We start from the raw sequence: 115,343 nt of genomic DNA, 5'->3' as shown, positions 1-115,343 counted from the left end.
ATCGTATTTCTCGGGGCGGATCACCAATGCCGCGCTGCGCCTACGCCTGCCGCTATGGGGCTCAATTGGCGATGCAATCGGCCTTGCCCTGGTGCTGGCTGGCTCGCATCACGCTTTGCCCGGAAGCCTCGTTATTATCGGGTGGGCCATCGCGGGTATTGGATGCGGCTTCGCGTTCCCGGCGCTGAGCGTGCACGCGCTCGCCTGCACCTCCCAAGAGGGCCAGGGCCGCACTTCTTCGGCGCTCCAGGTGGCCGATTCCATGGGAACCTCGCTCGTTGCCGCAATTATTGGAATTATTTATTCGGTGCTCACCCCGCCGCAGGATATTGCGCTGATGGCCGGCATCGCGGTGTCCATTGCGCTGACCATTGCCGGCGCGGTGGTGGCCAGCCGTATTGTGCCACCGGCGGGTAGCGAGGCCGCGGAAAATCTTGCCGAATCGCAGCGCCTGAGCGGCGTGGGTCCGGGCGGGGAAAAGCTGAGCGGCTCGGATATGCTCAGCGAAGATTCCAGCGCCGCGTGAACAGAGGGCAAGCTCACCGCATATATCCAGCACCGGGCTTGCACCCCGGAGTAAACTGGTAGCGGCGCGTTTGCGCCCCCTGTGCCTATGTTAGGAATTCATGTCTGAACATCTCGGCGAAAATACGCCGTCTGATTCTTCCTCCACCGCCACCCCGGCGACTTTCGCTGACCTCGGTCTTTCCGAGGAAACGCTCACCGCTATTCATGCTCTCGGTTTTGAACACCCCTCCCCGATCCAGGAGCAGGCCATTCCGCTGCTGCTCAGCGGGCGGGATGTTATCGGCGTCGCCCAAACAGGAACGGGGAAAACTGCCGCTTTCGGTTTGCCGCTTCTGGAACAGGTGGATACTAGCAGCGCCGTCGTTCAAGCTCTGGTACTCGCACCCACCCGCGAACTCGCGCTCCAGGGCGCGGATGCCATTGAATCATTCGCGCGCGGCACAGATACCAACGTGCTGGCCGTGTACGGCGGTTCTCCCTATCCCCCGCAGCTGCGCGCCCTCGAAAACGGCGTGCATGTGGTGGTGGGCACGCCCGGGCGCATTATGGATCTCATTGATCGCGGCGCGCTCGTGCTCGATCACGTTTCTTACTTCGTTTTAGACGAAGCGGACGAAATGCTGCGCATGGGCTTCGCGGAGGACGTGGAAAAGATCGCCTCTGACCTGCCCGCCGAGCGCGTATCGGCGCTTTTCTCCGCCACCATGCCCCCGGCGATTCGCCGCGTGGCCGATTCTCACCTGAACGACCCGGAGGAAATTACCGTCACGCCGCCGGCCTCCACGGTTGCGAATATTACCCAGGAATTCGCGGTGGTTCCGGCCCGCCGCAAGGTGGGTGCCCTCGCCCGGGTGCTCGCGGTTTCTGAAGCCGACGCCGCCCTTGTATTCGTGCGCACGCGCGCCACCGCGGAGGACTTGGCGATTGAGCTGGGTACCCGCGGGGTGGCCACCGCGGCGCTTTCGGGCGACGTCGCCCAAAAGGATCGCGAACGCCTGGTCTCGCGCCTGCGCGACGGAACCCTGGATGTTCTGATTGCCACCGACGTGGCCGCGCGCGGCCTGGACGTGGAACGCATTGGGCTGGTCGTCAATTTTGATGTGCCGCGTGAAGCCGATACTTACGTGCACCGCATCGGCCGCACCGGCCGCGCCGGGCGCGAGGGCCGCTCGCTCACTTTCGTGACGCCGAAGGAACTGCCGCGCCTGCGCCGCATCGCGAAAACCACCAAATCGCAGATGGAAGAAATCGATCTTCCCACCCCGGCGGAAGTCTCGAAACTGCGTGCCGCCAAACTCATGGAGCAGGCCCGCACCCGTTTCGACGCCGGGCGCCTGGGCGTCTACCGCGAGGTCCTCGAGCAATTCCTGGCCGCCCAGCAGGAGGCGCAGCAGAATAAGAACGACGACGCCGCAGCCTCCCCCGCTACCCTCCCGCTTGACCAGGGCGTTGCTGAGGCAGCAAGCTCGGTTCCGGCTGACTCGGAAGGCGCCGTCGTTACCGATACTACGGAAGACTTCGAGAACGAAACCGGTACCGGAAACAGTACCGATGTTGAAACGGAAACCGGTGCAGAAAACGAGGCCGCGACCGAGGCTCCCGCACCGATGAGCCTCGAGGATATTATCGTGGCGCTGCTGGCCTTGGGCGTGCGCGATCCCGGGCCTTCCGCGGATGAAGAGGAAAGCTTTACCGGGGAGGACAGCCGCGATTCCTTCAAGAAGAAGCGCCGCGAGGCTCGCGAATTCAAGGGCGGGAAGCGCTACCGCATTGAGGTGGGGCACAAGGACCGGGTGCGTCCGGGCGCGATTGTTGGCGCGCTCACCCACGAAGGTGGGCTGCGCGGCTCGGACCTGGGCCATATCGATATTTACCCCACCTTCTCCCTGGTGGAAATTGGGGTGCCGCTTTCTCCGGAAGCCCGCCGGCGTATCTCCGAAGCGCAGGTTTCCGGGCGTGCCCTGCGGATTTCTGAAGACAGCGGCGCTCCCGCCGCCCGCCGCGGCGGCCACAGCCGTTCGGATCGCGCGGGGCGTTCGGATCGGGGCGCACGCGGAGACCGGCGCGGGCGCGGCCGCGGTTCTTTCAACCGTGGCGATGATGGCGATTACGGTTCGGATTACCGTTCTGAGCGCCGCTCGGATCGGCGCCATGACCGGCATGATCGCGGGGAGCGCCGCGGTGGGCGCGGGTGGCGGCGTTCATAGTTTGCGCTTCCCGGTGTTCACGCGCTGGTAACCATGTCCCGGTAGAGTGGCAATGGGTGGATAATCTTTCATCCATCGCCACGCTTCCGAGGAGAATTCCATGCGTAAACTTGTTGCCGGTCTTGCAGCTATCTGCACCGCATTCACTCTGACGGCCTGCTCGAACGGTTCCGGAAAGGATGCCGCCCCCTCGCGTGATGAGGTTGTGGCCGGACTTAACAAGGGATTCAATTCCGCTATTGAGGAGGCGGGTAACAAGCTCCCAGCCGGACTTCACGAATCCATTCTTACCGGCTTCGTCGAGTGTATGGCCGATGGTGCTATCGAACAAGGTGTCTCCGTGGAGGGCCTCAGGATTATTGCCAACGGTGACGTAAAGAAATTCGATGAAGTCTCTAAAGAAGACAACGATATCCTCCAAAAGGTAACGGAGAACTGCGCCACGAAGCTCGCCGGGCAGCCCCAGGGGTAATACTCATCGGGAAGAGCCACCGGGTCATCCCCTGCCCAACGGGGAGACGGCCCAGCTCGTAACGTATCTTCATGCAAGCATCCGCGAAGTTGCGCGACACTCGTGGGATTGCGCGACTCCCGCGGGGTTGCGCAACTCCCGGGGCTGAGCGAGGCGGTGGATTTCACGTGGGCGCCCCGCGGGCGAAAGCCGCGTAGCTGATAGTATCTACTTGTTTTATTCCGCATGGAAATGAGTGAAGATGCGTAAACTTTTTGGTGTAGCGGCTGTGGCCTGTCTCGCGGTGAACCTGGCTGCCTGCTCGGGTAATAGCACTAAGTCGGAATCGGCTTCGCCAGCTGCGGAAACGTCGGCGGCCGCCTCGGTGCCGGCAGTTCCTTCGGCAGCAGATGCGAGTCCCGCTCAGCCTTCCGCGCCGATCACCGATAAGGGTCCGGCAGCTATTGCAACGGACGGCCCGGCTCCTACCCGCGATGAGGTGAGCGCCGGCATGCTTGCCGCTACGTCCGAGCTGCTCAAGAACACGCAGGATATCCCGGAAGCTCAAAAGGCCATGCTCCCCAAGCTTGTGGAGTGCACGGTCGATGAGGGGCTTAGCCGTGGCCTATCTGAGCAGGGCCAGCGTAATATCGCCGCGCAGATCCTTTTGCTCTCGCAGGAAGACCAAGCGATTATGGGCGAAGCAGCCAAGGTCTGCGGCGAAAAGTTCGGGGCTAATACCCAGTAATCATTGGGCTGGCTGCCGGCACAGGATGCGAGTCTCGGCACATAATTAATTGCTGATCGTGTTCCTCGCGCGCACTTTGTGTGTCGCCAGTCTGTGCCGCAGATGAGTCGATGACGCGGGGTCGGTAGCAGATAAGTCTCTGCCGCAGATAAATAGCAGATGAGTAAGGGAGGGAGTCTCCATGCAGGAGGCTCCCTCCCTTAGTCCGCTGTGCTTATGCACGCCGCTTATGGGTGCTGATTATGCGCGCCCGGTTTTAGGCATCCCATCCGGTGAGCCGCAGGCGGCGCGCTCGCCCGGACACCCCGCGCGCGGAGAGTTCGCGGAGCTTCTCCAGGGAATCGGTCCCGGCCCGCACCTGGGTGCCCGAGAGCCCATCGAGCTCGCCGGCTGCGAAAGCCTGGGCAATAGCCACGGATTCGCCGAGCGGTACCCATTCGGTGCGGTCTCGATAACGTTTCATGGATGCCGTCATATCGGTTTTCACCGCGCCGGGATTGAGGGAAAGCACCCGCAAACCGCGCTGGTAACCGGCCAAATGCAAGGATGCGGCCAGCCGCAATAGCGCCGTTTTCGAGGTGTAATAGGAGACCGCGTCCGCAGAATCGTGGGATGCCGCGGTAGCGGATAGATCCAGGATTCTCCCGCCGCCACGCTCCAGCATAATAGGCACCAAAGTTTGGGCCAGCTGGAACGGGGCTTCCACGTTAATCGCGATGGTGCGCTGGAAATCCTCCAGGCTGGTATCCCAGGGAAGTTCTTCTTCCCCGTATACCCCGGCGGAATTGAGCACCATATCGGGGGCGCCTTCCTCGAGGAGGATACGCAACATCTCTCGGATCGAGGATTCTTTCGCCAGGTCACACCCGAGGGTAATAACCTGGGCACCCCGGATCTCGCATTCGGTGGCGGTACCATCCAAATTGGAGAGCTTGGTCGCCAGCAAAATGAGGGTACGTCCGGGCGCCGCTAAACCAATAGCGAGCTCCTTGCCCACGCCCCGGGAAGCCCCGGTAATGAGAATCCGGCGGGCCGGTGCGAGTCCTTCCGATTCCTGCTGCGCAGTTACTTGCGGTTCGGTAACCTGCTGCCCGGTCACCTGCTCGCCCGTATCCACGCGCTCCACCTCCTGCTGCGCCATTAGGCCCTCAGCTCCGCGCCGAAGTCCTTGCGCATCCGGCGTGCCACCCGGTGGCGTACCTGGGCAGTTTCTTCAGCGGTCAGGGTGTGATCGGTGCGGAAGCGCAGCGCGAATGCCAGCGACTTCTTCCCTTCTGGAACGGGATCACCCGTGAACACATCGAAAAGCTCGATGTCTTCGAGGGCCTCCCCCGCGGCGGCCACGATGGCGGCCCGCACATCACCGGCGATCACATCGGCATCAACAATAAAGGCAAGATCTTCCTTGGCGACCGGGCTGGTCCACACCGGCTTGACCGCGGCGGGTTCCACGTTTTCCGGAAGCGCGGCGTCGGTATTCACCTCGAAAGCGACCGAGCGCGCCGGAATATCCAAGGCCTTGCACACCGCCGGCGCGAGTTCCCCGGCGTAGCCAACAACGCGGTCTCCGGCCAGGATGGCCGCGCAGCGCCCCGGGTGCCAGGGTGCCTGGTTCGCGGCACGCACCGAAACCTCAGCGAGCATACCGGCAGCGCGCCGCCCGGCTTCTACCGCATCCCGCCAATCCCAGGTTTCTACCGGGTAACCGGCCCGAGCTGCGGTACGCGGCCCGCAGGCCACCCCGGCCACGTGATGGGGTTGGGCGGGGATAGCAGCGTGGAGGGCGGCAATCTCTTCCTCGGAAGGGCGCTGGCCCGCCACCGGAATCGGGGCCGGACTGATACCGGCCGGCCGGCTCACCGTGCCCATCTCAAAGACCGCCACCGCCGGATTACCGCGCTTGACATTGAGCGAGGCCACCGGAATGAGGGTATCGAGCAGGGAGGTGCGCAGCAGATTGGCCTCATCCTGCAGCGGATTGGCCAGCGCGATAGCGGTGCGCCGCTCATCATCAGCGGCGTAGCCGAGCTCATCGAAACGCGCGGCCGGAATAAAGGGATAGGTCAGCACCTGCACCCACCCGGTTTCCGCCAGGGTGCGCGCAATATCGCGGCGCTGGCGCTGCGCGGGGCTCAGCCCCCGCCCGGCCGGAGCTGTGGGAACCGCGGTGGGAATCGCATCATAGCCTTCCAGGCGCGCGATTTCCTCCACCAGGTGAGCCGAGCCCACCAAATCCGGACGCCAGGTGGGAGGTTGCACGCTCCACACCGCGCCGCCGCGTTCCACGGTGCAACCGATATCCGTGAGGATCTCCGCAATACGATCCTCGCTCAGCTGCAACGAGGTCAGGCGTTCCACATCCGCAACCGGGAAAGCGAGCGCGGGCAACTGGTGTACCTGCCCGTACACAAAGACCTCATCGGTTGCTTCTCCCCCGCCGTATTCCACCAAAAGGTCGACGACGCGCTGCGCGGCCACTGCCGCTACCGCGGGATCCACCCCGCGTTCGAAACGCTTGGAGGCTTCGGTGGGGAGCTTATGGCGCCGGGCGCTGCGCGCCACTGATACCGCATCGAAATGCGCTGCTTCCACCAGCACATTGCTGGTTTCCGCGGTGATCTCAGTATCGGCTCCGCCCATCACGCCGGCCAGGCCGAGCACGCGCTCTCCCCCATTATCGGTAATAAGAAGATCTTCCGGATCGAGGGTACGTTCCACATCATCAAGGGTGGTGAGTTTTTCGCCGGCCTTGGCCCGGCGCACCACCAGCCCACCGCCGCGGATCTTATTCAGATCGTAGGCGTGCAAGGGTTGGCCCAGGTCCAGCATCACGTAATTGGTGGCATCCACCGCCAGGGAGATGGACCGCTGGCCGGCTTGCTGGAGGCGGCGTGCCATCCAGGCCGGGGAGGGCGCCGCCGGATCTACCCCGCGCACCACCCGGGTGACAAACAGATCGCATCCGGGCTGGCCGTGAATCGGCGCGTTATCTTCCACCCGTACCGGGAACCCGGAGGAGGTGGCCTCCGGGAGCGGAGCGTCCGCCAGGCCCGGATCGGTGAAACGAGCCCCGGTGGAGTGGTGGTATTCGCGGGCTACCCCGCGCATGGAGAAGCAGTACCCACGATCCGGGGTCACGTTAATTTCCAGGGTTTCCCCGGGCAGGCCCAGGAATTGCCTGGCATCACTGCCGAGTTCCACACTGGCCGCGGCTGCGTCGTCGAGAACAATAATGCCCTCGCTTTCATCCGAGAGCCCGAGTTCGCGTTCCGAACACATCATGCCGTCGGAAATATGGCCGTAAGTTTTGCGGGCCGCGATCTCAAAACCGCCCGGCAGCACGGCGCCGGGGAGGGACACCACCACGGTATCGCCCTCCTCGAAATTATGGGCACCGCAAATAATGCCGCGCGAGGGCAGTTCGGAAGGCTCCCGCCCCGTTCCGGGTTCGTCGTTGTACTGACCTACGTCCACACGGCAGTAGTTAATGATCTTCCCGTTGCTTTGTTTCTTCGGTTCGCGGCTGAGCACCCGGCCGAAGACCAGCGGGCCGGTGACCGCGCCGGGGTGGATTGTTTCTTCTTCCAGGCCGACTTTTACCAGCGCGGCAGCCAGCTGCGCGGGGCTGAGATCCTCGGGCAGCTCCACGTGTGAGCCCAGCCATTCCTGCGGAATCAGTGGCATTAGTTTCCCCTCCCGGTGGTTCCGAATTGCATGGAGAAGCGCACATCGCCTTCCACCATGTCACGCATATCAGCGATGGAATTACGCAGCATTAGGGTGCGCTCCAGGCCCATTCCGAAGGCGAAGCCGGTATAAACATCCGGGTCAATGCCGTTATTGCGCAGCACTTCCGGATTGACCATGCCGCAACCGCCCCATTCGATCCAGCCCGGGCCGCCCTTCTTCTGCGGGAACCACAGGTCCATTTCCGCACTCGGTTCGGTGAAGGGGAAGAAGGAGGGCCGCAGCCGCGCCTTCGCTTCCGGCCCGAACATGTGGCGGGCGAAATGATCCAGGGTGCCCTTGAGATGGGCCATGGTCAGGCCCTTATCCACTGCCAAGCCTTCCACCTGATGGAATACCGGGGTGTGGGTGGCATCCAGCGCGTCGGTGCGGAATACCTTGCCCGGGCAGGCGATGTAGAGCGGGGCACCGCGGCGCAGCAGCGCGTGGGATTGCACGGGCGAAGTGTGGGTGCGCAGCACCAGGTTGCGTTCCTCGGTGACCGCACCATCAGGGCCGACGACGCCCGATACGTAGAAGGTATCTTGCATCTGGCGTGCCGGGTGGTCAGGCCCGAAATTCAGGGAGTCGAAGTTGAACCACTCGTGCTCCACTTCGGGGCCTTCGGCGATCTCCCAGCCCATGGCAATAAAGAAATCAGCAATGTCCTCACTGAGAACCGTGAGCGGGTGGCGTGCCCCGCGCGGAGAGCGGTTGGTCGGCACCGTGACATCCACCGTTTCGGTGGCCAGGGCCGCGGCCGCTTCCGCTTCCTCGATACGAGCGGTGGCGCTGGCGAGGGCCGCCTGGATTTCCTTGCGGGCCGCGCCCAGAAGTTTGCCGGCGATGGGCTTTTCTTCTTTGGCGAGGTTCCGGATCTGCATATTCGCGTGAGTGATCGGAGCGTTATCACCGCTGTGCGCCAACCGCGCGGCTTTCAACTCCTCGAGGGTGGTGGCCGCCGCAAAAGCGCTACATGCCTGCGCGACGGCCGCCTGCACTCCCGCTTCGTCCAGGGGACTGAGCTGTGAGGACATAGCTGCCTTTCTTGTAGTTAACCATGTCAATTCTAGTCAAACTCGCCGAAAGTGCGTAACAGCGGGGCCGAGATGGACTCGGCCCCGCTGTGAGGTTACTGGTAGCTCGCTTGCGCCGCGGTACGCGGCGCCGGCGTCGTTCCTAGAATTTAGCGCTGGCTGAGGGGAACCTCAGGCCAGAGCTCATCCCAGGAATGCCCGGTAAGGTCTTCGGCAACCTTGCGAGCTTCGGGAGTGGCATCTTCCTTCGCCCCGCCCGCTTCCAGGCGGTGAATCTCATCCATGAGGATGGCGTGGGTGTGCTTATCCAGCTTCACAAAGCGGGACACCAGCAGCGCCACCCCGATGAGGATCGCGGGAAGGATGACCGTCACGAAGGCGATCATATGGGAAGCACCGGCGGACTGAACCACCTGGCAGGAGCTTTCCAGCGCACCGGAGGCATCCACCTTGCAAGCACCTTCGTGCAGCGGGGTGTAGCCGGAGGCCGCGAGGTTCGTGCCCTTTTCCAGCGGATTGACGAAGCCGCCCAGGTCCATGAACCAGCCCACGAGGAAGGTTCCCAGCGCACCGGTGGACTTACGCCCGAAGGTCATGACGGCGGCGTAGATGCCGGCGCGATCTTCGCGGGTCATGATGTAATCAACGTCCGGGATGAAGGGGTACACATTCCACGGGGTGTATTCGAGCAGCGCACGCCCGCACTGGTAGATCACCGCGGTGGCCAGCAGGTAGATGAAGGCGTTGCTTTCCGGCCCGATGAGGTAGATCGCGCCCACACCCGCCAGCGAGGCGAGGATCAGGGTGAAGGAGAAGGCCCACAGGAAGCGCGGCCCGTGCGAGAGCATGAGGAACATGGCCCAAATCGTCATGGGGATACCCACGATGGACACGGCCTGCAGCCAGAAGCCCTGGGATTCGCTCATCCCCACCGCGTAGACCGCGAAGAAGGTCAGCGCCGAAGCGTAGACATCCTTCCCGGTGAAGGAGAAGAGGTAGACCGTCAGGTGCTTGTTGTACGAAGAGTTGCGGAATACCGAGGTGAATTCCACCGCGGTGTGCTTGAGCATCTGGAAACCGTTCATCTTCGGCATGGCATCGAGTTCGGCCACGAATTCCGGGGTGAGCGGGCGCTCCCAGGTGGTGGCGTAGGTGGTGAACACGCCGATAGCGAAGAGCACCGCGAAGGCACCGCCAATTCCGAGGTAGGCCCAGGGGTTGGAGACGTTGCCGCGCACCAGCGCCGGGATGAAGAACACCACGAAGGTGCCGGTGGCCGAGCAGAACATACGCATCGAGGAGAGCGTGGTGCGTTCCTCGTACTTGCGGGTCATTTCGGTAGGCAGGGTTTCCCACGGAATGAGGATGATCGCGATAATAACCTCGATCAGCAGGTAGATAACGAGGTAGTACCAGAATCCGCCGAAGGGAATCCACAGCAGCGGGAAGATGAGGAGCAGCAGAGGCGCGCCAATCATAAGGAAGAAGTGGCGCCGGCCGAAACGCCGCCCCAGCTTCGTGCGGTAGAAACCGTCCGTCAGCGGGCCGATAAACACCGAGATAACGGCGTCCACGATACGAGCCACACCGAGGATGAGGCCGCCCTGGGTAGCCGTCACCCCGCCGTAGTTCGTGAAGAAGTAGAGCAGCAGACCGGAGATGATGGTATTCCACCCACCACCCATGAGGTCCACCAGCCCGAAACAAATACCGCGACCAATGGTGATCGGCTTGGCGGTGTACACGCGCAGCTTGGAGAGTTTCTCCAGCTCGCCACGCTTATCGGCGTCGAGGGCGCCGCTATTGTGTGTTCCCATTTTCTTTTGTCTTTCTGTGAAAGGAGGAACGGTTGTGGTTCGCCATCGACTCTTACCGCGCTCACGCTCGGCTTCCGTGCCCGCGCGAGCTGTTACCGCGCTACACTGCCGCGAAGCTATCACTACCGCTCTTTCGCATCAAAAGCTTATAAGTTTCCGCGGCTTTCCAGCAGTTACCTAGCTCCCCCGTTCGTATCGTGGACGAGGAACGTGCCGCCGGGGAGATTCTCTGAAAACCGCGGATTCTCGCGGTTTTTAGCACGACGACGGCGCTGACGCGCACCCTTTCGCCACCACCATGACATTTTTCACATTTAGAAATTCCCGTTTCTAGCTCTCAAATACTCTCCCGAAAACCGCATGTTTTCGCGTAAAGTGAGAGAGCGGGCCGCGGCGTCGTCGCCGTTGGCTACGCACCCGGTCTCCGTGCCCGCGTGCCCCCGGGCGGGGTGGAGTACCTTAAAAGAAGCAAGCCGAGGCGAGGGAAAGCCCCGCGCCCGGCTCAAAAATAGGAGGATTCAATGTCGACGCCCCTCACTCTCAACCCGGACCGGCTTTTCCCGGCAGATCCGACGCAGCGGAAACTGGCGCGCGAAATTTTCGAGGTCACCAAGAAGCATCCCATTATTTCCCCGCACGGCCATGTTCCCCCCGAATGGCTCGCTCTCAATACTCCCTTCACCGATCCCACGAGCATGCTCCTCACCCCGGATCACTACACCAACCGCCTCCTGCACGCGGTGGGCCGGGTGGATCTGGCCGATCTGGGTGTGCCGGTAGGAAGCCCGCTCTCCCCCGAAAAGTCCCGCGCGGCCTGGCGCCTGTTCTGCAAGAACTGGTGGACTTTGCGCGGTACCGCGGTGCAGGGCTGGTTTGAATCCGAATTCGTGGACGTCTTCGATGTGCATGTGCGCCCCTCCGAAGAAACGGCCGATGAGATCTACGATCACATCAACGCCCTCCTCAAGACGGAAGAATTCCTCCCCCGCTCGCTGTACAAGCGTTTCAACCTGGCAATGATGGCCACCACCGATGATCCGGTTTCGGACCTGCGCTACCACAAGCAGCTCCTGGATGATCCCACTTGGGAAGGCTATATTCCGCCTACCTTCCGCCCCGATAAGTACCTCGAACCGGCCACCCCGGACTTCAAGGCCAATGTGGAGGCGCTCGGCCAGGCAGCCGATCAGGATGTGTCCACCTACGAAGGCTACGTGGAAGCCATGCGCAAGCGCCGCCTCTTCTTCAAGGAGATGGGCGCGGTATCCTCCGATCACTCGCATCGCGATCCGGGTACGGCACGCCTGCCCGAAGCGCGGGCGGCCGAACTCTACAAGCTGGCCCTGGCCGGCAAGATTTCGCCAGAAGATGGCGCAGCCCTGCGCCGGCATATGCTCAACGACCAGGCGCGCCTGGCCTGCGAGGACGGCCTGGTCATGACCTTCCACCCGGCCGTGTACCGCAACCATCACCAGGCGGCCTTCGAGCGCCTGGGTGCGGATGTCGGGGGCGATGTGCCCATGGCTGTGGAATTCACGAATAACGTGCAGCCCATGCTTTCCGAATACGGAGACAACCCGAACTTCCAGGTTGTTTTCTTCACCATCGATCAGGATGTCTACCAGCGCGAACTGGCCCCGCTGGCCGGATACTACCCGAGCGTGTACGTGGGCGCCCCGTGGTGGTTCATCGATGAGCCCGATGCAATCTTGCGCTACCGCGAACAGGTCACCCCTTACGGCACCTTCTACAAGACCTCCGGGATGATCGACGATACCCGCGCCTTCGCTTCCATTCCTGCACGGCACGACGTCGCCCGCCGGATGGACTCGGTTTACCTGGCACGGATGGTGGCCGAACATCGCCTGGAGCTTGATGAAGCCCTCGAGGTATCCGAAGCCCTCGTGACCACGATTCCGGCTCGGGCCTTCCGGGTGGATACCTCCAAGCTGAGCGGGACCACCGCGAAGTAAGGAAACACGCCCACGTAACGGGTACTCGTCGGTGACCGGAGTACCGCTCTGGAACTGGAGTGCGGCTCCGTAACGAACTACCCGGGACTGAGAATTTGGCCGTGCGCGATACGTTCGCGCACGGCCAAGTGTTTAACTACCTTAATGTGAAGTGACGGCCGCCACTTTGCTATGATCGACTTGTTTCATTAATCAATGGAAAGGAGTCGCCATGGCGAACGAATTTGTGGACAAGATTAAGGAAGGCGCAACCGAGGCTTTTGATCGGGCCAAGGAATTCGGCCAGAAGGCCGCCGATAAGGCGGGCCAGCTGGGCGATGCTGCGAAGGAAAAGTTCGAGGAAGTCAAGGACGAACTCACGGACAAGGACCACGGCGATAAGGCTGAGGAGAAGGCCTCCGATGCCGGTGACAAGGCAAAGGATGCTGGCGAAAAGGTCAAGGATGCCGCTTCCGATGCCGGTGATGCCGCTAAGGAAAAGTTCGAGGACGTCAAGGACAACCTCTCCGATAACAAGTAAATCCACCATTATCGGTACATCCACCCAGTACTGATATATCCACCTCAGTAGCGATGGGTTACCCGGCAGCGGGTGCCCCGCAGCGGGCGGCGAAGAAGATTCTTCGCCGCCCGCGTGGCTTACCCTGTGTATTTATTTAGGGGCGGTGCTGGATCATCGCCGTCGTACTGGAAAGGATCGCGGCGGCCATAGCAACATTGCAGGATTCGGCTTTCCCGTAGATAGGGATGGCGACGGTCGCATCCACATTGGCATCCACATCCGCGAAGCCGTGCGCTTCATTGCCCAGCAGCCAGCACACCGGCCGGGTGAGATCCGGGCCGAGGGGTGGTTGCCCGAGGTAGGCGGCGTCGTTCGCCGAGGCCACCAGGGTGGCCAAGTCCCACTCCCCCTCGCCGGTGGCCGCTAGGAAGCTGATGCCCGCGCGCTCAAGCACACCGTCGAGCTTGCTGACGTTAATGGAATCGAGAACCGGGAGGTGGAAAATGGAGCCGGCCGAGGAGCGAATAACTTTCGGGGACCACAGTTCCACGCTGCCGCGCCCGAGGAGCACCGCATCGCATCCGGCCACATCCGCGGCCCGAATAATGGCCCCCACATTACCGGGGTCTTGAATATTCGCGGTGGCCAGCACCAGCTTTGCTTCCTTGACCGTGGGGGTGAGCGCGGGAGTTTCCGGAATATCGATAACGGCCACAACGCCGCGCGCATCTTCGGAGAGGGCCTGTATCTCATCGGCGTTGAGCGGGTGGTGGTAGACGCCGGCATTTTTGATGAGGTCACCGAGCTCCGGGTTGGAAATGAGGCTCGCTTTCGTATAGTAAACGTCGCGAACCAGATTCGCGCGGTGCGCGAGGAGTTCTTGAACGGCCCCGGGACCTTCCACCAGGGTTTGCCGGAAACGTTCGCGCTGCTGGGGGCGGTGCAGGCGGGCGGCGCGGGTGAGTTGGGTATGCGATGCGGGTGTGCTTTTCACGGGTTGTTTCTTTTTCTGTAGGGGTAGGTGTAGGCGGCAAGTTGTAGGTTGTAGGTTGCAGGTTGTGGGTTGTCGGGAGCCGCTAGGGCCGCACGAAGCCGTCGGTAAAGATGCCGGCCACGCCCCAGCGTTCTAGTTGCCGGGCACGTTCGGGGTTGTTAACTGTGTAGACGTGCACGTCTCGGCCCGCCGCGCGGGCCTGCGCCACCACGGCCGCGGTCACGGCGTCGTCACTCACATGCAGGTAACGCGCATCGGTGAGGTCAAGGACGGTGCGCCAATCCGGCCCGAAGGTCGCGCGCTCGAATAGCGCTCCGCGTGGGATTTCCGGGGCGTGGCGCGCGAATTCGGCCAGTTGCAGGTGGGAGAAAGAGGAGACGAGCGCCCGCTCGGGGCCGAGCCGCCGGGCTTGTTGCGCCACCGCACGAACCAGGGCGCGAGCCTGCTCGCCGCCCTGCGCGCAGGGTTTCATTTCGATATTGATGCCCATCCCAGTCTCTAGGGCAAAATCGACGAGCTGCCCGAGGGTGGGGATTTTTTCTCCCGCGAAGCCGGGGCTGAACCAGGAGCCGGCGTCCAGCGTTTCCAGGTCCTGGGCGCGGAGTTCATCGACGCGCCCGTGGCCGGTGGTGGTGCGCTCCAGGGTGGCGTCGTGGCACAGCGGGAGGGTGCCATCCGCGGTGATATCCACATCCGTTTCGATCCAGGTGAATCCTGCCTGGTAGGCGGCCCGGAATGCAGCCATGGTGTTTTCGGGGGCGTCGGCGGACAGGCCGCGGTGGGCGAAAAGTTTCATGATTGTAGTCTAAACGCAGCGGCCCGAGTAACGAGGTATCGTCACTCGGGCCGCTGATGCATCACGCTTGAAAAAGCTTAGGCAACCTTGGGTGCGTTCACGTCTTCCGGAAGCGCAGCCTTGGCAGCATTGACCACCGCGGTGAAACCGGTGGGATCATTGACGGCCATTTCAGCGAGCTGACGGCGATCAACTTCAATTCCGGCCAGGCCCAGGCCCTGGATGAAGCGGTTGTAGGTCATGCCTTCGGCGCGCACGGCCGCGTTGATGCGGGTGATCCACAGCTTGCGGAAGTCGTTCTTCCGCTTTTTGCGGTCGCGGTAGTTGTAGACGAAGGAATGGGTGACCTGTTCCTTGGCCTTGCGGTAGAGGCGGGACCGCTGCCCGCGGTAGCCGGACGCCCGATCGAGGGTAGTGCGACGCTTCTTCTTGGCGTTAACGGAGCGCTTGACGCGTGCCATGTTTTTCTCCTTTTACAAAACTTTTCGTCGGACGAATCTAGCGGCCGAGCAGACGGTTAACTTCGCGAAGGTTGGACTTGTCCACAACCTGGTCGCGCGAGAGCCGACGCTTCCGGGTGGAGCTCTTGTGCTCCAGCAGGTGGCGCTTATTGCGCTGTTCGCGCATGAGCTTGCCGCTTCCCGTCACGCGGAAACGCTTCTTCGCACCGGAGTGCGTCTTCATCTTGGGCATTGTTCATCCTCACTCGTGCCCCGGGGGCACATTTGATCTACCAGATCTTTCGCGCCCGCGGGCGCGCTTTCACAAGGCAACTTATTCGGTTGCGGCTGCGTTGTTATCCGTTTCGGAGGTTTTTGCGTTGCGTTCGGCCGCGCGTTTGGCGGCTTTCGCGCGCCGGTTCTCGCGTTCAGCTTCACGACGACGCCGCTGATCGGACTTCGCTTCGGACTTCCGCCGCGTGGGCGCAAGAACCATGGACATATTGCGTCCGTCAGCGCGAGGTGCTGCTTCCACGGTGGAAATTTCCGCGAGTTCTTCAGCCAGGCCGGAGAGCAGGCGCACACCCATTTCCGGGCGGGATTGTTCACGGCCGCGGAAACGAAGATCGAATTTGACCTTATCCCCGGCGTTCAGGAAACGTTCCGCCTGCGACTTCTTGGTGTTGTAGTCATTACCGTCAATCTTCAGCCCAATCCGGATGGATTTGATCTGAGTATTGGCCTGGTTACGACGAGCTTCCCGAGCTTTCTGGGCGGATTCGTACTTGTATTTCCCGTAGTCCATGAGGCGCGCGACCGGCGGATTGGAATTCGGAGCAACTTCCACCAGGTCAAGGTTCGCCTCAACGGCCAGGCGGAGCGCATCTTCCGTGCGCACCACACCAACCTGTTCACCGCTGGGGCCAACAAGGCGCACCTTAGGGACGTGGATGCGATCATTTACACGCGGTTCGTTGTTAATTGCAGTTCCTCTGTTCCTCAACGTGGACAACGCACGGAGTACTCCCGAGGTGACACGGCACGCCAAACGGCCATGTTACGAACCCGCTACCCTTTGAATATGACCCGGTCCTTCCTTTTCCGAAAATTTCTTTTCGAAACAGCGGCCCGGGCGGGCGGCTAGGTGGGATTTCTCCACTTGCGTTCCGGCAGAATGCCGGATTGACCGTACTAGTTTAGCACATCGGCATGAGTTACGGATAACACCGCGGGTTATTCTCCCCACATGCAACGGCGCAGCCACGCCCCGCAGCCACGGAACTCACCGCTCAGGCAAGCTCCTCGAGGGCTTGGGCAACGGTGAAGTTGCCTTCGTAGAAGGCTTTGCCAATAATGACGGAGTCCACGCGGCCGAGCGAATGACCATCCGCGCTCGCATCGCGCTCGCTCAGCTCCCGAACGCCGCGCAGATCGGCAAGCGTCGCCATACCGCCCGAGGCGGTGATATGCGCTTGGCTCAGCTCCGCGACCCGCTGGAGTAACTCAAGATTAGCCCCGGCGAGGGCGCCATCTCGGGTTCGATCCGTGACGATATAGCGGCGCGCACCGGCGTCGTCGAGAAAATCTATAACCTCACGCAACTCCCCAACATCGGTACCGGCACCGCGCGCAACCACCCGGGCGCCGTCGACATCAAGACATACGGCAACCCGGTCCGCGTGCTGCGCCAGTACCCGCGCCACCCACGCGCGATCCCGCAGGGCGGTGGTCGCGAGGTTAATGCGTTCTGCGCGGGTAGCGAGGGCACGGTCGAGCACCTCCGGGGTGTCGATTCCCCCGGAAAGCTCCCAGCGCATCGGGCTGCTCTCCATGAGGCGCTCCAGCAGGGAGAAATTATCCCCGGTGCCGTATACAAGGTCGAGATCCACCAGGTGAATCCACTGCGCCCCGGCCGCCCGGAAATCCGCGATAGCCGCGGCCGGGTCACTCCACGCTTCCGGGCCGCTGCCCAGCCGCGCGGAACGCCCCGCCCGAATATCTACCGCAACGAGCAGCTCACAGCTCATCGCGATCCCCCGCGGAATCCTCATTACCATCTTCGCCCCGCGCTACTTTGCGCAGAATCTTCTCAATATCTGCCTGCGTGAGCTGCGCAGAATCCCAGGTCTCACAGTCGGTAATGGAGCGCTCCCCCAGCAGGAGCTCCTCCACGATGGGATCCAGGGAGTTGAGCAGCAAACCGGAAGCGATTTCCTCATCGGCCTTGCCAGCGAAGAAACGCCGCGCGCGCACCATCCCGGATACGCCCGGTTCAAAACCGGTAGATTCTTTATCCAGATTGACGTCAATAAGAATGGAACCGTAGGGGCTGAGACGGGAGAGCATTCCGGCCACCGCGGGCGCGTCGTCGGAAAGGGAGGCGGGTTCCTCATCGGGATCCGGGCCGGTGATATTGCGGATATCCCATTCATCGTAGACGGGCGTTTCCAGCTGGCGGTACACCAGCGCCCCGGAATCCGTGGCCACCACCTGCACGTCCAGGCCGTGCAGCGCGCAGAGCGCCGCGAGGGCATCCGCGCTATCAAAAGGTGTGAGTACCGCGTAGGTGCGCACGTCAGTCATCGAGTTATCCTCCCCTTGCGCTTCGTTATTAGTTATTTTCCCAGGTGCCGGTGAGCAGGCCGCGGCCGAGCACGTGTTCGCGCGCCAGGAAATACGCCACCGCGGGCCGGGTTTCTGCATCGATATCCAGTACGGTATCGAGGGCGAGCACCGCGAAAATATAGCGGTGCGGGCCGTGGCCGGCCGGCGGGGCGGCGCCCTGGAAGCTCGGGGTTCCGCCGTCGTTCTTCAAAGTGAGGGCGGGTGCCGGAAGGTCATCAGAGCGGCCGGCCGCAATTTCGGCGGTATCGGCGGGCAGATTCGCAACCGTCCAATGCCAGTAACCGGACGGGGTGGGAGCATCCGGGTCATAGCAGGAGACGAGCAAGCTCACCGTGCCCTCCGGCGGGATATCCCAGCCCAGTTGCGGATTGCGGTCCGCGCCGCCCGGGGTGGTGCCGGTGCCGGTTGCGCTTTCGGGCAGGGCTTCCCCGTTCGCGAAATCATCGGAGGTGAGGTGAAGATCAACGCTTCCGGCCGGCACTCCGGCGTAGGGATCGTGGGTGGTCATATCCGCTCCTTATGCGTGCTTGATGCGTGGCGCCGCGGCCGTGCGGCGGGCGCGCTTAGTCCAGTCTAGCGTGATGAGGCCGCGCCTTCCGGCGCAATTTTGTCGACGGCGCCGCCGAATCGCCTTTCGCGCTGCCCGTAGGCGGCGCAGGCTTCCCACAGGGCACGACGCTCGAATTCCGGCCAGGGCAGCGGGGAAAAATACAGTTCCGCGTAGGCGCTTTCCCACATGAGGAAATTGGAGGTGCGGTATTCCCCGCCGGTACGGATAAGGAGATCGACGTCGCGCATGCGGGGGGCGTAGAGCTGGGCGGTCAGAGTTGCTTCGCTAATGCGCTCGGCTTTGAGTTCCCCGCGGGCCACCCGCTCGGCCACCGCGCGCACCGCATCCACGATTTCCGCGCGCCCGCCGTAGTTAATGCACAGATTGAGGACCATCCGGGTATTTCCCGCGGTCAGTTCTTCCGCGGCGCGAATTTCACGCAGCACCGAGCGCCACAGCCGGCCCTCGCGGCCCACCCACTGAACTCGCACTCCCCATTCGTGGAGCTGGTCGCGGTTGGCGCGGATAATATCGCGGGAAAATCCCATGAGGAAACGCACCTCGGAAGGCGAACGCCGCCAGTTTTCGGTAGAAAAAGCGTAGACGGAGAGCTCTGCGATTCCCACTTCCAGGGCGCCGGCCACCACGTCCATGAGGGAACGCTCGCCGGCTTTATGGCCTTCGGTTCGCGCCAGCCCGCGGGCATTCGCCCAGCGCCCGTTGCCGTCCATCACGATGGCTACGTGCTCGGGCACCTGCCCCAGTGGCGGGGGCGTGATGCCGGGCCGGTGGGCCGGGGTGGGGCGCTCCAGGTGAGGGAGGTGGTCCAGCTGCGCTCGATTCGGGTGCTCGTCTGTCATGATGCCGACCTCACGATCTGCAAGGAACGTACCTTGCGTTCCAAATACCATTGCACATACGCGGAAATATATCCGTGTGCGGTTTCCCCGGCGCTGCCGGCCAGCGCGTCAATAACTTCCCAATCTCCGCGCGCCAGGGCCGCGAGGAGCCTGCGGGTATCTTCGCCCGGATAGGCGGCCCCGCGCGGGGCACAACGCCGGCACACCAGGCCGCCGGCTTGCACATGGAAGGCGGTGAGATCATCCCCGCTGCCGCAGAGCGCGCAGGAGGTCACCGCCAGGCCCCACCCGGATACCGCCATGGCGCGCAGCAGGTAGGAATCCATAATTGGATAGGGGGCGTGCTGGCGGGCAGCCAGGGAATTGAGGGCGCCCAGGAGAAGGCGGTAGTGGGTCCTATCCGGTTCGCCTTCCGCCCCGAGTTTTTCCGCGACTTCCACCATGGTGCTCGCGGCCGCGTAGGCTTCAAAATCGGGCGCGATAGCCCGCCCGAAAGGATTGAGGGTGGCCACTTCCGTGACAATATCGAGGCTGCGCCCCCGGTAGAGCTGCACATCCACGTAGGTGAACGGCTCCAGGCGCGCCCCGAATCGGGAGCGGGTGCGGCGCACCCCTTTGGCCACGCAGCGCACCAAACCGTGCGCGCGTGCCAGCAGGGTGACGATGCGGTCCGCTTCCCCCAGGTCCTGCGTGCGCAGGACTATTCCTTCATCCCGATAGAGTTTCACTGGCTCCCAGTTTAGCGGTGCGCGCGATTGACAGCCGAGATAATCGCCTTGAGGCCGGCGCGTGTCGTGGAGGTGTGAATACCGCAGCCCCACAGCACCTGGTCATCAATCTCGCATTCCACATAGGCGGCCGCCGAAGCATCCGTACCCTCGCTCAGGGTGTGTTCGGCATAGTCGAGCACGTGGATATGTTCGCCCAGCTGTTCCATGGCATTGACGAAAGCGTGGATAGGTCCGTTACCGCTGCCGTGCAGGCTGTGCTGCACGCCGTCCGCCTGGGTTTCTACGACGGCGCTAATATCGGTCACCCCGCCGCTGTTATTGGTGAATTCCAGGGCGCGCAAACGGTAGCGGCCCCACGGGGTGCTGGTCGTACCCGGCGCGCCAGGTGCGTTCTGCGAGGCCGCAGCGCCCGCCGCGCCGGCCGAACCCGCTGCGCTCGTTGCACCCGCCGGCTTCACCGCCGCAGCGCCCGCCGGCTCCTGCTCCCCGTATCCTTGCGAGAGCGGGAGGTATTCGTCCACGAAAATATCCCACAGGGTATCCGCGCTGACTTCTTCGCCGGTGCGCTCCGTCCAGGTTTGCACGATGCGGGAGAGTTCGATTTGCATGCGCCGGGGCAGGTCCAGGTTGCGGGTGGTTTGCATGAGGTAGGCAACCCCGCCTTTGCCGGACTGGGAATTAACCCGCACGATGGCATCGTAGGTACGCCCCACATCCTTGGGGTCAATGGGCAGATAGGGCAAGGCCCAGGGAACCTGCCGCTCGTCTCCCCCGGCTGCGGCCAGATCCGCGGCCCGGCGTTGCATCCCCTTCTTAATGGCGTCCTGATGGGAGCCGGAGAACGAGGTGTAGACAAGCGAACCGGCGTAGGGCACCCGCGGGCCCACCTCAATCCCGGTGCATTCTTCGCACACATCCACAATGGCATCAATATCGGAAAGATCCAGCTCCGGATCAATTCCCTGCGAATAAAGATTCATGGCCACCGTAATAAGGTCAACGTTTCCGGTGCGCTCCCCCTGCCCGAAGAGGCAGCCTTCCACCCGGTCAATACCGGCGAGCATCGCCAATTCGGTGGTGGCCACCCCGGTGCCGCGATCATTGTGGTTATGCGCGGAAAGCGCTACGTATTCGCGCTTGGGGATATGGCGGGAGAAGTATTCGATTTGATCGGCGTAGACGTTCGGGGTGGCGCGTTCCACCGTGGTGGGAAGATTAATAATAATTTCGCGCTCGGCATCCGGTTGCCACACATCCATGACCGATGAGCACACCTCAAGAGCGTAATCAATTTCAGTATCCACGAAGATTTCCGGGGAATATTCGAAGCCGAAAATAAGATCGTCCGGAAGTACCTTTTCGGCGTATGCCACGATTTCCCGGGTTCCGGCCATGGCCAGTTCGCGGATGGCTTCCTTGGAGGAGCCGAAAACCACATCGCGGAAAACCGGCGAGGTGGCGTTGTACAGGTGCACGGTGGCGCGCGGGAATCCGGCCAGCGCATCGATGGTGCGGTGAATAAGTTCGGGGCGCGACTGGGTGAGAACCGAGACGGTCACGTCGTCAGGCACCGCGCCGTCTTCCGCCAGGGAGCGCACAAAATCCCAATCGGTTTGGGAGGCCGCCGGGAAACCGATCTCAATTTCCTTCACGCCAATCTTGACGAGCAGATCAAAAATCCGCCGTTTGCGGATCATATCCATCGGTTCGATAAGGGCCTGGTTGCCGTCGCGCAGATCGGTGGAGAGCCAGCGCGGCGCCTTGGTAATACGATTATTGGGCCAGGTACGATCCGGCAGTGCAATCGGATTTGTATCCAGGAAGGGCCGATACTTGTAGAAGGGCATACCCGAGGGGCGCTGACGGTGCGTGTATCCGGAAGTTTTCATGGGGTGGTCACCTTTTATTTTTTGTGTGGCGGTCAATTTTAAGAACGACGGCGCAGCTTAACCCGCCGCGAGGAGCCGAATAAGCTCGCGGCGGCTCATAAGGAGAAGGCGAGAGGTACCCATAGGCATAACTCTAACCCCTCAGCTAGCTGAATATGCACAGATTTGTCCGCGATGTGAGACTTACAGGACCGCCGGGAAAGCATTCCAGTATCCCAAGCTCATGAGCAGCACCGCTTGGGCACACAAAGTGAGCAGCGTGGTAACCCGCGCGATACGCCCCATGCCGGGCCGGGCATTCCAGCTGCGGAACGCGGCCCGCACGTGCATCCACGCCGCACCTAGCGCCGCCAGGTGAACAAGGGCGAAACCGCCCTGCACGATCAGCAGATTATGGGAATAGGTGAGCGCGATATGGGCAACGGCCACCAAATACACAAGGAAGACCGCCCAGGCACCCACCACCGAGAGGGAAGCGAGATTGAGAGCTGCCCCCGATCCGGAGAAATTCGAGAGGCGATGCCCGCGCACCGGAATCCAACACACCGCCACCAGCACGATGCTCACCGCCAGGAGGGCCACGCCTCCTAGCGCAATATAGAGCGCTGTTTGGGCGGTGAACCACCCGCCGGCCGCGAGGGTGGGGGCCACGAAGGCCTGCCGTGGTTGGTCACCGGCCACCCGCAGTTGCGCCGTCGCCGTAAAGGGTAAACCATTGACCCAATCCGCAGTATCTTGCATGGCCGCGCGTGAAAGCTTGCTGCGGTTGATCTGGAGGCCGTGGTCGGCGTCCTTGTAATAGCGCACCGTGAGCGCGCTATTGCCGGCCTCTTCCAGGTAGCGGGCCATCATCTGCGGGCCCTGGATGGTCGGCATGGAATTATCGGCCGTGCCGTAGAGCATGAGGACCGGCATGGTCATCTGCTTCTCGTAGGGGGCCGCATCGAAATCGATATAGCGGAAGGTATCGGGGCCAAAATCCTGGCCGATGAGTTTCGGGATGGCGGCGCGCAGCCGGGCCGGGGCGTGAATTTCGCGCAGGTAGGCGTCCGCCGCGTAGGCCCCCTGCTGGCGGATCGGGAGCACCGGCGCGCTGATGAGGGCCACGTAATTGACCGCCTTCGCGCTGGTGGCCACAATCGGGGCCACGAAGCAGCCTTCGGATACGGCGTAGAGGCCCGAGTGGCGCGCATCAACATCCTCCCAGGAGAGCATCTCCCGGTACACATCCTCAAAATCCGCGGCGAGCTGGAGGTAATCGCGATGCGTCGTCGTATAGTTCGCCACCCGTTTTTCCGGAACCACCGTAATAATCCCGGTGGAGGCAATCGCTTCGGTTTCCCGCCCGAAATCGCGCGCGGAAGAGGTGCCGGTGCCGTGGATAAAAAGCATCCCGGGCACCACCGAAGCCGCGCCCACCGGGCGTTTGACGACGGCGGGAATCAGGGTGCCATCGCGCAAGGTGATCGTGACGGTGCTACTGGCCACCTGGTAGGTTCCCAGCCGCGCGGTGGGGACCCCGGTGGAAATGGTGGTATCCGGGGTTTGCGGGGCAATCGCCGCGGTCATGGGCTGCGGATTCCAGCCCGGGCCGAAGGCGCTCCCGATGAGCCCGGCGGCCAACACCACAATCAGCCAGGTGACGAAGCGTTTATGGGTGGGCAGCCAGCGCCGCCAGCCCCGGCGCGCGGTGCGTTCCGCGCTCTCCAGGTGGCTAGCCGGCACCAGGGTGCGCCCCGGCGGCGGATTATCGGTAGGCGGGGTGTAGGGAAGATCAGTCAGGCGCACGTATCAGAACCCGAGTCGATCCAGCATTTTCGGGTCGCGCTGCCAGTCTTTGGAGACCTTCACGTGCAAATCAAGGTAGACCGGCGTGCCCAGCAACGCCTTAATCGCTTTGCGGGCATCGCGCCCGATCTGGCGCAGGCGCGCTCCCCCGCGTCCAATAACAATCCCCTTCTGGGAATCGCGTTCCACGTGCAGCGAAGCATGGATGCGCACCAACGGGCCCCCGTTGGGTGCGGTGTCCTCAATAATGTCGTCGATGGTGACCGCGAGGGAATGCGGGAGTTCTTCGCGCATTTTTTCCAGGCCGGCTTCGCGGATCAGTTCCGCGATGAGGGTTTCTTCCGTTTCGTCGGTGATGGCATCCAGCGGATACAGCGGCGGGGAAACGGGCAGTTGCTTAATAATCTGCTCGGTGAGGAGTTCCACCTGGTCCATCGTGGCTGCGCTCACCGGCACGATCTCGACGAAATCGTGGAAAGCCGCCACGGCCACAGTTTTTTCCGCGAGGACTTCGCGGGTAACCAGATCAGTTTTGGTAATCGCGGCGATCATGGGAACTTTCGCGCGCACCGCAAGATCGAGGAGGTATTTATCACCCGGCCCGAGTTTTTCATTGGCGGGCAGGCACATAATGATGGTGTCCACATCGGCGATGGAATCGCGCACCATATCGCCCAGGCGTTCGCCCAGCAGGGTGCGCGGGCGGTGCATTCCCGGGGTATCCACAAGGATCACCTGGCCGGCATCCCGGGTCACAATGGCGCGGATAATACGCCGGGTGGTTTCCGGGCGGGCGCTGGTAATGGCGACCTTTTTCCCCACCATCGCATTGGTGAGGGTTGATTTCCCGGCGTTCGGGCGGCCCACCACCGAGGCGAACCCGGCCCGAAATTCTGTGTTCTCCACCGTCATTGTGTTCTAGTCCTCGCCCTCATCTTCGGTTTCTTCGCGCGCAACGATAATAGTCGATAACCGGCGCCGGCGCCCTTCGAAGGGGTCGGCCACCATGTGGATTCCGGCCACGGTTGTTTCGGCACCACGGATGGGGACCCGCCCGATGCTCTTGGCGAAGAGGCCGCCGGCGGTATCTACGTCGTCGTCCTCCAATTCGATTCCGAAGAGGTCACCCAGATCGTCAATGGGCATGCGCGCCGGGATTCGGAAGCTTCCCGCTTCGAGTTCTTCCACGGCCGGGAGGGCCCGGTCGTGCTCATCGGAAATTTCGCCCACGAGTTCTTCCACGAGGTCCTCGATGGTGACCAGGCCGGCAATTCCGCCGTATTCATCCACAACGAGGGCAATATGGACCTGGTCGGCCTGCATTTCCCGCATGAGGGTGTCAATAATCTTAGTTTCCGGAACGAAAACCGGTTCGCGTACCAGATCGGCTACCCGCAGGTCATCGTGCTGGTGGCGCCGGTGCACCCGCCGGATTACGTCTTTGAGGTAGAGCACGCCGATCACATCATCAATGGATTCCCGGTAGACCGGCACCCGCGAGAAACCGGAGCGGGTGAAGAGGGAAATGGCGCGGTCCAGGGTTTCATCCGCCTCCACCGCGATCATATCGGTACGCGGCACCATGACCTCACGCACCAGGGTATTACCCATATCGAAAAGCGATTGCAGAATATCGCGTTCGGCATCGTCCAGGGCTTCGGATTCCGCCACGCGTTCCACCATGACGGCGAGCTGGTCTTCTTGGCGCTGTTCGGCTTCCTCGGGTGAGAATTCGCGTTCCCGGATGAGCAGCGAGAGCAGCCAGGTGAGTGGGGAAAGCCACCAGGTGGCTTTGCGTAGCACCCGCTGGTGGCGTTCCACCCCGAAACTCAGGGGGTTGAAGAAGGCGAAAGCGAGGAGGGCCAGGACCGTCACGCCGAAGAAAATGGGGAAGATCTGCCACCAGGCCGCCACATCCGTGCCCAGGGCGAAAGTGAAGCAGATTCCGTAGCTGGCCATGAGGAGGGCACGCACCACGGCGATGCCCATGGAGGCGGCCGGGCGGCGGGCCATAATGGCCACCACGCGCGCCGAACCGCGTTCCTTATGTGCGTACATTTCCGCGGCTTCGGTGCGGGTCATGCGCCCGAGGGCCGCGCCCACTACCGTGCACCACAAGGAAAGCACGAGGCACAGTCCGGCGGCTATATAAAACGGGGCGGAGGGCAGCGTTCCCGCTGCCACGGGTAAGTGATCCATCCTTTCTTACACCTCCGTGGGGCGCGGATCGCCTCCCCCGCGTTCGGACAGGAACACGAGGAGGAGTTGGCGTTGCAGAGCGAACATGGTGTCTTTTTCTTCCGGGGTTGCGTGATCGTAGCCGAGCAGATGCAGAATCCCGTGGGTCACGAGGAGCAGAATTTCTTCCGCGGTGGAGTGCCCCATGGCGTGGGCTTGGCGGCTGGCAACCTGCGGGCATACCGCAATATCTCCGAGCATTCCCGGGCGCGGTTCTTCGCCGGGCGGGGCCGGGCGCACCTCATCCATGGGGAAGGACATCACGTCCGTGGGCCCTTCCAGATCCATCCACGTGACGTGGAGATCCGCCATGGCATCCTCATCGAGGAGCACGATGGACAGATCCGCCATAGAATGCACCCGCATCTTATCGAGGACGTAGGTGGCTAGCTCCGAGATCTCTTCCAGATCCGGAGCCGGACTAAAACTCGATTCGTCATTTACTTCTATCATGTGGTCTTTCCTGACAACCGTTCCCTAGCTTCTCCCGAAACTGCCCTACCGCAACGCACGCCGCAGCGTACGCCGCACTACGCGCCGCTACTCACGCCTATCGCCCCGAGCTAACGCTGCCGGGAATCCCAGCGGGCATAGGCATCAATAATTTCGGCAACTAAGCGGTGGCGCACCACGTCCGCCGAGCTGAGCTCCGAGAAATGAATCCCCGGAACATCGCGCAGAATCCGGCGCACCACCTGCAATCCGGACACTTTATTCGCCCCGAGATCAACCTGGGTGATATCGCCTGTCACCACCATTTTAGAGTTGAAGCCGAGCCGGGTGAGGAACATTTTCATTTGTTCGGGTGTGGTGTTCTGCGCCTCGTCCAAAATCACGAAGGCATCGTTGAGGGTGCGCCCGCGCATATAGGCCAGCGGCGCCACCTCAATGGTGCCGGCCGCCATGAGTTTCGGGATGGAATCCGCGTCGAGCATGTCATACATGGCGTCGTAAAGCGGGCGCAGGTACGGGTCGATTTTATCGGTGAGAGATCCGGGCAGGAAGCCGAGGGATTCTCCGGCTTCCACCGCCGGGCGCGTCAAAATAATACGTTTGACCTGCCCGTCATTGAGGGCCACCACCGCTTTGGCCATGGCCAAATAGGTTTTCCCGGTGCCGGCCGGGCCGATCCCGAAGGTAATATCGTGGGCGTCGATGGCGTCCACGTAGGCTTTTTGCCCCAGGCTTTTGGGCCGGATCGTTTTACCGCGGTTCGATAAAATATCGGTGTGCAGCAGCGTGGTGGGATGCGCCACGCCGGCGCGCGCAATATCAACGGCGCGGGCAACCGCGTCCCGGGTGAGGATTTCACCTTCGGCGACGACGTCGATTAATTCCCCGATGAGCGATTCGGCAAGATCGAGTTCCGCGGCCGGGCCCGTCAGAGTGATCCGGTGGCCGAGCACGTGAATGGTGGTGGGGGCCAGCCGTTCTTCCAGGGTTCGCAGCACGTCATCACGATGCCCGAGCAAATGAATCATGGAAACCCGGTCCGGCACCACAATGGTGCGCTGGCTGTTTTCTGTGTGCGTCATTACGTCCTATAGTAGCGTGCTCAGCGCGCGCACGGTGGCGATACTTGCCAAAGCGTAGGCCCCGGCGGAGGCGCTGCGCAGCACATGCGCTCCCAGCAGCACCGGGATGGCCCCCGCTGCCTGCAAGATCTCCATTTCTTCCGGTGCGATACCGCCTTCCGGGCCGATAATGACAGCCACGGGGCCGGCTATGTGCGCGGTACTCACTTTTCCGCGGGCCACCGCCTCGGCCAGGGTCAGTTCGGCTTCCTCGTGGCAGAGCAGCACGGTGCTCCCGGTGAGGGCCTGGGGTAGCTGCGCCGTCGTACTTAAGGAACGGATGCGCGGAATATAGCTGCGCCGCGATTGTTTCGCGGCGGCGCGTGCCGTTGCCTGCCAGCGGGCCCGGCCCTTCTCCTCTTTGTTTTTCCAGGAGGCGACGCAGCGGGCCGCTTCCCACGGGAGGATATCCCACACCCCGTATTCGGTGCAGGTTTCCACGGCCTGTTCGTCGCGGCCGCCTTTGGCGAGGGCCTGGACCAGGGTGATCGGCCCGGCCGGTTTCGGCTCCGCGCTCGCTTCCTCCACGCGGGCGCGCACCTCATTTTTAGCGACGGCGCTCACCGTGCAGCGGGCCCGCCGGCCCTCCCCATCGGAGATGAGGATCTCCTCCCCTACCCGGATACGCATGACGCCAGCGTGGCGGGCTTCGTCACCGCTGAGGCTCAGTTCCTGGCCCACGCTCAGGGCGACGCCGGCTCCGCCCCCGGGCCGGGTGGCGGGGAAGTCGGCGAAGAAAAGCGGGAGCGTCACAGCGAACTCAACCTTTCGCGCAATTTATCGAAGAACGATTTGCCCTGCTCAGCAAGCTGGGCGTCCTGCACGCTTTCCCCGCGTAAGTCGGCCAGTTCGCGCAGAAGTTCGCGTTGGCGTTCATCCAGGTCGGTGGGGGTTTTCACCGCGACGGTGATCCGCATATCCCCGCGGCCCTTGCCGCGCAGCCGCGCCACGCCCAGACCCTTGAGGGTGAGGACCACGCCGGAGGAGGTCCCGGCGGGAATCTCCAGCTCGCGGTCCCCATCCAGGGTGGGTATGGTGACGCTACCGCCCAGGGCCGCGAAGGTCATGGGTACCTGGACTTCGCCGAGGAGTTCATCGCCCACGCGCTGGAAAATGGGGTGTTCTTCCACCCGGATTTCCACGAAGATATCGCCGGCCGGGGCGCCGAAGGTTCCGGCATCGCCCTGGCCGCGCAGGCGGATGCGCATACCGTTCTCGATGCCGGCCGGGATCTCCACGGTGAGGGTTTTTTCTTGGCGGATGCGACCGGTGCCGTGGCAGGGGCGGCAGGGATCGGCGATAACGGTGCCGTGGCCTTCGCAGGTATGGCAGGGCACCTGGGTGACCATCTGGCCAAAGAGGGAATTCGTGACCTGCTGGACCATCCCCTGGCCCTGGCAGGCCCCGCAGGTGACCGGCTGGGATCCGGCCGCGCAGCCGCTGCCCGCGCAGGTGGGGCAGACGGTGAAGAAGGAGTCGCTCACCTGGCGCTGGGCTCCGAAGACCACATCGGACAGTTCGATGCTCAAACCGAGGAGGGCATCGCGCCCGCGTTCCCCGCGCGGGGCCGGGCCGCCGGCGCGCATTCCCCCACCCCCGAAGAAGGTGGAGAAAATATCGTTCATATCGAAACCGAAACCGGCCGCTCCGGCTCCCCCGCCGCGTCCGCCCAGGTCATATTGGCGGCGCGAATCCGGGTTGGAGAGCACCGTATACGCTTCGTTGACTTCCTTATAGCGTTCGGCGGCTTCCGGACCGGCGTGATCCGGGTGTAATTTGCGCGAGAGGCGCAGGTACGCTTTGCGGATTTCTTCTTGGCTCGCATCGCGTTCCACCCCGAGGGTTTCGTAAAAATCAGCCACATTTCTCCCGTCTTTGTTCTTTTCTGCGCCCTGCCCGCGCGCCGGCGTGCTTGACTCCGAGTGACCGCGCCCGGCGCCGCGCGCTACGCTGCGATAGTTCCGTTCCCTACCACTGCGATCATCACTACGCCTGCCACTACGACTGCCCGGACAGAATACCGGATAGATAGTGGGCAACGGCACGCACCGCCGCGATATTCCCGGGATAGTCCATTCGGGTAGGGCCGACGACGCCTACCCGGGCCACTTCATGCCCGGCTACTTCGTAACTTGAGGAGACCACCGAGGTCTCGCTCAGGTTTTCATGGTCATTTTCCACGCCGATGGATACCGCCACATCAGTTTCCATCGCGGCGAGGAGGCGCAGCAGCACCACCTGTTCCTCCAGGGCATCCAGCACCGGGGAAATCGAGTGGAGGAAATCTACCGAGTGGCGCGAGAGATTGGCGGTGCCGGCCATGGTGAGGCGGTCCTCCGCGCCGGTATGCACCGCGGTGGTGAGCGCTGCCGCAATATCGCGCAGGGCTGCGGCAGCTTCCGGTTCACTGCGCTCGGCAATCTCCGCGAGGACTGCCACCGCGGTGGTGAGCGGCTGGCCGTTGCAGCGGGTGGTGACTTCCCGGCTCACCGCGTCCACATCCAGGCCCTCCAGGTGCGGAGGCACCGCGATCACGCGCTGTTCTACCCGCCCCGCGCTGGTAATAACCACGAGGAGAATCCGGGTAGCGCCGAGCCAAATGAGTTCCAGGTGGCGCAGCACCGCTTTATCGAGGGCCGGGTATTGGATAACCGCGACCTGCTGGGTGAGATGGGAAAGCAGGCGGGCCGCGCGCTCCAGCACATCGTCCAGGTCCACCGCGGCATCCAAGATTTGGCTAATGGCGCGCCGTTCCGCCCGGGAGAGCGGTTTAACGGTGGTGAGGGAATCCACGAAAGCCCGGTAGCCGGCATCGGTGGGGATACGCCCGGCCGAAGTATGCGGGTGGGTGAGCAGCCCGGCTTCTTCCAGAACCGCCATATCATTGCGAACGGTGGCCGGGGAAACTCCCAGCGCGTAGCGTTCCACGAGGGCCTTGGATCCCACCGGTTCGCGGGTGGTGACGTAATCGCGCACAATCGCCTCAAGAACGCGCCCGCGCCGATCTTCTGCCGCCACCGGTATCCTTCCTCCCTGCGCCGTGGAACCACCGAGATGCTCTTGGTGTTACCTTGAGTTATCTTGAGCCCGCTCAGCACTCTACACCTTCGAGTGCTAATTCTACGCGGGGCGGACCCTGAGCGCATACCCTTAGAGCGTGATGTTCTCTGCTACCGGAATGCCTGATCGCTACGGCGACGACGTGCTCGCCCACGACCCGCACGACCACCGCCGCCCCTCCCGCCCCGTCCCGGCGGCACCCGGCCTCCTTATTGAAGACGTGGCTTCCGGCTTTGTGGGCGAAGTGCTCTCGGTGGGGAAAGTGGCCGGGCGCTGGCAGATGGAACTGGAGGGCCGCGGCGGGGTGCGCCGTTCCTTCCCGCTGGGCAAAGGCTATTGGATCGACGGCGAGCCGGTGGAGATCACCGCCCCACGCGTGGAGGCACCGCGCGGCCGGCTCCTCACCGCCTCCGGTTCTTTTCACGTGAAAGCACGGGCGCGCGTCGCACGTGCCTCGCGTATATGGGTGGAAGGTAAGCACGACGCCGAACTGGTAGCCAAGATCTGGGGTGAGGATCTGGCCCTCGAAGGTGTGGTGGTCGAGGAATTACTCGGGGTCGATAATTTGGAAGCGGTGGTGCGGGAAACTGCCCCCGATGATGAGCATCGCCTGGGCGCGCTGGTTGATCACCTGGTACCCGGCTCTAAAGAATCGCGGATCGCGGCGCGGGTGGCCGGCCCGGGCGTGCTGGTGCTCGGCCATCCCTATATTGATGTGTGGCAGGCCATTAAACCGGCTGTGATCGGCTTGCGGGCCTGGCCGGAGGTACCGCGCGGGGAAGATATTAAAGTGGGTACCCTGCGCCGGCTCGGCTGGCCGCACGAAACGGCCGAGGATATTGGCCGGGCCTGGGCCCACATCCTCTCCTGCGTGCACTCCTATAAAGATATTGAGCCCGCACTGCTGGGCCGCATGGAAGAACTCATCGATTTCGTCACCGCCGCCGGAACGCGGTAGTAGCCGTTATCTGAGCGCCATCACCGCAGCTCACGCGTCCGCCGGCTTCGCCACGCGAACCGAGCTACAATCCCGATGCCCTCAGGGTATATCCTTGCTGCGTGCGCTTATCCGGCCCCGGCCGGAGCCGCTGCCCTCGTTGTTTCGGTTCTTCTTCACCCCTATCAGGAGTTGTGATCACGTGGCCCTCCAGCGCCGCTCCCTCGTGGACAAAATCGCTGTTGCGTCCCCGCGCGGCACCCTCGCCGTCGCTTCAGTTCTCGTGGGACTTGTTTCTCCCTTCATCACGCTATCGGGAGAAAACGCCACCACGATTGTGTTCTTCCGCTTCGGCTTAGCTTTCCTTGCCCTGCTGCCCATGGTGGTTCACGAATGGCGCCAGTACGGGCCGATGCGGCGCGCTGATCTGCTACTCTACGCGGTGTGCGGGGTGTGCTTCGGGGTGGATATGGCCCTGTGGACGCCCTCCGTGCTACTGGCCGGCCCCTCGGTTTCCGCCGTGGTGGTCAATTACGTGCAGGCCCTCGCGGTACCTTTGGTCGCGTGGCTGTTCTTCCGCAACCGGGTGCCGTGGATGTTTTTCGTAGCCGCACCTTTTTCCCTCGGCGGGATTTTCTTGCTTTCCGGTATTCTCGACGGCGCAGGCGGATCTGACCTGGTACGTGGCATTATCCTCTCCGCGCTCGCGGGTCTGACCTACACCGTTTATGTAGTCCTCACGGGGCGCACCAATTCGCCGCATCACCAGGGCACCGCCATGGCGATTGTGTGCCTGGTTACCACGGTGGTGTCCACCCCGCTGCTCATTGCCACTCACGGGCCCCTCACCCTCGCGCTGTCGGCGAGTTCCTGGGGCTGGATGATTCTTATTGCGCTATCCAGCCAGGTGCTGGGGTGGTTGTTCTGCCAGGCGAGTATGCCGCTGGTCAATCCTTCTGTGGCCGCCACCCTTATTTTGATTCAGCCGCTGAGCGCCATTGTTTTTTCCGCGGTTCTTGTGGGTGAACGACTCTCCGCCCTGCAATGGCTAGGCGCGATTATTATGCTGCTCGGAATTTTCCTCATCGGGCGGGCCCCGAAGCGCCGCTACCGGCTCGGCATCAAGCGCCCCTCGCTGCGCATCCGGCGTAGGCCCGTAGCGTAAAACTTCCCCGACGAACGACCTTCGCGGCGCCCCTTCGATAGATTGCGACTATGGTCCCCTACCACGAAGGAGTAGCTATGCGGGGTAACAATGTCACCACTTTCCCGGTTCTTGCCGATAAGAGCGTTATTGTCACGGGCGGAGCCTCCGGACTCGGGCGCGAAGCATCGATTCTTTTTGCTGAAGCCGGCGCCAAGGTCATCGTCGCTGACTACAATCTGGAAGGCGCTGAAGAAACTGTCGCTACCATCAAGAAGGCCGGTGGCGAAGCTATTGCGGTGCGTACCGATGTTTCTGATTCCGAATCTGTCCAAAAGATGGTTGCTACCGCGGTAGAAACCTACGGGCGCTTGGATGGTGCTTTCAATAATGCCGCGGCGGCCCCCGATAATGCGCTCACCTCGGAATTCGATGAAGACTACTGGGATAAGCTCATGAAAGTCGATCTCAAGGGTGTGGCGCTGTGCATGAAGTACGAAATTAAGCAGTTCCTCGCGCAAGGCGATGGAGGTGCCATCGTCAATACCGCTTCGGTTTCCGGAATTCGGCCCCAACCCTTTAACCCCGCCTATGTTTCCGCCAAGCACGGAGTGATTGGCCTAACCAAGGTGGCAGCAGTGGAGAACGGGCCACATAATATCCGCGTCAATGCTATTGCCCCGGGCGCAATTGATACTCCCATGCTGCACGATGCACTCGAAGCCCTGGGTACGAGCGGCGAGGAATACGCACCCATGATTTCCTTGCTCAATCGTTTTGGTAGCCCGCGCGAAATCGCGCAACCGGCCCTGTGGTTGCTTTCCGATGCGGCTTCTTACGTGACGAGCACCGTGATCGCCGTGGATGCCGGTTACACCGGGCGTTAGCGCCCGGCACGTTCAGAAATAACCAGACCCCGCGCTACCAGAGCGCCCGGGTCACGGTATCAGCCAGGAGCCGTCCGCGCCGGGTCAGAACAAGACGCCCGGCGCGGGCGCTTTCTGCCTCAACTAAACCGTCCCGAACCAGGCCCTCCACTACCGCGGCATCCACGCCGGCGGGAATATCAATTCCGCGGCTCATCCGAATACCGAGCATGATTTTTTCTTCGCGTTGTTCGGCCGGGCTGAGAATTTCCCGCTCCAAGGCCGGCGAAACAATGGCCGGCCGGCTCGCGGCCGCCTCGCCCGGCGCGCGGAGCGCGGCGGCGCCGTCGTCGTTCCCTATTCCGCGCGCCCAGACTCGATCCGCATAAGCACGTGGGTGTTTGACGTTCCAGAACCGGACCCCGTTAATATGCGAGTGGGCACCGGGGCCGTACCCCCACCAATTCGCGTTCTCCCAGTAATAGCAATTGTGGCGGCATTCGTGGCCGGGGCGGGCCCAATTCGAAATCTCGTACCAGCGGTAGCCGGCCGCGGAGAGGATATCGTCGGCGACCTCGTATTTATCGGCGAGTTCGTCCGGATCGGGGAGGCTAATGAGGCCGCGGCGGGCCTGCATCCCCATTTTGGTGCCCGGTTCCACCATGAGCCCGTAGGCGCTGATATGCGCGGGTTCGAGGGCAAGGGCGGCCGCGAGCGAGGTGCGCCACTGCTCCATCGTTTCCCCGGGCGCCCCGTAAATAAGATCGAGGGAATACTCCAGGCCCAGTTCGCGGGCCCAGCCAGTCACGCGTTCGACCTGGCCAGGGCTGTGTTGGCGGTCAAGAGTGCGCAGCACCTCGGGCACGGCCGATTGCATCCCGAAGGAGATGCGGGTGAAACCGCCGGCCCGCAGGGTGGCGAGAGCCGCGCGGTCCACGGATTCCGGATTGCATTCCGTGGTGATTTCGGCGCCCTCGGCCAGGCCGAAAGCGCGCTCCAGCTCCGCGAGCACCGCGACGAGCTGCCCGGCGTCCAGCAGCGTGGGAGTACCGCCCCCGAAGAAAACCGTCCGCAGCGCGCCGCGGTTGGTGCCGGTATCGAGGACCTCGTGCGAGAGCACAATCTCCCGGGCGAGGGACGCCGGGAAATCATCGCGGCCCGCGCCCGGCCCGAAGCTCGGCTTGGTATAGGTGTTGAAATCGCAATAGCCGCAGCGCACTGTGCAAAAAGGAATATGAACGTAGGCGGAAAAACCGGCGCTCACATCCGGGTTCGGGAGCGCGCCGGAGGCCGGGGCCGGCTCGCCGTGCGGGAGGGACGCCATCGGAGCCTAGGCTCGCGCCGCGGTATCGGTATCCGCGGGTGCTGCGGTACCGGTATGCTCGGGCGCCGCGGGTTCCAGCGCGGTGCGCAGCGCGAGAATATCATGGATGGTGCGCCCGGCCGCGATGCCGCGTTCCTCGAAACGGGTGAGCACGCGTTCCTCCCAGCGCGGCGCGAAACCGCCGCGTTCCGGGGTGGGATCCGCGGGGTCCGGGCGTTCACCGGCGTGCGGATTCGTGAAATACGGGGATGATTCGACGACGTCGCGCATCTGCCACGCGTAATTATCCCAATCCGTGGCCAGCCGCCAGGCGCCCCCCTCCCGGAGCATTCCGGCCACCACCGTGGCAAAAGGCGCAGCAACCAGGCGGCGCTTATGGTGGCGGGCTTTACGCCAGGGATCGGGGAAGAAAGTCCACACCTGCTCGGCACGCGGATTCGCAGCATTCGGATGGGTGGCACTGCGCGCCGGCCCGCAAGCAGTCACGTCTTCCCCGCGCGCCAGGCCCGCGCATTCCAGCCCAAAGAGGACGGGGAGCGCTTGGGCGGCGTCGGCCTCCAGCACCCGCACATTCTCAATGCCCGCGCGCAGAATACTGGCGACGCAGCGCGCCGCGCCGGGAGCCCAGGCTTCCACGAGCAGCACATTATATTCGGGATGGCGCTGGGCGAATGAAACACCGTGCTCGCCCGAACCGGGGCCGATTTCCACGGCGAGCGGCGCCTCGCGGCCGAAAACTTCCCCGAGGTCACAACGCGAATCCAGGGCTACCGTGGTGGCCTGGGGGCCGGGTGCCAGCGGCACAAAAAGTTCGGGGTGGCGAGCCACCGTTTCTTCGTGGCGCGCACCCAGGCGCGAACCGCGCAAGGAGAAGGAGCGGATGCGCCATTGGGAGCGCTCGGGTGCGGAGGGCCCGGCTGCGCCGTCGTGCTGCTGCGGCGCGGCATCCGGGTGAGCCGCGCGTAAATCTTCGGGACGCTCGGACATATCTACTTCCCCGTGGGTGCTTCGGAGGTGAGAGCCGCCACGAAAGCTTCCTGGGGCACGTCCACGCGCCCGATGGATTTCATGCGCTTCTTACCTTCCTTCTGCTTCTCCAGCAGCTTGCGTTTACGCGAGACGTCGCCGCCGTAGCACTTGGAAAGCACGTCCTTACGCAGCGCCTTGATGGTTTCGCGGGCAATAATGCGCGAACCCACCGCGGCCTGCACCGGAATTTCGAATTGCTGGCGCGGGATGAGGGTCTTGAGTTTCTTCGTCATCTCATTGCCGTAAGAGTAGGCCTTGTCCTTGTGGACGATGGCGGAGAAAGCATCGACCTGTTCGTGATTGAGCAGCACATCCACCTTGACCAGATCGGAGGGCTGTTCACCGGCAATATCGTAATCGAGGGAAGCGTAGCCCTTCGTGCGCGATTTGAGCTGGTCAAAGAAATCGGTCACGATCTCCGCCAGCGGCAGCACGTAGTGAATCTCCACCCGTTCGGCGGTGAGGTAATCCATGCCCTGGAGCGCCCCGCGCCGTTCCTGGCACAGCTCCATAATGGAGCCCACGTAATCGGAAGGAGCCAGGATAGTGGCGCGCACGGTCGGCTCGTAAATCTCGCGAATTTTCCCTTCCGGGAATTCCGAAGGATTCGTAACCGTGAGTTCTTCACCGGCATCCGTGATGACCCGGTAGATCACCGAGGGCGCGGTGGCAATAATATCGAGGTCGAATTCCCGCTCGAGGCGTTCGCGAATAATCTCCAGGTGGAGCAGACCGAGGAAGCCACAGCGGAACCCGAAACCGAGGGCCACCGAGCTTTCCGGTTCGTAAACCAGCGAAGCATCATTGAGCTTGAGTTTTTCCAGGGCCTCGCGCAGGTTCGGGAAATCGGAGCCATCCATCGGGTAGATCCCGGAGTACACCATCGGTTTCGGATCGAGGTAGCCGGGCAGGGCTTCGGTGGCGCTTTCTCGAGCGCCGGTCACGGTATCCCCCACGCGGGTTTGGCGCACATCCTTCACGCCGGTGATGAGGTAGCCGACCTCCCCGGCGCCCAGCGCGGTAGTGGGCGTGGGTTCGGGGGAAATCACGCCCAGTTCCAGGAGTTCGTGTTCGGTGCGGGTGGCCATGGTGCGCACCTTCGAACGGGTGGTCAGCTCACCATCAACCACACGCACATAGGTGACGACCCCGCGATAAATATCGTAAACAGAATCGAAAATCATGGCGCGAGCCGGGCCGTCCGGGCGCCCCGACGGCGCGGGAACCTCCGCGACGATCCGGTCGAGCAGCTCGGGCACACCCTCCCCCGTTTTCCCGGAGACTGCCAGGCAGTCTTCCGGTTCCACACCCAGGAGCGAGGCCACTTCTTCGGCGATTTTTTCCGGTTGCGCGGAAGGCAAATCGATTTTATTAAGGACGGGAATAATCGTGAGATCGTTTTCCATGGCCATATACAAATTGGCCAGGGTTTGCGCTTCGATTCCCTGGGTGGCATCCACGAGCAGCACCGCACCTTCGCAGGCCGCCAGCGAACGATTGACCTCATAAGAAAAGTCCACGTGGCCCGGGGTGTCGATCATATTGAGAGCGTAGGCTTTCCCCTCCACCGACCACGGCAAACGCACGGCCTGCGATTTGATGGTGATGCCGCGCTCACGCTCAATATCCATCCGGTCCAGGTATTGATCACGCATTTCACGCTGCTCCACAATCCCGGTGAGCTGGAGCATCCGGTCAGCTAGCGTGGACTTTCCGTGATCAATATGCGCAATAATGCAAAAATTTCGGATACGCTCGGGCGCCGTCGCGCCCGGAATAATGGCGCGCGATTCCTCAGCGGAAGAAATAGGCACGTCTCTCCTTCACAATAAACTCTGCTCAAGTATAGTCCTTGGACCATAATGGATATGGATATATCGGTCACGGGAGTTTGCCATGAATGTTCCTTTGTCAGTGTTAGATTTCGCTACGCGGTACGACGGCGAAGCTCCGGCCGCGGCCCTGCATCGCTGCGTCGATCTTGCTAAGCGCGCCGAAGCCGCCGGCTACACCCGGGTGTGGTACACCGAGCATCACAATATGCCCACGGTGATCTCCTCCTCCCCCGCGATTATCATCGGCTACGTTGCCTCGCATACCTCCCAGATTCGGCTGGGCGCGGGCGGGGTGATGCTCCCCAACCATTCCCCGCTCGTCATTGCTGAACAATTCGGGGCGTTGGCGGACATGTATCCGGGGCGTATTGATTTAGGACTCGGGCGGGCCCCGGGCACCGATAGCCGTACCCTCTACGCGCTGCGCCGCGATGCCAGCGCCTATGAGAACTTCCCGCGTGATGTGGTGGAACTCCAGGGATTCCTCGGGGATACCTCCCGAGTGCCGGGGGTGGCGGCCTATCCGGGCCAGGGCACCCACGTGCCCCTCATTATTCTGGGTTCTTCGCTTTTCGGGGCGGATCTGGCCGCGCAGCTGGGCCTGCCCTATTCTTTCGCTTCCCATTTCGCTCCGCGCCTGCTCCACGAGGCAATTGCCCACTACCGGGAGAATTTCCAGCCCTCGGAAGAACTGGCCGAGCCCTATGTTATTGCGGCGGTGAATGTAACAGCGGCAGAAACTTCGGAGGCAGCCGCCCGCGAATTTGAGCGGGTCAAGCGGGCCCGGGTCCGGAATATGTTGCTGCGCGGGGCGCCGGGCCGCGATATCTCCGATGCGGATCTTGATGCGGTGATGGACAGCGCGCAGGCTCGCCAAATCCTCGATATGCTGCGCTACACCGCGGTGGGGAACGCGGCCGAGGTGGGTGAATATCTGCGAAAGTTCGCCAGCGATGCGCAGGCCGATGAGCTCATGATTTCAGTGCAGGCTACCTCGCATGACGAATCACTGGCGTGCTTGGAGCTGGCCGCGCGTGGCTACGGCTTGGATAACTGAGGAATGCGCAGCGCTGGCAGCTAGGCGCGGCGTCGTACCGTAACGCGTAGCTTCGCGTTTCTCTCCCCCACGCTATCGGCCGCCTCACACGCCCGCGTTTTCTTTGTGGCACGATGGTTAGTATGCCTCTGTCGCAAAAACTACTCGGAACCGGCGAAGAACTCCTTGTCCATATGCACCCCGATGCCCGGCATTTGCTGCCGCGGGCGCTCGGTGCCGCGGCGGTGGTGTTCCTGGCGGTGCTCGGGGTGGTAGCGCTGCCGGCTCGGTGGCAGCCGCTGGCCGGGTGTCTGGTGGTGGCGGTCGGGGCGGGCGCGCTTATTGCGATTGCCGGATGGCCGTGGCTGCAGTGGTATATGAGCACGGTGAGTATTACCAACCGCCGGATTATTACTCGGCGCGGGGTGTTCACGAAGCTCGGGCACGATCTTCCGCTCGCCGCGGTGGCACGGGTGGATGCGCAACCTTCAGGTACCGGCACCTCCGGTTCCCTTCTTGTGACGACGACGTCAGGTGCCACGGTCACCCTGCGCCGCATCGCGAATCTTCCGGCTGTCACCACGTTCCTGAATACGCTACTGGACAAGCGCGCGGGAGAGGGGATTCACACCGGGGCCTCGCGCGAAACCGCCTGATTCTGGTAGTGTTTGGAGATGGACTTTCACCGGTCGGGTGGCAAGTCCTTGTTCTTTCGTAACAACCACGGGTGCCCCACGCCCGCAGTCCTACGAGGAACGCTTCCCTCTCCGACCATATTCATCTATCGCCTAGCGATTGACCGAAAGAGATATTTCATTGGCTAATATCAAGCAGCAGAAGAAGCGCGTTCTGACGAACGAGAAGCGTCGCCTTCGCAACCAGGCCGTTAAGTCGGAACTGAAGACCTACATCCGTAAGACTCGCCTTGCCGTGGAAGCCGGCAATGCCGAAGAGGCGGAAACCCTCCTGGCCGCGGCCTCCCGCAAGCTGGACAAGGCTGTGTCCAAGGGTGTTATTCACCGCAACCAGGCAGCGAACCGCAAGTCGAAGCTTGCTAAGCGCGTGAACGCACTGGCTAAGTAGGCTGTGCTCCGGCCATGCAGGCCGGCCCCCGGCGCGGTTGTATCTGTTATCTCTACCGCGCTGATGCTTAGAGAAAAGCGGCTGGAACCTAGGCGTTCCAGCCGCTTTTCATATCCGTTCGCATCCGGCGCGAATTTTCTCATTCTTCTCCTTCGTGCTCGCCCTCGCGTTCCGCTTCCAAACCGCGGCGTTCCATTTCCAAACGGCGCAGCGTAGCGCGTACTTCGTTTTCACGGTGCCGCTGCCACAGCGCAAGGCCAAATAGCCCAAACGTAACAAGGCCGAGGATAAGAGCGGAATCGTGCCAGCGGTTATCTTTCACTAAACCCATTATCGCGACACCCAGCGTTGCGCCGAGCCACGAACTTGCCCATATGAAATATCTCTTCGAGCGCATACCTCCTCCTTAAATTTCATTGCACGGACGATTGATGTTTTCATAAAATACCTGGGTGGACACTCACCCAGCAACCCGAGCTCTCCGCACTCTTCTTCCTCGCGCGCGCGTTCCGCTTCCAAACGGCGCAGTGTAGCGCGTACTTCGTTTTCACGGTACCGATGCCACAGCGCAAGGCCGAGTAACGCAAGAGTGACAAGGGCGGGGATAAGAGTGAAATCGTACCAACGGTTATCTGTCAATATGTTCGCAATGCAGCCTCCCAAAGTAGCTCCGAATGCAAGTTGCGAGAAATAGAAATACCTTTTTGAACGCATATTTCTTCCTCCTTTCTTCTTCATTCCACGATAATTGACACCTTTATTATAACGTGATTCCCGTCTCATATGTGGAATTTTTGTTCATGTATTTCGGTATTTCCACGATATACACGTAGCGCAGGTGGCCGGAACACCTTTCAGGTTCCGGCCACCTGCGCTAGCTGAGGGATTCTCTAAGCGGTTATAGTTGTGCAGCACGCCCCGGCCGCGCCCGGGATTGGGCGCAGGAGCGGGCTACCTTAACCGGGGAAAGCCGCGTTGATGGCATCCACGGATGCCTTGGCATCGCCGAGCAGCATATCGGTATTCTCATTAAAGAACAGCGGGTTTTGCACTCCGGCATAGCCGGCATTGCCCATGGATCGCTTGAATACGATCACCTTCTTGGCATCCCACACATGCAGCACCGGCATACCCGCGATGGGCGAACCGGGCTCGGAAGCCGAAGGATTGACAGTATCATTCGCCCCGATAACCAGCACGACATCGGTATCAGCGAAGGAATCGTTAATATCGTCCATTTCCTCCACGATGTCATAGGGGACTTTCGCTTCGGCCAGCAGCACGTTCATATGCCCGGGCAGGCGCCCGGCCACCGGATGGATAGCGAAACGCACCTCGGTTCCGTTATCGCGCAGCTTCTTCGTCAGCTCCGCCACCGGATATTGGGCCTGGGCCACGGCCATACCGTAACCGGGGGCAATAATCACCGAGCTAGCGTCCGCGAGTTCTTGGGCCACCTCCGCCGCGGTGGTTTCCGTGTGGCTGCCATAGTCACGCGCCTCTCCGGTAACTGCGCCGTCGGACCCAAAACCGCCGAGGATCACGGAAATGAAGGAACGGTTCATGGCCTTGCACATGATGTAGGAGAGGTACGCGCCCGAGGACCCCACCAGCGCTCCGGTAATGATAAGGAGGTCATTGCCGAGGGTGAAGCCGGCCATCGCTGCCGCCCAACCCGAGTAGGAATTGAGCATAGATACGACGACGGGCATATCGCCACCGCCAATCGCGAGCACCATATGTGCCCCGAGCAGCAGCGCAATAATCGTGATGAGGATGAGGGGAATGAGGCCGGCCCCCACCCCGCGGGTCCAGGCGAACCAAATAATAAGCCCCAGGCACGCCAGGATCGCGAGCAGATTGAGAAGATTACGGGCCGGAAGCACCAGCGGCTTGCCGGGGATCTTCCCCGCGAGTTTCAGGTAGGCGCATACCGAGCCGGTGAAGGTGATCGCACCGATGAACACCGCCAAGCCCACTTCGCCCATATGGAAGGCGTTTGTGGGGGAGAAATCTTCCCCGGGTTGCTGGAGGAAGGAGTTGTAGCCCACCAGCACCGCTGCTGCGCCCACGAAGGAATGCAGCAGGGCGATGAGTTCGGGCATGCCCGTCATTTCTACGGTGCGGGCCCGCCAGATCCCAATGCCGCCGCCCACCACGAGAGCAATCACGAGCACCAGCACAATAACAACGGAAGAAGATTCCGTGGGGTAAGCGAGGACCGCGATAATCGTGGCAACAAGGGCCAGCAGCATTCCGATGGCGCCCAGAATATTGCCTTTCGCCGCAGTTTCCTGTTTGGAAAGCCCGGCTAGGGCGAGGATGAAGAGCAGGGCCGCCACCAGGTAGGCGACGGTTTGCACGCTAGCAGCGACCTTGAGACCGCCCAGGCTCGGGGCGGCGAGGGTTACGACGTCGTTAATAGTGGTGAGCACGGCTTAGCTCCTCTTGAACATAGACAGCATGCGCGCGGTCACCAGGAATCCACCGAAAATATTGATGGATGCGATGGTGAGGGCGATGGCGGCAAGGATGGTCACGGCTATATGCCCGGAACCGAGCTGGAGGATTGCCCCCACCACGATGATTCCGGAGATCGCGTTCGTCACGGACATGAGCGGGGTGTGCAGCGCGTGCGTCACCGAGGTGATGACGTAGAAGCCCACCACGCAGGCCAGCATGAACACGATGAAATGCGAGGTCATGCTCGGCGGGGCCGTGAAGAGAATCCACAGCGCTACCGCCGCTGCCAGGCCGGCCCACAGGTAGCGCACGGCGCTGGGGCGGGCCGGTTCGGGCGCAGCCGGGGGTGCGGGAGGTGCCGGGGGCGCGGCCGGGGCGGCCGAGACCTTGATGGGCGGGGGCGGCCAGGCCACCGCTCCCCCGAGGGTGACCAGAATGCCACGCACAATATCATCCTCGGTATCCAGGACCAGCTGGCCATCCTTCTGCGGCGTGGTGAGTTTGAGGAAATTGACGAGGTTCTGCCCGAAAAGCTGGGAGGCTTGGCCGGGCAGGCGCAAGGCGAGATCTTCGTAGCCGATAATCGTGACGCCGTTGGCGGTGTGGACGATTTCTCCCGGGCGGGTGCCGGCAACGTTTCCGCCGTTGGCCGCCGCCAAATCCACGATGACGCTGCCGGGTTTCATGGCTGCCACTGCCTCAGAGTCCAAAAGGAGCGGGGCCGGCTTGCCGGGGATGAGCGCCGTCGTAATAACAATATCCGCGGCGGCGGCTTCCCGGGCGTAGACAACCCCGGCGGCATTGGCCTGATCCGCGGTCATTTCGCGGGCGTAACCGTCCGCGGATTCCTGGCGCACCGGGATCTCCACGAATTCGGCGCCCATGGACTGGACCTGTTCGGCCACATCAGCACGCACGTCCGTTGCTTTAACGATTGCGCCCATGGAATTGGCGGTGCCGACCGCGGCGAGCCCGGCAACGCCCGCTCCGATAACGTACACGGTGGCCGGGGGAACTTTACCGGCGGCGGTGACCTGGCCGGTGAAAAGCCGCCCGAAGTGGGAGGCTGCTTCGATCACGGCCCGGTAGCCGGAAATATTAGCCATGGAGGACCGTACGTCCATGGACTGGGCGCGGGAAATACGCGGAATTGCGTCAAGCGCCAGGGCCGTGAGTCCGCGGCGCGAAAGTTCCTCGATAAGTTCGGGTGAGCCGGCCGGGTTCATGCGCGCAATGAGGGTGGCGCCGCGGCTCATGCGGTCAAGGTAGCTGATATCCGGGGCGTCGGTGGCTAAAACGATATCCGCGGCCCAGGCTTCTTGTGCGGAGACGAGGCGTGCGCCCGCGCTTTCGTACTGGCTATCGGGGTAGGACGAGGCCTCCCCCGCCCCCGTTTCCACCGCGACCTCGTAGCCCAAAGCGATGAGCTTGGCCACGGTATCGGGGGTGCCCGCCACCAGGGGGTCACCCGGGCGGGTACTTTTAGGTATTCCAACAAGCATAAAGTGCTCCTCAGTACAGCACTGCCGTGCTGCGTTCTGCGTGGGCGGCGCTCCAGATACGCCATTGTCGCGCCGCCGCGGGACAACCCTTATTATTCCACGTTTCCCGAAAGGGCCTGAGCGTGCGGGAAAGTGTGAGACTGCGGCCCGGCCTATCGACCACGCCGGATAGATCCTACCTGCTGCGCCGGGCGCTACTGGACGTACCGCGGCCTATCGACCGCGGCCGGATACTACCTGCTGCGCCGCGCCCGCCCGATAGCAATAATCGCGTGTTCTACGGCGTACTGCGGATCGCGGGAGGCACCCTTGACCTGTTCATCGGCGAGCGCCACGGCTCGGATGGCTTGCCCGAGCCCGGCATCGCTCCATCCGCGCGCTTCCCGCCGAGCCCGTTGGGCTTGCCAGGGCGCCATTTTCAATTCCTTCTGGCTGATTCCCGGCGCCTGGACGATAGCGAGCTGGCGCAGTTTCGCCGCGAGCGCGGCCACGATAGGGACGGGATTGACCCGGGTGGTGAAAGCGTGGCGGGCCAGCGCTAAAGCTTGGCCGGTGCGCCCGGCCAAGGCCGCGTCCGCGATCTCAAAGGGGGTTGCTTCATTGCGCCCGGCGTAGAAATCGCGAATATGATCTTCGGTGATCATCCCCTCCACATCGGCGAGGAGCTGGGCGGTAGCGCTGAGGAGTTCACGCAGATCCTGGCCGAGTGCATCAACGAGGGCCCGCACCGCGCCGTCCGTGATTTTGCGCCCGGCGGCTCGCACATCCGCCGTCACCAAACGCGCTTTATCATCATCGCGTTTGATTTTTTCGATGCGGGCTACTTGCCAGCCACCCGCAGCGATGGCGTCGAGGAGTTTTTTGCCGCGAGTGCCTCCCCCGTGTTGGATAATCACGGGGATATCCGCGTTGGGTTGCGGAAGATAGGCGAGCATTTCCGCGAGGAACGCGTCGTTCATATGTTCGGCGCCGGTCACGACGACGATGCGGTGATCCCCGAAAAGTGAAGGTGAGGTGTGGAGGGCGAGGGAGCCGCGCTCGTAGGACGCGGCGTCTAGGCGCACGACCTGCACCTCGGGATGTGCTTGGCGAGCGAGGCGCACGAGCCGGGCCCAGGCGCGTTCGGCCAGCACTGGCTCTGCACCAATAATGAGGATGACCGGTTCTAAGCGGAGGGCGTCGTACCCGACCGTGTGTTCTTTGGCTGCCATGGTTCCATTCTCTCATGTCGTAACTCACCTGCTGGACGGCAGGTGGCCGCACCGGTTCCGCGCACTTCGATACCAACTCGCCGTCTGCCCACGCTATTGCCCCGCAGGTGAGGGTCGGATAGATGCGCGCGCTGGCATAGAGTTCGTAGACGCGCGCGGAGGGGTGCCCGTAACTGTTCTCGCCTACGGATATGAGGGCAATTGCGGGGTCAAGTTCACGGGCGAGGCGCTCGGATTGGTCCGCGCTTCCGTGATGGGCGACGACGGCGATATCAACCGGCCCAACCGCGCCCACGAGGCGTTCTTGGGCCGGGGCAGTCGCATCCCCGAGAACCACAATGCGCTGGGCGGCCTGGGTAGTGCCGTTGGGTGAGCTAGTGCCGCCGGCCGAGCTGTCACTACCCGCCCGGCGCGCGCTATCTACTCCCTCGGCATCAAGGAGAACCACGAGGGAATCGGCATTAGCTTCCTCGGGAATGCTACGCGCACCCGGCCGCGGGCTGAGAATCCGAGCAATGGGCACATTATCTACCCGCAGTGTTGTTCCTGCGGCTACCACACTAACCGGAATGGAGTGCGATTCGAGCAGTTCCAGGGCGGTGCGGGACTGGGGCTTCGGGGCGGAATTTGGTGATATCCATGCCGCGCTGATCGTGGTGGATGTGAGAACGTCACGTAATCCTTCTACGTGGTCGGAGTGGAAATGGGAGAGGATGAGCAGGTCAAGATGATTCACCTGGGCATCTGCCAAGCAGCGGGCAGCGGCTGGGGTTTGCGGCCCCACGTCGATCATGACTGTGTATCCGCGCACCCGGTAGAGGAAAGCTGATCCCTGGCCCACATCGCATTGCACCGCCGTCCAGTTGGGAGGAATGGCGGCGTTCCCGGGCCAGCGTGATAACCCGAGAGCCGCGAGTGCTCCCACAAGAATAATGGCCGCGCTCAGGCGGGGTACCACCAGGAGCGCCAGAACCGCGCATATATGACCGATGCCGGCAAGAACGAGGGGAATTCCCGAGCCGGGTAGGGAGGCAAGCAGGCGGGCTATCTGGTCAATCCACCACGTTGATAAAGCGGCACCGGAGATGGCGAGACTGGCGAGCATGGGGAATAGCGGGGCCGTGAGGGCGCCGACGAGTCCGAAAATGGTCAGCGGTGCGACCACGGGTGCCACGAGGGCATTGGCGGGGACCGCCCATAGCGACCCGGCTTCGGTAAAGAGGAGGAGTACGGGTAGGCAAGATAGTTGGGCTACCAGAGGAATAGCTATGACCCGGGCCAGGGTGGCCGGGAAGAACCGGGTGAGGTAGTCGGTGAGTCGGTATCCCCCGCAGATAATTCCGAGGGTGGCGCTGGCGGAGAGCAGGAAACCGTAGCCGGTTGCGAGCCAGGGATCAATAAGGGCAGCCGCGATGCTCGCACAGCTCAGGGCATTGATAGCTTGGCTACGGCGGTTCATTCCGAGTGCGGCCAGAACCACCAGGCCCATGAGGGCCGCGCGGATAACTGAGGGTGCGGGGCCCACCAGAATCACCAGTCCGCCTAAACCAACGGCTCCGGCAAGGGCAGTGCGCAGCGGCCGGGCCCGGCCGACCGCCATAATAATGATGCCGAGGACGAGCGAAACATGGGCCCCTGATACCGCAATGAGGTGGGTGAGGGCAGTTGTGCGCATGGCTTCTTCAAGTTCTGGTGATACCCGGGTATCGTCGCCTAGCGCTACCCCGGGAATGAGGCCGCGGGCGTGTTCGGGGCGGGAAGACAGCAGCGCGGCGAGCGCAGTATCGATGCGATGGACGACGCGCGCGCTGAGTGCGCCGCTTCCACTTAGCTGGAGTGCGGGCCCGGACCAGCGGGCGCTTTCGCGCCGCCCTTCCACCGCGGTGAGCCGGCCGTGGCCCATCACGTATTGGCCGGCCAGTGCGGTGCAGGGAAGCTCCGCGCGGATACGCGCACGCGGGCCGGCATCGAGTCGCACCCCGCTAGCGCCCGCGGTGGTGATTGTGCGAGGGCGCAGGAGCGCGGTGCATTTTTCTTCTCCCCACGGCGTGGTGGAGGGCTCCGGGCGGGTCGCGATAGCGGCTTCCAGTTCCACGCTTGCCTGGACCGCTGGGATATGTGCCGCGGAGAGGGCGAGCAGCCCGGCGATACTGGCAGCGCTCGCCGTGCACGCCACCGCGAGGATGCTCAAGACCACCCCGCTTGCCTTCCCGCGCAGCTGCGGATGGGAACGGGCATGGCCGGCTACCGCCCAGGCTGCCGCGAGGCACAGAGCAGCGCCGAGGAATGCGAGCTGCGCGTGCCCATTCAGAGCCGCCCACGCCCCGCCCAGAGCTGCACCGGCCGGTGGAAGAAGGCGCATATCTTGGCCGTGGCCCGTTTTCACGGATACCGAGTCGCGCTGGCTGCTACGAGTATGGGTGCAGGTACGAGTACGGGTGCAGGTACGAGTGCGGGCGCGGGCGCGAACGCCGGTCATACTGTCACCAAGGCGGATAGCTTCGTGAATTTAGCTGGCCCAATACCGGGGACCTCGAGGAGATCCTCCGGAGACGTGAAAGGACCGTTACTTTCCCTCCAGGTGAGGATATCCAGGGCGGTGGCCGGGCCTACCCCGGGCAGGGTTTCCAAGTCACTAGCCGAGGCAGTATTGAGGTTAATGAGGGCACCGGGATTGCTTTTCCCGGATCCCCCACCAGCGGCCCCGCTGCCTCCACCTCCAGCGCCGCCATTCTTTCCGCCTTTGCTGCCACCGCTCCCACCCGGGTTCGTGCTGCCTCCCGAACCGGACAGCGCTCGCGGTGCCTCACCGGGTGCGGGTATGTGGATATGGGAACCATCTGTTACGGGTTCGGCAAGATTGATCGCGGCACCATCCGCATTCGGGGTGAGTCCGCCGGCTAATTCCACCAGGTCGTTCACCCGGGCTCCACCGGGAGCGCTATATACACCCGGGGTTGCCACCTCACCGGAAATATAGGCGACGATAGTTGTGGGACTGGATTCGCCCGCGGTGGGGGTGGCCGGACCAGATTCGCCGCGCGCCGCTTCGCCTTGAGATGCACCCGGAGTAGCTGGTGGGCCGGAGGAAACCACGGCCGGGCCTTCGGTGCTGGAGACCGGGCCGGCCACGCTGCTCCTCGGTGGTACCGCGGCGGGGCTAGCGGAGGCCGCGCCGCCCCCGCGCCCGAGCCAGGCCAGCACTCCAAGTATGAGGAGCCCACCCAACAGAGCAATGGCGAAAGCGCCAAGTGTTCGGGGAGACCAGCGCCATCGCGATGCTTGCGCGGGCGTGGTGAGCACGGCGATATCTTCACCGGTACCAGCCCCGAGGGCAAGAGCCGCGAAATCCCGTACCGCGCTCCGGCCCGGCGGCCCACCCCGACTTCTACCCGGCGGTCCACCCGCACTCGGATCCAGGCCTGCCTCCGGTATCGGATCGGTGCGGGGCAGGCTGAGGCGCGGGGCTGGGTGCGGTAATGAGGTAGTCATGGGCCTATCATGCGCGCCCGCGCGCACCCGGCGCCGGCGCCCCGGCACACGTGGGGATAACGCCGACGTTTGGCCAGCTGTGGATAGTTCCAGGCATCGCCGCTCTACAATATTGGTATGAACGACACCGATATTGCCCGCTTGCGCGCCGAGGCGGCCGAAGCCGCTGCCAAAGCTGCCCGCGCGGAAGCCGAACTCGCCCAGGCTCGCCTCGATGCCGCCCTCGCCGCCACATCCACCACCGCGGCAGAAACGCACCCACCCGTGCAGCCGGCGGCGTCGTCGCCGAAAGACTCCCCGGAACACTCCCCGCAACCCAATAATGACGATTACGCGAACGAGGTGGCGCGCAGCTATCAGGTATCCGGCCCGGCTCTCACCCTAGGCGCCTACCTGGACCCGGCCGGGAATCCGCGGCCCGATGTGCTGGTGCGGCTGCCTTTCGCGAGTTTCAATCGGCACGGGCTGGTGTGCGGGGCGACCGGCACCGGGAAAACTCGTACCCTCCAGCTGCTGGCTGAACAGCTGAGCGCGGCCGGCGTGGCCGTTTTCCTTACCGACATTAAGGGCGATCTTTCCGGCCTGTGCGAGGCAGGCTCGGCTTCCGATAAGCTCACGGCGCGCACCCGGGCCTTGGGGCAGAATTGGGCGGGGGCCTCGTTCCCGCTGCATCTGTATTCCCTCACCGAAACGACCGGGGTGCCGCTGCGTTCCACGGTGGAGGATTTCGGTGCGCTACTACTGGCGCGGGCCCTGAAACTGAATGACACCCAGGAATCGGCGCTGGCCTTGGTTTTCGCGTGGGCGGAGCAGGAGAATCTGCGCCTGTACACCCTGGAGGATCTGCGCGAGGTGCTCCATTATTTGACCACGGACGGGAAGGCGGAGCTTTCCGGTATCGGCGGGGTGTCCACCGCGACCGCCGGCGTGATTTTGCGCGAGGTATCTGCCCTGGCCGCGCAGGGTGGCGATGTGTTTTTCCAGCGTCCCTCCTTTAGCCCGAGCGAACTCATTGCCCACGAAGGCGAGCGCGGTGTTATTTCCGCCCTTGAGCTACCGGACGTGCGCGATATGCCCGAACTTTTCTCCACGTTCACGATGTGGGTGCTCAGCCGGCTCTTTTCTGATCTGCCCGAGGTGGGCGATACTCCCCTGCCCCGCCTGGTGTTTTTCTTCGATGAAGCGCATTTGCTGTTCTCGGGTGCGTCCCGGAATTTCGTGGACGAGGTGACCCGGGTGGTGCGCCTCATCCGTTCCAAGGGCATGGGTGTTTTCTTCGTCACCCAGACTCCGCAGGATATTCCCGAATCGGTGCTCGCGCAGCTGGGCACCCGGATTCACCACGCCCTGCGCGCCCACACCCCCAAGGATGTCAAGGTCCTCAAGGAAACGGCAAAAACTTTCCCCTTCTCGCCCCTGGATATTGCGGCCGTGCTGCCCGCGTTGGGGACCGGTGAGGCTGTGGTCACGGGTTTGGCCGACGACGGCGCCCCTACGGCTGTGGCCCCTACTCGGCTATGGGCGCCGCGCTCCGTCATGGGCCCGGCCAGCCCGGCTGCCTTGCGCACCGCCCTCGGAGCAACACCCCGGCCTGCTCCTCTTTCCGGGGAAGCCGCGAGCGAGGGCGCGGCCCGCGCGGTTGCCGAGCGGCGCGCGCAGCTGGAAGCCGCGGCAGCGGCAGCGAAAGAAGCGGAAGAGCAGCGGAGGGCCGAGGAGGCCGCGGCGAAGAAAGCCGCCCGCGAGGCGGAGAAAAAGCTGGCCGCCGCGGAACGGGAAGCCGAGCGGGCCGCTCAGCGGGCCCAGCGGAATGCGGAGAAGGAGGCTGCGCGCCAGGCGCGGCGCCGTGATGCCGCCATCGATTCGGTGGTGCGCAGCGCCGGGCGGTCACTGGGCCGCTCGATTATTAATTCGATTTTCGGGCGGCGCCGCTAGCGCCGGCCGGATAGCTGATGGTGACGGTAAGGCTGCGGGACTGGCCCGGGGCGAGGGCCACCCGCCCTACCTGATCCGAGCGATTAAAAGCATTGGGAAGGGCGGACGCCGGGGCCACCAGGAGGGCTTCCCGCGCGCCGCGCTCCAGCGTATCCCCGGTCCACAGCCGCACGTACGGTGCTTCGCTGGGTTCCTGAGCGAGGATAATATCGCGTTCGCGGGCCGGATCGGTGAGGACGGTTGCCACGATGCCGTCGCTGGTGGGTACGAGCGAGGTAAAGGTGGAGTCGATCCGGCTAGCTCCGAGCACCGGCCATTCGACCGGGGTGCTCACCCCGGTGAGCGCGGCATCTCCGGGGGCCGGGATTCCTTGGGCGTCGGCGGCGATTTTGGTGCGCGCACTGACCGTTGCCGACATTTTTGAAATGGAGGCGAGCTGCGGGAAACGCATGTACCCGTTCCACGCAAGCGCCACCGGGGCGCAGCTTTCACCGCGGTTCGTTACTTCCACACTGACGGAAAGATTATGGGTGCCCGCGCTGGAATCCCCCAGCGCGTACACCACTTGCAAGCCCACCGGCCAGGGGTACCCGGTGACCGCGGGAAGTTCCGCCCGCAAAATAAGGGCATCCGCGGAGCGTTCCCGCTGGAATTCGCAATTGTGGACGCGCAGGCAGCGCCCGCTGGTATCCCCCTCCAGCTGGTAGCTTTGCCCATCCCAGGTGTAGCGCCCACCGGCGAGCGGCCCCACCCAGGGTGCCTCAATAAGCCCGCGCCCGCCGGCTGCTTCCTCCAATTCGGCGGCGCTGCGGTAGCCGGAAAACACTTCACCATCGGGACTCCAGGAGAGAAGGGTGGCACCGCGCGCCGCCACGAGGGCACTGGCTCCGCCGGGCGCGCTGAGAAGCCATGCCGGTTTACCGTCAAAGTCGTGCGTCGTGATGCGCATACGTGCCACGATGTCCTCCTTACTCCCGCGGGTTCCTTCCCTTGGATTGGTGCCCGAGTTCTGAGCTTGAGCTGGGTTCCGGGTGCGGTGCCGGATTCTGGGTCTGAACCCGGCCCCGCGCCCAAACCAGTATCCGCTTTACGGAACGATATTAATGAGTCCGGGTGCCCGCACGATAATCTTGCGCGGTTCGCCGTCCAGGAAGGACTGCACCCGTTCCTCCGCCAGGGCCCGAGCGGTCAGATCCGCATCGGAAATATCCTGGGGTACCTCCAGGCGGGCCCGGACTTTACCCTTCACCTGCACCACGCAGGTCACGGTGTCATCCACCAGCAGCGAAGCATCGCTGACCTGCGGGAAAGCAGCGCGCGCCACCAGGCCGGGCTGGCCCAAACGCGACCAGAGTTCTTCGGCAATATGGGGAGCCACCGGGGCCACCATCGCCACGATAGCGCAGGTGGCTTCCCGCGGCACCGCATCCAGCCCAGTGAGGTGGTTATTGAGCACGATGAGCTTGGAAATCGCGGTATTGATACGCATATGGTCGTAATCGTCCGCGACTCCGGCAATGGTACGGGCCAACAGCTTCGCGGTTTCGGCATCGGGAGCCGTATCGCTGACCGTCACCTCACCGGTGCGTTCATCAACGATATTGCGCCACAGCCGCTGGAGGAAGCGCTGCGAACCCACCACCGCGCGGGTATCCCAGGGGCGGGAAACATCGAGGGGCCCCATGGACATTTCGTAAACACGGAAGGTATCCGCACCGTACTGGTCGGCCATATCATCGGGCGTGATGATGTTCTTGAGGGATTTGCCCATCTTCCCGTATTCCCGATTGACTTTCTCCCCCTGGTAGTAGAAGACCGCTTCCCCATTTTCTTCGCGTTCTTCTACCTCATCGGCCGGCACATAGGCCCCGCGGGAATCGGTATAGGCATAGGCCTGTACGTAGCCCTGGTTGAAGAGCTTGTGGAACGGCTCGGAGGAAGAAACATAACCCAGATCAAAGAGGACCTTGTGCCAGAAACGCGCGTACAGCAGGTGGAGCACAGCATGTTCGACGCCGCCCACATACAAATCCACCCCTCCGGAGGTGTTACCGGACTCGGGCCGCGGGCCCATCCAGTAGGCTTCATTTTCCGGGGCGCAGAAGCTATCGGCATTGGTGGGATCCACATAGCGCAATTCGTACCAGCACGAGCCAGCCCACTGCGGCATGGTATTGGTTTCGCGGCGGTACTTCTTGAGCCCGTCCCCCAGGTCAAGCTCGACATTCACCCATTCCGGATTGCGTTCCAGCGGGGGTTGGGGAGCCGAATGTGCGTCGTCGGCATCATAAGACGCTGGCGAGAAGTCTTCCATTTCGGGCAGCTCCAAGGGGAGCATCGATTCGGGTAGCGCGTGCGCAATCCCCTCCTCATCCCAGACGATCGGGAAGGGTTCACCCCAGTAGCGCTGGCGCGAGAAGAGCCAATCGTGCAGGCGGTAGGTGACGGTTGCGGTTCCGGCGCCGCGTTCTTCCAGCCAGGCGATAATAGCGGCCATGGATTCCGTTTTGCTCATGCCGTTGAGGGAGATGGCCTCATTGGCGGAATCGACGAGGATGCCGTCCCCGGTGTAGGCGCCTTCGTCCAGGTTCGGGCCGTACGGGTCCTCCGCCGGGCCGATGGTGCGGATAACGTCCAGATTGTATTCGCGCGCGAAAGCCCAGTCGCGGTCATCGTGGGCGGGAACAGCCATAATGGCGCCAGTTCCGTAACCGACCAGCACGTAATCCGCCACGAAAACCGGAACCTTGGCGCCGTTGACCGGGTTGATCCCGAAGAGCCCGGAGAAAACGCCGGTCTTTTCGTGGGTATCCGAGGTGCGTTCCATATCGGATTTCGCGGCGGCGCGCGCCCGGTAGGCCGCTACCGCTTCGCGCGGGGTGGCGTATCCGCCGGTCCATTCTTCGCGGGTGCCTTCCGGCCAGCTATCGGGAACCTGGAGGGCCTGCGCATCGGCTTCCGCGCCGGGCTCGGTCCCGCCCAGGGCGGCGTGTTCGGGAGCAACGGCCATAAAGCTAGCCCCGAAGAGGGTATCGGGGCGGGTGGTATACACATCCAGAACCCGCCCGGAGCCGTCAGAAAGCTCGAAGCGAACCGTGGCGCCGTGGGAGCGCCCGATCCAGTTCTGCTGCATGGCTCGCACTTTATCGGGCCAGTCGATGGTATCCAGATCGCTGACGAGGCGATCCGCGTAGGCGGTAATCCGCATCATCCACTGGGCGAGATTACGCCGGAACACCGGGAAGTTGCCGCGTTCGGAGCGCCCTTCCGCGGTCACTTCCTCATTGGCGAGCACCGTTCCCAGGCCCGGGCACCAATTAACGGGTGCTTCCTTGATATAAACCAGGCGGTATTCACTGAGCGCCTCCGCCTTTTCTTTCTTGGAGAGTTCCTCCCAGGGTCGACCATCCGGAGTGGCCTTTTCCCCGCTAGCGAATTTCGCTTCAAGTTCCTCGATGGGCCGGGCAGCGCCGTTGCCACGCCCGTCCCGGCGCGGGTAATCCGGGTCAAACCAGGAATTGAATACCTTGGTGAAAATCCACTGGGTCCACTTCACGTACTCAATATCGGTAGTGGAGAAAACGCGGCGCGAATCGTGGGAGAGCCCGAGGCGGTGCAGCTGGGCGGCCATATTGGCAATATTTTCCGCGGTGGTGATGGCCGGGTGCTTGCCGTTTTGTACCGCGAATTGTTCGGCGGGAAGTCCGAAGGCGTCGTAGCCCATGGTGTAGAGGACGTTCTCACCCTTCATGCGGTGGTAGCGGGCCACGGTATCCGTGGCGATATAGCCGAGCGGATGACCTACGTGCAGGCCGCGCCCGGAAGGATAGGGGAACATGTCCTGGATGAAGAACTTCGGCGCCGAGGTATCACCCGCGAGATCCCCAACCGGGTTCGCGGCGTAGAAGGCACCTTCCTCTTCCCAGCGTTCCTGCCAGTGGGCTTCGATCTCATTTGCCAGCTCCGCGGTGTAGCGGAACTGGGTCATATCCTCAGCGCTCAAGGGTACTCCTTTTCGACGGTCGACTTCGGTCAATTGTAGCTCTCTCCTACGACAAATCTCAGGTCGTCCACAGCGGGAAGGCGGCGCTGGCAGCCGCGGCCCGTGCAGCCGGCATCCGCGGGCCAGCAAAGCCGGCGACTAGACTGGTACCATGAGCGTCTTTTCAAAAATTATTGCCGGTGAGATTCCGGGTCGTTTCGTTTGGGCCGACGACGTGTGCGTTGCTTTCGCAACTCTTGAACCGCATGCCCGCGGGCATGTTCTGGTTGTGCCACGCGCGGAAATTGATCGCTTCACCGATCTTGATGATGACACGGCGGCGCATCTTTTCATCGTTGCCAAGCGGATCGGTAAAGCCCAGATCGCGGCTTTCGGGGTGGATCGGGCGATGCTGGTCATCGCCGGTCTGGGCGTGCCCCACACCCACCTGCACGTTATTCCCGCGGATTCGGAAAATGTCACCAGTTTCGCTTCGGCTCGCAAGGATGTGCCCGGAGTCGAATTGGACGCGGCCATGGAGGAATTGCGCGCGGCCCTACGCGAACAGGGCTGGGAGGCTTTCGTTCCCGAACAGCTCGGTTCCCTCGCCTAGGCGAACTCGCTTAGACCCGCGTTGCGGGCAAGGCTTGCGGCCCGCGCGCAGCGGTTTAGGCCAGCCCCACCAGGTTCTCAATGAATTCGGCGGTGTCGGTCCAGTCCCGTACCGCGTGGGTATCAATACCGAGCCGGGTGACCGGGTAGTCATTACCGGCCGGGTCGAGCCGGTCCCCCACAAAAAGCATCTGCGCGATGGGGATGCCGGTTTGCTTGGAGAGTTCTGCAATTCCGTAGGCTTTGTCCACGCCTTTGCGGGTAATATCCACGGAGGTTGAACCGCCCGAGCGCACTTCCAGGTGCGGCAGACGCGCTGCGACAGCTTCTCGCAGCGCGTTTTTCTTTTCCCCGCTCGGATCCCAGGCGCGTTTCGCTTCCAACGGTGCACTTTGCCCGAGCGCGGAGAACGTGACTTGGGAGCCGCGGTCTTCCAGGATCTCCCCCCAGGTGGTGCTTTCCCACAGGCCGAGCCGGCGCGCTTCTTCTTCCAAGGCCAGTGCCGCGTCCCGGCGTTCTTCCGCGCTGAGGTTGCGGACGTACACATCGCGCCACTGCCCCGCATCGTGAACAAGGTAGCGGGTTCCGCAGGTGGGCATGAGGTGGAGGCGCACGAGCTCCGCGGGAGTGCAGTCCAGCCCTTCCAGGAGCTGGCTTTCGAACTGCCCGAATTGCCCGCCGGAAATCACGCATACCTCGTAAGTATCCAGCAATGCCCGCAGGGCGCGCGCCATGCGTTCGGGCAGCGCGGATTTGGAGGGCGCCAGGGTATCGTCCAGGTCAAAAGCAATAAGGCGGTAAGACGTCATAGCCACAGTATGGTGCATGGGCCGGGCAGATGCGAAATAATGGCCGGCTTGATGCACAGATCCGGTCCGATACCCACGCATTCTTACGACGACGTAGCGGGCTGATACATCGCGATGTATCAGCCCGCTGGTGGGTTTCGCACGGCAGGGCAGCTGGCTGATGAGAAGCCCGCGGCCCGGCCAGACGTGCTAGACCCGCTTATTGTTCGTCTTTGATGGCTGCTTCGCAGAGCAACCGGGCCCCGCCAATAATAAGAACAGCAACCACGAGGCTGAGGAGGAAGCTGAGGACTCCGGCGAGCGCAACCGTGGTGGGAGTGTATTCACCGAAAACGCTAATCATCGCGAAAAGCGAGACGAGCACGTGGCAGCCGGCCACGATAAAGGCGAGGATCATGATGATCGGCGCGATAGAACGCGCTACCCGAGTGGAGAAGTTCGTGGAGAACAGCGCCGCGAAACCGGAAGGGTTGTGCGGCTGCTGGGGCTGAGGCGGGTAGCCGTAGCCCGGCGCCGAGTAGGCTGACGGTGCCCACTGGCCCTGCTGCGGAGCGGGGATATAGGGCTGGCCCTGCGCCTGATTCTGCTGGCTCTGCTGATTCTGCTGGTCAAATCCCTGCTGGTAGGACTGCTGTTCCGGCTGGGGGCTCTGCTGACCATAACCGGGGTTATTATCAGGGAACTGGTTATTCTGTTCGCTCATGAGTATTCCTTCCGTAACGAGCGATGGCCACGACGCGATCATGACCCGAGGCACTTCACACTTAAAATACCAAGAAAGTGGAAACGCGCGTATTCATCTCACTGCCCGCCGGACGCGGGTAGGTACCAACTAAGCGTAGCTATCCGTAGCGGCCACCGCGAATAGGACAGATCCAGCACAGGACCTGAGGGCGGGCCGAGGGATAGGGCTACCTGGACATCTTCTGGCAGTATCTCATTCATACCTGAATGATGGCATGAGGTTACGACAGAAAAATCTTGAGGTAGCCCTCCCCCGGCCCGCTACGTTCCGGATCGGCGCCGCACTGCGGATATTACCGCAGTGCCCTAGGCTCCGACCTTCTCTACTTCTTCACTATCCAGCTTCGGAGAGGCACTTACGTTACCTTGGCGCGCCCGCCGCGAGAAGGGGTGGATATCCCCCACGATCACATCGTGCCGCTTCGGGAAGAGGAAGTACTTCGAAGCGAGGTTGGCGAAGGTCGCGAACATTTCCCGCCCGGACTGGAGCTGCTGGATATGCAAGGCATTCCACATGAGCCAGGAGAACTTCCCGGTAATAGCCGGCAGATGCGGAATTTCGGTCACCGCGAAACCAACGCCCACGGTGGCCATGGTGCCCTTGTCGAAGTACTCGAAAGGCTCGGTTTCCCTGCCCGCCAGATTATTGGAAATGACCTTGGCGATATGCCGCCCACCCTGGATAGCAGGTTGGGCCAGCTGCGGAAGCCCGCGTTCGCCGCTCACAGCAACGTCTCCGGCAGCGAAAACGCCGTCGACCCCTTCCACCTGGAAGTGTTCATTCACCTGGATGCGCCCGCGCGCACCTTGCGGCACGCTCCATTCCTTGACCTCGGGCGGAACCCCCACCCCGGAGGACCAGACGATCAGCGAGGCATCAATCCACTCTTCTTCTTCCGTCTTGGTGTTCTTCACCAGGATGCGGTTGTCCTCCACCGCGGAAACGGCCTGGTTGAGGAGCACTTTCACGCCGCGATCTTCGAGAGCGCGGTGGGCGGCGTTACGGCTCTTCTCATCGAAAGGCCCGAGAACCGTGGGTGCCATATCCACGAGGATGATCTCAAATTGCTCGGTATCGATGCTGGGATAAAGCGTCTCGAAATCGAAATTACGCAATTCGGCAATAGCGCCGGCGGTTTCCACGCCGGTGGGGCCCGCCCCGCACACAACCACCCGGAAAGGCCCGGCATTTTCGGCGGCGTCCATGCCATCCAGCAGCCCGTAGAGCCGGTCGCGTACCTGAAGCGCTTCATCGCGCGTGTACATCGGCAAGGTGTGCTCCGCGGCGCCCTTAATACCGAAGTAAGCAGCGCTCACACCGGTGGCGAGGACGAGGTAGTCATAAGCCATCGTGCGCTCGTCATCGAGCTCGATGATCTTATTATCCGTATCCACGTGCTGGAGCTCCCCGAGCACGAAACGCAGATTCTTCTGCTTGCTCCGCAATGCGCGCAGGTTGTAGGTAATATCCCCCGCGTTGAGCGCGCCCGAAGCCACTTGGAAAAGCAGCGGCTTGAACGTGGTGTACGGATTCTTATCAATGAGCGTTACCCGCACGGGTGCCTCGCGAAGGCCACGTGCCGCTTGGATACCGGCAAAGCCACCGCCGACGATGACCACATGCGGTAACGCACTTCCTTTAATATTGTGACTCATACCCCATAACATAGTGGATATGTGAGCTAGTTTCCAATACTTCACTTACGCGCAAAATAGTGACCCTCAGCAAATATCACCGCAGCACCGCGGCAACCAGATCGGCAACCGGCACGGGGCCCGCGGGGAGGATCCAGCGGGCCGCGGCCGTAGTTTCGGCGCTGGCCTGCGGCATTGCACAGCTCAGCGCGATTTCACGCATCCACGGAATGTCATTGGCGGAGTCCCCCACGCCTAAGGTGTGTGCCGCGTCCAGCCCGCGCGCCTGTAGCGCCAGCTCGATTCCTTCCCACTTGGTCACCCCGGGAGCCACCACATCAACAAAATTCGCGTGCCCGCGCACCGCCCCGGGAAACGCCTCCTGCCAGAGCTCACGAAGCCGGTCCAGTTCAGTTTCGGTTCCGGAGAAGGAGAGTTTCGTGATGGTATCGGCCGTAAGGCCGGCGACGTCGCCGCGGAGCGGTTCCCGCCCCGCGGACGCATTGCAAATAACGTCCTCATACAGGGGCTCCCCAAAACTTTGTACGACGACGCTCTCGCTGCCATTGACGACTATGCCGAGGTGGTGGTCCTCCGCGAAGCGGATGGCGCGCGCATAGGCGGTGGCGCCGAGCGGGTGGCGACGCACTACCGCGTGCCCGTCCCAGACGATGGATCCGCCTTCGGCTACCACCCATCCGGGTACCCCGGCTTCCGTGAGGATATCGGCCGCCCCGGCGATGATGCGCCCGGTCGCCAGGGTAATCGGGATGCCGGCGGCGTGGAGCTGTTGGAGCGCACGGATATTTTCCGGGAGTACCCGCGAGCTAGCGTCCGTGAGGGTGCCGTCCACGTCGAAAAGAACATTCGTGGGGCGGGCGAATTCGCGTTCGCAATAGGTGATGTGCCCGGAGGCGTCTAATACTCCCAGCTGATGGCGAATCTTCATTTTTCGTTATCCCTGTGTGCCTCACAAGAAGCTACTTCCCCGCTTAGGAAAACTCGCAGATTTTTTCGAAGTTTACGCTCTCCAAATACACGAAGCCCGCTCATTTCGCTGACTCGTTGCACTTTGTACCACGAGTCGGAACCCAGAATAAGGAGCAATTCACAACCGACAATCCCATATGAACTAATAAGCTTGCGAAGCGCTTTCACTCCAGCATCGATCTCCCCGCTCTTACACTCGATCCAATACATGGACGATTCGCTAAGAATGAGGCAATCAATTTCACGAATAGTACCATCCGGAAAACGAAGCTCCACATTGGGGTAGGAACGTATCTGAGCCCCGGTTGTCTGGCGGATATCAGCAATAACATCCCTGATGAGGAAAACTACCCACCTTTCGAACCATCCACCGTTGAAGAATTGGTAGTAAGTGCCGTCTGCGGCAACGCTGACCGTTATTAGCTTTGCTTCGTTGTCGTAGCTGTAGGCTTCGAACACTCCCAAGTTATAGAGAACTGCACAGAACTGAGTAAGGGTGCTCTGTTGAATTCTCGCGAAGCGCTCGATATGAAGATCAAAACTGCGGTCAGAAGCATTCAAGTTATGCATCGCGGAGAGTAGAGGTTTCAGCATGTTACCCCGAGTTCCAATATAGACCGCTATGTATTCAAGTAAACCATCATATCCGCGCACCTCGTGCATACGTTGCAGTTCCAGGCCCCGCTCTCGGAGGGATTCTTTCAACCAACCAATATCCGGAGCCGAAAGCCCCGAACGTAGGAGGAGGCGCCGATTTTCCCGTAAGGCTAAATAATGGCTTTTCTCGGTTACATAGGTTTTAGGCAAAAGTAGTGTCTCAAGTAAATCGATGCGTTGCTCGAGCTCAGTTAATTTTTGGCGGGGACGGATATAGGCATCAAGATACTTTTTACACTGACTGAACAACCGCCACACGTGACCACCCTCAACTTATCAATTAGTTCATTCAATCCTAAAAGATACCTAGTAATCTTAGAGGGGTTGTGGCGACCCTTGTGTAATGAAACCTGGTGGAGCTAAGGGGATTCGAACCCCTGACCTCTTCCATGCCATGGAAGCGCGCTACCAACTGCGCCATAGCCCCAAGCGACTTATAGAACTTTAGTCGGAGAAGAAACGCTTGGCAAATCAGAACCGAATTTTGTGTCGAGCATCGCATTCTTGCAGGTGAGTGCTTAGCCTTCCGGCCCTTCGACCTCAAAGTTTTTCACCGGATCGTGCTCATCGGCGAGGAAACGGTTGAAGCCGGTAAGGCGCCATTGCGACTCCGCATTCTTACGCCGCTGCAGCATGGCCCAGTGGCAGTTATCCAAGCCGCCCAGGCCTTGCCATTGCGCCCCGCACCCAAGGAGTACCCCGAGTCCGCAGGTGATCGCCGCGCCGTGCGCGGTTACCACCAGCAGGCCACCGTCCATATCCGCGCTGGCTTCGCTAATCGCGGCGGCCACGCGTGCGCCCACGTGTTCCTTTGTTTCCACGCCGACACCTACGGGTTCCTCCCCCGCCCGCCACTGCGCAAATTCACGCGGGTAGCGTTCGGCAATCTCGGTGCGGGTCAAGCCCTCAAAAAGCCCGAAACAGCGTTCTTCTAGACGCGCATCGGTTGCCACCTCGAGGCCCACCAGCTTGGCAGCTTCGAGAGCGGTGGCGTAGGCGCGCTGTAGCGGGGATGCCACGAAACGCGCCGGGCCAGCAGCGGCGATATAGGGAGCCACGTAACGTGCCTGGCCCAGGCCTACCGCATTGAGGGGGATATCTGTGGAGCCCTGGATTCGCCAGGCCAGGTTGTAATCAGTTTGGCCGTGGCGCCAGAGCAGGATGCGATCTGCACTCATGCATCTACCTCAGCGGCACCGGCCGCCTCAGAGTCCCCGGGTTTCCCCGGTTCCTCAGAGTCCCCGAATTCTCCATATTCCTCGGCGCCCTCCGGCACCGCGGGTGCCTGCGCTCCGGTAATAACAGCTTCATCATCTAGCTGGAGATCCACATGCGGGCAATCGGCCCACAGGCGCGCGAGGGCGTAATCATCACGGTCCTCATCGCGCTGAATATGCACGATGAGTTCGCCGTAATCCAGGAGCACCCAGCGCGGGTCGAAGGTGAGTCCTTCGCGGCGCAAGCGCTGCCCGCCGGCATCGTCGAGTTTCTCCTCCACGCGATCCACGATGGCGCGCACTTTCGGCTCCGAATCACCGGAAATAATAAGGAACACATCGGAAATGCCGAAACGCTCACCAACGTCGAGAGCTTCAATCGATGTTGCTTTCACCTCTGCCGCTGCTGCGGCTCCAATACGGGCGAGCTCAATCGCGCGGTCCGAAGCTGTCACAAGATCTCCTTGATATCGGGGGTAATGCTGGATGCCACAAGATCAACAGACGCGGCCTGCGCGCCGTGCTGGAGGAAGAAGAACCCGATAACCAGACCGAGCACCACGCTAATAACAATGAGCAGCAGCATGGTCATCGTCCAGCGGCGCGGGGAGGATTCGTCGTCCAGTTCATCTTCGTCTACATATTCGTGCGCGAGCGGGTCGGGCTGCGCCGCGGGAACGGAAGCGGGCGGGAACGGCGCTGCGGCGTCGTTCCCGATATTTTCGACCACCGCCGGCACCGGCTCCTGCTCCGTAACCGAGGCACGCAAAGCATCGCTTTGGGTCCGGGCGAGCAAACGTTCGCGCAGGCTGCCGCTTTCGGAAAACTCCGCTGCTACTTCCGGTTCCGGAGCCGGTTCGGAAGCCGATACCGATTCCGGGGCCACTTGCGAGGCAGGAGCCGCCGCGGCAGCTGCTGCCGAAGCCGCAAACGGCGGCATGAGCGTGTGTTCTTCTTCGCCAATACTTGCCTCGGTATCGGCTTCGAAACGGTCAAAAACGGAGATTCGCTCCCCCGCGGGCGCGGATTCTTCCCGGATCGCGCGGGGCTCCGCCGCGTTCACAGGTTCGTATGCCTGGGTGGGAGCGCCCTCATCTTCTGCCAGCGGTGCCACCACTTCAGCTACTTCAGCGCCTTCAGCCGCTTCAGAAACTTCAGCCGCTTCAGAAACTTCAGCCGCCCCAGCTGCCTCAACGGCCTCGGCACGCTCGGCCAGAATGGCGCGCCGCCGCGTTGCCCGCACCACCGGAATATCCCGGGTGCGCCGCAATTCTTCTACCGGCGAAGCTTCGCCTTCTTCGAGAGGTTTTAGGAGTCCGCGCTCGCGCATCTCGCTGCGTGTGAGGCGCCGCCCGCCCTCGCTCATTTCTTCTCCTCTCGGCACGACTGTCCTTTGTCAAGTTTACCCGGTGCCTCGCGCTGGGCATAAAGTTTGTATTTTCTAATATGCTGCACCACGCCTTCGGGCACCAAATACCAGATGGGCTCGTGGGCCTTCACCCGCTCGCGCACATCCGTGGAGGAAATCGCCATGGCGGGAACCTCCACAATTTCCACGGCGTGTTTGGGCAGCGCGGATACGTCAATATTGTGCCCGGGGCGCGTCACCCCGATGAAACGCGCCATCCCCCACAGTTCCTCGGCGTTCTTCCAGCGCAAAATCTCCGGAATAACATCCGCTCCGGTAATGAAGTACAGATCCGCATCCGGGTAGACCTCACGCAAATCCCGCAGGGTATCCACGGTGTAGGTCAGGCCGCGCCGCTCAATATCCACCCGCGATACCGTAAAGCGAGTATTCGAGGCGGTAGCGATAACCGCCATAAGATAGCGGTGTTCGGCCGGGCTCACGTGCTGCCCCTGCTTGAAAGCGGGGCGGCCGGTGGGCACAAAAACCACCTCGTCCAGCCCGAAACGATGCTGCACTTCCGAGGCTGCCACCAGGTGACCGTGGTGAATCGGGTCGAAAGTTCCGCCCATCACCCCGATCCGCCGACGCCGGTGCTTGCGTTCGTCAAAAGGAATTTGCACCGGTTCGTCTTTATCGGACATGCCCCTCGCCCTCTGCAATCCACGTCGTCGTGGTCATTTCTTCCAGACCCATAGGCCCGCGCGCATGCAGTTTTTGGGTGGAAATACCAATTTCCGCGCCGAGCCCGAATTCGCCGCCGTCCGTGAAGCGCGTCGAGGCATTGACCATGACCGCGGCGCAATCCACCTCGGAGGTGAAACGATTAATAGCACGCTGATCCTCGGCCACAATAGCTTCGGTATGACCGCTCGAATAGCGAGCAATATGCGCGAGCGCCGCCTCAAGATCAGGCACCACCGCGACGGCCATCTCCAACGCCAAATATTCCGTTTCCCAATCTTCTTCCGTTGCAGCCTGCGTGGGAATATCCCCCGCAAGACTCTGCGCGGCCGCATCGCAATGCAAGGTCACGCCGCGCTCATAAAGTTCACGCAGAATCCGCGGCATAAATTCCGGTGCGATATCCGCGTGGACTAGAAGTGTTTCAGCCGCATTGCAGACGCTCGGCCGATGCGTTTTCGAATTAACGACGACGGCGCTAGCCCGCTCCACATCCGCGCTGGCATCCACGTACACGTGATTATTGCCCACCCCGGTTTCGATCACGGGGACCAGAGATTCGCGCACGACCGTCTGAATAAGACCGGCGCCCCCGCGCGGAATAACAAGATCCACCAGGCCGCGCAATTTCATCAGTTCGACGGCGCCTGCGCGCCCGAAAGCATCAATGGTCTGCACACAGTCGGCCGGGAAACCTGCCTCCGTCACCGCCTGGCGCATGAGTTCCACCAACACTTCGTTGGTGCGGATGGCGGCACTCCCCCCGCGCAAAATCACCGCGGATCCGGCTTTGAGGGCCAAGGTGGCCGCATCGACCGTCACATTGGGCCGGGCTTCATAAATCATCCCGATCACGCCCATGGGCACCCGAACTTGCCGCAAACGCATCCCGTTAGCTAAGCGCGAACCACGTACCACTTCGCCCACCGGGTCGGCCAAGCCCACCACGTGTTCCACCGCCTGGGCAATCCCTTCGATGCGCTCGGCGTTCAAGAGGAGGCGATCAATCATGCCCGGGGAAAGCCGGCTTTCTTCCCGAGCTACATCCTGGGCATTCGCCTCCACAATACGGGCGGTTTCGCTGCGCAAAATCGCGGCGATACGGCGAAGGGCGTCATTTTTTGACGTGGTTTGCGCCCCCCGCAAAGAACGCGCCGCCTGGCGCGCGCGGCGGGCCACATCAGCCACGCCCTCGGTTAACGTTGCGGTCATAGTCTCTACTTTAGGCCAGGAAGGCGCCCGTTACCGAATAGGAAAAGCCGATGGGCTCAACGGGCAGGCTGCCGCTTCGCTTATACAGCACGCGGCCACTCGTATATATTCGGTCCATCTCATGGGAATAGCGCTCACGCTTGGCGCGTTGCAGGTAGCGAGATTTCCACTAACTCGAGGAGAACCATGGCAACCGTTACTGTCACCGCGGAAAACTTCAACGATACCGTGCATGAAGGCATTGTCCTGCTGGATTTCTGGGCGAGCTGGTGCGGTCCGTGCCGTGCTTTCAGCCCTATTTACGAAAAGGCTTCTGAAAAGCACCCCGATATTACTTTCGGCAAGGTGAGCACCGAAGATAGCCCGGAGCTCGCCGCACACTTCCAGATTCAGGCGATTCCCACCATTATGGCTTTCCGGGATGGCATCCGCGTCTTTGAGCAGGCCGGGGCACTGCCGGCCGGCCCGCTGGAGGATCTCATCGGGCAGGTCAAGGAGCTGGATATGGATGAGATTCGCGCTCGTCTTGCCGCTCACGAAGCCGAGGAATCCGCCAAGCAGGCTGAGTAAGCGCGATAGCTGGCCGCTAAGCCGGAAGGCACCCAGCGCGGGGCCAAGGCATGAAGCGCCACGCACGCGAAGCTCCAAGCCACGAGGGGCGAACTGGTCAATTCCAGTTCGCCCTTCGTTGTGTTCGGGAAACTCCGCTACTCTCGGAGGGCCCCGCTACTCTCGGTACAGCTTAGGAAATCTCTGCCCGGCCGAAAAGGACCGGGAGTACTCCGCGCACTAGCGAGGCTAAATCGGTGCGGATGGAGGTGGGCCGGTAAATAATGCCATCTGCCGCGCCCATACCCAGCCAGGATTCGGTGGTATCCGCAACGTCGTATACGGTGCCAACCACGTGGGCGCTGCGGGAGAAGTCTGGACCGCCCAGGGCTTGGACCAGGAAGAGGCGCTCGCGGGCCGCGGTGCGGGTAGCCGAAATAATAACGGTCATATCGAGGAGGACCTGCAGGTCGGTATCGTATTCCTCCGCTGTCGTACGCAACGCGAAACGAGCTTCCCGGGCGCGGTGCGCATCCGGAGCAGAAAGGCGCATCATCGGGGAAATACCGCAGATCGCACGCAGATTCAGATTCGGGACATCTTCGGCGCGCACGTGCGGCATGAGGCGCACCCCGGCCGCAATAGCATTTTCCACGTCGCTGCGCAGGGCCGCGAGATCGGTAGCCGGAGTAATAGGCAAGCTCACCAGAGCCGGAGTATCAGAAGTATCTTGTTGGGTTCTGGCGACCGCTTCGCGCAAGGCCTGGGAGGTAGCAGGTACTTCCACCGCGATATCACCGCGGGCGCGCGGCCCTAAGCGACTCGCTGTTTCCATTGCGGAGGCAACCCGGGAACCGGGAAGCACAAATTCCCCGGAGAACTGGACGAAATCGAGTCCGCCTTTCCAGGCCGCATCAGCACAGGAGGCCAGGTGGGCGATGGAAGCCCCGTGGGCTGGGCGCGCAGCTGCGCCGTCGCCACACAGACTCTCCCCGCCGCCGAGCGCCGAGAGATCGACTCCTAAAAATGTTTCTCTTAAAACTTCCTCATTCGTGGTGGTGCACAGGGTGGTCAATTGGATGGTCATTAGTACTCACTATCAGGACGAAGACGGGCAGAGGGGGCACTGGCCGGCGCAAGAAGGCGCGCGCTCATAAAGTGGTGATGCCAGCGGCGCCAATGCGCCTTGGTAATTCGATAGTCGGCAAGCATGCGAGAGGTGACATCCTGGAGCGTGACAAACTGCGACATCGAATTCTCCGTTCTTCGTCGGCTCGGGTAGTTCCGAGCGATTGCGAGGGTGCTATATAAGCACTTGCGATAACGCTAGATCTTTATTGTCCAATAGGCAAGACGAACACGAGGGTTCTTTGCGCAAGTCACTATTCAATTATTCAGATTACTATTCAGTCACTGTGGTGCAATATTTCGCAAGATCGTGAGCAAACAACCTGATGACCAGCGCAAATAATAATCCCCGGCCGCACCCCGTATGAAAATTTATGCAGCTTCCACATAGTTACAGGTCCGTAAAGTAAGGCGAAACACAGAATTACCCGCGCGTTGCGCGCACCACCGGCTCGGTATTGAAGCACGCTCGCTGCCGAATGGACGCTTATTGCGGAACACGCCCGCCCACTGCGCAAGGCACCGCGGCAGGAAAAGCCCGCTACGAACCCAGCAGCACGATATCGTTCGCGTGCACCACCGGCTTCTTGCCGCGCGCCCGGGTGCTGCCCACCAGCTCAATGAGTTCCTCAACGCTGTAGGCGCTCAGGCCCCGGGCGATAACCTCGCCGTGCCCATCGCATAATTCCACGATGTCCCCGGCGGCGAATCGGCCCGAGATCCCGATGACTCCCACCGGGAGCAGGGATGCGTGGTTGCCGGTGATGGCCGCGACGGCGCCGTCGTCCAAAGTAACCCGGCCGCGGGCCCGCGCCGCGAATTCCATCCAGCGCCCGCGTGCGGATACGTGCCTGGTGCTCGGCACGAACCAGGTTCCCACGTTGTCCCCGGCCACGGCGCGCTGCACGTTATCGACATGGGTGAGAATCACACCGACCCCGCCCGAGGTGGCTAACTCGGCAGCCGCTACTTTAGTGCGCATTCCTCCGGTTCCCACCGCCGAGCCGCGCCCGGTAATCCGCAGTCCCGCCAGGTCATCTTCGCTGGTCACCTCGGCAATGCGGGTGGCACCCGGTTCGCTGGGGGGTTTGGTATACAGGCCGTCCACGTCGGTGAGCAATATCAGGGTGCCGGCTCCCACCAGATGGGCGGTGAGCGCGGCTAGCCGGTCATTGTCACCGAAGCGCAATTCGTCGGTGGCCACGGCGTCGTTCTCATTAACAATCGGAACCACCCGTAAACGCAAGAGCGTGCGCATGGCCGTGAGCGCATTGGCGTAGTGGCGCCGGTTGGTGACGTCGGAGGCGGTGAGGAGCACCTGGCCTACGCTGATGTCGTGCGCTTCGAAACGTTCTTCGTAAGCGGCCATGAGGCGGGACTGACCCACCATGGCCGCGGCCTGCTTTTCCCGCAGGGAACGCGGGCGGCCCAATTTGAGCGGGCCGATGCCGGCCGCCACCGCACCGGAGGACACCAGCACCACATCCACTCCGCGGGCGTGCACCTCCGCGATGGTATTAACAAGAAGATCGAGGGTTTCCTGGTGCAGGGCACCGTCCGGCCCCGTCAAGGAGGAGGAACCAACTTTGATGACTATTCGACGGGAGTTCTCAAGGCAGTCACGCCGGGTCAGCGGGGCGGATGAGGTACCGGACACGAGTCACTCTTTCTTATCTGATGCTTCGGGACACCGCAGGATAGTTTAGTCCCCTTCCGGGGTGCCTGCCTGCGGGTCCGTCCATATGCCGGCCTCCCGCTCGGAACGCAACTCCTGGCGGGCTTCCTCTTTGGCATCCATACGCTCGTAAAAATCGGCGCGCTTTTCGCGGCGGGTGGGGCGCGAACGTTCGGCTTCCACCCGGATATCCCGCCCGCGCGGCCCGTAAATTTCGGCGACGGCGGCAACGGTCGGTTCCCAATCGAAAACGAAGCCGGTCTGCGGCGGACCAATCACCACCATATCGCCCGGCACCGCGCCCAGGCGGGCCAGTTCGTCTTCGATGCCCAGGCGGTGGAGGCGCTCGCCGAGGTAGCCGACCGCTTCATCGTTGGCGAAGTCCGTTTGCCCCACCCAGCGTTCGGGCTGGCGCCCGCGTACATTCCAAAACTCCTGCATGCCGTCGCGCCGCTTGACGATGGTGAAACGGTCATCGCGTTCGCGAGTGAGATGGAGCACCGGGCGCACCGTTTCGGTAACCTCACGATTGGCCTTTTCTTCGCGCACCACCCGCGCCAGGTAGAAGGAAAGCTCGCGCAGGCCTTCGTGGCTGGCAGTGGAAATAGCGAAAACATCCAGGCCGCGTTCGCGCAGCTCCGGGGTCACAAATTCGGCGAGTTCCCGCGCGTCCGGAACGTCGATTTTATTGAGAATAACCACCCGCGGGCGCTCGGTCAGGGGAAGCTGGCCTTCGGTAGGCGGAATATTCGCCGCGTACCGGGCCAGTTCGTGTTCCAGCGTGTCCAGATCGGTGAGCGGATCGCGCCCCGGTTCCAGGGTGGCGCAATCAATAACGTGAGCAATGACCGCGCAGCGCTCGATATGGCGGAGGAACTCCAGGCCGAGCCCGCGCCCTTCCGAAGCCCCGGGAATGAGGCCGGGCACATCGGCAATGGTGTAGCGTTCTTCCCCGGCGGTCACCACGCCGAGGTTCGGGACGAGGGTGGTGAAAGGATAGTCGGCGATTTTCGGGCGGGCCGCGGACATGGCCGCAATAAGGGAGGATTTCCCGGCGGAGGGGAAACCCACCAGCGCCACATCGGCCACCGATTTCAATTCGAGAACAACATCGAGTTCCTCACCGGCTTCCCCGAGCAGGGCGAAGCCGGGGGCCTTGCGCCGCGGGGAGGCCAGGGCAGCATTCCCCAGTCCCCCTACGCCGCCGCGCGCCACTTCGAAGGAATCCCCGGGATTCACCAGATCCGCGAGCACATCACCTTCGCTGTTTTTCACCACGGTTCCGGCGGGGACTTTGAGTACCAGGTCCGCGCCGTTCTTGCCGCGTTGGTTATCACCGGCGCCGGGCTGGCCGTTTTCGGCGCTGCGGTGCGGAGTGTGGTGGTAGTCCATGAGGGTGGATTCTTGGGAATCAACCTCAAAGATGATGGAGCCCCCGTGGCCGCCGTTGGCGCCGTCGGGCCCCCCGAGAGGCTTATACTTCTCCCGGCGCACCGAAACGCACCCGTTTCCGCCGTTGCCGGCGCGCAGGTGCAAGGTCACTTTATCGACGAACGAGGCCACGTGTGCCCTCCCCTTTTTCTGTAGTGATACGCGGTGCGGGTGCGAGAAGCTATGCTCCCCGAGCCGAGGTGCCGCAACAAACAGCCGGGCGCCGGGGCGCCGCAAAGAGCTGAGCGCCCGCACTCCGCCCGCGTTAACGAATGACGGGGTGGAGGTTGAATCCCCCACCCCTCATCATAGGTGCGTGCGGCGCTAGGGCCGCTCCGCCTTAAGCCTGGACCACAACGTCAACGACCTTGCGGTCGCGACGGGTAGCGAACTGAACCGTTCCGGCTGCGGTAGCGAACAGGGTGTCATCCTTGCCGCGCCCGACGTTATTGCCCGGATGGAACTTCGTGCCGCGCTGGCGAACGAGAATCTCACCGGCGGATACAACCTGACCGCCGTACCGCTTCACCCCGAGGCGCTGGGCATTGGAGTCGCGCCCGTTGCGCGAAGAAGAGGCGCCCTTCTTATGTGCCATCTGTCTACCTTCTTACTATCTCAAAACTAGCTGCTGACGCGGCAGATCCTACTGGATGCCGGTGACCTTGAGGCGGGTCAGGGGCTGACGATGCCCCTGGCGCTTCCGGTAACCCGTCTTGTTCTTGAACTTGATGATGGAGATCTTCGGTCCCTTTTCATCGCGCACAATTTCCGCGGTAACCTTCGCCGAAATGCCATCGGCAGCCGTGGTGATCTTATCCCCGTCAACGAGCATGATGGGTTCGAGTTCGACGGTATCGCCGACTTCACCTTCCATCCTGTCAACAACCACGACGGTTCCGACAGAAACCTTTTCCTGACGGCCCCCGGCCTTGACGATCGCGTACACCACGTTTGCTCCTGTTGATTACGGCTACTTTTCGCGCTGGACAGCGCACTTAAACGACTGAGTGCCTAAGCACCGACCATCTACTTTACTGCGTGGACCCGCTTTCTTACAAGTGAGACTGCGCATGAGACCGGCCGTGTCGCTATGGGATGCGCCACGTACCTTAGGTTCGCGGCGCATTCCACCACCCCGGTTTACCCTTGGGATTGGGCCGGGAAGCTCAGGACCCCCGCCCCGGTTCCGGTGGAGATGGGCCCGGAGGAAATCACGGCGCGCCGCTTGGTACCCCCGCGCGTACCGTTAGCCGCTTCACTCGATCCGGTGTGGATAGAGGACGACGGCGACACCGTCTTTGCGTGGGCACTAGTCGAAGCGGCCGCGTGCGTGGGACTCACCACGCCGGAAGAGATGAGCATACCGGTTTTCCGCGCGGTGCCCGTACTTGCGGTGCCGGTTCCGTTAGTTGCAGTACCAGATGCAGTACGTTCACCGCCCGTGACAGCCGCATCCTTGGTGGTAGCGCTCGAGGTATCCGCGGTAGCTGCCGCGCTGCGCGAGCTACGACGACGCCGCGTAGCCGGCTGCTTCTCGGGCTTGTCCTGCTTGTCTGGCTTCTCCGACTTTTCAGGTTTCTCCGGCTTTTCCGACTTCTCCCGCTTCGCGGATTTCCGTGATTCGGCGGGCTTATCCGCTTGCTCCTGGTTGTCCGCCTTCTCTTGGCTATCTTTCTGCTGGGCATCAGCATGCCCGGCAGCGGCGATGGAATTCATCATCTGCACCGCCGCCTCGCGCTGCGGCGCGGTGGCTTCCCGCCGCGCCTTGCGCTTGCGGGGTGCGTGGGGTTCTTCGTTTTCCTCCACCGGGTGATCATGAATAATATAGCCGCGCCCTTCGCAGGCTTCACAGACGGTAGAGAAGGCTTCCACGAGGCCCTGCCCCACGCGCTTGCGGGTCATCTGCACCAGGCCTAGAGATGTCACTTCCGCCACCTGGTGGCGGGTGCGATCCCGCCCGAGGCACTCGATGAGCCGGCGCAGCACCAGGTCACGGTTAGATTCCAGGACCATATCAATAAAGTCAATAACCACAATCCCGCCGATATCGCGCAGCCGCAATTGCCGCACGATTTCTTCGGCCGCTTCCAGATTATTTCGGGTAACCGTTTCTTCCAGCGAGCCACCCGATCCGGTGAACTTCCCGGTGTTCACGTCCACCACCGTCATGGCTTCGGTGCGGTCAATAACGAGGGTGCCACCCGAGGGCAGCCACACCTTGCGATCAAAAGCCTTAGCCAGCTGCTCTTCCACCCGGTAGGCCTCGAAAATATCGCGGGAATCATCCCAGCGGCTCACCCGATCCATGAGTTCAGGGGACAGTTCTTCCACGTAGGTGGAAATCGTTTCCCAAGCATCCTCACCCTGGACACGCAGAGAATCAAAATCTTCGTTGAAGATATCGCGTACCACCCGCACGGCCAGTTCCGGTTCGCTCTTGAGCACCTGCGGGGCGGTTTTCGCCGCCTTGGCCTTGCGCTGGATTTCCTTCCAGCTCTTCGTCAGGCGATCCACGTCATTCTGGAGCTGTTCAGCGCTCGCACCTTCGGCGGCGGTACGCACAATAACGCCGTGATCTTCCGGCACAATTTCTTTGAGAAGCTTCTTGAGGCGCGAGCGTTCCGAATCGGGAAGCTTACGCGAAATACCGGTCATATCCCCACCGGGAACAAGAACAAGGTGCCGCCCGGCCAGGGTAACCTGGCTGGTCAGCCGCGCGCCCTTATGGCCAATAGGATCCTTGGTGACCTGCACCAGCACGGTATCCCCGGATTTCAGGGCCTGCTCAATACGGCGATTCTTTCCGGTAACGCCGGCGGCTTTCCAATCCACTTCCCCGGCGTACAGGACCGCATTGCGCCCCTTACCGATATCCACGAAAGCGGCTTCCATCGAGGGCAGCACATTTTGCACCCGTCCCAGGTACACATTGCCGACCATGGAAATCTGGGTATGCCGCGCCACGTAATGCTCAACGAGCACATCATCTTCGAGCACCGCGATTTGGTTGAGACCATCGCGTTCGCACACGATCATGTCACGCTTGACCGATTCGCGCCGCGCCAGGTATTCCACTTCCGTAATGGAACCGCGCCGGCGCGCCGACCCCTCGCGGTTTTCGCGCCGGCGAGCCCGCTTGGCGGCCAGGCGGGTGGAGCCCCGGGGCGCTGCCACTTCATCATCGGAAGAAAGGCTACGACGACGCCTGCGGGTGGGCGCTACCGAAGTATCATCCGTTTCTTCGTGCTCGCCTTCTTCAGGGGCGGCGTCGTCGTTCTGAGAAACTCTAGGCGTGCGGGCGGATGAATCATGCTCGCCACGTTCGCGCCGGCGGGTGCGCCGGGTTGAGGAATTATCGCCAGAATCGGAATCTGCGCCGCTGGAAGAATCGTCATCAACGAGGTAGGTGACCCGAATGGCGTTGGCGGCGTCGGGTTCCTGGAAGAGCGGAATATCCGTATTAATACGGAAGCGCGGGATGTCCACCACTTCTTCTTCTGGTGTCGAAATAAAAAACGGGCTCGCCGCAGCCGCACTCACGGTGCCGTGCTCCGACGCGGTGGCTTCTTTCGCCATTCGTCTACACTTCCCGACAGGCGCGCACCCCGTATCCCGTGCGGGTCTGTCACCATTGCGGCCAATGCCGCGCAAGCATATCCACGTTCGAGGGCATATCCGGCGCTCACAATCTGCCGGCCAGGTTCTTCACTGCCTCAAACCACCGGGGCGATACGGTAGCGCCCGGTACACTGGTACCGATTCTACATGAGGAGTCCTCGACCGGCGCTGGGAGGTTCCCGCATTCTCCGCAAAGGCGGCACCTCAGCTCAGCGCGCAACTGCCACCACATGAGCCCGGTCGGGACTTTCGTCCTTATTTTTGGACAGGTGTCGCTAAGCTGAGTGCCAGATTCCACATGCGCGCCGCGCCGGACAAAAGTCCCCCGCGTTCGATACCTCTTATTGCCGCTGCGGTGAGTAGGATCGAGGGTGAAAAAATGATCGCGCTGCTACGGGACCACCGCAGCGCTCCACGCGCGATCACACGTGTTACACATCGGAAAGGTGAAAAGGTGGATCCGATCACCCTTGCGCGATGGCAGTTCGGTATTACAACCGTCTACCACTGGCTTCAGGTGCCCCTGACCATTGGCCTGTCTGTCATCGTTGCGTATATGCAAACTAAGGCCCGCAAAACGGGCGATCCGAAGTGGCAGCGGATTACCGATTTCTTCGGCAAGATCCTGCTCATCAACTTCGCGCTCGGCGTTGCCACCGGTATCGTGCAGGAATTCCAGTTCGGTTTGAACTGGTCGGAGTACTCGCGTTTCGTCGGTGACATCTTCGGCGCCCCGCTCGCTTTCGAGGCCCTCCTGGCGTTCTTCCTGGAGTCCACGTTCCTCGGATTGTGGATCTTCGGCAAGGGCCGCCTCTCCCCCAAGGTGCACAACCTGACCATCTGGCTTTTCTCCATGGGTACCGTGATCTCCGCGGCCTGGATTTTGGCCGCGAACTCCTTCATGCAGGATCCGCACGGCGCGGTCTTCAACCCGGAAACCGGGCGCGCGGAACTGGACGGCATGGCGGGCTTCCTCGGTCTGTTCGCCAATACCACCTGGGTACTCACCTTCCTCCACACCATGGGCGCCGCCTTTACACTGGCGGGCGTTGTGGTGGCCGGCTTCGCGTTCTGGTGGATGGCCCGCTCTATTCGCCTCTCCGGCAATGAAGTCGAGGCGCGCGAATACTGGAAGCCTACCGCCAAGCTCGGCCTCAAGGTCACCCTGGTTGCCGCGATTATCGCCGCGCTCTCCGGCCACTACATGGGCCAGCACCTCGGCGTGATCCAGCCGCCCAAGGCCGCGGCCATGATGGGTGTGTGCCAGGGTGAAGAAAACGCCAAGCTGTCCCTCGTTATGTGGGGCAATAGCTGCGAGGATGCCACCTCCATTTACGTGCCGATTCCCGGCCTGGAATCCTTCATGATGACCAACCACTGGTCCGGCCCCGAATCGCGGCTGGAATCCATTAGCGAAGCTAATGAGCGGGTGCGGGACCGCATCCACCAGATGGAAAACGTCAATGCGGAACTCGTGGAGAAATTCGATACCGCGTTCGAAAACCAGCAGGTGACCCCGAATGTTCTCGCCTCCTACTACTCCTTCCGCGTGATGGTCGGAGTTGGATTGCTGGACATCCTTATCGCGGCCCTCGGGCTGTGGGTGCTGCGCGGGGATCGGATTATGCGTTCGGAAAGCTGGGGCAAGTTCTGGCTGTGGATGATTCCGCTGCAATTCGTGGCGAACTCCGCGGGCTGGATCCTGACCGAAATTGGCCGCCAGCCGTGGATCGTGTACCCGACTCAAATCGACGGCGTGCTCCTTATGACGGATCTGGGTGTTTCCCATTCCGTCAATGGTGGCAGCGTGGCCTTCTCGCTGACGATCTTCACGGTGCTCTACTCGGCACTGGGTGTGGTGTGGGTCTGGCTGCTGGGTCGCTACCTGCGCGAGGGTATCAATACCCACAAGAAGGTCGTCGAATACGATGCGAAATCTACCCCGAATTTCGTTTACTAGGAGGACCTCATGGAACAAACATTTTTGATGACACTGTGGTTCATCCTCGTAGCGGTCCTGTGGATTGGTTTCCTCGCTCTGGAGGGCTTCGGCTACGGCGTGGGGATGTTCCTCAAGACCTTTGCGCGCAATGAACGTGAACGCCGCGCGATGATCAACTCGATTGGCCCCCACTGGGACGGCAACGAAGTGTGGCTGCTCACCGCCGGTGGCGCTACCTTCGCGGCATTCCCGGAATGGTACGCCACCATGTTCTCGGGTATGTACATCGCCCTTGTCCTGGTGCTCGTCTGCCTCATTATCCGGATCTGCGCCCTCGAATGGCGCAAGATGATCCGCACCGAGCGCTGGCGCAACACCTGGGACACCCTGCATTGCATCGTCTCGTGGATCGTCTCGATCCTCTTCGGGGTGGCTTTCGCCAACCTCGTAGCCGGGATGAAGATCGAAGTGGGCAACTACTCTTCCGGTGAGTTCGTGGCCGTGGCACCCGATGCGGTGACCTGGGAAGCCCTTGCGGATAACCACCACTACCTGACCGGCGGGTTCTTCTCGCTGCTCACTCCCTTCACCATCCTGGGCGGGCTCGTGACCCTCTCGCTCTTCTTCAGCCACGGCGCGCTGTGGCTCTCGATTAAGACGGCCGGTGAACTCCAGCTGCGCTCCATTAACCTGGCGAAGCGCACCACCGTGATCTCCACGGCGATCACCGCGGTCTGGGCGCTGTGGGCCTACTTCGTGTACAGCTCGCAGGTGCTGGCGATTATCCCGCTGGCTATCTGCGCGCTGCTTCTCATCGCCACCGTGGTAGCCACCTGGGCCAACCGTGAAATTCTGGCCTTCGGGCTGCACTTCGCGGCAATTGCCGGGGCGGTATCCACCATCTTCGCGATGATGGTCCCCTACGTCATGAAGTCGTCGATCAACGAGGCCTACTCCCTCACAATCGCGCAGGCTTCGGCCACCGCGCCGACGCAAACCATCATGACCATTGCGGCACTCATTTTCGTTCCGATTGTCCTCGGTTACACGGTGTGGGCATACTCCGTGTTCCGCAAGCGCATTGACGCTGGCCAAATCCCCGAGGAACCCGTGGGATTGGAACCGAAGAAGATCCGCGAGTTCGAGGTTCGCTAAGTAGCACGTGAGATCGGGAGGCCGCGCGCACGCACCGTGCGCGCGGCCTCCCCTCATAAACCCCCACCTTCAGAAACTCGCTCTTCAAACCGCCGTAGCGGCCTCGCGAATTCGCGTGGCCGCCGGGTAAGCAATACCGGGCGGGCTACGATAAAGCAGAGTGCAAGGAGAAGAATGAAGCCCGTTGATGCTCGACTCATGAAATTTGCGCCCACGGCGCGCCGCTACGTCGCTTTACTCGGCGGCGTTGGTTTTCTCGAAACGGCGCTCGTGCTCGCGCAATGCTTCTTTATTGCCGCCTCCGTTGCCCCGGTGGCGGACGGCGATCTCACCTTCCGTGATATTGGCTGGCCCGTGTTCGGGGTTGCGGCGGCCTTCACTGCGCGCAGCCTTCTCATCTATATCCGTGAATCCTACGGTCATCGCGCCGCACTGCGCACCATCGCCAATCTGCGTGCCCGGGTACTACGCCGCGCCGGTGACCTGGGCGACCGCTGGCTCGCCGCGGGAAACACCTCCACCACCGTTACCCTGGTGACCTCCGGGCTGGACGATCTGGAACCCTATTTCGTCAAATTCCTCCCCCAGCTCATCCTCACCTGCACGGTCACGCCCTTCGCGCTGGTCGTTATTCTTTTCCTCGATTGGGTGAGCGCTATCGCCATCGTGGCTTGCATCCCCCTCATCCCGATTTTCATGATTCTCATCGGGCGCATGACCCAGGCTTTCTCCAATGAACGCCTCGCTTCCATGCAGCGCCTGGGCCAGCAGCTCCTTGATCTCCTGGGTGGCCTTTCTACCCTCAAGGCCCTCGGGCGTGAAGAAGGCCCGGCCCGGCGCGTCAAGCACCTCGGGGATGATTACGCGAAGAAAACACTCCAAACTCTCTATATTGCTTTCCTCTCCGGTGCTGTTCTGGAATTCCTCGCCACCCTCTCCACCGCCCTCGTCGCGGTGGAGGTGGGCCTGCGCATGGTGGCCGGAAACGTCTCCCTTTTCACCGGCCTGACGATTATTATGCTCACTCCGGAAGTTTTTAAACCGCTGCGGGAAGTGGGCACCCAATTCCACGCCTCCTCTAACGGAGTGGCCGCCTCCTCCCAGGTTTTCGACCTGCTAGAACAGCCCCTGCCCGTGGAAAACGGCACGCTCGACTGCCCGGATCTGGCCACCTCCCCCATCACTATTTCTGATCTTTCGGTGCTCGCGCCGGGCCGCGATACCATCGCTCCCTCGCATCTGAATGCCCAGATCCTTCCCGGGCGCGTCACGGCTTTGCGCGGGGCTTCCGGTTCCGGAAAAACGACGACGGCGAATGTGCTCCTCCGCTTCATTACCCCCGATAGCGGAACCGTGCATATCGGCACCACCCCGCTCGAAGAGATCAACCAAGAAAGCCTGTGGGCGCAGGTCTCCTGGGTTTCCCAACGCCCGGTGATCGTGCCGGGAACCGTGGCGGAAAATATCGGGGTGACTCCGGGCCCGGCCCTGGAGCGCGCCGCCGCCCTCGCCGGTTTTGATGAGGTCATCGCCGAGCTTCCCGAAGGCTGGAATACCTTTATTGGGCAGGGCGGGGTGGGCCTCTCCGTTGGTCAGCGCCAACGCCTTGCTCTTACCCGCGCCCTGGTATCCGAGCGCCCGCTGGTGCTCCTCGATGAACCTTCCGCCCACCTGGATGCCCGTAGCGAAAAGCGCGTCGTCGAATCTGTTGCGCATCTACGCGCGCAGGGCCGCACGGTTATTGTGATCGCGCACCGCACCGCGCTTCTCGATCTTGCGGACGCTGTTATTGATGTTGTATCGACGACGGCGCAACCGGCCACCGCGTCTCCCGCCACCGCGAGGCCGGTCCCAGAGCCCGCGGCAGCGCACGCACAAACGCAAACTGCCGCACAAACGCAAACTGCCGCGCAAACGCAAGCCACCGCATCCACCAACTCCCAGACAACCGAGGTGACCAAGTGAGTACTTTCCCTCAAGATGAACGCCGCGCTCTTATCCGTGCCCTGCGCCTGTTGCGCGTGGATAAAGGCGGATTCTGGGGCTCCGTTGCGGCGGGAGCGGCCGGGTTGAGCAGCTCGGTGGCCCTGGCTGCCGTTTCTGCCTGGCTTATTACCCGTGCGTCCCAAATGCCACCGGTGCTTGCCCTCGGGGTAGCCACCACCTCGGTGCGTTTCTTCGGGGTGTCCAAGGCATTACTGCGCTATGTTAACCGAATTTTCTCGCACCGGGTGACCCTCTACGGGATGTCCAATCTGCGTACTGCCGTGTACGCGACCCTGGCCGATTCCCCCACCGACGTCGTTACTTCGGTACGGCGCGGTGACCTGCTCGCCCGTACCGGCCGGGATGTCGATTCGGTTGGCGACGTCGTCGTCAAAGCGGTGCAACCCGGCGCGGTTGCCGGCATCGTCTGCCTGGTCTCCTGCCTCATCGTGGGGATTTTGTGCCCGCCCATCGGTCTGCTGCTGGCAGGCTGCCTCCTGATTTCCGGGATTCTCGCGCCCTACCTGGCCATGCGCGGTGGGCGCATCGCCGAAGAAGCGCAAGTGCGTGACGAAACCGAGATTTCCGCTACCGCGCTGACCATGCTGGATTCCGCCGCGGAGCTGCGGGTTGCCGGGCGGGTCGGCGCCATGGAGGAGGTGCAGGAAGCCACCGAACAGCGGATCTTCCGCCACCGCGATGCCGCGGCCCGCCCCCAGGCCCTCGCCATCGCCCTCGATACCCTCGCCATGGGCATCGCCGTGGTGGGTGCAATTCTTATCGGGAGCCGCGCCCTGGATGCCGGCACTCTTTCCGCCACCGCGCTGGCGGTCTGTGTGCTCACCCCGCTCGCCGCTTTCGAAGCCACCCAGGGCCTCGGGGAAGCCGCTATCCAGCTGGTGCGTTCGGCCAAGGCCGCCCAGCGAATCCTTGAGCTCCTCGACCGCGCCCAGCGCAGCGAAGAACCGGAAGCCCCTGCCCCGGTTGCGGAACGCGGCCTGCATGCCACCGACCTTATTATCGGGTGGCCGGGCGGCCCGGATGTGGCCGGACCTTTCGAGCTGCACGTGGAACGCGGCTCCTCCATCGCTATCGTGGGGCATTCCGGAATCGGGAAATCGACCCTGCTCTATACCCTGGCGGGAATGCTGCGCCCGCACGCCGGCTCGGTGCGCCTGGACGGGCACGAAGTTTCCACCCTCGACCGGCGCACCGTCTCCCACACCCTCACCCTCACTGCGGAAGACGCGCACGTTTTCGAAACAACCGTGCTGGAAAACCTGCGGGTGGCCCGCCCTTCGGTCACGGAAAGAGAAGCGGTGGAGCTGCTGGTGCGAGCTGGCCTGGGCACCTGGCTCACCCAGCTTCCGCGCGGGGTACACACCCTGCTGGGAGAGGACGCCGCCACGATTTCCGGTGGAGAACGACGGCGCCTGCTCCTTGCCCGCGCACTGGCCTCCGACGCGGAGTTCTTGCTCCTGGATGAGCCCGGAGAGCACCTTGACCCGGAAACCGCCGATGAGCTTATCCGCGATTTGCTCCGGGCAGGTAAGAATAGCGCTGACCCGCGTACTATTATCTTGGTGACGCACCGGCTCACGCCCCTCGATGCGGCCGACGAGGTTATTGTGATAACCCGTGATGAGGGCGGTATCGCCCACGTGAGCGCGCGCGGCACCCACGAGGAGCTCACCGAAAGGCTCGCCTCATACGCATGGGCGGCGAAACAGGAATAAGGATGCTGGATACCACAACGGTTATTTTCAATGCGCTGGCCTTGACCGCGCGCCTGGATCGCACCCAGGTGCTCGAAAATCTGGCCGGCGCCGGATTGAAACTAACCGGGGCATCCAGCGCCGCTGTTCTCATCTTCAATTCGGCGGAAAAGGTGACGAGCATTGTCACCCTGGGCCAGCCGCTGCCCGCGGCTGCCAGCCTCACCCCCACCAGCCTAGATCGGGACCTAGCTAGCCTGGGCGATGAGGATACCGTGATGTGGGATCGCGCCGAAGCGGTGAGCGCCGTGCACGATGAGAGCGGCATCACCCCGGAACCCGCCGCTGGCAGCACTCCCCTGAGCGCCGCCAATCACCAGGACGGAATCTACGGCCCGGGTATCACCAATTTCCTCACCTCCCGCCTCATGACCGGAAACCGGGTGCTCGCCCGGGTCATCTTCTTTAACAAACCCGGGGCTTTTAGCGAATCCGATATTAACCTCATTGCGCTCTTGGCGCGCGCGGCCACCATCGCCGTCGAAAATGCGCGCCTGTACGAAGAATCGAACTCGCGTGCGCAATGGCTTTCCGCCTCGCGGCGCATCACTATCGCGCTGCTGCAAGGAAGCGACGAAGAAGAGGCCCTCCAGCTCATCGCCACCGAAATGCGGCGGGTCGCGGATGCCGACCTGGCCCTCATTATTCTGCCTTCAGTGGCCGATACCTGGGCCTGCGAATTTGTGGCGGGGGACGCCGGGCAGGACCTGGTGGGAACCACCTTCGGGCGGGATTCCCGGGCGCGGGCCGTGGCCCAAAGCGGGCTCGGGCGCATTATCGATACGAGCACCGCGGCTCCCTCCCCCGATAATCCCCTTGACCGTTTTGGTCCGCTTCTCTACGCGCCGATGGCTGGCGGGGATACCGCACGCGGCGTTATTATCCTGGCCCGGTTGCGTGGGCGCGCCGAATTCGACATGGTTGATTTGACGATGGCGGAAAGCGTGGCCAACCAGGCGGCCCTCGCCCTGGAACTGGCCGATGCCCGCTATGTGCAAGCCCAATCGGCCCAGCTGGAAGAACGCTCCCGTATTTCGCGCGATCTGCACGATTTCGCGATCCAGCAGTTATTTGCTTCCGGGATGCGCCTGGCCGCACTGCGTGATGATTTGGCAACCGAGGATGCGGTGGCCGATAACGTGCTCGATTCCCTCGATAACGCCATCGAGTCAATTGACGAATCCGTGGCGCAGATCCGCCAGATTATTTACTCGCTGCGCGGCCCGGATACGTCTGTTCCGGTGGTTTCACGCCTGCGCCGCGAGGTCAGCTCCGTCACGGCGCAGCTCGGCTTCACCCCGAGCCTGCGGATTACCGTGCGCGGCGAGGACATTGATAGCGGCACCCACACCGAAATCGATGATGCTATCGGCTCAGATATTAGCGACGACGTTATCGCGGTGGTGCGCGAATGCCTGTCCAATGCGGTGCGCCACGCCCACGCCCATTCCATCACCGTGACGGTCACCGTCACCGACCGCGATATTAGCGTGGAAGTTGCCGATGACGGCGTGGGCATTGGCGAATTGAGCCGGCGTTCGGGGCTGTCTAATCTGGCCGCCCGGGCCCGGCGCCACCACGGCACCTTCTCCATCGCTCCGGGAAGCGAACGCGGTACCGTGGTGCGCTGGCGGGCCCTTATTGACGGCTAAACGCCTGCTTAGGTGAGGGGGACAGGCGCACGCACCTAGGCGGGCACTATGGCTGCCGGCTCAACCGGATAGCTGCACAGCCGCTCAGCCGCTCCGCCACAACAAGCATTCTTACTGGTTACGCCAACCGGTGGCACGCTGGCCGGCAACCCACGCGGCCACCTGGGTGCGCCGCTGCAGGCCCATCTTGGACAGCAGCGAGGTGATGTGGTTCTTCACCGTCTTTTCCGCCACCCCGAGCTGCTCGCCGATTTCCCGGTTGGATAGCCCATCCCCGATCAACTCAAGAACATTGCGTTCCGAAGGGGTGAGATCCGCGGTGGGGTCATCATGATCGGCGCGCCGGCGCGAGACCGTGCGCTCATCGAGCAGAACGCGCCCTTCGGCCACGGCCTTGATATTGTCCGAGATCTCCGCCCCGCGCACCGACTTCAAAAGATACGCCTTCGCGCCGGCGTTGAGGGATTCGGAGAGGGCGTCGTCGTCATCAAAAGAGGTGAGGACGATGCACTTGGTATCCGGGCTGACCTCCTGGAATTGATTAATAATGTCAATTCCGGTGCCGTCCGGGAGGCGCAGATCCACCAGCGCCACATCGGGGAGCACCAGGCCGCCGCGCCGCACCGCTTCTTCTACGCATCCGGCTTCAGCGACCACCTCGAGGCCCTCCGAACGGTCAACCACCTCAATGATTCCCCGCCGTACCACTTCATGATCATCAATAATCATGACGCGAATATTTTGTGCCACGCGCCGGCCCTCCTTTTTGCATCACCATCATCGGTCAATAATCCGCCCTTATTCTACCCAATCGGAGCGACTTGACATACCGGGCACAGCGTGGTGGAACGGCCCCCGAGGGTAATTTTCTGCAAGGGGGCACCGCAACGCGCGCAGGGCTGCCCGGCCCGCCCGTAGGCCTGCAAGGACCGCTCAAAATAGCCACTCTCCCCATTGACATGCACATACAAGCTGTCAAAGGAGGTTCCGCCGGCCGCCAGCGCGGCCTCCAGTACTTCCCGCCCGGCGTTGAGCAGTGCCTGTGCCGCGGCCTCGGGTAGCGCGGTCGCCTCCGGGTGGATGCGCGCCCGGTAGAGCATTTCATCGGCGTAAATATTGCCGATTCCGGAAACAATCTCCTGGTCGAGGAGCACGCGTTTGAGCGCGCGCCGCGTGGTGCCGAGAACGCCCCGCAGCGCGGTTTCGTCCAGATACGGGTCAAGAAGATCGCGGGCAATATGCACCACGGGCGCGGGTACGACGGCGCGCTTGGATCCCGCCCCGCCCGGCTGGCCATCAGCGGTGGCCTGGAAAGCGACCGGTGCCAGGTAGCCGAAGGTGCGCTGGTCCACGAAATCAAGAACCAGGCCATTATCGAGTTCGAAACGGGCCCGCAGGTGGCGGCGCTGCCCGGCCGAGCTTTCTTCCCCACCCGGCTCATCCACCCGGAACTGCCCGGACATGCCCAGGTGGGCGAGGAGGGCAAGGTCCTCTCCCATATCGCACCACAGGAATTTTCCGCGCCGCACCACCGCTCGCACGGTGCGGCCCACCACCGGGGCCAGGCCCTGCGGGGCGCGGCGGATTACGCGGGTGCCGAAAGCACGGGCGGCGAGGATGCGCCGGCCGACCAGGTGCTCGGCCAGCCCGCGCCGGATGGATTCAACTTCGGGAAGTTCGGGCACGCCTACCTACTAGGATTCCGCGCCGGCAGTGCCCTCGGTGGCGGATGCACCCGTGCCGGGAGCTGCGTCGTCGTTCTTATCCTCAGCCACCGCTTGTACTTCGCCTTTCTCGATCAGATCGGCGAGAATCCGGTAGGAGGCTTCCGCGGCGGCGTGGCGTGCGTTCTTTTGCGAGGTGCCTTCGCCGCTGCCCCATTCGCGCCCGGCCATCGACGCAATAGCCGTGAAAACGCGGGCGTGGTCCGGGCCGGTGGAGCTGAGTTCAAACTCCATGGTGCCGTCCCAACCCAGGCCGTGCGCGAGCTCTTCGAAACTCGTTTGCCAATCGAGGTTCGGGCCCAGCACGGAGGCGTCTTTGATCTTGGAATCGAGGAGCCGGTCCACGATTTCGCGAGTGGGTTCCATCCCGTGTTCCAGGTAGGTGGCGGCGATCAGCGCTTCCACGGTATCGGAAAGGATGGAGTCCTTATTGCGCCCGCCGGAGCGGTCTTCCCCGCGGCCCAGGCGCAGGGAATCGCCCAGGTTGATGCGTCGCGCCACATCGGCGAGCGCCTTTTCGGAAACCGCATAAGTTTTCATCTGGGACATATCACCTTCGGAGGCGTCCGGGTATTCCCGAAAAACTTTCTCCGCGATAATGAGGCCCAAAATGGAGTCACCTAGGAATTCCAGGCGCTCGTTATGAGGTTCGTCGTGTTCAAAAGCGAAGCTGCGATGCGTGAGGGCGCGGCGCAGCAGCGGCCGGGGCAGGTCAATTCCCCACTGTTCCACTAATTCGCGATAGGCCATACGTACTTCACTTACTCCTGTGCTCGCAGCTGGGCTTCCAGCGCATCCAGGGCATCTGAGCGCAGCGGCGGGGCCTCGTGGTGGTGCCCTTCGGGCAGATCTTCCAGGCGTTCCCCGCAGCCGGCGCACAGGCCCTGGCAGGTGGGCGAACACAGCGGCTGGAAGGGCAGGTTGAGCACGATGGCATCGCGCAGCACCGGTTCCAGATCCACGTGGTCATCCTCAATAACCGGGTGTTCTTCGGCGTCCTCATCCCCTTCGGCGATGAGTTCGGCGCGCCGCTGCGGATAGTAGGCCAGGTCGGATACGTCCTGGGTGCGTTCTTCGCGAATATCACGCAGGCAGCGCGAGCACTGGCCCGCAACCGTGAAATGCACCTGCCCGCCGATGTACACGCCTTCGGAAACCGAGGTGAGGCTGAGGTCCACATCCAGCTCGGATCCGGTGGGGACGGTCATGAGCTCGATACCCATATCCGCGGGGGCGGCAAAGGTTTCCCGCACCGGCATGAGGGAGCCGTCGCTACGCGGTAAATCGTGCAGCGACACAACAAAAGGACTGCGAAGGTCCACTATTCCTCCTCGGAATGATCAAAAACAGCGTCGGTGGTTTCTTGGCGGCTGGCGAGGACTTCCCGGCCCGCGTAAATCTGCGCGAGGGCCGCATCCATTTTTTCGTGCGCGGCCCGCACGGCTTCTTCCAGCGCAGCGGCCACCCCGTTGACCTGGCCTTCTAGGGTGGCGAGGGTGGAATCGGAGTAGTGGTTGGCGCCTTCGCGCAGCCGTTCGGCCTTCTGCTTGGCTTCGTCCTCAATCCGGGCGGCCGTGGAGCGCGCCGCGATGGTGATGGCGTCATTGGAGACGAGCCGGCTGGCCTGGGCGCGTGCTTCGGCCACGATATTTTCGGCATCCTGGCGGGCCGAAGCAATAATACTGGCAGCTTTCTGGCGCCCGGAGGCGCGCACCGAATCGATATCGGCCAGCACATCATCGGCGCGGAGCACCTGGTCAGGTACCGCATCGCGGGCGAGCTGGAGCAGGTCACGCACCTCGGATTGGTTGATCATCACCGAGGCGGACATGGGGATGGACCGGGCGTTATCCACCAGGGCGAGGAGCTCATCGAGGATCTCCACCACCGATTCCCCGCGCGTATCCTGAGTCATTGCATCTCCTCTTCCAAAGCCCGCGCCACCCGCGCGGGAACGAAACTCCGCACGTCACCTTTGTGCCGTGCCACATCTTTGACCAGCGAGGAGGCAATATGGCCTTTCGCCGGGTCCCCCACCAGGAACACCGTTTCGATGCCCGATATTTCCCGGTTCATGAGCGCCATGGGGTATTCCGCGTCCAGATCCACCGCGGAGCGCAGCCCCTTGACGATGGCGTCCGCCCGGATATCGCGGCAAAAATCCACCAGCAGCCCGCCGAAATCCTCCACCCGCACATTGGCCATATGGCGCACTTCTTCGCGAATGAACTCCACGCGTTGCCGCGGCGAAAAAAGCGGATTTTTCGAAGAGTTATGCGCGACCAGAATAACAACCTCGTCAAAGAGGGAAGCGGCGCGGGCAAAAACGTCGAGATGTCCGAAAGTGACGGGATCGAAGGATCCGGGGCAGACTGCAAGCGTCATAGTTATAGCCTAATCTTTCCTGAGGCGCTCGGCCTAGTCGACGCGCGATTATTGCGCGCTCTCGGCCGCTGCGGGGCGCTCGCTCGCCGCCGCGGTTGCGCCGGGCGCCGCCGTTTCTTCGCCTTCCGCGCCCGCGCTGCGCTGCGCCGTCCACAGCGTCGCGGTCCCATAGCGGCGCGAATCATCGAGTTCCCAGCCCTCCGGCCAGCTCGGTTCCGGTGAGGAGCTATCGCGTTCCACTACGACGACGGCGTCCGCGGCTACATGCGGGGCCAGGCCTTCGAGCACTTTCGTGATCTGTGCTTCTGTATAACGGTAGGGCGGATCCACGAAAACGGCGTCGAAACGATAATTCGGTTCCTGGGAGAGATACTTTTCCGCTTTCATCCGCACCACGGTCACATCGAGGTGGGCGCGGGCGGCGTTGTCACGAATAATGCTGACCGCCGGCCCTTCCGATTCCACCAGCACGACGGCGCGCGCCCCGCGGCTTTTCGCTTCCAACCCCAAGGCACCCGAGCCGGCAAAAAGATCCAGGACTTCCCCATCGGCAATAAAGCCGCGATGGTCGAGCCGGGAAAATACCGCTTCGCGTGCTTTTTCTGAGGTGGGGCGGGTTCCCGAACTCGGCACCCGCAGAATATGCCCCTTGGCGGTTCCGGCAACAATACGTGTCATTGCTTATCCCCTTTCCAGGTAGGTGGCGCGCTCGGTATCCAGCGCATCCGCGGCCCGCTCCAGTTCCGCCGGCAGCGCGCCGCGTTCCACGAGGTCCGTGGCGGCGGCGCGCGCGGTAGCGATAATATCAGCGTCGCGCACCGCGGAGAGGAAACGCAGGTGGGAGGTGGTTCCCGCCTGCCGCGTCCCCAGCACATCACCTTCGGAGCGCAGCTCCACATCTTTTTCGGCCAGCGCGAAACCGTCCGTGGTGGCGGCGAAAGCCGCGAGGCGTTCGGCGGCCAGGCTTCCTTCCGGGGCGCCGCTCACCGCCAGGCACAGCCCGGCTTTGCTTCCGCGCCCGATGCGCCCGCGTAGCTGGTGCAGCTGGGACAGCCCGAAGCGTTCGGCATTCATAATGATCATCATGGTGGCCTGCGGAACATCCACCCCCACTTCGATAACGGTGGTGGAGACGAGCACCGGGACCCGCCCGGCCGCGAAATCCGCCATGGCGGCATCTTTTTCCGCGGCGCTCAGCCGCCCGTGCATCTCCCCCACCGCGATTCCCTCGAATTGAGGCAGGGCGCGCAGGCGTTCGGCCAGTTCCGTAACGGTGGCCAGCGTACTTTCGCTGCCCGGGTCCTCCACGGGCGCGGCTGCGTCGTCGTTCTCACTAATACGGGGAGCGAGCACGTAGACGCGCCCGCCGTCCGCAATTTCTTCCCGAGCGCGCCACCACATGCGCGCGATCCAGTTCGCGCGGTTTTCCGGAACGACGACGGTGGTCACCCCGGCGCGCCCGCCGGGCAGTTCGCGCAAGGTGGAGACGGCCATATCTCCGAAAACGGTCATGGCGACGGTGCGCGGGATGGGGGTGGCGGTCATGACGAGGGTGTGGACGCCGCGCGCGAGGCTATCGCGCTGGTCCACCCCGAAGCGATGCTGTTCGTCCACGACCGCCAGGCCCAGGAAGGGAATCTGGACGGTCTCGGAGAGCAGCGCGTGAGTGCCGATAATAATGCCGGCTTCTCCCGAGGCGATCCGGGCCAGGGTGGCGCGGCGCTCGCTGGCGGTCAGCGATCCGGTGAGGAGTTCCACCCGGGTGGAGTGCCCGGCTGCACCCAGCATCCCGCCTGCGCCCAGGTCGCCGAGTAGTTCGCGCACGCTGCGGGCGTGCTGGGCGGCCAGCACTTCGGTGGGTGCCAGGAGGGCGGCCTGGCCCCCGCCATCGACCACCTGGAGCATGGCGCGCAGGGCCACCACGGTTTTCCCGCTTCCCACATCGCCTTGGAGCAGGCGCTGCATCGGGGTGGTGGCGGCTAGGTCCGCGGAAATCTCCTCCCCCACCGCGCGCTGCCCGGCGGTGAGCTCGAATGGCAGGCGGGCATCGAAAGCGTCCAGGAGTCCGCCCCGGCGCGGCGGGTAGGCGGTGGTGGGATGCGCGGAGCGGGCGGCGCGGCGCCGGGCGAGGACGGTGTGGAGCACCAGGGCTTCTTCGTGCCGGAAGGGCAGCTGGGCGAGCGCGGCGGTGATGGGCTCCTCGGGGCGGTGAGCCCGGCGCAGTGCCTCAAGCCGAGTGGGCAGGCCGTGGGCGCGCCGATAGCCGGCAGGAAGCAGATCGGGAACATCCGCGCTGGTCAGCCCAGTAAGAACGGTGCTGACCGCCCGCTCGATTTTCCAGGAGGGTAGCGCGGCGCTGGCGTGATAGATGGGGATGGGGCGGCGCAGGCGCTCCACGTCCACGCTTCCCTCGTCTTCCACCAGGTCGTAATCCGGGTGGGTGAGTTGCAGGGTGCCGCGGTAGGAACTCACCGTGCCCGAAAATGTGGCGACTGTGCCGGGTTGCAGGCGCCGTTCGTGGTAGGCCAAAACCCGCTGCGACTTCGCAAAAAAGGTGAGGCTGAGTTCGCGGGCGCCGTCGGTCATAAGAACGGAGAGGATGAAGCCGCGCCGCGCGCGCATGGGCCGCAAGTCCGCGCCCACCACCCGGCCGATCACGGTGACGTCCTCGCCTTCGCGCACCTGCTCGATGGGGAGGAGTTCGCCGCGGCGTGCGTAACGGAAGGGCAGGTGGTAGAGCAGCTCGCCCACCGTGTGCAGGCCGAGCCGCGCGAACGAGGTGGCGCTGCGTTTGCCCAGGGCGCGCTCAAGGGGCACGCTGAGCGCGGTCCACCCGTCCGATACCACGGCCGGGTTGCCGCCTCGCGTCTGTGCCGCCGCCTGCGCGCTGTCCATACTCTTCACATTAACACCCGCGTTATATTTTCCCTAACGGCACGTTGCCCGAACGACCCCTGTCAACACAGCACGTTGCCCGCACGGCACTCGGTGGTGCGCGCCGGGACTCTTATGGTGCGGACCGGGACTCTTATGGTGCGCACCGGCACCGTTACGGCTGTGCATTGTTTGTTACGACGACGCCGCCACTCCCGCCGCACGTGCCCTACGCCACGGAGGGAACCTTTGGCAAGCGCTCTCCTGACCGCTATACTAGTGGAGTTGTAATTTTCCTATGCGCTCAGGTGTATCTACCGAACAGCGGCAGGTGCGCGAGCGGATCCATGATCAACCGAAGGAGAACACCGTGGCTTCTGTTTGTGACGTCTGCGGCAAGCACCCGGGCTTCGGGAAGAGCGTCTCGCACTCGCACGTGCGTACTAGCCGCCGCTGGAACCCGAATATTCAGCGTGTTCGCGCGCTTGTGAAGGGCGCCCCCAAGCGCCTCAACGTGTGCACCTCGTGCCTCAAGGCCGGCAAGGTGCAGCGCGCCGCCTAAGTACTGTGGCTTCGCTGGGCTCTGGCTCGCTCCCGTGAGTTAGCTAGTGCCAGCACAGGAAGTGGTCGGAAACATGGATATTGTTTCCGACCACTTCCTTTTTATCTTTTTAGGCCCGGCACCCCGTATAGCTTGAGAGGAACCCGAAGCTCGGTGATAACCGGGGTGATTCCCGGAATTTCTCCGGCACTTTATTGGATGGTGAAACCGCCATCCACGGTCAGCGTGGTGCCGTTCACGAAGCCGGCCTTGCCGTCCGCCAGGAAGAAGACCGCTTCCGCAACTTCTTCAGGCTGGCCAAAGCGGCGCAGCGGAACCGGATCGGTGGGAATAGAGTCCACAATGCCCGCGACTAAGGGCGTCACGATGGTCCCCGGTGCCACAGCATTGAAGCGGATGCCTTCCTTGCTGTATTCCGAGGCCAGGTGCTTGGTGTAGCCAATAACGGCGTGCTTGGCAGCGGTATATGCGGCCCCGCCCTTGGCAGCCACGATTCCGGCAACGGAGGCAATATTCACCACCGCACCCTCGCCGCGCTTGAGCATACCGGGGAGGACTGCATTCGTCATGTCAAAGACGGAGGTCAGGTTAATAGCCAGGAGGAAATCCCAGCGTTCGCGCGGGGTATCCAGAGATGCCTGGTACTTATCAAAGACACCGGCGTTATTGACGAGCACGTCAATATGCTCAAATTCTTTTTCCACCTCGGCCACGGTAGCGATGATGGAATCGTGATCAGTCAGGTCAATGGTGAAGGATGATGCTTCGCCACCCGCGGCCTTGATCTCTGCCACCGCAGATTTCAGACCGTCCTCATTGACGTCAAGAAGGGCAACCTTGTAGCCGCGCTCCGCGAAGAGCTTGGCTTCGGTGAGCCCCATACCTGATGCTGCTCCTGTGATAACAGCAGTTTTCTGACTCATTTTTTCTCCTCTTATATTGGGTTATACCGCCGCTGGCGGCAGCTTTTATTACTTGGAGCGCCGCTGTGACACGGCGCCTTTCTTCATAACAATTCCGAGAGCAGCGATGGCGGCAACCGTCAAAACCGCTGCCCACATAAATGCCGGGGCGTAGTTGCCACTTTGCCGATAGAAGGCCGCCAGCTGGGGAGCGATGAGGGCAGCAACGGAATACGCGGTGAACATAATGGCGTAATTGAGGGTGGAGTACTTGGCGCCAAATTGGTCAGATACCAACGCGGGGAAAAGAGCGAGTAAGGCGCCACCGGAAGCCCCGACCAAGGCCATCAACGCAAGGAACAAGCCCGCGTTAGTCACCACGGACATGGAGAGCATAGCCGCCACATTGACGGCCATGGCGATCATCAAAGTGATTTCGCGCCCCAATTTATCCGAGAGTGCTCCGAAGATCATTCGACCAATGAAATTGGATAGGGCCACCACGGTCACGGAAATCGTGGCCAGCTCGACTGACATGCCGGCTTGTTCTTTACCGATGGTGGCCGCCGCCCCGAGCATCATCATGTAGGAGGTTCCCGCGCCCACGAAAACGAAGAAGAGTAGCCAGAAGGTCGATGTTTTCATCATTTCTCGCCAGGTGAGCTGCACTCCGCCGGGCGCGGAAGAATTCGTACTGGGCGGGGTCCACCCGGCAGGAATATACCCTTCAGCCGGAGGGCGCACGAATGCCGCGAAGATGAACATAAGGATGGCATAAACAATTCCCAGGACGATAAACCCTGCGAAAACGCTCTTGGCTTCAATAACTGCGGTGGCCACCGGTGCCGCAAAAACCGGACCAACCGCGGCGAATCCGATAACCAAGCCGGAGGCGAGGCCCCGCCGGTCCGGGAACCATTTGAGTACCGAGGTGATGGTGTAGTTATAGATCATGCCACCGCCGATGCCTGCCAGCACCCCGAAGGTCAGCCACATCATTATGACGCTGTTAGCAAAGCCGGTGAGGGCCCACCCAACACCGTAAAATAATGCTCCGGTGAAGACGATACGGCCGGGCGTCACCTTATGGGCTACGGTTCCGACGATAATTCCCATGACCGCAATGAAAATGTTGTAGAGCGTGAAGGCCAGAGTAATCTGCCCCATGTCCCAGCTGGTTTCTTCCATGAGGGGAGAAACGAAGACCGAGAAGGCGGATGTGCCCGATAAAGCAAAGGTGAAAACGCTGCCAGATATGAGGACGAGCCAGCGGTTTGGCGTTGAAACAATCGTTCCCATAGATAATCTCCCAAAGGTGGTAGCCACGAAGTTCGGTTGCCCATTCAACTGAACAAGTAGGCCTTTAGTACTAATGTGACCTAGAGTACCACCGGGTATACCCGCCATGCCACAAAAGAGAGATCAGTATAAGCAGGTCGTGAGAGTATGCAAGCAGGGCGCGAGCAGGCGAGCAGGAGTCGGAAAGCCGTAAAGCGAAGGCCCGAAAGGCCGCAAGCTAAGAGCCGAAAACTGCACAACAAAGAGCCGAAAGGCCGCGACAACGAGGAATCGGAAGGCCGTATAAGCAAAGAGGGGCGGACCCGGATAAACCGGATCCGCCCCTTTTCCGAGTAGGGATATGCAGAAGTCTTCCCGCGGTGACGCCGTGTCACGTGCGGAAGCTTCGCCAGGCGCTACTTGGAGAAATCAACAACCATGCGGCCTTCGATCTTGCCGGCCAGCATTTCGTCGATCATATCGTTGATGTCATCGAGGGGACGGGTGGCCACGATCGGCTTGACGAGGCCCTGGGCCCCGAAGTCGAAGGCTTCGGCCAGATCCTGGCGGGTGCCCACGAGGGAGCCCACCACCTTGATGCCGTCCAGAACGGTGCGGTGGATATTCAGGTCAATGGTGCCCTTCGGGAGCCCGACGCACACCACGGTGCCGGCGGCCTTCATGGCGTCCACGGCCTGGCCGAAAGCAACCTGAGATACCGCGGTCACCACCGCGACGTCCACGCCGCCCACTTCCTTCTGGATCCATTCCCCGGAGTTGATATCCGAGGAATTGACAACGAGGTCAGCGCCGACCTTCTTTGCCGATTCCAGCTTCTCATCATTGATATCCACCGCGACCACGCGGGCCCGGAAAACGTTCTTGGCGTACTGGATGGCCAGGTTACCCAGCCCGCCCGCGCCGTAAATCGCCACCCACTGACCGGGGCGAATATTGCCATTCTTGAGGGCCTTGTAGGTGGTCACGCCCGCGCAGGTAATGGACGAAGCTTCGGCCGGATCCAGCCCTTCGGGAACCTTGACGGCGTAATCTGCCACGACGATGCACTTTTCAGCCATGCCACCGTCAACGCTGTAACCGGCATTTTCCACGTTCCGACACAGGGTTTCGTCGCCCGTCACGCAGTATTCACAGTGGCCACAGCCGCGGAAGAACCAGGCGACAGACACGCGGTCGCCTACCTTGAGCGAGGTGACATCCTCACCGATCTGTTCCACAACGCCCACGCCCTCGTGGCCGATAATGCGGCCGGGCACGTCACCGAAATCTCCGAGCGCCACGTGGATATCCGTATGGCACAGGCCGCAGTATTCGATATCGACGAGTGCTTCGTTGGCCTTAATCGGGCGCAGTTCCACGTCCTTAATGTCAACGTAGCCGTCCGAGGTTTCTCGAACTGTCGCTGCTCGCATTTTCTCCTCCTATTTCAGCGGGAGCATCCTTACTCCCAGTTGATGCGGTGCGGTTCGCCGCACCACTTCTTATTTTTGCGAGCGGCAGCATAATCTTCCAGGGGATAACGTCCTGATTTCGCGCAAAAAATTCGCCTATCCGGATAACGGTGCAGCGGCCCTCACCAGCATCTTCACCAACGGCGGAAATGCTCCGGGCTGCGGTCTAGTTCGGCGTGAGGATTAACGGTGGCGCTCAGCCGCGCCGGAAATGGTCCCAGCCGCTCCCTCGCGTCCAGGTGCGCCCGTCCACGGTGACCAACCCGCCCGGATGTGCGGCTTCTACTGCCCCGATAAGGCTGAAACCTTCCGGGAGATGCGGGATGCGCGCACCCCAGGCCCGTTCCGGGCTCACGTCCATCGTGGCGAGGAAACCGTGATCCTCCCCGCCGGTAAGCACACAGTTATAAGCCCACTCCAGAGGATCGGAACGCCCCAGGTGCCGGGCCACCTCAAGGAGATCATGGGCGTGGCGGGAGAGCGTCTCCGAATGAATATCGATATGCACCCCGGAAGCGGCGGCTATCCGCTGCGCATCGCGAAGCAAACCATCGGATACATCCATCATCGCCCCGCGCAAGCCGGCGCGAACCGCGCGCAGCACCTCGGTCACGGGCGGCCACGGGCGTAGAAAATCCTGAATGAGGCGGGTGGCGGCATCCGGAAAAGCGCCCCGTTCCGGGGCAAAGCCACGGCTGAGCAGTTCGAAGCCGGCCGCGGCCCGCCCCAGATTCCCGCAGTGGATGAGGGGCTGTCCGGGCGCTGCCGCCGAGCGTTGCAGCGGGGTGCGCCCTTCCAGATCGCCCAGAATGGTGGCGCTGATGGCCATATGGCTCCCGCCCACGAGGTCTCCGCCGTCGACCCCACATCCGAGCGGGCCGCAACATTCGGCCAGGCCGCGCGCAAGGTCCCGTACCCAGGCGACCGGCACGTCCCCGGGCAGTTCCATGGCGACGACGAGGGATCGCGGCCGCGCTCCCATCGCAACAGCGTCGGCAATATTTTGGGCGGCCACCCGCCAGCCGACATCGCTCCCGCTGGACCAGTCGCGCCGAAAATGCACGCCTTCCACGAGCATATCGGTGGAGACCGTGACCCGGCCGTCGCTCAGACCGAGCACAGCGCTATCATCCCCGCTGGGGACGATTGTTGTTTCGCCACGCGGGAGCAGCGGCACGATCTGGGCGAGGAGTTCCGCTTCGCTCAGGTCGCGCACCAGGGGCCCGGGCGTATGACTGGCAGCTGGCCGGGGCATTTAGCGCAGCCCTACCCCGCGCGCGAGGGCGAGCTCGATAAGTTCGGAAATGAGATCGCGGTAGGCCAGCCCGGTTTTCTCCCACAGGATGGGGTACATGGACACGGCGGTGAACCCGGGAATTGTATTGTGTTCGTTGACGTACATCTCCCCGGTGGCGGTGTAGAAGAAGTCCACGCGGGTCATGCCTTCGCATTCGAAAACCTCGAAAACGCGCCGCGCCAGGCCCCGCATTTTCTCCGCGTCCGCCTCCGGGAGCGCGGCGGGAATTTCCATGTGGAAGCCTTCGGTGGCCACGTATTTGGTGGCGTAGTCATACCATTGCACGTCCAAAACGATTTCCCCGAGTACGGATGCGCGCGGCGCGGTACCGCCACGCCCGCCGAGCACGGCGCACTCGATTTCACGGCCCGGGATTCCCGTTTCCACAATAACTTTGGGGTCGACGGCGCGCGCTGTGGCAATGGCGGCGTCGAGCTGCGAAAGTTCAGCCACCCGCGTGATCCCCAGTGAAGATCCCGCGCGAGCTGGTTTGACGTACACGGGAAGCTGCAAACGTTCGGCTACTTCCGCGCGCACGCCCTCCGGGTCGGCGTTCCAGCGCTGGGGTTCCACGAGCACGTAGGGCGCAACCGGCAGGCCGGCTGATTCCAGCACCAATTTCATATAGTGCTTATCCATGGCCGCGGCGGAGGCGAAAACTCCGCAGCCCACGTAGGGAATGCCCATCATTTCGAAGGTGCCCTGGATGGTGCCATCTTCACCGAAGGGGCCGTGGAGCAGCGGGAAGGCCACGTCGATAGGCCCGAGGCTGCGCGAACTGCCGTCTTCACCGCGCACCACAAATCCCCCGCCGGGTCCGAAATCTGCCAGCACGCGTTCTCCGTGATATTCCACGTCCGCGCCGGCAGCCACCTCCTCCGTGCTCATGGGAACCCAGATGCCTTCGGTGGTGATGCCGATGGGGATAACGGTGTAGTGCTCCGGGTCAATGGCTCCCAGGACGGACGCCGCGGTGAGGCAAGAGACGGAGTGTTCTCCGGATACGCCCCCGTAGATGAGGGCGACGTGATGTGTGGCCACGAATGGACACCTTTCTACTCAGTGCTGTTCCCAGGGTAGTACGCCGGGCCGCGCGGCAAGGTGACAAACCTGGGCGCGGCCTACTACAGTAAACATATGACACAGAACACAATGAAGTCGTTTCTCCTGCTCGCAGGCGCCGCCGCTCTCACGCTGGCCGGATGCTCCGGGACCGGGAAAGCCGCTCCCGCCAGTGATGGCGCGGCCACGCCGTCCACTCCGGTTGCCGCTTCGTCTGCCCCGGCGATGAGCCAGTCCCCCGGTCTCACACCCAAGGCTGCCGAAAGCTCCGTCAAGGGCTTTATTGAAGGGGACTCGCAGTCCCCGAATTATCCCAAGCTCACCGAGAATTCCGCGGTGCCTACCGCGGTGCGGGTGGCCGGCCACGAGGGCTGGGACCGCGTGGTGGTGGAATACGATAGCGACGCCGATCTGGAATGGTTCAGTTTCTTCGGTGATGAAGCCATTCAGGATGGATCGGGGCGGCCCTTGGATATTCCGGGCAAGCGTTTCCTCACCCTGAGCATTTCCGGGGTGACCTACCCGGAGGATCCGGCGCAGGCGGCGGATCTGTCCGTCCCGAACCTCGGGGGTGCCAAGGTGGTGCAGGGCGTCCACGTGGAGCACGCTTTTGAGGGTATGCACCAGGTCCATATCGGGCTGGATAAGGATCGGCCCTACCGGGTTCAGGTGCTGGAGAGCCCCAAGCGGGTTGTTATTGACGTTGCCAATAACTAATCCTTAGGCATCCAGCGGCGTGACGTCCGCCCCTAGGGCCTGGAGTTTATCCAGGAACTTTTCGTAGCCGCGGTCGATAATATCCACCCCGGAGACCCGGGATTCCCCTTCGGCCGCCAGCGCGGCAATGAGGTGGGAGAAGCCCCCGCGCAGATCGGGAACCACAATATCGGTGGCCCGCAGCGGGGTGGGCCCTTGGATAACGGCCGAGTGGTAGAAGTTGCGCTGCCCGAAACGGCATTCGTGCCCGCCCAGGCATTCGCGGTAGGTCTGGATATTGGCGCCCATATCCCGTAGCGCTTCGGTGAAGCCGAAACGATTTTCGTAGACGGTTTCGTGGACGATGGACATGCCTTCGGCCTGGGTGAGGGCGACGACGAGCGGCTGCTGCCAGTCGGTCATGAAACCAGGGTGCACATCCGTTTCAAAAGATACGGATTGCAGAGCGCCACCCGGGTGCCAGAAACGGATGCCGTCGTCACGCACATCGAATTTCCCGCCGACTTTCCGGAAGAGATTGAGGAAAGAAGTCATCGACTGCTGTTCGGCCCCGCGCACGAAAATATCACCGCCGGTGGCCAGCGCGGCCGCCGCCCAGGAACCCGCTTCGATGCGGTCGGGTAGCGAGGTATGGGAGTATCCCACCAGTTCATCCACGCCTTCCACCCGGATAACGCGATCGGTATCCACAGAAATAATCGCGCCCATTTTCTGGAGCACCGCAATGAGATCCATGATTTCCGGTTCCACCGCGGCATTGGACAGCTCGGTTACGCCTTCCGCCATGACGGCGGTGAGGAGAGTCTGTTCGGTGGCTCCCACGGAAGGATAGGGCAGGCGCACCGGCTTGGCCCGCAGGCCCTTGGGCGCCACCAGGTGCATACCCGTTTCTTCCTGGACGCGCTTGGCACCGAATTCTTCCAGCACCCGCAGGTGGAAATCCACCGGACGCGAGCCGATATGGCACCCGCCCAGATCCGGAATATAGGCTTCGCCCAGGCGGTGCAGCAGCGGGCCCGCAAAAAGAATGGGGATACGGGACGAGCCGGCCAGCGCGTTCACTTCGTGCGGATCGTGGGGCAGGTGAATATCACCGGGGGTGATCTCCACGGTTCCGGCTTCCGGTTGGTAGTTGACTTCTACGCCGTGCAGGCCGAGTAGCTCCGAAACCACGGTAACATCACGGATTTGCGGCACATTGCGCAGCACGGATGTTTCTTTGGTGAGCAGGGAGGCAACCATGGATTTCGACACAAAATTCTTTGCGCCGCGCACAGTAATCTCACCGCTCAGGGGGACTCCTCCGCGAACCACAAGTTGGGACACCATACTCTCCGCCTTTCTCGCGTGTCACAGGTACCCAGCCAGCATACCGGCCCGCGGCCGGTTTCCGGAGTTATGAGGATATCCGGGTGGCGTTATGCCTGCGAATCTGGATCCGGGCGCGCCGAGCGGACCGGTACCTCGGGTAGGTGCCGCTGCGGCAGGGTACGCGGAGTGAAACCCGGCTGGCGAGCTTCGTATTCCTCAATGAGGGAGATATCACGCAGGGTCAGAGCGATATCATCCAGGCCTTCCATGAGGCGCCAGCGGGTATACGGGTCGATCTCAAAGGGGTAGGTGAGATCGGCGCAGCGCACCTCGCAAGCGTCGAGGTCTACAGTCAGCTCCCGGCCCGGCTTTTCTTCTAAAAGTTCCCACAGCCGGCTGGCGGCGTCGTCGCTAATCTGCCCTGCAACCAGGCCCTGTTTTCCCATATTGCCGCGGAAAATATCACCGAAACGCGGGCTGAGGACGGCGCGGAAGCCGTAGTCTCGTAGCGCCCACACGGCGTGTTCGCGCGAGGATCCGGTCCCGAAATCGCGCCCGGCCACCAGAATGGAGCCGGCCGCGTACGGGGCCTGGTTGAGGATAAAGGCGGGGTCTTTGCGCCGTTCGTGGAAGAGGGCGTCCTCGTAGCCGCTTTTGGTGATGCGTTTGAGGTAGCGGGCCGGCAGGATTTGGTCGGTATCCACCTCGGTTTCGCGCAGGGGGACGCCGATGCCGGTGTGCTGGGTGAAAATCTCCACGGGCGTGTTCTTTCTACGCTGTAGGGGCGAGGTCGGCGGGATGGGAAATATGGCCGGTCACCGCGGTAGCGGCGGCCACCAGCGGCGAGACGAGGTGGGTGCGCCCGCCCGGGCCCTGCCGGCCGCGGAAATTACGATTGGAGGTCGAAGCGCAGCGTTCCCCCGGGGTGAGCTGGTCCGGGTTCATGCCCAGGCACATGGAACAGCCCGCATTGCGCCATTCGGCGCCGAAAGCGCGGAAGATTTCATCCAGGCCTTCAGCTTCGGCCTGGAGGCGCACCCGCGCCGATGCCGGCACGATCATGACACGCAGGTCTTTGGCTTTGTGCCGCCCGCGCCACACCGAGGCAACCGAGCGCAGATCTTCAATGCGACCATTCGTGCACGAACCAATGAAAACGGTATCCACGTGGATATCGCGCATGGGCGTACCCGGCCGCAGGTCCATATAGTCGAGGGCTTCCCGCGCGGCTTGGCGCTCTTTTTCTTCCGGCAGTGTGTCCGGATTAGGGACGACGCCGGACAGCGGCACCCCCTGCCCGGGATTCGTTCCCCACGTGACAATGGGCTCAATTTCGGATGCCTCAAGAACCACTTCGGTATCGAAATGCGCATCCGGATCGCTATACAGCGTGGACCAGTAGGCCACCGCCGCGTCCCAATCCGCCTCGCGCGGGGCGTGGGGGCGCCCGCGCACGTACTCCACGGTGGTGGCGTCCGGGGCGACGAGCCCGGCGCGTGCTCCCGCCTCAATGGACATATTGCAGATCGTCATACGCGCTTCCATGGACAGCGCCCGGATGGCTTCCCCGCGATACTCAATAATGTGCCCGGATGCTCCGTTCGTTCCGATTTTAGCGATGACGGCGAGGATAATGTCTTTCGCCGTCGTCCCTTCGCGCAGGGTGCCATTGACGGTAATGGCCATATTTTTGAAACGCTGGAGGGGCAGGGTCTGGGTGGCGAGGACATGCTCGACTTCCGAGGTGCCGATGCCGATCCCGATGGAGCCGAAGGCGCCGTGGGTGGAAGTGTGGGAATCCCCGCACACAATCGTCATACCCGGTTGGGTCAGGCCCAGCTGCGGGCCGACCGCGTGAACGATTCCCTGGTCCGCGTGGCCGAGGGAATAGATCGGGATGCCAAATTCCGCAACGTTCGCGCGCAGGGCATCCACCTGCTTGCGCGAGGTGGTATTAGCGATGGGGCGATCAATATCGATGGTCGGGACGTTGTGATCTTCCGTGGCCACGGTGCGTTCCGGGCAGCGCACCGGCCGGCCTTCCAAGCGCAGCCCGTCGAAGGCTTGCGGGCTGGTCACTTCGTGGATGAGATGCAGGTCAATATAGAGGAGGTCCGGCGTGCCTTCCTCGCCACGCCGAACCAGATGGGCGTCCCAGATTTTATCCGCGAGCGTGCGTCCCATCCCTACCCTCCTCTTCTCTATTCCGGGGAATTATCCCGGGTTCTTTTTGCGGTTACTCTGTCTACTCTTCCAACGGTGATCGGTTGTGGTGGTCCGCGGGCTAGTTTACCCAGTTCCGTCCACATGGCAAGATGAAATTCTCACATTCTGGACGCTGTTGCTCATGTGGTGCGACTGCCGCGGGGCTGCGCGCGGCACGTAAAAGGCGCGTCGCTGCGCGCGGCACCACAGTGTGGACGTTTGCATCTCACTTATTGAGATGAGAAAATCTCGGTATGGTTGATTCTCCTCACGCTCAGCCTGCGCCCGCCCCGGAGGGAAGTGGTGTGGGCGTTCTCGATAAGGCTGCCGCCGTGCTCGATGCTCTCGAGGCCGGCCCGCAAACATTAGCGCAATTGGTGACCGCCACCCATTTAGCAAGGCCGACGGCGCATCGCCTGGCCGTCGCGCTGGAATACCACCGTTTCGTTTCCCGCGATAACGAAGGGCGTTTTTCTTTAGGGCCGCGCCTGGGTGAGCTTTCCTCCGCTACCGGTGAAGATCGCCTTATTGCCGCGGCGAATCCGGTGCTTATCGCGCTGCGTGACCATACCGGGGAATCTTCTCAGCTTTACCGACGCCAGGGCGACCAGCGTATTTGCGTGGCGAATGCCGAACGCACGATGGGCTTGCGTGATTCCATCCCGGTGGGTGCTTCTCTATCGATGAAGGCCGGCTCTGCGGCCCAGGTGCTGCTTGCTTGGGAGGAGCCCGATCAATTGCATCGCGGTTTGCAGGGCGCTTCCTTTACGGCCACGAATCTTTCCGCGGTGCGCCGGCGCGGCTGGGCGCAGAGCGTGGGCGAACGTGAAGCCGGGGTGGCTTCTATTTCCGCGCCGGTACGCGGGCCGAGCGGGCGGGTTATTGCCGCGGTGTCTATTTCTGGGCCGCTGGAGCGGATGGGCCGCCAGCCCGGGCGGGTGCATTCGGCCGCGGTGGTGGCTGCAGCCGGGCGCCTCACCGACGTTCTACAAACAACCGAGGGCATTAACGAGTAAAGGTAGTAGCGAGTAGCCGAGTACTATTGCCCGCTGCTATTCCGGATGGCCCGCTCATATTCAGCGAGGACCAAGGGCACTACCTCCTCCCAGCCGTATCCGGGCGCCACGCTCGCATTGTGGTGGGCGATCCGGGTGCGCAGCGCGGTATCCTCCGCCAGGCGGGCCAGCTGTGCAACCATATCCGCATCGGTTTCCGCCAGGAGTGCTGAGCGCCCGTCCTCCAGAAAATCATCAGCTCCGGTTCCGGCCGGCGAAACAATGGGTAGGCCAGCTGCCCGCGCCTCCAGGGTGGCAATCCCGAAGGCTTCCCGGCGTGAACTGGTGAGATAGATATCCGCGTGGCGGTAGGCCCCCATGAGCCCGGCCCGGTCTGTGCGACCGGGAAGATGAAGCCAGCCGCTCCCGGGGCCAGAGCCGTTGCTGAGGCGCCCGTGAGCCCGCCCGCGCCGTTCTAATTGGGAGCGTAACGGGCCATCCCCGTAAATGGTGAGGTGAATATCCCGCCCGGTGAGCTGGCGCGCACCTGCCACGCAATCAATGAGAGCCGCATTGCGTTTGCGCGGGGCCAGGCGCCGCGCTGCCACAACCTCAAGCCGCCTTTCCGAGCTGCCGCCTGAAGCGCCAGTTGCGCTGCCACTTGCGCTGCCACTTGCACCGGCATCACAGCCGCCACCGGCGCCGCCAGCTGCGCCGCCGCTTGCGCCACCGAGCGCCTCCGCACGTGCGAGGCGATAAGCGGCAACCGCGCGCCACTCCCCCAGATCCACACCATTAGGAATAACCGCGACGTCGCCGCCCACGGCCCGGCGTACCTGCCCGGCCACCCACGTGGATACCGCATTATGGACGACGCCGCGCGCCGTGACCCAGCGCAGCGGAGCAAGCAGCTTTTCCACCGGATCCAATACACAGTGCCAGGTGACAGTAGTGGGGATACCTTCCGCGGCGGCGATACGCATCGCGGCCCAGGCGAAAGGTGACACAACTCCGGCCTGAATATGCACCACATCCGCACCCCGCATCGAGGCACGCAGCTGGGCGCCGTGCCCCGGGGAGACCGGGAGGTTACCGAAGAGTGCAGAGGTTATGCGCTGGACGGGAAGGCCCGCCACGATATCGCGATCCGGCGGGCTTCCGGGAGCCGGAGGCGTATCACGCGGGGTGGCGGTGATGACCAGCACCCGGTGGCCCGCCCCCTGCAAGGCCAGGCCGAGATCCCGGGTTTGAGCTTCAATTCCGCCCAAGCGCGGCAAGAAGCAATCCGAGACGAGCGCAATGCGCATAAGCCCTCACTTTCGCACAGAGATCCCCTCACGGCGGAGCCCCTTGACCGGCTACCCCACCGGTGGCGGGGTAGGTGCGGCGTCGTTCCTTTTCCTAGCGTCAGCTTAGCGCCCGCCTCCGACAGAAAAAGACCACCCGAAATTTTTAAAACGGAATGCTCTTTGCCTGGGCGCTCCCGGGCCTTAAACTAAAGCATGGCTATTCTTCCTATTTACATCACCGGCGATCCCGTTCTGCATCGTCCGGCCCAGCCCATTACGGAATTTAACGAGGAACTGGCTCAGCTGGTCGAAGATATGTATGAGACCACCGTGGCCGCTCCCGGGGTGGGGCTGGCAGGGCCGCAAGTGGGCATTGGCAAACAGATTTTTGTGTGGGTTTACGCCGATCAGGATGAGGCTCCGGAGCGCGGCGTCGCCATTAATCCCACGTTGTTTATTGAACCTGTTAATCCGGATGAAGAGCCTTTCGAAGAAGGATGCCTATCCTTCCCCGGCGAACAGTATCCCCTGGCGCGCTCCCCGCACGCTTTGCTACGGGCGCAAAACGAAAAGGGCGAGCATTACGAGATTGAGGCAACCGGGTGGTTCGCTCGTATTCTCCAACATGAATACGACCATTTGACCGGGCATTTGTACGTGGATCGGCTCACCGGGCGCGAGGAAGCCGCGGCCAAGCGGGCCAAGCGTGAGCACGGCTGGGGCAAGAAGGGAAATACCTGGCTGCCCGGGCGTGACAACCTCGAAGATTAGTCCTTCCGCTCCCGCGCACCAGCGGCGCGGACTCCCATTCATTTTTTGTTCATATTTCGGTAACGTGAGATGGATATTTTTGGCGACATGATTGCATCCCAGCCCAGCTCCTCGGCCCGCACCGTGGCGGTGTGCGCGGATGGGCTGGGGCGCAATCGTGCCCTGAATAACCTCATTATCGAGATGCTGGAACGCGGACACGCCACCTGCGCCACCCTCCTGGTAGCCGCTCCCGCGGCGGATCATGCCCTGCGTGCTTTGGCGGCGGTCGGCATTGATCCGGGGCGGATTCTGCTTGGTTTCGCTATTAGTTCGCAGGGGCCCGGGGCTCCATGGCGCGCCGTCGGCCCGCACTCCTCAAGTTTGACGGACCGCGGCGGGCGCTACCTTTCCGCGGAAGAAAGCGCCGCTCCCCCGCAGCTCGTGCGCGAAGATATCCTCACGGAATTGGCTGCGCAATTCTCCTGGATGGAGGATCGCGGGTATCGCCCGGCGGGTATTGCCGGGCCGCGCTACGGTCGCGATTTTCGCGGGCGCGGCCTGGTGATTGATTGTGCGCTGGAGTTTTGCGCGCGTGTTGGGGTGCCGTTGCGGTACGCGCGCCGGGGTGATCCGCTTGTGGCGGCCTCGCGTTACCTGACGAATCGTGATGCAGAGCTCAGGGAAGGTGCGGCGCGGCACGCGAACTCCGGTACCGATGCGGATGTGGTAGCTGCGCACGCGCGGCGCGTGGAACGTGCGGATACTCTTGGGGTGCTTCTTCCGAACGACGTCGTTTTCTTCCCGCCAGAGTTCCCCACCGATAGTTACGGGGAATTACGCCATGCCTACCTTTCGGCTTTGGAGGAATGCGCCGGTCCGGCAATCCAGGTGGTATTCACTCCGGCCCGCGAGGATAGCGGAGCGGGGCGCGGGGAATGGGAAACCCGGCTCATGCGCGATCCCTCATTCTTGCGGGCGGTAGCGAGGGCGCGGTGTGCTGCATAGTGACCCTTATTTCGATGGTGCACATCGGTATTGGGCCGCTATATCAACCCCAATTCTTTAAGCACCGCCATAGCTTCTTCGGGATGTTCGCGAACCACCGCGCGGGCTTGTATGCTTTCCCAGTCAGAGCGTCTTTCTAACAGGATTTTCTCAGTACCCGGTTTACAGTGTGCCCCAAACTCATGAAGGATAAACAAAAGAACATCCTCCATACACGGGCGAAATCTTTTTGAGCCAAGCGGAATATGCAGATCCGAAATTGGAGGTGTTCGTCCCTTTAGGTTAGCTCTTTTCCTTGCTCGAGCTGACAGCCCACCGTCCACCATCGCATGAGTCCATATATCCCTGTGAGCATGAATCTGCACATGCGAACTCGGCACATCGGTAGAACGCGGCTGGCGGATATAGTCCCATCGAATCATGGGTTCGCTTCTTTTTGAGTGCAGTCGCAATGTAAAACTAGACTGCCCCACCGTTAAAAACTGCTCGAGGCGAGAGAGGAAGAGACTGTAGTCGAGTTCCAGATACAGGCGCATATGATCCAACTGGATACCAACAGTCCCTTGTATGCGCTGAGTCGATTGCCGATAACCCGTAGCTTCGTCCGTTACGAAGGTGAAGTCATCATCAAATAGCCGTGCAACTCCGATAAGATCGCCGGCGAACTGCTGTACCTTTTCGCTAAGAACGTCCGGCCGCTGCAAGTTCTTTTTCCTTCAGCTCTTCTTCACGGTAGAACTCCACGAAGCCTTCGAGTGCTTCAAACTCTGGACGTAGTGCAGCCTCTTTGTCATTCATCCAGTAGTTTTCCGCTCGTTCGTTATAGTCCTCGCGGGTGGTGCGTAGCTCGTCCAAAATCTCATTCTGACGGGCGAGTACTTGGTCGAGACTTGTATATCTTCCTCGGATAATCATGTGGTGACACCTCCATCCTTATGGCCCCAGCCTAATAGAAATAGTGCGCTGCGCAAATAGGAAGTTAATAGAAAAGTTGCCGTCTCCAACCCGAACTTTCACCTGGAATAATAACGAAATAGCGTACATTTCAGTTTCTGAAAGCGCCATTCGTATCGTCGCGGCGGAACGACTCAAGGCGGGAAAACCGAAACTTTCCCACCTTGTGCTGTACCCCGTACCGGATTTGAACCGGTGTTACCGCCGTGAGAGGGCGACGTCCTAGGCCGCTAGACGAACGGGGCCTATGAGGATGCCGAAGCATCATCGCTGGGGTACCAGGACTCGAACCTAGAATGGATGAACCAGAATCACCTGTGTTGCCAATTACACCATACCCCAAGGGTGTGGACCTCAGAATCATTACGTTCCCGAGGACGACAGATAAAGAGCTTAGTGGAATCTCCTCAAGCTGGCAAATCCACTAGACGTGTGACGCACCACGTTCTCGGCCCGCGCTAGTTCAGGCGGCACACACGTTCAAACTGCACCCTGCACCGGTGCAAACGGCCGGCCAGCTCGAACTGCACCCGCGAAAGCAATGCCGAAACCCGCCGCTACCATTCACGCACGCGGCCCTGCCGCGCAGCTTCTTCCCGCAAGGCCTCCGGTATCCGCAGCCAGATTCGCGAGCCGGGCGTGCAACCGGTGAGCATCGTATAGCCGTCACAGACAGGCAGCGGGGAAAACATAGTGCGCACGGCCCCGGCGATGGTGATGTCCACAGCGTCGTAATCGCGGCGGGCCCGCGTCCAATTAACCGTGTAGGTATCCAGGCCGTCAAGGGTCTCCGGACTCCACATCCGATCCAGGGGAATCTGGAGCGGGTAGCGCTTCACCAGCGTGATCCAGTCCTCCGCGGTTACAATCCGAAAGATTCGCGACTGATCCGGCTGCGCCACCTCCGGGAGTTCGGTAGCGAGCAGGTGGGAGCGCGGGTAGTCGCCGGCGTCGTCGCCGAAAAACGACCAGGTGCTGGAGAGCTCCCCGAGGGAGTGTCCGGCGAAGAACTCGCCCACGTCGAAACTGAGGTAGCTGAAGGCAAGATAGTCTTCCGGGCGTGCCGGATTATCCGCCGGGCCGAGGATCTCGATGATTTGCGAACTGATATCCCAGCCAAGCGGCCTACGGCTGCGGCGGGAGCGGTGACTGCGGCGGCGGCTGGGCAGCGCGACCTCGTGGAGGCGTAACTGCCCAGGCCCGAAACCGACCTCCCATTCGGGTGGAATGCGCTGCTGAAGTGCAGAATCCAGCGCAGCGGCATCGCGCACACTCAAGGCCCAATCCGCGGCAAGAACGCGCTCAATATCCGCGTTAAAAGCAAAATGGATGGAAAACTCCCCCAGCGCCAAATTCGCGCGCTGAAAAGGCCCCAGCTCAGCTACCAGCCAGGACGGTTGGGGATTTTCCGCACCGCATAGCTCCACCCGCGGGACGCACTCCACGCTGCCATCATCCATGGTGAGGGGTTCGAAGAAGATCCGGCCGCCTGCGCCCGCAGCTACCCGCTCCCAGGCCCTTCCCCAGGCACGCAGGTAGGTTCCCTGCGCGGGAAAAGACGCGGCGGGCCGCGGCGGCGGCGTACATACCACCATCGCGGCCCTCCTCACGCGCGTATGAGCGCTTACCCGGAAATTTTTTCCAGGAGTTGGTCAATGCGCGCCACCGCTTCCTCACGCCCGAGGATAGCGATGGAGTCAATCACCGGAATGGATACATTCGTGCCCGTCATCGCCACGAAAAGCGGGCCGAAGGCGAAGCGCGGTTTGATACCGAGGCCCTCCACCAGCGCCGCATCGAGAGCGGGCTTAATAGCTTCCGGCGTGAAATCATCCAGAGCGCTCAGGGCCTCGCGAGCGCCGCGCAGCGCTTCGGGCGCCGAATCGCGCAGCTTGGAGAGGGCTTTCTCGTTGTAGTCCAGCTCCGCCGCGCTCACGAAAAGGAAGCCGAGCAGATCCCGGGCCTCCCCCAGCAGCTGCATGCGGGTCTGCGCCAGCGGTGCCGCCGCGTCAAGAATTTCCCGTTCGCGATCCGTGAGCTCCTCATAGGCGCCGCCACTCAGCACCTCGCTGAGATAAGGAACGAGGCGCCGGGTGTAATCGGCCACGTCAAGGAGACGGATATGGTCCGCATTAATGGCCACGCACTTTTTGTCATCAAAACGTGCCGGATTCGGATTGACATTGTGGATATCGAAATGCTCCACAAGTTCTTCCTTGCTGAACACATCGCGTTCGGCGGAGAACGACCACCCGAGCAGGGCCAGGTAGTTGAGCAGGCCCTCCGGGATCATGCCGCGTTCGCGGTGGAGCAGCAGATTCGATTCCGGATCGCGCTTGGACAGCTTCTTGTTACCCTCCCCCATCACGTAGGGCATATGGCCGAAGCGCGGCGTCCACTTCGCGATGCCCAGTTCTTCCAGGGCACGGTAGAGCACGATCTGGCGCGGCGTGGAGGAGAGCAGATCCTCCCCGCGCAGCACATCCGTTACCTCCGTGAGGGCATCGTCAATGGGATTGGTGAGGGTGTAGAGCGGATCGCCATTGGCGCGCACAATCACGTAATCCGGGGTGGAGCCGGCGCGGAAAGTAATATCCCCGCGGATCACATCGGTGAAGGTAATATCCTCATCGGGCATGCGCATGCGCAGTACCGGTTCGCGCCCTTCCGCGCGGTAGGCGGCCTTTTGTTCTTCGGTGAGGTTGCGGTCATAGCCGTCGTACCCGAGCTTGGGATCCTCCCCGCGTTCGCGGTGGCGCGCCTCGATTTCCTCCGGGGTGGAGAAAGATTCGTAGGCATAGCCGCGTTCCAGGAGCTGAGCCGCGACCTTGCGGTAGATATCCCCGCGCTGGGATTGCCGGTAGGGACCGTGCGGGCCGCCCACCTCAACTCCTTCATCCCAGTCCAGCCCGAGCCAGCGCAGGGAATCAAGAATCTGGTGATACGACTCTTCAGAATCACGGGCTGCGTCGGTATCTTCAATGCGGAAAATAAAAGTTCCACCCACGTGCCGGGCGTAGGCCCAGTTAAAGAGGCAGGTGCGTACCATACCGACATGCGGGGTGCCGGTGGGTGAGGGACAGAAACGAACTCGGATCTCGCGTCCGGTAGCAGTTGTGATAGCCATGATGGGTTAAGGATACGCTACGGATATGACATATGATTTCGACACTCGCACCGTCTCCGATCTCATCGCGCAGGGCTCGCATAAGTGGTCTGCTTTCGGGGATGCCATCGCCATGTGGGTGGCCGAAATGGACTTGGGAATCGCGCCGGAAATTCGCGATTACCTGGTGAGCGCAGCGCAGCGTGGCACCCTCGGCTACCTTCCTCCCCGCGAAATTCCGGGGATTATGAACGCAGTTTCCACGTGGCTCGGCCACTTCGGCCCGGCACCCGACCCGGAGCGCATGTTCCTCATTCCTGAAGTTCTCAGCGCATTGCGGATCACGATTACCCAGTTCACAGCCCCGGACGCTCCGGTGATTGTCCCCACCCCGGCTTATATGCCGTTCCTCACACTTCCCGGTGAGTACGGGCGGGAGGTGCGCCAGGTGCCCTCGATTTTCCGCGAGGGTCGCTGGGAGCTGGACCTCGAGGCGCTGGAACCGGCGCTCACCCCCGGCTCCCTCCTGGTGTTGTGTAATCCGTGGAACCCGGCGGGCCGATGTTTGACCGGTCCGGAGCTTGACGCGGTTGCGGCCGTGGTGGAGCGGTGCGGGGCCCGGGTTTTTGAGGATTCCATTCACGCCCCGGTACTCATCGACGGCACCTACGTTCCTTACGGCCCGCGCAGCGCGGCCACCCGCGCGCATACGATCAGCGCGATTAGCGCGACGAAGGGCTGGAATATCCCCGGCCTCAAGGCCGCGCAGCTCATTTTTTATAACGACGACGACGCAGCCCGCTACGCGCCCCATGCCAATGCCTGGAGCTCCCCGACTTCCACGCTGGGAGCCCGGGCCACCACAATTGCCTTTACGCAGGCGCTGGATTGGAATCGCGAGGTGTGCTCCTATATTGGGGACACTCTGCGGATCGTGGAGGAGCGGGTCCGGGCCTGGCCCGGGGTACGCATGGCCCACGTGGAAGGTACCTATATTGCTTTCCTCGATTTTTCCGAGGCGGAATGTGTGCGCGCGGAGGAGGAACGTGCCCGCAAAGAGGGGCGCGAGCCGAAGGGCGCCGTCGCCGCGATATTGGAGCGGACCAATGTGGCACTCACGCCCGGACGGGCATCGGGCACCGGTTATGAGCAATGGGCACGCATGGTGCTGGCCACCCCGCGCGCAATTGCGCTGGAGGCCCTGGATCGGATCGAAGGGCTGCTGGAAGCGGGAGCATGACGTGTTTTGAACGCACCTTCGGGGCGCCGCGCAACGCGCGCGCACGAACGCGGCGGCGTAACGCAACCGCAAGCCAATTTCAACGCTCCTTCGGGGCGCCTGTCGCTAAAGTCTAGGTGAAATACTAAGGTTAATGATATGAAAATAGCACGCTTGAGTTTGAGCCAGGGGCCGCGCTACGCGGTCTACGACGAAGGCGCCGATGACTTCGTTATCCTCGCCGATGATCCGATTTTCGGGGAAATTCAGCCGACCGGGGAACGGGTGGCCGCCGCCGATGCCGTGCTCCTCTCCCCCATGATTCCGCGCTCGAAGGCGATTGGCTTCGGTAATGCGACCGCGCCGGGCGCCACCGCCGCTGATCTTTTCTTCTTCATGAAACCCAATACGGCGGTATGCGGGCCCGATGATCCGATTATTATTCCGGAGTGGGCCAGCGAAGGCCTCGCCCACGAAGTGGAGCTCGGAATTATTATCGGCCGGGTTGCCAAGGATGTTCCCGAGGAGCGCGCGCTGGAGGCCGTTTTCGGTTACACCATTATTAATGATGTGACGGCCCGCGGGGATGTGAACGGGGCGCAGAAGATGTTTGATACCGCGCTGCCGGTGGGCCCCTATATTCTCACGGATATTGATGTGAGTGATCTGGCGATGACCTCGCGGGTGAACGGGGAAACCTACACCCGGGCGCGGACCTCCGATTATCCGCTTTCCGTGGCGCAGTCGGTGGCGGCGGCGTCGCGGCGCTGCACCCTGCTTCCCGGCGATATTATTCTGCCCGGTGCTTTTAACGGTGAGCCCCCGCTGAAAGCGGGCGACGTCGTGGAATGTGAAATCGAAGGTTTCGGGGTGCTGCGCAACCCGGTCCTCGCGGCGAACTAAATAAAGCGGGCATCAACTACACAACCGGGGCCGCACCCGCGCCGCGGGCAGGCCCATGCAGGAGGATAGATGAAGAAGCATCGCGATGGTTCCCTATCGCAAAAAGCTCCTTTCAAAAACGAGTCGTATCACACGGTTCCGTGGCTGCTCGCGCAGCGGCAACGCAAGCATCCGCGTGATATCGCGGTGCATATCCAGAGCTCGATTGGTGGGAACTGGAAACCGTTGACGATTACGGAATTCCTCGAGCAGGTGCGGCTCACCGCCCGCGGGCTCATCGGCCTGGGGCTCGGGCACGGCGAACGCATCGGCATCCTCGCGGCCACCTCCTACGAATGGGCACTGCTCGACGCAGCCGCTTTGCATATCGGGGTGGTGCCGGTCCCTATTTATGAAACAAGTTCCGCCAAACAGATCGCGTGGATGGTTGCCGATGCGCAGATCACCCATATTTTCACCGATACTCGCGCCCACGCGGAACTGGTGGATTCGGTGACCCCGCCCGCGATTCCGCCCGCAACCGTCATGACGGAAGATTGGCGCGCCGCGCTCAATGCCGCGGCCCTCGAGGTTCCCGAAGAGGACCTGGATGCCCGCATCGCTGCGGTCACGGCCGATTCGCTCGCCACCATTATTTACACCTCGGGCACCACCGGGGATCCCAAGGGCGTGGAGCTCACCCACGGGAATTTCGCGCGTACCGTGCTGGGAACCTGGCATTACGAACCGGAGATCCTCAATAATCCGCAGGCTTCGCTGCTGCTCTTCCTCCCCATGGCGCATGTGATGGGGCGGATTTGCGCCTACTTCGGGCTCGCCACCCGCATTTCGGTGGGCTTCGTGGGGAATCTCAAGAACCTCATGAGCGACCTGGAAACTTTCAAACCCACCCTGCTGCTGGTGGTGCCACGGGTGCTGGAAAAGGTCTATAACGCGGCCGAGGCGAAAGCCGGGGCGGGCCTGCGGCGTCGGATTTTCCGGTGGGCGGCCGATATTGCGGTGCAGAACGGCACCCGGCGCCGGCGCAGCCCCATTTTCGCAGTGAAACGCGCGCTGGCACGCAAACTAGTTTTCAATAAATTGCGCGAGGCGATGGGCGGGCGGATTCGTTTCGCGATTTCCGCCGGGGCGCCGCTGGGCACCCGCCTGGGGCGCTTCTACCGCGGCATCGGACTCACGGTTGTGGAAGGTTACGGCCTCACGGAAACCACCGGTCCGGCAAATGCCACGCGCGCGGCAAATCCCGTGCTGGGTACCGTTGGATGGCCGCTTCCGGGCATGCGTATGAAACTTGCCGACGACGGCGAAGTCTTGGTCAAGGGCCACTCTGTCTTCCGCGGTTACCATAACAATCCCGAAGCTACCGCGGCTGCCTTTGCGGACGGCTGGTTCCACACCGGGGATCTCGGGACGCTCGATAAGCGCGGCAACCTCACTATTACCGGGCGGAAGAAGCATCTTATTGTGACGGCCGGCGGTAAGAATGTGGCGCCGGCGGTGCTGGAGGATAAGCTGAGCTCGCATCCCCTTATCTCCAATGTGGTGGTTTTGGGTGACGGGGAGCCCTTCATTTCCGCGCTCATTACTCTGGACGCGCAGATGCTTCCCTCCTGGCTTTCCTCGCACGGTTTGCCGAAGATGAGCCCGGCCGAGGCGATGAATTCCGAGGCCGTGAATGCTTCGCTCCAGCGCGCGATTGACCGCACGAATGCTCAGGTTTCGCGGGCGGAGTCCATCCGGAAATTCGTGATTGTGCCCGGTGATTTCAGCGAGGCGAATGGCCTGCTCACGCCGTCGCTGAAGGTGCGCCGCGAAGTGGTGCTCGAACGGTACCGCGATGTGGTGGATGGTATTTACGGGGCGAATCATTCCGAGTCCACAAAGAAATCGGAGGCGAAGGAACGCCGGCGGGCGGCCCGAAAAGAACGGCGGGTACAGCGCCGGCTTGAACGGCTGCGGCGGCGCGGCGGGCGCGATGGGCGTGGCACGGCCGGGCAGCTCGGGGAGCGCTCCGGGCAGCAGCCTGGCGAGCCGGCCGGCGGTGAGAAGTAACGCGATGGGGATTGATGGGCGGACGGTTAGTTATGCCGTCATCGGGCACCCGGTGGGCCATTCCCGCTCCCCCGCCATGCATAATGCTTCTTTCGGACACCTGGGTGTAAACGCTGTTTACCTGGCTTTTGATATTGCTCCGGTTGCGGGTGCACGGGCGGTCACGGCTTTGCGTGACCTTGGTTTTGGCGGTTTTAACGCGACGATGCCGCATAAAACTGCCGTGTATGAGAGCGTTGATGAACTCTCCGACGACGCCCGTCTCATGGAGTCTGTAAACACTGTTCACATCCGCGAGGATGGGAGCACGGTTGGTCACAATACCGATGGCCGCGGTGCTTTTGCGGCGGTCCGGGCAGCCGGATACGATCCTGGCGATTCGGTGGTGATTCTAGGGGCGGGTGGAGCTTCGCGCGCGATCTATACCCGAGCTGCCCTCGAAGGGGTGTCCCATATCCGAGTCTTTTCACGGCGCGGGCAGAATTACGAGCGCGCTATCGAGATTTTGGCTCGTTTGCGTGCCGAAACCGGTGTGGATGCCCAGCTTTGTGACCTTTCCGACGAAAGCGCGCTGCGCAGCGAGGTTGAGGCTAGTTCCCTTCTAGTCAATGCCACAAGCGTGGGGATGAGTGCCCATCCGGGTGCTCTGATCCCCGAAAGCTGGCTGCACCCGGGCCATATTGTTTTTGATGCGGTGTACGAACCGCTGGAGACGGAGCTGCTGCAGCGCGCTCGCCGCGCCGGCGCGGGATGCGTATCCGGCCTGGATATGCTGCTGTGGCAGGGCGTTTTCGCCGAAGAAATCTGGCTGGGCCGCACCGACATTCCCGTGGAGGTCATGCGGGCGGCCCTGTGCCAGTAGATTATCGCGCTCGATAGCGGGTTTATCTTTCCCTTTCGCGCTAGTTTTCTGCTCTATGTGCGCCGGTACCACCAGCGGATTCAACCAGAGCAGCTTCCGGATCTGCTGCGCTCGGGCCGGGAGTGCCATCGCCATAGCGAATAATATGGTTCTCGTTCATATCGTCTTCTTCGAGCATCCGCAGCTGTTCCTCACGGCTGAGCATCTGAATACCCCAGCCGGTTGCGGCCAGGATAAGCGCTACGATCATGCCGGACCAGTTAACAACAGCCCACGGAACGTATTGCAGCGTTTCTACCCCGAGGGTTGCCGCCATGTATGCACCGGCGGCCGTCCACGGGAATAGCGTTTCGGTCACGGTCACAGAGTCCTCGAGGGTACGCCCCAATGTCATGGGGTGATAGCCGCGGCGCACATATGCCGGGCGCAGTACTTCGCCGGGCATAATGACGGAGATTTGGCCGTTACAGGTCACCGAAATGGTTCCCAGCCCCACGCCGATGGTGCTGGCGACCAAGCCGAAGCGCGACTTGACGCGGTGCAGCAGCTTCTCAATAAGGTAATCGAGTGAGTGCGAAACACCCATAATTCCAGCGAACGCCAAGGCGCAGAAGCAGATAGCCAGGGTTCCCAGCATAGAGTTCATTCCGCCACGTTCCAGCAGGGTCACCATGTCATCGCTGGGGGTCAGGCTGGCCCATTCGGGCCGCTGAATCATATCCAGGTTGAAGCCTTTGACAAGCGCGGTGAAAGCGTCCGCAATACTCGACTTCTGGAAGACGAAGGTATTGAAAAGGCCGAGGGCAACACCCGCCATCATGACCGGAATAGTCGGGAAACGTAGCGCCGCGCCAACAAGGACGACAATAGGGGGCACCAGAAGCCACGGAGTGAGGTGGAAGCCGGCCGCTAATTGGTCAAGAGTTTCTTGCACCGCGGAGGTATCAACTCCAGCGGCGGATCCCTTGATCCCCACGATCGCGAAAACAATAACGCCGATGATGAGCGCGGTTCCGGTGGTCCATGTCAGATTCTTGATATGGGTGAACAGCGGCACGCGGGTAATCATCGCGGCGATATTTGTCGAATCGGATAGCGGGGAGAACTTGTCACCGAAGTAGGCACCGGAAACAACCGCTCCCGCGATCATTGGCAGATCAGCACCCAAGCCGATGGCGATACCCATAAAGGCGACGCCGATGGTGCCTGCGGATCCCCACGAGGTTCCGGTGCAGAGCGATACGACGGCGGTACCGAGCAGGGCGACCAGGGCCAGCCACCGCGGGTCAATAATGGCCAGGCCCCAGTACACGAGATACGGGATTGTTCCTGAGATCATCCACGCGCCGATGAGTAACCCGACGGTGAGGAGGATGAGGAGCGCCGGCCAGGCTTTCGCGGTCTTTTCAGCTACGGATTCTATCATCTCATCCCAGCTGTATCCCAGATATTTTGCAACGCAGGCGGCGACCGCTGCCGCTGCGATAATCATGGGTTCAACAGGCAAATCAAAGCCGATGTATCCCCCGCCGATAAACAATGCCAGGGAAATCACCGGCAAAAGCGCCAGGAAGACCGTTGGCTTCTTTTTCTTCATGTGTATCTCGGCCTCGGTGCCGGGATTATTTTCCGAAGTCATCATTGATCCTTTCGCTGTGTCGATGACGACAATTCCTCGGTGAATATGCGGCGGGTGCCCTATGCGAAAACAGGGACCTACCACAGCTCGGGTCACGAAGGGCTGCCCGCGCGCAGCCTTATTTCAGTTTCTGCGCCGCTGCTTCGCAGCGTTGCAGTGCGGCGTCAAGAAGTGATTGGGGAGCTGCCAGATTGAAACGCAGATAATCCCGCCATTGCGCTCCGAAGCCTTCGCCGTAGGAAGGGTGTACTCCGGCTGCGGTGCACACCTCTTTGGCCGTAGCCGCGCCAAGCTTCCCGGTATCACACCAAAACAAATAGGTAGCTTCCGGAATAGCGGATTTTTCCTTTGCGAATAGCGCCGCGATCCGCGGGGCGAAGTGCGCCATATTGTTATCGATATAGGCGAGCGTGGTATCGAGCCATTCCTCGCATTGGGTCCAGGCGGCTATCGCTGCGGGGATAGCGAAATAATTGGGGTTATGGAAACCTGCCGCGCGTAATCCGTCCCGTATTCTGGTGCGCAGTGCGGGATCGGGAACGATGAGTGCCGAGGCTTCTAGGCCGGCGATATTGAAGCTCTTCGATGGAGAAAGCGCTGTGATGAGGCGAGACCGCAATCCAGCATCCGCGTAGCGTGCGAGCGGTGACCATTGCTGCCCGGCGCGCAGAATATCGCAGTGGATATCGTCAGAAAGGACGAGGCATGAGCTCTGGGCCAGCAGCGCGGCGAGCCGTTCAAGTTCCTTTAGGGTGAAAGCACGCCCGGTTGGGTTGTGGGGATTGGTGAGAATAAAAAGATCCGCATCGGGCAGCATGGTGGCAAGCTGGTCAAAGGGAATTTGCCACGCGCCATCTGCGTAGCGCATCGCTGGTTCGGTCACCTGGCAGCCGCAGCGGCGCACCACTTCAATGATGGGGTCATAAGCCGGCGAGAGCGTGATGACCTTCGCTCCCGCCGGCAGCATATGGGCGCAGATCATCGCTGTTGCTTCCACAATGCGGGGAACGAAAACAACGGATTCTTCGCCAAACTCGGTACCGTGCCGGCGCGCGAACCACGACGTACACGCGTCCGCAAAATCAGGGAAAACCTCGGTGTAGCTGTAGATGCCCCGAGCCGCGGCATTCGCAATGGCAGATCGAATTGCCGGGGCACACGCGAATTCCATCTCCGCAACGGATAGGGAGATGTGGTCAGAAGGCAGGCTTTCCCATTTAGCAGACCAGGTACCACGCCGGTTGATCAAGCGATGGCGCTCCTCGAAGTCACCTGCACTTATGCGCATCATTGCAGCCTCCTTGCCACAAAGGGAGGTGAACTTCTTTGAACACTCACCCTTTGTTTTGTTTCAAAACATACTCGGAGAATAGTAGTTTTGTCAACGTGAGAGTTTTATTATCACGACGTGGTGGGAGGTGTCATCGAAAGGTAGGGACTGCAAATATTAAGGGTTAATAGACAAATGGTGGGTCTTATATCCGGGGTTTGCCCCGCCATAGCAACGAAAAGTCGGCCTTATTGAGGT

102 protein-coding genes, 3 tRNA genes and 1 pseudogene (1 of these 106 running past the window's edge) are annotated in these 115,343 nt (G+C 62.2%); 29 read left to right on the top strand and 77 right to left on the bottom strand.

The genetic code is table 11. The features are described from left to right. From ACRQHG_RS01750 to ACRQHG_RS01735, 4 genes are all read left to right on the top strand, one after another. Positions 1-526, top strand: the end of a protein-coding gene (locus ACRQHG_RS01750) for an MFS transporter (RefSeq protein ID WP_284896385.1). It extends 929 nt beyond the left edge of the window; the window shows 526 of its 1,455 coding nt (coding positions 930-1,455); its start codon lies off the left edge, out of view; its stop codon occupies positions 524-526. A 100-nt stretch (positions 527-626) separates the two neighbouring features. Beyond that, positions 627-2,735, top strand: coding sequence for a DEAD/DEAH box helicase (locus ACRQHG_RS01745; protein WP_284896384.1), 2,109 nt, complete (start codon positions 627-629; stop codon positions 2,733-2,735). Positions 2,736-2,835: 100 nt separating this feature from the next. Further along, positions 2,836-3,207 (top strand): hypothetical protein, encoded by a 372-nt coding sequence (locus ACRQHG_RS01740; RefSeq protein WP_284896383.1) that lies wholly within the window; start codon positions 2,836-2,838, stop codon positions 3,205-3,207. Between the two features lie 241 nt (positions 3,208-3,448). Then, positions 3,449-3,934, top strand: a complete 486-nt coding sequence (locus ACRQHG_RS01735) for a DcrB/PsbP domain-containing protein (protein WP_284896382.1) — start codon at positions 3,449-3,451, stop codon at positions 3,932-3,934. Between the two features lie 256 nt (positions 3,935-4,190). Here ACRQHG_RS01735 and ACRQHG_RS01730 read toward each other — a convergent pair whose 3' ends face one another. The 4 genes from ACRQHG_RS01730 to ACRQHG_RS01715 all read right to left on the bottom strand — a co-directional run bounded on the left by ACRQHG_RS01730 (position 4,191) and on the right by ACRQHG_RS01715 (position 10,514). Beyond that, complete coding sequence (locus tag ACRQHG_RS01730) at positions 4,191-5,075, bottom strand: SDR family NAD(P)-dependent oxidoreductase (protein WP_284896381.1); 885 nt, start codon at positions 5,073-5,075, stop codon at positions 4,191-4,193. After that, positions 5,075-7,618: a phenylalanine--tRNA ligase subunit beta gene (gene pheT / locus ACRQHG_RS01725; protein ID WP_284896380.1), complete on the bottom strand. Its 2,544-nt coding sequence runs from the start codon at positions 7,616-7,618 to the stop codon at positions 5,075-5,077. The genes ACRQHG_RS01730 and pheT overlap by 1 nt, the downstream gene beginning before the upstream one ends. Beyond that, on the bottom strand, positions 7,618-8,697 hold the full coding sequence (gene pheS, locus ACRQHG_RS01720; RefSeq protein WP_087070835.1) for a phenylalanine--tRNA ligase subunit alpha: 1,080 nt from the start codon (positions 8,695-8,697) through the stop codon (positions 7,618-7,620). The genes pheT and pheS overlap by 1 nt, the downstream gene beginning before the upstream one ends. A gap of 149 nt (positions 8,698-8,846) precedes the next feature. Next, on the bottom strand, positions 8,847-10,514 hold the full coding sequence (locus ACRQHG_RS01715; protein WP_051278604.1) for an MFS transporter: 1,668 nt from the start codon (positions 10,512-10,514) through the stop codon (positions 8,847-8,849). Between the two features lie 521 nt (positions 10,515-11,035). On the opposite strand from ACRQHG_RS01715, the gene uxaC reads away from it, so the two are divergent. Beyond that, positions 11,036-12,487, top strand: coding sequence for a glucuronate isomerase (gene uxaC / locus ACRQHG_RS01710; RefSeq protein ID WP_087070837.1), 1,452 nt, complete (start codon positions 11,036-11,038; stop codon positions 12,485-12,487). Between the two features lie 211 nt (positions 12,488-12,698). After that, positions 12,699-13,007, top strand: a complete 309-nt coding sequence (locus ACRQHG_RS01705) for a hypothetical protein (RefSeq protein ID WP_026429409.1) — start codon at positions 12,699-12,701, stop codon at positions 13,005-13,007. Positions 13,008-13,143: 136 nt separating this feature from the next. Here ACRQHG_RS01705 and ACRQHG_RS01700 read toward each other — a convergent pair whose 3' ends face one another. From ACRQHG_RS01700 to hrcA, 19 genes are all read right to left on the bottom strand, one after another. Continuing rightward, positions 13,144-13,983, bottom strand: a complete 840-nt coding sequence (locus tag ACRQHG_RS01700) for a TrmH family RNA methyltransferase (protein WP_284896378.1) — start codon at positions 13,981-13,983, stop codon at positions 13,144-13,146. Positions 13,984-14,065: 82 nt separating this feature from the next. Next, positions 14,066-14,779 (bottom strand): glycerophosphodiester phosphodiesterase family protein, encoded by a 714-nt coding sequence (locus ACRQHG_RS01695; protein ID WP_284896377.1) that lies wholly within the window; start codon positions 14,777-14,779, stop codon positions 14,066-14,068. Positions 14,780-14,856: 77 nt separating this feature from the next. Beyond that, positions 14,857-15,240 (bottom strand): 50S ribosomal protein L20, encoded by a 384-nt coding sequence (gene rplT, locus ACRQHG_RS01690; RefSeq protein ID WP_026429412.1) that lies wholly within the window; start codon positions 15,238-15,240, stop codon positions 14,857-14,859. A gap of 37 nt (positions 15,241-15,277) precedes the next feature. Beyond that, the gene (rpmI, locus tag ACRQHG_RS01685) at positions 15,278-15,472 is read right to left on the bottom strand and encodes a 50S ribosomal protein L35 (protein WP_016442851.1); all 195 of its coding nucleotides are present in this window, start codon (positions 15,470-15,472) and stop codon (positions 15,278-15,280) included. Positions 15,473-15,553: 81 nt separating this feature from the next. Next, on the bottom strand, positions 15,554-16,222 hold the full coding sequence (gene infC, locus ACRQHG_RS01680; RefSeq protein ID WP_087070840.1) for a translation initiation factor IF-3: 669 nt from the start codon (positions 16,220-16,222) through the stop codon (positions 15,554-15,556). A gap of 286 nt (positions 16,223-16,508) precedes the next feature. Continuing rightward, positions 16,509-17,270, bottom strand: coding sequence for a HisA/HisF-related TIM barrel protein (locus ACRQHG_RS01675; RefSeq protein WP_284896375.1), 762 nt, complete (start codon positions 17,268-17,270; stop codon positions 16,509-16,511). Beyond that, complete coding sequence (locus ACRQHG_RS01670; protein WP_284896374.1) at positions 17,236-17,802, bottom strand: hypothetical protein; 567 nt, start codon at positions 17,800-17,802, stop codon at positions 17,236-17,238. The genes ACRQHG_RS01675 and ACRQHG_RS01670 overlap by 35 nt, the downstream gene beginning before the upstream one ends. A gap of 28 nt (positions 17,803-17,830) precedes the next feature. Next, the gene (locus ACRQHG_RS01665) at positions 17,831-18,352 is read right to left on the bottom strand and encodes a YbhB/YbcL family Raf kinase inhibitor-like protein (protein ID WP_284896373.1); all 522 of its coding nucleotides are present in this window, start codon (positions 18,350-18,352) and stop codon (positions 17,831-17,833) included. Positions 18,353-18,417: 65 nt separating this feature from the next. Continuing rightward, positions 18,418-19,254: a polyprenyl diphosphate synthase gene (gene uppS / locus ACRQHG_RS01660; RefSeq protein WP_284896371.1), complete on the bottom strand. Its 837-nt coding sequence runs from the start codon at positions 19,252-19,254 to the stop codon at positions 18,418-18,420. Next, positions 19,251-19,982 carry a DNA repair protein RecO gene (recO, locus tag ACRQHG_RS01655; RefSeq protein ID WP_435719370.1) on the bottom strand — a complete coding sequence of 244 codons (732 nt, stop codon included), beginning with the start codon at positions 19,980-19,982 and terminating at the stop codon, positions 19,251-19,253. The genes uppS and recO overlap by 4 nt, the downstream gene beginning before the upstream one ends. Positions 19,983-19,993: 11 nt before the next feature. Next, complete coding sequence (locus ACRQHG_RS01650; RefSeq protein WP_284896367.1) at positions 19,994-21,874, bottom strand: 2-isopropylmalate synthase; 1,881 nt, start codon at positions 21,872-21,874, stop codon at positions 19,994-19,996. 183 nt (positions 21,875-22,057) lie between these two features. Beyond that, positions 22,058-23,662, bottom strand: a complete 1,605-nt coding sequence (locus tag ACRQHG_RS01645) for an alpha/beta hydrolase family protein (RefSeq protein WP_435719369.1) — start codon at positions 23,660-23,662, stop codon at positions 22,058-22,060. Between the two features lie 3 nt (positions 23,663-23,665). Continuing rightward, a complete protein-coding gene (era, locus tag ACRQHG_RS01640; protein WP_435719368.1) occupies positions 23,666-24,574 on the bottom strand; it encodes a GTPase Era in 909 nt (302 codons plus the stop codon). Positions 24,575-24,580: 6 nt separating this feature from the next. Beyond that, complete coding sequence (locus tag ACRQHG_RS01635) at positions 24,581-25,861, bottom strand: hemolysin family protein (RefSeq protein WP_435719367.1); 1,281 nt, start codon at positions 25,859-25,861, stop codon at positions 24,581-24,583. Between the two features lie 6 nt (positions 25,862-25,867). After that, entirely contained in the window at positions 25,868-26,353 is a 486-nt protein-coding gene (gene ybeY, locus ACRQHG_RS01630) for an rRNA maturation RNase YbeY (protein ID WP_026429421.1), read from the bottom strand. 110 nt (positions 26,354-26,463) lie between these two features. Beyond that, positions 26,464-27,435, bottom strand: a complete 972-nt coding sequence (locus ACRQHG_RS01625; protein WP_035277247.1) for a PhoH family protein — start codon at positions 27,433-27,435, stop codon at positions 26,464-26,466. A gap of 6 nt (positions 27,436-27,441) precedes the next feature. After that, positions 27,442-28,227, bottom strand: coding sequence for a 16S rRNA (uracil(1498)-N(3))-methyltransferase (locus ACRQHG_RS01620; RefSeq protein WP_284896360.1), 786 nt, complete (start codon positions 28,225-28,227; stop codon positions 27,442-27,444). Next, a complete protein-coding gene (dnaJ, locus tag ACRQHG_RS01615; RefSeq protein ID WP_284896359.1) occupies positions 28,224-29,336 on the bottom strand; it encodes a molecular chaperone DnaJ in 1,113 nt (370 codons plus the stop codon). The genes ACRQHG_RS01620 and dnaJ overlap by 4 nt, the downstream gene beginning before the upstream one ends. A 136-nt stretch (positions 29,337-29,472) precedes the next feature. Beyond that, positions 29,473-30,492: a heat-inducible transcriptional repressor HrcA gene (hrcA, locus tag ACRQHG_RS01610; protein WP_026429424.1), complete on the bottom strand. Its 1,020-nt coding sequence runs from the start codon at positions 30,490-30,492 to the stop codon at positions 29,473-29,475. Positions 30,493-30,634: 142 nt separating this feature from the next. On the opposite strand from hrcA, the gene ACRQHG_RS01605 reads away from it, so the two are divergent. From ACRQHG_RS01605 to ACRQHG_RS01595, 3 genes are all read left to right on the top strand, one after another. Further along, positions 30,635-31,492 carry a DUF3097 family protein gene (locus ACRQHG_RS01605; RefSeq protein WP_284896423.1) on the top strand — a complete coding sequence of 286 codons (858 nt, stop codon included), beginning with the start codon at positions 30,635-30,637 and terminating at the stop codon, positions 31,490-31,492. Positions 31,493-31,673: 181 nt separating this feature from the next. Next, a complete protein-coding gene (locus ACRQHG_RS01600; RefSeq protein WP_284889062.1) occupies positions 31,674-32,636 on the top strand; it encodes a DMT family transporter in 963 nt (320 codons plus the stop codon). A gap of 77 nt (positions 32,637-32,713) precedes the next feature. Beyond that, on the top strand, positions 32,714-33,502 hold the full coding sequence (locus ACRQHG_RS01595) for an SDR family NAD(P)-dependent oxidoreductase (RefSeq protein WP_101594937.1): 789 nt from the start codon (positions 32,714-32,716) through the stop codon (positions 33,500-33,502). Between the two features lie 34 nt (positions 33,503-33,536). Here ACRQHG_RS01595 and hemW read toward each other — a convergent pair whose 3' ends face one another. From hemW to lepA, 3 genes are read right to left on the bottom strand one after another with little or no spacing between them, the layout of a single operon-like run. After that, on the bottom strand, positions 33,537-34,805 hold the full coding sequence (hemW, locus tag ACRQHG_RS01590) for a radical SAM family heme chaperone HemW (protein ID WP_101594941.1): 1,269 nt from the start codon (positions 34,803-34,805) through the stop codon (positions 33,537-33,539). Between the two features lie 6 nt (positions 34,806-34,811). Then, complete coding sequence (gene trmB, locus ACRQHG_RS01585) at positions 34,812-35,792, bottom strand: tRNA (guanine(46)-N(7))-methyltransferase TrmB (RefSeq protein ID WP_244899277.1); 981 nt, start codon at positions 35,790-35,792, stop codon at positions 34,812-34,814. 2 nt (positions 35,793-35,794) lie between these two features. Next, a complete protein-coding gene (lepA, locus tag ACRQHG_RS01580) occupies positions 35,795-37,648 on the bottom strand; it encodes a translation elongation factor 4 (RefSeq protein ID WP_087070857.1) in 1,854 nt (617 codons plus the stop codon). A gap of 100 nt (positions 37,649-37,748) precedes the next feature. On the opposite strand from lepA, the gene ACRQHG_RS01575 reads away from it, so the two are divergent. The 3 genes from ACRQHG_RS01575 to rpsT all read left to right on the top strand — a co-directional run bounded on the left by ACRQHG_RS01575 (position 37,749) and on the right by rpsT (position 39,788). Continuing rightward, a complete protein-coding gene (locus tag ACRQHG_RS01575; protein ID WP_244899282.1) occupies positions 37,749-38,726 on the top strand; it encodes an LLM class flavin-dependent oxidoreductase in 978 nt (325 codons plus the stop codon). 122 nt (positions 38,727-38,848) lie between these two features. Beyond that, positions 38,849-39,361: a PH domain-containing protein gene (locus tag ACRQHG_RS01570; protein ID WP_435713254.1), complete on the top strand. Its 513-nt coding sequence runs from the start codon at positions 38,849-38,851 to the stop codon at positions 39,359-39,361. 160 nt (positions 39,362-39,521) lie between these two features. After that, the gene (rpsT, locus tag ACRQHG_RS01565; protein ID WP_016442875.1) at positions 39,522-39,788 is read left to right on the top strand and encodes a 30S ribosomal protein S20; all 267 of its coding nucleotides are present in this window, start codon (positions 39,522-39,524) and stop codon (positions 39,786-39,788) included. A 139-nt stretch (positions 39,789-39,927) separates the two neighbouring features. On the opposite strand, the gene ACRQHG_RS01560 is transcribed toward rpsT, so the two are convergent. From ACRQHG_RS01560 to ACRQHG_RS01530, 7 genes and pseudogenes are all read right to left on the bottom strand, one after another. Further along, positions 39,928-40,110: a hypothetical protein gene (locus tag ACRQHG_RS01560; protein WP_435713255.1), complete on the bottom strand. Its 183-nt coding sequence runs from the start codon at positions 40,108-40,110 to the stop codon at positions 39,928-39,930. Between the two features lie 8 nt (positions 40,111-40,118). Beyond that, the gene (locus tag ACRQHG_RS01555) at positions 40,119-40,526 is read right to left on the bottom strand and encodes a hypothetical protein (protein ID WP_435713256.1); all 408 of its coding nucleotides are present in this window, start codon (positions 40,524-40,526) and stop codon (positions 40,119-40,121) included. 218 nt (positions 40,527-40,744) lie between these two features. Beyond that, on the bottom strand, positions 40,745-42,178 hold the full coding sequence (gene pntB, locus ACRQHG_RS01550) for a Re/Si-specific NAD(P)(+) transhydrogenase subunit beta (protein ID WP_087071197.1): 1,434 nt from the start codon (positions 42,176-42,178) through the stop codon (positions 40,745-40,747). Between the two features lie 48 nt (positions 42,179-42,226). Further along, entirely contained in the window at positions 42,227-43,753 is a 1,527-nt protein-coding gene (locus tag ACRQHG_RS01545; protein ID WP_435719366.1) for a Re/Si-specific NAD(P)(+) transhydrogenase subunit alpha, read from the bottom strand. Positions 43,754-43,986: 233 nt separating this feature from the next. Then, a complete protein-coding gene (gene holA, locus ACRQHG_RS01540; protein WP_435713258.1) occupies positions 43,987-44,964 on the bottom strand; it encodes a DNA polymerase III subunit delta in 978 nt (325 codons plus the stop codon). A 211-nt stretch (positions 44,965-45,175) separates the two neighbouring features. Then, a pseudogene (locus tag ACRQHG_RS01535) lies at positions 45,176-46,867 on the bottom strand (ComEC/Rec2 family competence protein); the annotation flags it as partial. A 572-nt stretch (positions 46,868-47,439) separates the two neighbouring features. Beyond that, positions 47,440-48,456: a helix-hairpin-helix domain-containing protein gene (locus tag ACRQHG_RS01530; RefSeq protein WP_435713259.1), complete on the bottom strand. Its 1,017-nt coding sequence runs from the start codon at positions 48,454-48,456 to the stop codon at positions 47,440-47,442. A 117-nt stretch (positions 48,457-48,573) separates the two neighbouring features. Here ACRQHG_RS01530 and ACRQHG_RS01525 point away from each other — a divergent pair, with 117 nt between their 5' ends. Continuing rightward, on the top strand, positions 48,574-50,388 hold the full coding sequence (locus ACRQHG_RS01525) for a helicase HerA-like domain-containing protein (RefSeq protein ID WP_435713260.1): 1,815 nt from the start codon (positions 48,574-48,576) through the stop codon (positions 50,386-50,388). Here ACRQHG_RS01525 and ACRQHG_RS01520 read toward each other — a convergent pair. Next, a complete protein-coding gene (locus ACRQHG_RS01520) occupies positions 50,360-51,337 on the bottom strand; it encodes an aldose 1-epimerase (RefSeq protein WP_435713301.1) in 978 nt (325 codons plus the stop codon). The genes ACRQHG_RS01525 and ACRQHG_RS01520 overlap by 29 nt on opposite strands. 138 nt (positions 51,338-51,475) lie before the next feature. Next, entirely contained in the window at positions 51,476-54,376 is a 2,901-nt protein-coding gene (locus tag ACRQHG_RS01515; protein ID WP_435719387.1) for a leucine--tRNA ligase, read from the bottom strand. A 166-nt stretch (positions 54,377-54,542) separates the two neighbouring features. Between ACRQHG_RS01515 and ACRQHG_RS01510 the strand changes: the two genes are divergently transcribed. Continuing rightward, positions 54,543-54,983, top strand: a complete 441-nt coding sequence (locus tag ACRQHG_RS01510) for an HIT family protein (protein WP_087070865.1) — start codon at positions 54,543-54,545, stop codon at positions 54,981-54,983. Between the two features lie 55 nt (positions 54,984-55,038). Here ACRQHG_RS01510 and ACRQHG_RS01505 read toward each other — a convergent pair whose 3' ends face one another. The 11 genes from ACRQHG_RS01505 to ACRQHG_RS01455 all read right to left on the bottom strand — a co-directional run bounded on the left by ACRQHG_RS01505 (position 55,039) and on the right by ACRQHG_RS01455 (position 64,338). Next, positions 55,039-55,791 (bottom strand): HAD-IIB family hydrolase, encoded by a 753-nt coding sequence (locus tag ACRQHG_RS01505; RefSeq protein ID WP_435713261.1) that lies wholly within the window; start codon positions 55,789-55,791, stop codon positions 55,039-55,041. Between the two features lie 199 nt (positions 55,792-55,990). Continuing rightward, positions 55,991-56,494, bottom strand: coding sequence for a hypothetical protein (locus tag ACRQHG_RS01500; protein WP_435713262.1), 504 nt, complete (start codon positions 56,492-56,494; stop codon positions 55,991-55,993). A 347-nt stretch (positions 56,495-56,841) separates the two neighbouring features. Next, entirely contained in the window at positions 56,842-58,191 is a 1,350-nt protein-coding gene (locus tag ACRQHG_RS01495) for an NAD(P)/FAD-dependent oxidoreductase (RefSeq protein WP_435713263.1), read from the bottom strand. A 76-nt stretch (positions 58,192-58,267) separates the two neighbouring features. Continuing rightward, positions 58,268-59,119, bottom strand: a complete 852-nt coding sequence (locus ACRQHG_RS01490) for an HAD-IIB family hydrolase (RefSeq protein WP_435713264.1) — start codon at positions 59,117-59,119, stop codon at positions 58,268-58,270. Then, positions 59,116-60,075 carry a hypothetical protein gene (locus ACRQHG_RS01485; protein WP_284889069.1) on the bottom strand — a complete coding sequence of 320 codons (960 nt, stop codon included), beginning with the start codon at positions 60,073-60,075 and terminating at the stop codon, positions 59,116-59,118. Before ACRQHG_RS01485 ends, ACRQHG_RS01490 begins: the two co-directional genes overlap by 4 nt. Positions 60,076-60,168: 93 nt before the next feature. After that, a tRNA-Ala gene (locus ACRQHG_RS01480) sits at positions 60,169-60,244 on the bottom strand. Positions 60,245-60,335: 91 nt separating this feature from the next. Then, complete coding sequence (locus ACRQHG_RS01475; RefSeq protein ID WP_435713265.1) at positions 60,336-60,995, bottom strand: histidine phosphatase family protein; 660 nt, start codon at positions 60,993-60,995, stop codon at positions 60,336-60,338. Beyond that, complete coding sequence (gene rsfS / locus ACRQHG_RS01470) at positions 60,992-61,489, bottom strand: ribosome silencing factor (protein WP_435713266.1); 498 nt, start codon at positions 61,487-61,489, stop codon at positions 60,992-60,994. The genes ACRQHG_RS01475 and rsfS overlap by 4 nt, the downstream gene beginning before the upstream one ends. Further along, entirely contained in the window at positions 61,486-62,418 is a 933-nt protein-coding gene (locus tag ACRQHG_RS01465; protein WP_435713267.1) for a hypothetical protein, read from the bottom strand. Before ACRQHG_RS01465 ends, rsfS begins: the two co-directional genes overlap by 4 nt. Further along, the gene (gene nadD / locus ACRQHG_RS01460; RefSeq protein ID WP_035277256.1) at positions 62,397-63,086 is read right to left on the bottom strand and encodes a nicotinate-nucleotide adenylyltransferase; all 690 of its coding nucleotides are present in this window, start codon (positions 63,084-63,086) and stop codon (positions 62,397-62,399) included. Before nadD ends, ACRQHG_RS01465 begins: the two co-directional genes overlap by 22 nt. Next, entirely contained in the window at positions 63,076-64,338 is a 1,263-nt protein-coding gene (locus tag ACRQHG_RS01455; RefSeq protein WP_435713268.1) for a glutamate-5-semialdehyde dehydrogenase, read from the bottom strand. The genes nadD and ACRQHG_RS01455 overlap by 11 nt, the downstream gene beginning before the upstream one ends. 186 nt (positions 64,339-64,524) lie before the next feature. Between ACRQHG_RS01455 and trxA the strand changes: the two genes are divergently transcribed. Beyond that, positions 64,525-64,908 carry a thioredoxin gene (trxA, locus tag ACRQHG_RS01450; protein WP_087070873.1) on the top strand — a complete coding sequence of 128 codons (384 nt, stop codon included), beginning with the start codon at positions 64,525-64,527 and terminating at the stop codon, positions 64,906-64,908. 172 nt (positions 64,909-65,080) lie between these two features. On the opposite strand, the gene ACRQHG_RS01445 is transcribed toward trxA, so the two are convergent. From ACRQHG_RS01445 to ACRQHG_RS01420, 6 genes are all read right to left on the bottom strand, one after another. After that, a complete protein-coding gene (locus ACRQHG_RS01445; RefSeq protein WP_435713269.1) occupies positions 65,081-65,974 on the bottom strand; it encodes a hypothetical protein in 894 nt (297 codons plus the stop codon). Between the two features lie 582 nt (positions 65,975-66,556). Beyond that, the gene (gene proB, locus ACRQHG_RS01440) at positions 66,557-67,672 is read right to left on the bottom strand and encodes a glutamate 5-kinase (RefSeq protein ID WP_435713270.1); all 1,116 of its coding nucleotides are present in this window, start codon (positions 67,670-67,672) and stop codon (positions 66,557-66,559) included. Positions 67,673-67,717: 45 nt separating this feature from the next. Next, positions 67,718-69,253, bottom strand: a complete 1,536-nt coding sequence (obgE, locus tag ACRQHG_RS01435; RefSeq protein ID WP_026429450.1) for a GTPase ObgE — start codon at positions 69,251-69,253, stop codon at positions 67,718-67,720. Between the two features lie 208 nt (positions 69,254-69,461). After that, positions 69,462-69,716: a 50S ribosomal protein L27 gene (gene rpmA, locus ACRQHG_RS01430; protein WP_435713271.1), complete on the bottom strand. Its 255-nt coding sequence runs from the start codon at positions 69,714-69,716 to the stop codon at positions 69,462-69,464. A 48-nt stretch (positions 69,717-69,764) separates the two neighbouring features. Continuing rightward, positions 69,765-70,070, bottom strand: coding sequence for a 50S ribosomal protein L21 (gene rplU / locus ACRQHG_RS01425; RefSeq protein WP_016442902.1), 306 nt, complete (start codon positions 70,068-70,070; stop codon positions 69,765-69,767). Between the two features lie 191 nt (positions 70,071-70,261). Next, positions 70,262-72,697 carry an Rne/Rng family ribonuclease gene (locus ACRQHG_RS01420; RefSeq protein ID WP_435719365.1) on the bottom strand — a complete coding sequence of 812 codons (2,436 nt, stop codon included), beginning with the start codon at positions 72,695-72,697 and terminating at the stop codon, positions 70,262-70,264. Between the two features lie 496 nt (positions 72,698-73,193). Here ACRQHG_RS01420 and ACRQHG_RS01415 point away from each other — a divergent pair, with 496 nt between their 5' ends. The 5 genes from ACRQHG_RS01415 (at position 73,194) to ACRQHG_RS01395 (ending at position 81,249) form a co-directional block, all read left to right on the top strand. Continuing rightward, positions 73,194-74,699: a cytochrome ubiquinol oxidase subunit I gene (locus ACRQHG_RS01415; RefSeq protein ID WP_026429452.1), complete on the top strand. Its 1,506-nt coding sequence runs from the start codon at positions 73,194-73,196 to the stop codon at positions 74,697-74,699. A gap of 9 nt (positions 74,700-74,708) precedes the next feature. After that, on the top strand, positions 74,709-75,836 hold the full coding sequence (gene cydB, locus ACRQHG_RS01410) for a cytochrome d ubiquinol oxidase subunit II (protein ID WP_087070878.1): 1,128 nt from the start codon (positions 74,709-74,711) through the stop codon (positions 75,834-75,836). A gap of 174 nt (positions 75,837-76,010) precedes the next feature. Beyond that, positions 76,011-77,801 carry a thiol reductant ABC exporter subunit CydD gene (cydD, locus tag ACRQHG_RS01405; RefSeq protein WP_435713274.1) on the top strand — a complete coding sequence of 597 codons (1,791 nt, stop codon included), beginning with the start codon at positions 76,011-76,013 and terminating at the stop codon, positions 77,799-77,801. Then, a complete protein-coding gene (cydC, locus tag ACRQHG_RS01400) occupies positions 77,798-79,558 on the top strand; it encodes a thiol reductant ABC exporter subunit CydC (protein ID WP_435713275.1) in 1,761 nt (586 codons plus the stop codon). The genes cydD and cydC overlap by 4 nt, the downstream gene beginning before the upstream one ends. Before the next feature lie 2 nt (positions 79,559-79,560). Beyond that, complete coding sequence (locus ACRQHG_RS01395) at positions 79,561-81,249, top strand: GAF domain-containing sensor histidine kinase (RefSeq protein ID WP_435713276.1); 1,689 nt, start codon at positions 79,561-79,563, stop codon at positions 81,247-81,249. A 111-nt stretch (positions 81,250-81,360) separates the two neighbouring features. Here ACRQHG_RS01395 and ACRQHG_RS01390 read toward each other — a convergent pair whose 3' ends face one another. From ACRQHG_RS01390 to ACRQHG_RS01355, 8 genes are all read right to left on the bottom strand, one after another. Beyond that, entirely contained in the window at positions 81,361-81,978 is a 618-nt protein-coding gene (locus tag ACRQHG_RS01390) for a response regulator (RefSeq protein ID WP_039899046.1), read from the bottom strand. 74 nt (positions 81,979-82,052) lie between these two features. Further along, positions 82,053-82,934: a bifunctional DNA-formamidopyrimidine glycosylase/DNA-(apurinic or apyrimidinic site) lyase gene (mutM, locus tag ACRQHG_RS01385; RefSeq protein ID WP_435713277.1), complete on the bottom strand. Its 882-nt coding sequence runs from the start codon at positions 82,932-82,934 to the stop codon at positions 82,053-82,055. Positions 82,935-82,943: 9 nt separating this feature from the next. Further along, positions 82,944-83,723, bottom strand: a complete 780-nt coding sequence (gene rnc / locus ACRQHG_RS01380; protein ID WP_435713278.1) for a ribonuclease III — start codon at positions 83,721-83,723, stop codon at positions 82,944-82,946. 11 nt (positions 83,724-83,734) lie between these two features. Further along, positions 83,735-84,295, bottom strand: a complete 561-nt coding sequence (locus ACRQHG_RS01375) for a YceD family protein (protein ID WP_435713279.1) — start codon at positions 84,293-84,295, stop codon at positions 83,735-83,737. After that, complete coding sequence (locus tag ACRQHG_RS01370) at positions 84,295-84,888, bottom strand: F0F1 ATP synthase subunit B family protein (RefSeq protein ID WP_435713280.1); 594 nt, start codon at positions 84,886-84,888, stop codon at positions 84,295-84,297. Before ACRQHG_RS01370 ends, ACRQHG_RS01375 begins: the two co-directional genes overlap by 1 nt. After that, entirely contained in the window at positions 84,885-85,358 is a 474-nt protein-coding gene (gene coaD / locus ACRQHG_RS01365) for a pantetheine-phosphate adenylyltransferase (protein WP_016442914.1), read from the bottom strand. Before coaD ends, ACRQHG_RS01370 begins: the two co-directional genes overlap by 4 nt. A gap of 48 nt (positions 85,359-85,406) precedes the next feature. Continuing rightward, complete coding sequence (gene rsmD / locus ACRQHG_RS01360; RefSeq protein ID WP_435713281.1) at positions 85,407-86,036, bottom strand: 16S rRNA (guanine(966)-N(2))-methyltransferase RsmD; 630 nt, start codon at positions 86,034-86,036, stop codon at positions 85,407-85,409. Positions 86,037-86,039: 3 nt separating this feature from the next. Further along, a complete protein-coding gene (locus ACRQHG_RS01355; protein ID WP_435719386.1) occupies positions 86,040-88,253 on the bottom strand; it encodes an ATP-dependent DNA helicase RecG in 2,214 nt (737 codons plus the stop codon). A gap of 349 nt (positions 88,254-88,602) precedes the next feature. On the opposite strand from ACRQHG_RS01355, the gene rpmB reads away from it, so the two are divergent. Beyond that, positions 88,603-88,794, top strand: a complete 192-nt coding sequence (rpmB, locus tag ACRQHG_RS01350) for a 50S ribosomal protein L28 (protein WP_016442917.1) — start codon at positions 88,603-88,605, stop codon at positions 88,792-88,794. Between the two features lie 191 nt (positions 88,795-88,985). Here rpmB and ACRQHG_RS01345 read toward each other — a convergent pair whose 3' ends face one another. The 5 genes from ACRQHG_RS01345 to ACRQHG_RS01325 all read right to left on the bottom strand — a co-directional run bounded on the left by ACRQHG_RS01345 (position 88,986) and on the right by ACRQHG_RS01325 (position 94,784). Continuing rightward, positions 88,986-89,717 (bottom strand): SDR family NAD(P)-dependent oxidoreductase, encoded by a 732-nt coding sequence (locus ACRQHG_RS01345; RefSeq protein WP_026429463.1) that lies wholly within the window; start codon positions 89,715-89,717, stop codon positions 88,986-88,988. Positions 89,718-89,765: 48 nt separating this feature from the next. After that, positions 89,766-90,995, bottom strand: a complete 1,230-nt coding sequence (locus ACRQHG_RS01340; protein ID WP_435713283.1) for an L-lactate MFS transporter — start codon at positions 90,993-90,995, stop codon at positions 89,766-89,768. Between the two features lie 395 nt (positions 90,996-91,390). After that, entirely contained in the window at positions 91,391-92,407 is a 1,017-nt protein-coding gene (adhP, locus tag ACRQHG_RS01335) for an alcohol dehydrogenase AdhP (RefSeq protein ID WP_026429465.1), read from the bottom strand. A gap of 235 nt (positions 92,408-92,642) precedes the next feature. Continuing rightward, a complete protein-coding gene (gene thiL, locus ACRQHG_RS01330; protein WP_435713284.1) occupies positions 92,643-93,701 on the bottom strand; it encodes a thiamine-phosphate kinase in 1,059 nt (352 codons plus the stop codon). Next, positions 93,702-94,784, bottom strand: coding sequence for a D-alanine--D-alanine ligase family protein (locus tag ACRQHG_RS01325; protein ID WP_435713285.1), 1,083 nt, complete (start codon positions 94,782-94,784; stop codon positions 93,702-93,704). Between the two features lie 96 nt (positions 94,785-94,880). On the opposite strand from ACRQHG_RS01325, the gene ACRQHG_RS01320 reads away from it, so the two are divergent. Next, positions 94,881-95,522, top strand: coding sequence for an AMIN-like domain-containing (lipo)protein (locus ACRQHG_RS01320; protein ID WP_435713286.1), 642 nt, complete (start codon positions 94,881-94,883; stop codon positions 95,520-95,522). 3 nt (positions 95,523-95,525) lie between these two features. On the opposite strand, the gene murA is transcribed toward ACRQHG_RS01320, so the two are convergent. The 3 genes from murA to leuC all read right to left on the bottom strand — a co-directional run bounded on the left by murA (position 95,526) and on the right by leuC (position 99,017). After that, positions 95,526-96,851, bottom strand: coding sequence for a UDP-N-acetylglucosamine 1-carboxyvinyltransferase (gene murA, locus ACRQHG_RS01315; protein WP_087070890.1), 1,326 nt, complete (start codon positions 96,849-96,851; stop codon positions 95,526-95,528). Positions 96,852-96,940: 89 nt separating this feature from the next. Next, on the bottom strand, positions 96,941-97,591 hold the full coding sequence (gene leuD / locus ACRQHG_RS01310) for a 3-isopropylmalate dehydratase small subunit (protein ID WP_435713288.1): 651 nt from the start codon (positions 97,589-97,591) through the stop codon (positions 96,941-96,943). Positions 97,592-97,604: 13 nt separating this feature from the next. Continuing rightward, entirely contained in the window at positions 97,605-99,017 is a 1,413-nt protein-coding gene (leuC, locus tag ACRQHG_RS01305) for a 3-isopropylmalate dehydratase large subunit (RefSeq protein WP_435713289.1), read from the bottom strand. 275 nt (positions 99,018-99,292) lie between these two features. Between leuC and ACRQHG_RS01300 the strand changes: the two genes are divergently transcribed. Next, positions 99,293-100,054, top strand: a complete 762-nt coding sequence (locus tag ACRQHG_RS01300) for an IclR family transcriptional regulator (protein ID WP_051278627.1) — start codon at positions 99,293-99,295, stop codon at positions 100,052-100,054. A gap of 23 nt (positions 100,055-100,077) precedes the next feature. Here the strand turns inward: ACRQHG_RS01300 and ACRQHG_RS01295 are convergent, their stop codons facing one another. Continuing rightward, a complete protein-coding gene (locus ACRQHG_RS01295; RefSeq protein WP_435713290.1) occupies positions 100,078-101,340 on the bottom strand; it encodes a glycosyltransferase family 4 protein in 1,263 nt (420 codons plus the stop codon). A 195-nt stretch (positions 101,341-101,535) separates the two neighbouring features. Here ACRQHG_RS01295 and def point away from each other — a divergent pair, with 195 nt between their 5' ends. Beyond that, positions 101,536-102,093 carry a peptide deformylase gene (def, locus tag ACRQHG_RS01290; RefSeq protein WP_026429473.1) on the top strand — a complete coding sequence of 186 codons (558 nt, stop codon included), beginning with the start codon at positions 101,536-101,538 and terminating at the stop codon, positions 102,091-102,093. A 69-nt stretch (positions 102,094-102,162) separates the two neighbouring features. Beyond that, on the top strand, positions 102,163-103,080 hold the full coding sequence (locus ACRQHG_RS01285) for a ChbG/HpnK family deacetylase (RefSeq protein WP_435719364.1): 918 nt from the start codon (positions 102,163-102,165) through the stop codon (positions 103,078-103,080). Positions 103,081-103,118: 38 nt separating this feature from the next. Here the strand turns inward: ACRQHG_RS01285 and ACRQHG_RS01280 are convergent, their stop codons facing one another. The 6 genes from ACRQHG_RS01280 to gltX form a co-directional block, all read right to left on the bottom strand. After that, positions 103,119-103,784: a hypothetical protein gene (locus ACRQHG_RS01280; RefSeq protein ID WP_435713292.1), complete on the bottom strand. Its 666-nt coding sequence runs from the start codon at positions 103,782-103,784 to the stop codon at positions 103,119-103,121. After that, positions 103,762-103,995 (bottom strand): hypothetical protein, encoded by a 234-nt coding sequence (locus ACRQHG_RS01275; RefSeq protein WP_026429476.1) that lies wholly within the window; start codon positions 103,993-103,995, stop codon positions 103,762-103,764. Before ACRQHG_RS01275 ends, ACRQHG_RS01280 begins: the two co-directional genes overlap by 23 nt. Before the next feature lie 211 nt (positions 103,996-104,206). Then, a tRNA-Glu gene (locus tag ACRQHG_RS01270) sits at positions 104,207-104,279 on the bottom strand. A gap of 25 nt (positions 104,280-104,304) precedes the next feature. Beyond that, a tRNA-Gln gene (locus ACRQHG_RS01265) sits at positions 104,305-104,376 on the bottom strand. Between the two features lie 215 nt (positions 104,377-104,591). Continuing rightward, positions 104,592-105,629 (bottom strand): hypothetical protein, encoded by a 1,038-nt coding sequence (locus ACRQHG_RS01260; protein WP_435713293.1) that lies wholly within the window; start codon positions 105,627-105,629, stop codon positions 104,592-104,594. 29 nt (positions 105,630-105,658) lie between these two features. Beyond that, positions 105,659-107,161, bottom strand: a complete 1,503-nt coding sequence (gltX, locus tag ACRQHG_RS01255) for a glutamate--tRNA ligase (RefSeq protein WP_435713294.1) — start codon at positions 107,159-107,161, stop codon at positions 105,659-105,661. 25 nt (positions 107,162-107,186) lie between these two features. On the opposite strand from gltX, the gene ACRQHG_RS01250 reads away from it, so the two are divergent. The 4 genes from ACRQHG_RS01250 to aroE all read left to right on the top strand — a co-directional run bounded on the left by ACRQHG_RS01250 (position 107,187) and on the right by aroE (position 112,176). Further along, positions 107,187-108,380: a MalY/PatB family protein gene (locus tag ACRQHG_RS01250; protein WP_435713295.1), complete on the top strand. Its 1,194-nt coding sequence runs from the start codon at positions 107,187-107,189 to the stop codon at positions 108,378-108,380. Between the two features lie 138 nt (positions 108,381-108,518). After that, positions 108,519-109,262 (top strand): fumarylacetoacetate hydrolase family protein, encoded by a 744-nt coding sequence (locus tag ACRQHG_RS01245; RefSeq protein ID WP_101595075.1) that lies wholly within the window; start codon positions 108,519-108,521, stop codon positions 109,260-109,262. A gap of 69 nt (positions 109,263-109,331) precedes the next feature. Next, entirely contained in the window at positions 109,332-111,314 is a 1,983-nt protein-coding gene (locus ACRQHG_RS01240) for an AMP-dependent synthetase/ligase (protein WP_435713296.1), read from the top strand. Positions 111,315-111,318: 4 nt separating this feature from the next. After that, entirely contained in the window at positions 111,319-112,176 is an 858-nt protein-coding gene (gene aroE, locus ACRQHG_RS01235) for a shikimate dehydrogenase (protein WP_435713297.1), read from the top strand. A gap of 40 nt (positions 112,177-112,216) precedes the next feature. On the opposite strand, the gene nhaC is transcribed toward aroE, so the two are convergent. After that, a complete protein-coding gene (gene nhaC / locus ACRQHG_RS01230; protein WP_435713298.1) occupies positions 112,217-113,818 on the bottom strand; it encodes a Na+/H+ antiporter NhaC in 1,602 nt (533 codons plus the stop codon). Between the two features lie 115 nt (positions 113,819-113,933). After that, on the bottom strand, positions 113,934-115,106 hold the full coding sequence (locus ACRQHG_RS01225) for a MalY/PatB family protein (RefSeq protein ID WP_435713299.1): 1,173 nt from the start codon (positions 115,104-115,106) through the stop codon (positions 113,934-113,936). Between the last annotated feature and the right edge of the window lie 237 nt (positions 115,107-115,343).

This window comes from Actinotignum vesiculae, from assembly GCF_051267215.1.
GTDB lineage: Bacteria > Actinomycetota > Actinomycetes > Actinomycetales > Actinomycetaceae > Actinotignum > Actinotignum schaalii.
The sequence above is the reverse complement of the archived record's forward strand: the minus strand, read 5'-3'. Positions and strand labels throughout refer to the sequence as shown.

Bases quoted from the DNA above. Each gene is read 5' to 3' on its own strand.
- ACRQHG_RS01320 (WP_435713286.1), top strand. From the start codon at position 94,881: ATGACACAGAACACAATGAAGTCGTTTCTCCTGCTCGCAGGCGCCGCC.
- cydD (WP_435713274.1), top strand. From the start codon at position 76,011: ATGAAGCCCGTTGATGCTCGACTCATGAAATTTGCGCCCACGGCGCGC.
- ACRQHG_RS01570 (WP_435713254.1), top strand. From the start codon at position 38,849: ATGCCTCTGTCGCAAAAACTACTCGGAACCGGCGAAGAACTCCTTGTC.
- rpmA (WP_435713271.1), bottom strand. From the start codon at position 69,716: ATGGCACATAAGAAGGGCGCCTCTTCTTCGCGCAACGGGCGCGACTCC.
- ACRQHG_RS01345 (WP_026429463.1), bottom strand. From the start codon at position 89,717: ATGAGTCAGAAAACTGCTGTTATCACAGGAGCAGCATCAGGTATGGGG.
- ybeY (WP_026429421.1), bottom strand. From the start codon at position 26,353: ATGATAGAAGTAAATGACGAATCGAGTTTTAGTCCGGCTCCGGATCTG.
- ACRQHG_RS01595 (WP_101594937.1), top strand. From the start codon at position 32,714: ATGCGGGGTAACAATGTCACCACTTTCCCGGTTCTTGCCGATAAGAGC.
- murA (WP_087070890.1), bottom strand. From the start codon at position 96,851: ATGGTGTCCCAACTTGTGGTTCGCGGAGGAGTCCCCCTGAGCGGTGAG.
- ACRQHG_RS01650 (WP_284896367.1), bottom strand. From the start codon at position 21,874: ATGAAAACTTCCGGATACACGCACCGTCAGCGCCCCTCGGGTATGCCC.
- ACRQHG_RS01665 (WP_284896373.1), bottom strand. From the start codon at position 18,352: ATGACCACCCACGATCCCTACGCCGGAGTGCCGGCCGGAAGCGTTGAT.
- hemW (WP_101594941.1), bottom strand. From the start codon at position 34,805: ATGGCGTCCCTCCCGCACGGCGAGCCGGCCCCGGCCTCCGGCGCGCTC.
- ACRQHG_RS01250 (WP_435713295.1), top strand. From the start codon at position 107,187: ATGACATATGATTTCGACACTCGCACCGTCTCCGATCTCATCGCGCAG.
- ACRQHG_RS01635 (WP_435719367.1), bottom strand. From the start codon at position 25,861: ATGGATCACTTACCCGTGGCAGCGGGAACGCTGCCCTCCGCCCCGTTT.
- ACRQHG_RS01530 (WP_435713259.1), bottom strand. From the start codon at position 48,456: ATGACTACCTCATTACCGCACCCAGCCCCGCGCCTCAGCCTGCCCCGC.
- cydB (WP_087070878.1), top strand. From the start codon at position 74,709: ATGGAACAAACATTTTTGATGACACTGTGGTTCATCCTCGTAGCGGTC.
- ACRQHG_RS01475 (WP_435713265.1), bottom strand. From the start codon at position 60,995: ATGAGTGCAGATCGCATCCTGCTCTGGCGCCACGGCCAAACTGATTAC.
- ACRQHG_RS01340 (WP_435713283.1), bottom strand. From the start codon at position 90,995: ATGGGAACGATTGTTTCAACGCCAAACCGCTGGCTCGTCCTCATATCT.
- uppS (WP_284896371.1), bottom strand. From the start codon at position 19,254: ATGACAGACGAGCACCCGAATCGAGCGCAGCTGGACCACCTCCCTCAC.
- aroE (WP_435713297.1), top strand. From the start codon at position 111,319: ATGGGGATTGATGGGCGGACGGTTAGTTATGCCGTCATCGGGCACCCG.
- ACRQHG_RS01705 (WP_026429409.1), top strand. From the start codon at position 12,699: ATGGCGAACGAATTTGTGGACAAGATTAAGGAAGGCGCAACCGAGGCT.
- ACRQHG_RS01370 (WP_435713280.1), bottom strand. From the start codon at position 84,888: ATGACTCAGGATACGCGCGGGGAATCGGTGGTGGAGATCCTCGATGAG.
- ACRQHG_RS01285 (WP_435719364.1), top strand. From the start codon at position 102,163: ATGGATATTTTTGGCGACATGATTGCATCCCAGCCCAGCTCCTCGGCC.
- rnc (WP_435713278.1), bottom strand. From the start codon at position 83,723: ATGGCCTATCGCGAATTAGTGGAACAGTGGGGAATTGACCTGCCCCGG.
- ACRQHG_RS01240 (WP_435713296.1), top strand. From the start codon at position 109,332: ATGAAGAAGCATCGCGATGGTTCCCTATCGCAAAAAGCTCCTTTCAAA.
- ACRQHG_RS01545 (WP_435719366.1), bottom strand. From the start codon at position 43,753: ATGCTTGTTGGAATACCTAAAAGTACCCGCCCGGGTGACCCCCTGGTG.
- ACRQHG_RS01520 (WP_435713301.1), bottom strand. From the start codon at position 51,337: ATGCGCATCACGACGCACGACTTTGACGGTAAACCGGCATGGCTTCTC.
- ACRQHG_RS01490 (WP_435713264.1), bottom strand. From the start codon at position 59,119: ATGAAGATTCGCCATCAGCTGGGAGTATTAGACGCCTCCGGGCACATC.
- nhaC (WP_435713298.1), bottom strand. From the start codon at position 113,818: ATGATGACTTCGGAAAATAATCCCGGCACCGAGGCCGAGATACACATG.
- ACRQHG_RS01740 (WP_284896383.1), top strand. From the start codon at position 2,836: ATGCGTAAACTTGTTGCCGGTCTTGCAGCTATCTGCACCGCATTCACT.
- ACRQHG_RS01225 (WP_435713299.1), bottom strand. From the start codon at position 115,106: ATGATGCGCATAAGTGCAGGTGACTTCGAGGAGCGCCATCGCTTGATC.
- gltX (WP_435713294.1), bottom strand. From the start codon at position 107,161: ATGGCTATCACAACTGCTACCGGACGCGAGATCCGAGTTCGTTTCTGT.
- era (WP_435719368.1), bottom strand. From the start codon at position 24,574: ATGACGGTGGAGAACACAGAATTTCGGGCCGGGTTCGCCTCGGTGGTG.
- ACRQHG_RS01245 (WP_101595075.1), top strand. From the start codon at position 108,519: ATGAAAATAGCACGCTTGAGTTTGAGCCAGGGGCCGCGCTACGCGGTC.
- ACRQHG_RS01555 (WP_435713256.1), bottom strand. From the start codon at position 40,526: ATGAAGAAGAAAGGAGGAAGAAATATGCGTTCAAAAAGGTATTTCTAT.
- coaD (WP_016442914.1), bottom strand. From the start codon at position 85,358: ATGACGCTTGCAGTCTGCCCCGGATCCTTCGATCCCGTCACTTTCGGA.
- ACRQHG_RS01390 (WP_039899046.1), bottom strand. From the start codon at position 81,978: ATGATTATTGATGATCATGAAGTGGTACGGCGGGGAATCATTGAGGTG.
- leuC (WP_435713289.1), bottom strand. From the start codon at position 99,017: ATGGGACGCACGCTCGCGGATAAAATCTGGGACGCCCATCTGGTTCGG.
- trxA (WP_087070873.1), top strand. From the start codon at position 64,525: ATGGCAACCGTTACTGTCACCGCGGAAAACTTCAACGATACCGTGCAT.
- ACRQHG_RS01300 (WP_051278627.1), top strand. From the start codon at position 99,293: ATGGTTGATTCTCCTCACGCTCAGCCTGCGCCCGCCCCGGAGGGAAGT.
- nadD (WP_035277256.1), bottom strand. From the start codon at position 63,086: ATGTCCGATAAAGACGAACCGGTGCAAATTCCTTTTGACGAACGCAAG.
- ACRQHG_RS01730 (WP_284896381.1), bottom strand. From the start codon at position 5,075: ATGGCGCAGCAGGAGGTGGAGCGCGTGGATACGGGCGAGCAGGTGACC.
- ACRQHG_RS01495 (WP_435713263.1), bottom strand. From the start codon at position 58,191: ATGAGTCACAATATTAAAGGAAGTGCGTTACCGCATGTGGTCATCGTC.
- ACRQHG_RS01355 (WP_435719386.1), bottom strand. From the start codon at position 88,253: ATGGACAGCGCGCAGGCGGCGGCACAGACGCGAGGCGGCAACCCGGCC.
- ACRQHG_RS01695 (WP_284896377.1), bottom strand. From the start codon at position 14,779: ATGAAACTTTTCGCCCACCGCGGCCTGTCCGCCGACGCCCCCGAAAAC.
- ACRQHG_RS01735 (WP_284896382.1), top strand. From the start codon at position 3,449: ATGCGTAAACTTTTTGGTGTAGCGGCTGTGGCCTGTCTCGCGGTGAAC.
- ACRQHG_RS01455 (WP_435713268.1), bottom strand. From the start codon at position 64,338: ATGACCGCAACGTTAACCGAGGGCGTGGCTGATGTGGCCCGCCGCGCG.
- ACRQHG_RS01675 (WP_284896375.1), bottom strand. From the start codon at position 17,270: ATGAGGATTCCGCGGGGGATCGCGATGAGCTGTGAGCTGCTCGTTGCG.
- ACRQHG_RS01445 (WP_435713269.1), bottom strand. From the start codon at position 65,974: ATGACCATCCAATTGACCACCCTGTGCACCACCACGAATGAGGAAGTT.
- pheS (WP_087070835.1), bottom strand. From the start codon at position 8,697: ATGTCCTCACAGCTCAGTCCCCTGGACGAAGCGGGAGTGCAGGCGGCC.
- holA (WP_435713258.1), bottom strand. From the start codon at position 44,964: ATGGCAGCCAAAGAACACACGGTCGGGTACGACGCCCTCCGCTTAGAA.
- ACRQHG_RS01500 (WP_435713262.1), bottom strand. From the start codon at position 56,494: ATGAGCGAACAGAATAACCAGTTCCCTGATAATAACCCCGGTTATGGT.
- ACRQHG_RS01275 (WP_026429476.1), bottom strand. From the start codon at position 103,995: ATGATTATCCGAGGAAGATATACAAGTCTCGACCAAGTACTCGCCCGT.
- ACRQHG_RS01525 (WP_435713260.1), top strand. From the start codon at position 48,574: ATGAACGACACCGATATTGCCCGCTTGCGCGCCGAGGCGGCCGAAGCC.
- ACRQHG_RS01505 (WP_435713261.1), bottom strand. From the start codon at position 55,791: ATGACGTCTTACCGCCTTATTGCTTTTGACCTGGACGATACCCTGGCG.
- ACRQHG_RS01295 (WP_435713290.1), bottom strand. From the start codon at position 101,340: ATGCGCATTGCGCTCGTCTCGGATTGCTTCTTGCCGCGCTTGGGCGGA.
- ACRQHG_RS01515 (WP_435719387.1), bottom strand. From the start codon at position 54,376: ATGACCCAGTTCCGCTACACCGCGGAGCTGGCAAATGAGATCGAAGCC.
- ACRQHG_RS01260 (WP_435713293.1), bottom strand. From the start codon at position 105,629: ATGGTGGTATGTACGCCGCCGCCGCGGCCCGCCGCGTCTTTTCCCGCG.
- trmB (WP_244899277.1), bottom strand. From the start codon at position 35,792: ATGTCCGAGCGTCCCGAAGATTTACGCGCGGCTCACCCGGATGCCGCG.
- def (WP_026429473.1), top strand. From the start codon at position 101,536: ATGGCTATTCTTCCTATTTACATCACCGGCGATCCCGTTCTGCATCGT.
- ACRQHG_RS01395 (WP_435713276.1), top strand. From the start codon at position 79,561: ATGCTGGATACCACAACGGTTATTTTCAATGCGCTGGCCTTGACCGCG.
- ACRQHG_RS01715 (WP_051278604.1), bottom strand. From the start codon at position 10,514: ATGGGAACACACAATAGCGGCGCCCTCGACGCCGATAAGCGTGGCGAG.
- ACRQHG_RS01670 (WP_284896374.1), bottom strand. From the start codon at position 17,802: ATGACTGACGTGCGCACCTACGCGGTACTCACACCTTTTGATAGCGCG.
- rsmD (WP_435713281.1), bottom strand. From the start codon at position 86,036: ATGACACGTATTGTTGCCGGAACCGCCAAGGGGCATATTCTGCGGGTG.
- rplT (WP_026429412.1), bottom strand. From the start codon at position 15,240: ATGGCACGCGTCAAGCGCTCCGTTAACGCCAAGAAGAAGCGTCGCACT.
- uxaC (WP_087070837.1), top strand. From the start codon at position 11,036: ATGTCGACGCCCCTCACTCTCAACCCGGACCGGCTTTTCCCGGCAGAT.
- ACRQHG_RS01745 (WP_284896384.1), top strand. From the start codon at position 627: ATGTCTGAACATCTCGGCGAAAATACGCCGTCTGATTCTTCCTCCACC.
- adhP (WP_026429465.1), bottom strand. From the start codon at position 92,407: ATGCGAGCAGCGACAGTTCGAGAAACCTCGGACGGCTACGTTGACATT.
- rpmI (WP_016442851.1), bottom strand. From the start codon at position 15,472: ATGCCCAAGATGAAGACGCACTCCGGTGCGAAGAAGCGTTTCCGCGTG.
- ACRQHG_RS01420 (WP_435719365.1), bottom strand. From the start codon at position 72,697: ATGGCGAAAGAAGCCACCGCGTCGGAGCACGGCACCGTGAGTGCGGCT.
- pheT (WP_284896380.1), bottom strand. From the start codon at position 7,618: ATGCCACTGATTCCGCAGGAATGGCTGGGCTCACACGTGGAGCTGCCC.
- ACRQHG_RS01605 (WP_284896423.1), top strand. From the start codon at position 30,635: ATGTTCTCTGCTACCGGAATGCCTGATCGCTACGGCGACGACGTGCTC.
- ACRQHG_RS01510 (WP_087070865.1), top strand. From the start codon at position 54,543: ATGAGCGTCTTTTCAAAAATTATTGCCGGTGAGATTCCGGGTCGTTTC.
- thiL (WP_435713284.1), bottom strand. From the start codon at position 93,701: ATGCCCCGGCCAGCTGCCAGTCATACGCCCGGGCCCCTGGTGCGCGAC.
- ACRQHG_RS01625 (WP_035277247.1), bottom strand. From the start codon at position 27,435: ATGACGCACACAGAAAACAGCCAGCGCACCATTGTGGTGCCGGACCGG.